This is a genomic window from Streptomyces sp. CB02009, assembly GCF_001905825.1.
Classification (GTDB): Bacteria; Actinomycetota; Actinomycetes; order Streptomycetales; family Streptomycetaceae; genus Streptomyces.
Genome location: NZ_LIVV01000001.1, coordinates 912,737 through 1,027,718, shown reverse-complemented (window position 1 = coordinate 1,027,718; position 114,982 = coordinate 912,737). Strand labels below are relative to the sequence as shown.

Annotated in this window: 97 protein-coding genes and 2 pseudogenes (1 of these 99 only partly in view); 47 read left to right on the top strand and 52 right to left on the bottom strand. The window is 72.2% G+C overall.

Translation table 11 applies throughout. The features are described from left to right. Both AMK27_RS04555 and AMK27_RS04550 read left to right on the top strand, forming a co-directional pair. Positions 1-736: the 3' portion of an oxygenase MpaB family protein gene (locus AMK27_RS04555; protein WP_073902690.1), read on the top strand. Its footprint begins 326 nt before the window's first position; the window shows 736 of its 1,062 coding nt (coding positions 327-1,062); the start codon falls outside the window, past its left edge; the stop codon is at positions 734-736. A 48-nt stretch (positions 737-784) separates the two neighbouring features. Next, a complete protein-coding gene (locus tag AMK27_RS04550; protein ID WP_073902689.1) occupies positions 785-1,531 on the top strand; it encodes a hypothetical protein in 747 nt (248 codons plus the stop codon). A 326-nt stretch (positions 1,532-1,857) separates the two neighbouring features. Here the strand turns inward: AMK27_RS04550 and AMK27_RS04540 are convergent, their stop codons facing one another. The 3 genes from AMK27_RS04540 to AMK27_RS04530 form a co-directional block, all read right to left on the bottom strand. Continuing rightward, a complete protein-coding gene (locus AMK27_RS04540; RefSeq protein ID WP_073903943.1) occupies positions 1,858-2,511 on the bottom strand; it encodes a class I SAM-dependent DNA methyltransferase in 654 nt (217 codons plus the stop codon). A 208-nt stretch (positions 2,512-2,719) separates the two neighbouring features. Continuing rightward, positions 2,720-3,274, bottom strand: a complete 555-nt coding sequence (locus AMK27_RS41080; RefSeq protein WP_198955792.1) for a hypothetical protein — start codon at positions 3,272-3,274, stop codon at positions 2,720-2,722. Positions 3,275-3,545: 271 nt separating this feature from the next. Beyond that, a complete protein-coding gene (locus AMK27_RS04530; protein WP_073902687.1) occupies positions 3,546-4,598 on the bottom strand; it encodes a metallophosphoesterase family protein in 1,053 nt (350 codons plus the stop codon). Positions 4,599-5,032: 434 nt separating this feature from the next. On the opposite strand from AMK27_RS04530, the gene AMK27_RS04525 reads away from it, so the two are divergent. The 10 genes from AMK27_RS04525 to AMK27_RS04485 all read left to right on the top strand — a co-directional run bounded on the left by AMK27_RS04525 (position 5,033) and on the right by AMK27_RS04485 (position 17,406). Then, complete coding sequence (locus tag AMK27_RS04525; protein ID WP_073902686.1) at positions 5,033-7,867, top strand: S9 family peptidase; 2,835 nt, start codon at positions 5,033-5,035, stop codon at positions 7,865-7,867. Positions 7,868-8,081: 214 nt separating this feature from the next. After that, positions 8,082-10,106: a PE-PGRS family protein gene (locus AMK27_RS04520; protein ID WP_073902685.1), complete on the top strand. Its 2,025-nt coding sequence runs from the start codon at positions 8,082-8,084 to the stop codon at positions 10,104-10,106. 197 nt (positions 10,107-10,303) lie between these two features. Further along, entirely contained in the window at positions 10,304-10,582 is a 279-nt protein-coding gene (locus AMK27_RS04515; RefSeq protein ID WP_073902684.1) for a polyprenyl synthetase, read from the top strand. Continuing rightward, positions 10,575-11,627, top strand: a complete 1,053-nt coding sequence (locus tag AMK27_RS04510; RefSeq protein WP_073902683.1) for a polyprenyl synthetase family protein — start codon at positions 10,575-10,577, stop codon at positions 11,625-11,627. Before AMK27_RS04515 ends, AMK27_RS04510 begins: the two co-directional genes overlap by 8 nt. An 89-nt stretch (positions 11,628-11,716) precedes the next feature. Next, positions 11,717-12,883 carry an oxygenase MpaB family protein gene (locus AMK27_RS04505; protein ID WP_073902682.1) on the top strand — a complete coding sequence of 389 codons (1,167 nt, stop codon included), beginning with the start codon at positions 11,717-11,719 and terminating at the stop codon, positions 12,881-12,883. After that, entirely contained in the window at positions 12,880-13,038 is a 159-nt protein-coding gene (locus tag AMK27_RS42625) for a hypothetical protein (protein WP_158076895.1), read from the top strand. Before AMK27_RS04505 ends, AMK27_RS42625 begins: the two co-directional genes overlap by 4 nt. Positions 13,039-13,617: 579 nt before the next feature. After that, positions 13,618-14,979 (top strand): cation:dicarboxylate symporter family transporter, encoded by a 1,362-nt coding sequence (locus AMK27_RS04500; RefSeq protein WP_073903941.1) that lies wholly within the window; start codon positions 13,618-13,620, stop codon positions 14,977-14,979. Positions 14,980-15,094: 115 nt separating this feature from the next. After that, positions 15,095-15,955: a GNAT family N-acetyltransferase gene (locus AMK27_RS04495; protein ID WP_338014282.1), complete on the top strand. Its 861-nt coding sequence runs from the start codon at positions 15,095-15,097 to the stop codon at positions 15,953-15,955. A gap of 175 nt (positions 15,956-16,130) precedes the next feature. Then, complete coding sequence (locus tag AMK27_RS04490; RefSeq protein ID WP_073902681.1) at positions 16,131-16,652, top strand: hypothetical protein; 522 nt, start codon at positions 16,131-16,133, stop codon at positions 16,650-16,652. Positions 16,653-16,950: 298 nt separating this feature from the next. Continuing rightward, complete coding sequence (locus tag AMK27_RS04485; RefSeq protein WP_241847297.1) at positions 16,951-17,406, top strand: hypothetical protein; 456 nt, start codon at positions 16,951-16,953, stop codon at positions 17,404-17,406. Between the two features lie 1,029 nt (positions 17,407-18,435). On the opposite strand, the pseudogene AMK27_RS04470 reads toward AMK27_RS04485, so the two are convergent. Beyond that, positions 18,436-18,842 (bottom strand): annotated as a pseudogene (locus AMK27_RS04470) (IS5/IS1182 family transposase); the annotation flags it as partial. On the opposite strand from AMK27_RS04470, the gene AMK27_RS04465 reads away from it, so the two are divergent. Continuing rightward, the gene (locus AMK27_RS04465) at positions 18,780-19,277 is read left to right on the top strand and encodes a hypothetical protein (protein WP_241847296.1); all 498 of its coding nucleotides are present in this window, start codon (positions 18,780-18,782) and stop codon (positions 19,275-19,277) included. The pseudogene AMK27_RS04470 and the gene AMK27_RS04465 sit on opposite strands and share 63 nt — an antisense overlap. Before the next feature lie 14 nt (positions 19,278-19,291). On the opposite strand, the gene AMK27_RS04460 is transcribed toward AMK27_RS04465, so the two are convergent. Beyond that, entirely contained in the window at positions 19,292-19,882 is a 591-nt protein-coding gene (locus tag AMK27_RS04460) for a transposase (protein WP_073902680.1), read from the bottom strand. 448 nt (positions 19,883-20,330) lie between these two features. On the opposite strand from AMK27_RS04460, the gene AMK27_RS04455 reads away from it, so the two are divergent. Both AMK27_RS04455 and AMK27_RS04450 read left to right on the top strand, forming a co-directional pair. Then, positions 20,331-20,783 (top strand): hypothetical protein, encoded by a 453-nt coding sequence (locus tag AMK27_RS04455; protein WP_143204808.1) that lies wholly within the window; start codon positions 20,331-20,333, stop codon positions 20,781-20,783. A 73-nt stretch (positions 20,784-20,856) separates the two neighbouring features. Continuing rightward, on the top strand, positions 20,857-21,474 hold the full coding sequence (locus AMK27_RS04450; RefSeq protein ID WP_073902678.1) for a hypothetical protein: 618 nt from the start codon (positions 20,857-20,859) through the stop codon (positions 21,472-21,474). A 2-nt stretch (positions 21,475-21,476) separates the two neighbouring features. On the opposite strand, the pseudogene AMK27_RS43415 reads toward AMK27_RS04450, so the two are convergent. The 3 genes and pseudogenes from AMK27_RS43415 to AMK27_RS04435 form a co-directional block, all read right to left on the bottom strand. After that, positions 21,477-22,049 (bottom strand): annotated as a pseudogene (locus tag AMK27_RS43415) (IS5 family transposase); the annotation flags it as partial. Between the two features lie 119 nt (positions 22,050-22,168). Further along, a complete protein-coding gene (locus AMK27_RS43410; RefSeq protein WP_241847295.1) occupies positions 22,169-22,801 on the bottom strand; it encodes a hypothetical protein in 633 nt (210 codons plus the stop codon). 203 nt (positions 22,802-23,004) lie between these two features. After that, on the bottom strand, positions 23,005-23,433 hold the full coding sequence (locus tag AMK27_RS04435) for an SSI family serine proteinase inhibitor (protein ID WP_073902677.1): 429 nt from the start codon (positions 23,431-23,433) through the stop codon (positions 23,005-23,007). A 481-nt stretch (positions 23,434-23,914) separates the two neighbouring features. On the opposite strand from AMK27_RS04435, the gene AMK27_RS04430 reads away from it, so the two are divergent. After that, the gene (locus AMK27_RS04430; protein ID WP_073902676.1) at positions 23,915-37,114 is read left to right on the top strand and encodes a hybrid non-ribosomal peptide synthetase/type I polyketide synthase; all 13,200 of its coding nucleotides are present in this window, start codon (positions 23,915-23,917) and stop codon (positions 37,112-37,114) included. A 67-nt stretch (positions 37,115-37,181) separates the two neighbouring features. Beyond that, positions 37,182-37,847, top strand: a complete 666-nt coding sequence (locus tag AMK27_RS04425) for a hypothetical protein (protein WP_073902675.1) — start codon at positions 37,182-37,184, stop codon at positions 37,845-37,847. Positions 37,848-38,007: 160 nt separating this feature from the next. Here the strand turns inward: AMK27_RS04425 and AMK27_RS04420 are convergent, their stop codons facing one another. The 4 genes from AMK27_RS04420 to AMK27_RS04405 form a co-directional block, all read right to left on the bottom strand. Next, entirely contained in the window at positions 38,008-38,970 is a 963-nt protein-coding gene (locus tag AMK27_RS04420; protein ID WP_073902674.1) for an SCO0930 family lipoprotein, read from the bottom strand. A 158-nt stretch (positions 38,971-39,128) separates the two neighbouring features. Next, positions 39,129-39,857, bottom strand: coding sequence for a zf-HC2 domain-containing protein (locus tag AMK27_RS04415; RefSeq protein ID WP_073902673.1), 729 nt, complete (start codon positions 39,855-39,857; stop codon positions 39,129-39,131). After that, complete coding sequence (locus tag AMK27_RS04410; RefSeq protein ID WP_073902672.1) at positions 39,854-40,432, bottom strand: sigma-70 family RNA polymerase sigma factor; 579 nt, start codon at positions 40,430-40,432, stop codon at positions 39,854-39,856. The genes AMK27_RS04415 and AMK27_RS04410 overlap by 4 nt, the downstream gene beginning before the upstream one ends. A 109-nt stretch (positions 40,433-40,541) precedes the next feature. Further along, the gene (locus tag AMK27_RS04405; RefSeq protein WP_073902671.1) at positions 40,542-41,555 is read right to left on the bottom strand and encodes a DUF1996 domain-containing protein; all 1,014 of its coding nucleotides are present in this window, start codon (positions 41,553-41,555) and stop codon (positions 40,542-40,544) included. A 273-nt stretch (positions 41,556-41,828) separates the two neighbouring features. On the opposite strand from AMK27_RS04405, the gene AMK27_RS04400 reads away from it, so the two are divergent. Further along, positions 41,829-43,028: a S8 family peptidase gene (locus tag AMK27_RS04400; RefSeq protein WP_073902670.1), complete on the top strand. Its 1,200-nt coding sequence runs from the start codon at positions 41,829-41,831 to the stop codon at positions 43,026-43,028. 115 nt (positions 43,029-43,143) lie between these two features. Then, positions 43,144-43,938: a YqjF family protein gene (locus tag AMK27_RS04395; protein ID WP_073902669.1), complete on the top strand. Its 795-nt coding sequence runs from the start codon at positions 43,144-43,146 to the stop codon at positions 43,936-43,938. A gap of 22 nt (positions 43,939-43,960) precedes the next feature. Here the strand turns inward: AMK27_RS04395 and AMK27_RS04390 are convergent, their stop codons facing one another. From AMK27_RS04390 to AMK27_RS04320, 15 genes are all read right to left on the bottom strand, one after another. Beyond that, the gene (locus AMK27_RS04390; RefSeq protein WP_073902668.1) at positions 43,961-44,419 is read right to left on the bottom strand and encodes an SRPBCC family protein; all 459 of its coding nucleotides are present in this window, start codon (positions 44,417-44,419) and stop codon (positions 43,961-43,963) included. A 110-nt stretch (positions 44,420-44,529) separates the two neighbouring features. Next, a complete protein-coding gene (locus AMK27_RS04385; protein ID WP_073902667.1) occupies positions 44,530-45,441 on the bottom strand; it encodes an amidohydrolase family protein in 912 nt (303 codons plus the stop codon). Further along, on the bottom strand, positions 45,429-45,740 hold the full coding sequence (locus AMK27_RS04380; RefSeq protein ID WP_073902666.1) for an L-rhamnose mutarotase: 312 nt from the start codon (positions 45,738-45,740) through the stop codon (positions 45,429-45,431). Before AMK27_RS04380 ends, AMK27_RS04385 begins: the two co-directional genes overlap by 13 nt. Further along, positions 45,737-46,882, bottom strand: a complete 1,146-nt coding sequence (locus AMK27_RS04375; RefSeq protein WP_079188186.1) for an aldo/keto reductase — start codon at positions 46,880-46,882, stop codon at positions 45,737-45,739. The genes AMK27_RS04380 and AMK27_RS04375 overlap by 4 nt, the downstream gene beginning before the upstream one ends. Next, entirely contained in the window at positions 46,879-47,640 is a 762-nt protein-coding gene (locus tag AMK27_RS04370; RefSeq protein WP_073902665.1) for an SDR family NAD(P)-dependent oxidoreductase, read from the bottom strand. Before AMK27_RS04370 ends, AMK27_RS04375 begins: the two co-directional genes overlap by 4 nt. After that, positions 47,637-48,965, bottom strand: a complete 1,329-nt coding sequence (locus AMK27_RS04365) for an enolase C-terminal domain-like protein (protein WP_073903931.1) — start codon at positions 48,963-48,965, stop codon at positions 47,637-47,639. Before AMK27_RS04365 ends, AMK27_RS04370 begins: the two co-directional genes overlap by 4 nt. A gap of 360 nt (positions 48,966-49,325) precedes the next feature. Continuing rightward, positions 49,326-49,997 carry a FadR/GntR family transcriptional regulator gene (locus AMK27_RS04360; protein WP_073902664.1) on the bottom strand — a complete coding sequence of 224 codons (672 nt, stop codon included), beginning with the start codon at positions 49,995-49,997 and terminating at the stop codon, positions 49,326-49,328. A gap of 106 nt (positions 49,998-50,103) precedes the next feature. Next, a complete protein-coding gene (locus AMK27_RS04355; protein WP_073902663.1) occupies positions 50,104-51,564 on the bottom strand; it encodes a polysaccharide lyase 6 family protein in 1,461 nt (486 codons plus the stop codon). A gap of 62 nt (positions 51,565-51,626) precedes the next feature. Beyond that, on the bottom strand, positions 51,627-52,958 hold the full coding sequence (locus AMK27_RS04350; RefSeq protein WP_073902662.1) for an alpha-L-fucosidase: 1,332 nt from the start codon (positions 52,956-52,958) through the stop codon (positions 51,627-51,629). 93 nt (positions 52,959-53,051) lie between these two features. Continuing rightward, positions 53,052-54,320, bottom strand: coding sequence for an enolase C-terminal domain-like protein (locus AMK27_RS04345; protein ID WP_073902661.1), 1,269 nt, complete (start codon positions 54,318-54,320; stop codon positions 53,052-53,054). Continuing rightward, positions 54,317-55,348: a 5-dehydro-4-deoxyglucarate dehydratase gene (locus AMK27_RS04340; protein ID WP_206745433.1), complete on the bottom strand. Its 1,032-nt coding sequence runs from the start codon at positions 55,346-55,348 to the stop codon at positions 54,317-54,319. Before AMK27_RS04340 ends, AMK27_RS04345 begins: the two co-directional genes overlap by 4 nt. 32 nt (positions 55,349-55,380) lie before the next feature. After that, entirely contained in the window at positions 55,381-56,247 is an 867-nt protein-coding gene (locus AMK27_RS04335; protein WP_073902660.1) for a carbohydrate ABC transporter permease, read from the bottom strand. Then, positions 56,244-57,239 carry a carbohydrate ABC transporter permease gene (locus AMK27_RS04330; protein ID WP_073902659.1) on the bottom strand — a complete coding sequence of 332 codons (996 nt, stop codon included), beginning with the start codon at positions 57,237-57,239 and terminating at the stop codon, positions 56,244-56,246. Before AMK27_RS04330 ends, AMK27_RS04335 begins: the two co-directional genes overlap by 4 nt. Continuing rightward, the gene (locus AMK27_RS04325) at positions 57,236-58,561 is read right to left on the bottom strand and encodes a sugar ABC transporter substrate-binding protein (protein WP_073902658.1); all 1,326 of its coding nucleotides are present in this window, start codon (positions 58,559-58,561) and stop codon (positions 57,236-57,238) included. The genes AMK27_RS04330 and AMK27_RS04325 overlap by 4 nt, the downstream gene beginning before the upstream one ends. Positions 58,562-58,899: 338 nt before the next feature. Further along, positions 58,900-59,910 (bottom strand): hydroxyacid dehydrogenase, encoded by a 1,011-nt coding sequence (locus AMK27_RS04320; protein WP_073902657.1) that lies wholly within the window; start codon positions 59,908-59,910, stop codon positions 58,900-58,902. Between the two features lie 152 nt (positions 59,911-60,062). Here AMK27_RS04320 and AMK27_RS04315 point away from each other — a divergent pair, with 152 nt between their 5' ends. From AMK27_RS04315 to AMK27_RS04280, 8 genes are all read left to right on the top strand, one after another. Beyond that, positions 60,063-60,923 (top strand): fumarylacetoacetate hydrolase family protein, encoded by an 861-nt coding sequence (locus AMK27_RS04315; protein ID WP_073902656.1) that lies wholly within the window; start codon positions 60,063-60,065, stop codon positions 60,921-60,923. Positions 60,924-60,935: 12 nt separating this feature from the next. Further along, positions 60,936-61,547 carry an SGNH/GDSL hydrolase family protein gene (locus tag AMK27_RS04310; RefSeq protein WP_073902655.1) on the top strand — a complete coding sequence of 204 codons (612 nt, stop codon included), beginning with the start codon at positions 60,936-60,938 and terminating at the stop codon, positions 61,545-61,547. A 290-nt stretch (positions 61,548-61,837) separates the two neighbouring features. Beyond that, positions 61,838-62,539 (top strand): RNA 2',3'-cyclic phosphodiesterase, encoded by a 702-nt coding sequence (gene thpR, locus AMK27_RS04305; RefSeq protein WP_079188185.1) that lies wholly within the window; start codon positions 61,838-61,840, stop codon positions 62,537-62,539. A 37-nt stretch (positions 62,540-62,576) separates the two neighbouring features. After that, positions 62,577-63,269, top strand: coding sequence for a VOC family protein (locus tag AMK27_RS04300; RefSeq protein ID WP_073902654.1), 693 nt, complete (start codon positions 62,577-62,579; stop codon positions 63,267-63,269). Between the two features lie 177 nt (positions 63,270-63,446). Further along, positions 63,447-64,364 carry a class A beta-lactamase gene (gene bla, locus AMK27_RS04295; protein WP_107425468.1) on the top strand — a complete coding sequence of 306 codons (918 nt, stop codon included), beginning with the start codon at positions 63,447-63,449 and terminating at the stop codon, positions 64,362-64,364. Positions 64,365-64,822: 458 nt separating this feature from the next. Next, on the top strand, positions 64,823-67,024 hold the full coding sequence (locus tag AMK27_RS04290) for an NAD-binding protein (protein ID WP_445194831.1): 2,202 nt from the start codon (positions 64,823-64,825) through the stop codon (positions 67,022-67,024). A 204-nt stretch (positions 67,025-67,228) separates the two neighbouring features. Next, positions 67,229-68,539, top strand: coding sequence for a hypothetical protein (locus tag AMK27_RS04285; RefSeq protein ID WP_241847294.1), 1,311 nt, complete (start codon positions 67,229-67,231; stop codon positions 68,537-68,539). 213 nt (positions 68,540-68,752) lie between these two features. Next, positions 68,753-70,087 carry a phytase gene (locus tag AMK27_RS04280; RefSeq protein WP_073902651.1) on the top strand — a complete coding sequence of 445 codons (1,335 nt, stop codon included), beginning with the start codon at positions 68,753-68,755 and terminating at the stop codon, positions 70,085-70,087. A 72-nt stretch (positions 70,088-70,159) separates the two neighbouring features. On the opposite strand, the gene AMK27_RS04275 is transcribed toward AMK27_RS04280, so the two are convergent. From AMK27_RS04275 to AMK27_RS04255, 5 genes are read right to left on the bottom strand one after another with little or no spacing between them, the layout of a single operon-like run. Continuing rightward, positions 70,160-73,192, bottom strand: coding sequence for a DUF5682 family protein (locus AMK27_RS04275; protein ID WP_073902650.1), 3,033 nt, complete (start codon positions 73,190-73,192; stop codon positions 70,160-70,162). Further along, on the bottom strand, positions 73,189-74,310 hold the full coding sequence (locus AMK27_RS04270; RefSeq protein WP_073902649.1) for an ATP-binding protein: 1,122 nt from the start codon (positions 74,308-74,310) through the stop codon (positions 73,189-73,191). Before AMK27_RS04270 ends, AMK27_RS04275 begins: the two co-directional genes overlap by 4 nt. Positions 74,311-74,332: 22 nt before the next feature. Further along, positions 74,333-75,721, bottom strand: a complete 1,389-nt coding sequence (locus tag AMK27_RS04265; RefSeq protein WP_073902648.1) for a VWA domain-containing protein — start codon at positions 75,719-75,721, stop codon at positions 74,333-74,335. Next, positions 75,718-77,112, bottom strand: coding sequence for a hypothetical protein (locus tag AMK27_RS04260; RefSeq protein WP_073903923.1), 1,395 nt, complete (start codon positions 77,110-77,112; stop codon positions 75,718-75,720). Before AMK27_RS04260 ends, AMK27_RS04265 begins: the two co-directional genes overlap by 4 nt. Continuing rightward, on the bottom strand, positions 77,112-77,624 hold the full coding sequence (locus AMK27_RS04255) for a hypothetical protein (protein WP_073902647.1): 513 nt from the start codon (positions 77,622-77,624) through the stop codon (positions 77,112-77,114). Before AMK27_RS04255 ends, AMK27_RS04260 begins: the two co-directional genes overlap by 1 nt. Positions 77,625-77,846: 222 nt before the next feature. Between AMK27_RS04255 and AMK27_RS04250 the strand changes: the two genes are divergently transcribed. Both AMK27_RS04250 and AMK27_RS42620 read left to right on the top strand, forming a co-directional pair. Next, positions 77,847-78,425, top strand: coding sequence for a GNAT family N-acetyltransferase (locus tag AMK27_RS04250; RefSeq protein ID WP_073902646.1), 579 nt, complete (start codon positions 77,847-77,849; stop codon positions 78,423-78,425). Positions 78,426-78,562: 137 nt separating this feature from the next. Continuing rightward, complete coding sequence (locus tag AMK27_RS42620) at positions 78,563-78,727, top strand: hypothetical protein (protein ID WP_158076894.1); 165 nt, start codon at positions 78,563-78,565, stop codon at positions 78,725-78,727. A 69-nt stretch (positions 78,728-78,796) separates the two neighbouring features. Here AMK27_RS42620 and AMK27_RS04245 read toward each other — a convergent pair whose 3' ends face one another. From AMK27_RS04245 to AMK27_RS04235, 3 genes are read right to left on the bottom strand one after another with little or no spacing between them, the layout of a single operon-like run. Next, positions 78,797-79,705: a M56 family metallopeptidase gene (locus AMK27_RS04245; RefSeq protein WP_073902645.1), complete on the bottom strand. Its 909-nt coding sequence runs from the start codon at positions 79,703-79,705 to the stop codon at positions 78,797-78,799. Next, positions 79,702-80,070, bottom strand: a complete 369-nt coding sequence (locus AMK27_RS04240; protein WP_073902644.1) for a BlaI/MecI/CopY family transcriptional regulator — start codon at positions 80,068-80,070, stop codon at positions 79,702-79,704. Before AMK27_RS04240 ends, AMK27_RS04245 begins: the two co-directional genes overlap by 4 nt. 49 nt (positions 80,071-80,119) lie before the next feature. Further along, on the bottom strand, positions 80,120-81,160 hold the full coding sequence (locus AMK27_RS04235; RefSeq protein WP_073902643.1) for a C40 family peptidase: 1,041 nt from the start codon (positions 81,158-81,160) through the stop codon (positions 80,120-80,122). Positions 81,161-81,442: 282 nt separating this feature from the next. Here AMK27_RS04235 and AMK27_RS04230 point away from each other — a divergent pair, with 282 nt between their 5' ends. The 6 genes from AMK27_RS04230 to glsA all read left to right on the top strand — a co-directional run bounded on the left by AMK27_RS04230 (position 81,443) and on the right by glsA (position 87,160). Next, positions 81,443-82,078 (top strand): hypothetical protein, encoded by a 636-nt coding sequence (locus AMK27_RS04230; protein ID WP_079188184.1) that lies wholly within the window; start codon positions 81,443-81,445, stop codon positions 82,076-82,078. 71 nt (positions 82,079-82,149) lie between these two features. Beyond that, positions 82,150-82,746 (top strand): copper resistance CopC family protein, encoded by a 597-nt coding sequence (locus AMK27_RS04225; protein ID WP_073902641.1) that lies wholly within the window; start codon positions 82,150-82,152, stop codon positions 82,744-82,746. A 216-nt stretch (positions 82,747-82,962) separates the two neighbouring features. After that, positions 82,963-84,855, top strand: coding sequence for a cytochrome c oxidase assembly protein (locus AMK27_RS04220; protein WP_073902640.1), 1,893 nt, complete (start codon positions 82,963-82,965; stop codon positions 84,853-84,855). Beyond that, the gene (locus AMK27_RS04215; protein WP_073902639.1) at positions 84,852-85,514 is read left to right on the top strand and encodes a DsbA family protein; all 663 of its coding nucleotides are present in this window, start codon (positions 84,852-84,854) and stop codon (positions 85,512-85,514) included. The genes AMK27_RS04220 and AMK27_RS04215 overlap by 4 nt, the downstream gene beginning before the upstream one ends. 77 nt (positions 85,515-85,591) lie before the next feature. Then, on the top strand, positions 85,592-85,774 hold the full coding sequence (locus AMK27_RS04210; protein WP_073902638.1) for a hypothetical protein: 183 nt from the start codon (positions 85,592-85,594) through the stop codon (positions 85,772-85,774). Between the two features lie 54 nt (positions 85,775-85,828). After that, entirely contained in the window at positions 85,829-87,160 is a 1,332-nt protein-coding gene (gene glsA, locus AMK27_RS04205) for a glutaminase A (protein ID WP_073902637.1), read from the top strand. A 110-nt stretch (positions 87,161-87,270) separates the two neighbouring features. Here glsA and AMK27_RS04200 read toward each other — a convergent pair whose 3' ends face one another. The 4 genes from AMK27_RS04200 to AMK27_RS04185 all read right to left on the bottom strand — a co-directional run bounded on the left by AMK27_RS04200 (position 87,271) and on the right by AMK27_RS04185 (position 95,325). After that, complete coding sequence (locus AMK27_RS04200) at positions 87,271-87,705, bottom strand: DUF7144 family membrane protein (RefSeq protein ID WP_073902636.1); 435 nt, start codon at positions 87,703-87,705, stop codon at positions 87,271-87,273. A gap of 178 nt (positions 87,706-87,883) precedes the next feature. Continuing rightward, complete coding sequence (locus tag AMK27_RS04195) at positions 87,884-90,385, bottom strand: RICIN domain-containing protein (protein ID WP_073902635.1); 2,502 nt, start codon at positions 90,383-90,385, stop codon at positions 87,884-87,886. Between the two features lie 319 nt (positions 90,386-90,704). After that, positions 90,705-94,094 carry a S8 family peptidase gene (locus AMK27_RS04190; protein WP_073902634.1) on the bottom strand — a complete coding sequence of 1,130 codons (3,390 nt, stop codon included), beginning with the start codon at positions 94,092-94,094 and terminating at the stop codon, positions 90,705-90,707. A 202-nt stretch (positions 94,095-94,296) separates the two neighbouring features. Beyond that, on the bottom strand, positions 94,297-95,325 hold the full coding sequence (locus AMK27_RS04185) for a helix-turn-helix transcriptional regulator (protein WP_073902633.1): 1,029 nt from the start codon (positions 95,323-95,325) through the stop codon (positions 94,297-94,299). Between the two features lie 300 nt (positions 95,326-95,625). Between AMK27_RS04185 and sigK the strand changes: the two genes are divergently transcribed. From sigK to AMK27_RS04170, 3 genes are all read left to right on the top strand, one after another. Continuing rightward, a complete protein-coding gene (sigK, locus tag AMK27_RS04180; protein WP_274535732.1) occupies positions 95,626-96,291 on the top strand; it encodes an ECF RNA polymerase sigma factor SigK in 666 nt (221 codons plus the stop codon). After that, positions 96,288-97,037 carry an anti-sigma factor gene (locus tag AMK27_RS04175; protein ID WP_073902632.1) on the top strand — a complete coding sequence of 250 codons (750 nt, stop codon included), beginning with the start codon at positions 96,288-96,290 and terminating at the stop codon, positions 97,035-97,037. Before sigK ends, AMK27_RS04175 begins: the two co-directional genes overlap by 4 nt. A 125-nt stretch (positions 97,038-97,162) precedes the next feature. Continuing rightward, the gene (locus AMK27_RS04170; RefSeq protein ID WP_073902631.1) at positions 97,163-98,437 is read left to right on the top strand and encodes an SAM-dependent methyltransferase; all 1,275 of its coding nucleotides are present in this window, start codon (positions 97,163-97,165) and stop codon (positions 98,435-98,437) included. Positions 98,438-98,527: 90 nt separating this feature from the next. Here the strand turns inward: AMK27_RS04170 and AMK27_RS04165 are convergent, their stop codons facing one another. The 4 genes from AMK27_RS04165 to AMK27_RS04150 form a co-directional block, all read right to left on the bottom strand. Then, positions 98,528-99,079 (bottom strand): hypothetical protein, encoded by a 552-nt coding sequence (locus AMK27_RS04165; RefSeq protein ID WP_073902630.1) that lies wholly within the window; start codon positions 99,077-99,079, stop codon positions 98,528-98,530. Next, positions 99,076-100,137, bottom strand: coding sequence for a DUF6286 domain-containing Asp23/Gls24 family envelope stress response protein (locus tag AMK27_RS04160; RefSeq protein ID WP_073902629.1), 1,062 nt, complete (start codon positions 100,135-100,137; stop codon positions 99,076-99,078). Before AMK27_RS04160 ends, AMK27_RS04165 begins: the two co-directional genes overlap by 4 nt. Next, the gene (locus AMK27_RS04155) at positions 100,134-100,319 is read right to left on the bottom strand and encodes a hypothetical protein (RefSeq protein ID WP_073902628.1); all 186 of its coding nucleotides are present in this window, start codon (positions 100,317-100,319) and stop codon (positions 100,134-100,136) included. The genes AMK27_RS04160 and AMK27_RS04155 overlap by 4 nt, the downstream gene beginning before the upstream one ends. 75 nt (positions 100,320-100,394) lie before the next feature. Continuing rightward, a complete protein-coding gene (locus tag AMK27_RS04150) occupies positions 100,395-100,856 on the bottom strand; it encodes an Asp23/Gls24 family envelope stress response protein (RefSeq protein ID WP_231077231.1) in 462 nt (153 codons plus the stop codon). Between the two features lie 305 nt (positions 100,857-101,161). Between AMK27_RS04150 and AMK27_RS04145 the strand changes: the two genes are divergently transcribed. The 5 genes from AMK27_RS04145 to AMK27_RS04125 all read left to right on the top strand — a co-directional run bounded on the left by AMK27_RS04145 (position 101,162) and on the right by AMK27_RS04125 (position 104,368). Then, entirely contained in the window at positions 101,162-101,749 is a 588-nt protein-coding gene (locus AMK27_RS04145) for an RNA polymerase sigma factor (protein ID WP_073902626.1), read from the top strand. Continuing rightward, complete coding sequence (locus tag AMK27_RS04140) at positions 101,740-102,408, top strand: hypothetical protein (RefSeq protein ID WP_073902625.1); 669 nt, start codon at positions 101,740-101,742, stop codon at positions 102,406-102,408. The genes AMK27_RS04145 and AMK27_RS04140 overlap by 10 nt, the downstream gene beginning before the upstream one ends. Beyond that, positions 102,405-102,764, top strand: coding sequence for a hypothetical protein (locus tag AMK27_RS41630; protein ID WP_073902624.1), 360 nt, complete (start codon positions 102,405-102,407; stop codon positions 102,762-102,764). The genes AMK27_RS04140 and AMK27_RS41630 overlap by 4 nt, the downstream gene beginning before the upstream one ends. A gap of 178 nt (positions 102,765-102,942) precedes the next feature. Further along, positions 102,943-103,434, top strand: a complete 492-nt coding sequence (locus AMK27_RS41625; RefSeq protein ID WP_107425498.1) for a helix-turn-helix domain-containing protein — start codon at positions 102,943-102,945, stop codon at positions 103,432-103,434. 175 nt (positions 103,435-103,609) lie between these two features. Next, positions 103,610-104,368 carry an anti-sigma factor gene (locus tag AMK27_RS04125; protein WP_073902622.1) on the top strand — a complete coding sequence of 253 codons (759 nt, stop codon included), beginning with the start codon at positions 103,610-103,612 and terminating at the stop codon, positions 104,366-104,368. Positions 104,369-104,411: 43 nt separating this feature from the next. On the opposite strand, the gene AMK27_RS04120 is transcribed toward AMK27_RS04125, so the two are convergent. Continuing rightward, entirely contained in the window at positions 104,412-104,930 is a 519-nt protein-coding gene (locus AMK27_RS04120) for an alpha/beta fold hydrolase (protein ID WP_073902621.1), read from the bottom strand. A 176-nt stretch (positions 104,931-105,106) separates the two neighbouring features. Between AMK27_RS04120 and AMK27_RS04115 the strand changes: the two genes are divergently transcribed. Together AMK27_RS04115 and AMK27_RS04110 are read left to right on the top strand one after the other, a co-directional pair. Continuing rightward, complete coding sequence (locus tag AMK27_RS04115; protein WP_073902620.1) at positions 105,107-105,469, top strand: ArsR/SmtB family transcription factor; 363 nt, start codon at positions 105,107-105,109, stop codon at positions 105,467-105,469. A 296-nt stretch (positions 105,470-105,765) separates the two neighbouring features. Beyond that, complete coding sequence (locus tag AMK27_RS04110) at positions 105,766-106,278, top strand: GNAT family N-acetyltransferase (RefSeq protein WP_073902619.1); 513 nt, start codon at positions 105,766-105,768, stop codon at positions 106,276-106,278. A 90-nt stretch (positions 106,279-106,368) separates the two neighbouring features. On the opposite strand, the gene AMK27_RS04105 is transcribed toward AMK27_RS04110, so the two are convergent. Together AMK27_RS04105 and AMK27_RS04100 are read right to left on the bottom strand one after the other, a co-directional pair. After that, positions 106,369-106,764, bottom strand: a complete 396-nt coding sequence (locus tag AMK27_RS04105) for an ArsR/SmtB family transcription factor (protein WP_073902618.1) — start codon at positions 106,762-106,764, stop codon at positions 106,369-106,371. A gap of 11 nt (positions 106,765-106,775) precedes the next feature. Beyond that, positions 106,776-107,105, bottom strand: coding sequence for an ArsR/SmtB family transcription factor (locus AMK27_RS04100; protein WP_229902042.1), 330 nt, complete (start codon positions 107,103-107,105; stop codon positions 106,776-106,778). Between the two features lie 399 nt (positions 107,106-107,504). Between AMK27_RS04100 and AMK27_RS04095 the strand changes: the two genes are divergently transcribed. Next, entirely contained in the window at positions 107,505-108,626 is a 1,122-nt protein-coding gene (locus AMK27_RS04095; protein ID WP_073902617.1) for a permease, read from the top strand. A gap of 117 nt (positions 108,627-108,743) precedes the next feature. Next, the gene (locus AMK27_RS04090; protein ID WP_073902616.1) at positions 108,744-109,256 is read left to right on the top strand and encodes a GNAT family N-acetyltransferase; all 513 of its coding nucleotides are present in this window, start codon (positions 108,744-108,746) and stop codon (positions 109,254-109,256) included. 75 nt (positions 109,257-109,331) lie between these two features. Here AMK27_RS04090 and AMK27_RS04085 read toward each other — a convergent pair whose 3' ends face one another. The 6 genes from AMK27_RS04085 to AMK27_RS04060 form a co-directional block, all read right to left on the bottom strand. Continuing rightward, positions 109,332-110,153, bottom strand: coding sequence for an S-methyl-5'-thioadenosine phosphorylase (locus AMK27_RS04085; protein ID WP_073902615.1), 822 nt, complete (start codon positions 110,151-110,153; stop codon positions 109,332-109,334). After that, positions 110,146-110,928, bottom strand: coding sequence for an acireductone synthase (mtnC, locus tag AMK27_RS04080; protein ID WP_073902614.1), 783 nt, complete (start codon positions 110,926-110,928; stop codon positions 110,146-110,148). The genes AMK27_RS04085 and mtnC overlap by 8 nt, the downstream gene beginning before the upstream one ends. Then, the gene (locus AMK27_RS04075) at positions 110,928-111,503 is read right to left on the bottom strand and encodes a 1,2-dihydroxy-3-keto-5-methylthiopentene dioxygenase (RefSeq protein WP_073902613.1); all 576 of its coding nucleotides are present in this window, start codon (positions 111,501-111,503) and stop codon (positions 110,928-110,930) included. The genes mtnC and AMK27_RS04075 overlap by 1 nt, the downstream gene beginning before the upstream one ends. Continuing rightward, a complete protein-coding gene (mtnB, locus tag AMK27_RS43405) occupies positions 111,500-112,192 on the bottom strand; it encodes a methylthioribulose 1-phosphate dehydratase (RefSeq protein ID WP_073902612.1) in 693 nt (230 codons plus the stop codon). The genes AMK27_RS04075 and mtnB overlap by 4 nt, the downstream gene beginning before the upstream one ends. Beyond that, positions 112,189-113,214 (bottom strand): S-methyl-5-thioribose-1-phosphate isomerase, encoded by a 1,026-nt coding sequence (gene mtnA / locus AMK27_RS43400; RefSeq protein WP_073902611.1) that lies wholly within the window; start codon positions 113,212-113,214, stop codon positions 112,189-112,191. Before mtnA ends, mtnB begins: the two co-directional genes overlap by 4 nt. 65 nt (positions 113,215-113,279) lie before the next feature. After that, positions 113,280-114,542, bottom strand: a complete 1,263-nt coding sequence (locus AMK27_RS04060; RefSeq protein ID WP_073903919.1) for an ATP-grasp domain-containing protein — start codon at positions 114,540-114,542, stop codon at positions 113,280-113,282. Positions 114,543-114,982 lie beyond the last annotated feature (440 nt).

The window sequence follows — 114,982 nt, the reverse complement described above, 5'->3', positions numbered from 1 at the left end:
GGGGACCTACGACGCCAACGACCCCGCCTCCCAACTGTGGATCCAGCTCACCGGCTGGCACTCGATCCTGTACGCGTACGAGAAGTACGGTCCCGGCAAGCTCACCGCCGAGGAGGAGCGGGAGTACTGGCAGGCGTGCGCGACCGCCGCGGAGTTCCAGACCTGCTCCCCCGACGACGTCCCGCGCGACCGCGAGGGCGTGCGGGCCTACTTCGAGCGGATGCGTCCTCGGCTGTCCGCCAGCCCCATCGCCCGGCAGGCCATGACCCACCTGCTGCGCGCCGACCTCGTGCTGCCGCCCGCGCCCCTCTGGGCGCGGCCGGCCAGCCTGGTCGTGGCCCGGGCGCTACGGATCGCCACCGTCGCCACCATGCCGCGCTGGATGCGCGAGCTGGCCGGAATCAGGCAGTCGCGCGCCCTCGACCTGCTCATCGTTCCCGTCATGAAGGCCTCGTTCGCGCTCGCGCACCTCAGCCCCAGAATCGAGCTGCTCCTGCTGGCACGGCAGTCCCCGTCCACGGTCGCGGTGGTCGCCCCCATGAAGCTCGGGATCGCGCCCCGCCGCGAGGAGGTCCTGACGCCTGCCGAGGCCCGCGCCCGCCACGGCTTCACCAAGCCCGCCGAAGCACATCTCGACCTGCGGGCCCGGCAGATGACCCGGGTGCTCGACGACGGCCTGGCTCCGAGCGAGCAGGGTCTCATGGAGTCGCAGGACACCCTGGGGCCGCTGGCCTAGGCCGTTTCGTTCGGATCTTGCGAGGCTTGTCATACTTCCCGAGTGGAGATGCAGGCCGAGGAGGCTGCCCGGCGTTGGCTGGCTGATCAGGGCGTCAGCCAGGTGCGCGACGGGTGGGTGAGTGACGAGGAACCGGACGTGTTGCTCACCGCCAACCAGGTGGCGCACTCCTGGGCCGGTGATGTGTTCGCCGAAGACGTGGATGCAGCTGACCAGGTGCGGTTGGCTTTCGGGCTGCTGGACCTCCTCGGCGAGTACTGGGTCACGTGCGAGATTCGGTTCGCGAACGAGGGTGCGGAGGGGCCCTTGCCGGCCGACGTGCTGTGGGACGGTTACCGTCAGCGGCTGGAGGCGGACCGGGACGCCGAGGCCGTCACCTATTCGCTGTGGGTGGACTGGTTCGAGGACCATGTCACTTCCGCGTCGGCCTTCGCCGAGGTTCTCGGTACCGACATCGGCCGGGTGGTGGCAGAGAGATCGGAAGCCCTGCTCCGCCGAGCCCGTCGGGTTCTGGAGTGCTCGGGCCCGGTGCGCTGGACGGTGAAGGAGCCGACGTACCGCACCGCCGTGCGGCTTCCCGCCCTGCATCCGGCTCTCTTCCGCGGTCTTCTGACGGGCTTCCACGACGTCTACGGCGACCTGGAACCGGCCGATGCCCTGGCCCTCCTCGACCGGTTGGACCTCCCCACGGACACCCGGCACCTTGCCGAACTGCGCCATGTGCTCGCCGCGGGGCACAGGAACCACTACCGCAGTCCCGGCGCCTGGGACGATGCGGTTCGCTCCTGCTCCTGAGTCGTTGGCCTGGCAGACCAAAGAAAGATGCCGGCGACGTAGAGTCCGGCCAGGTAGATGGTTGCGGTCTTTTCGTAGCGGATAGCGACGCCCCGCCACTGCTTCAGGCGACTGATGCAGAGATCGACGGTATTGCGCTGCTTGTACGTCTCGGGGTCGAAGGCGGGGGTCTGCCACCTCTACTGCCGCGCCGCAGCCGGTGACCGCGACGGCACGCCCAGACCAACGATCAGCTGATCCAAACGAGACGACCTAGGTCCACGCCGCTGCCTCCGTACCCCAGTCGGCCCAACGGCGGCCTGGAGGCGGCCTGCGCGTTCCTCGCCTCACGCCTTGCGGGCGAGGAGTTCGACCTCCTGGAACTGTCGTCGGTCCGTGGGCAGCGGCTCGATCGTCATGCGGCCCACCTCCGCCAGTCCGTGCTCGCGCAGGAGTGCGGCAAGGCGGTCGGGGTTCCAGCGGTAGGCCGTTGCCACTACGTGGTCGTAGCTCTGGGTCTCGAGGTGCGGCCCGTCCGTGGCGGGGAAGTCGATCAGGAGGTGCCCGCCGGGTGCCAGGACCCGGGCGATCTCGGCCACGATGGCGGGGACCTCCTGCGGCGGGGTGTGGATGACGGACCACCGCGAGAGCACACCGCGCAGCGAGCCGTCCTCGATGTCCAGGTCGGCCATCGACCCGACCTCGAACCGCAGCCCGGGGTGGGAGGCCTGCGCGAGCGCGACCATCACCGGGGAGGCGTCGACCCCGAACGCCTTCAGGCCCAGTCCGTGCAGGTGGGCGGTGACGTAGCCCGGCCCGCAGCCGAGGTCCGCGACCTCGCCCTCACTGTCATCGGTCGACCGCACCAGTTCCGCGAACGCGCCCAGCATGGCGCGCTCCAGGGGGCGCTCCCGCAGGGAGTCCTGGAACTGCTGCTGGTACACGGTCGCGATGGTGTCGTAGGCGTCACGGGTCGCGGCCAAGGTGTCGAGTTCGGTCATCAGGAGACCGTAGCCGGAAACGCGGCGCGCGCCGAGGGCCGGTCCCCCATCGGCTGCCGGCCGCCCCATCAGCCGCCGGCTCCGCCCATCGATCTGCCGACCGCCCGTCAGTGCCGGGGAATCGTCGATTGCCGACTGCCCGTCGGCTGCCGATCGCGGTGGGGGCCGATTCCGCGTCGCCCGTGCGCTGCTTCGTCGGGCTGCCTGCTCAGGCCTCTCGGATTTCCGCCGTGTTTCGCGGGTCGTCAGCGAGAATGCGCTCCGCACATCGCCGTACCTGCTCCTCCACCGGCTCACCGCCGGTGACGGGCAGCTCGTAGCCGTACGAAGTTCCCCGCCCGCCCGACTCGTGGGCGTGGACGTGGGCGTGGGCGTCGTGGAACATGACATCGACGCCCTCCGGGCTCGTCAGTTCCTCGGGAACGTCGGGTTCTCCTCGGCGGGGCCAGACGCCGATGAGGACGCAGCCCCACCGCTCGAACCAGCGACTCTCGACGAGGATCTCCTCAAGGAGCCGAGCAGCCGTGTCCAGGGGTTCTTCCCAGCTGCGGTCGGCTGCGGCCCGAGCGAGTTCCGCTTCGTACTGTGCCGCTTCGAAGCGCATGACCGCGGGGAGGGAGCCGGTGTTGCCCGTGTTCTCCCAGGCGTCCCAGATCACCACATCGCCCTCGCGGCGCACCGTGACGTACAGGGCCCCGCAGCACCCGGCGGTGCAGTCCGGTTCCGTGATCATGATCCTGCGGGGCTCGTCGGAGACCGCCAAGGGCAAGCTCCCGGCCGGGCCCCTCCAGTTACCGATACGCCGCTGTCGTGCTCGCAGCCGCCATCGCACGCTCCGTCGCCGCTCAGGACCTTGACGTTGCAGCACAGAATCCCGACCACCTGGGCGGCGGACCCCTGGGCAGAGGTACGGCCGCTCATCGACGGCGCGGACGTCCTGGGGGAGGCGCACCCGGCCGGACTGGCACCCAGCTGCCGCACATCTGCTCATGATCCGTGGGTGCCGCTCAGCGACCAAGACGTTTTCCCCCTCGTCAGATCCGGGTGGAGAGCGGCACCGTGATCTGCTTCAGCCAGGCGCCCGCCGCGAAGTCGCGGGCCTTCACCACCACGCGGTCGTGGAACACCTCGACCTGGAGGCCCTGGTTGAACGTGCCGGGGACCGTGACCTCTCCGCCCTTGCCGTCGTCCGTATAGCCCGTCTGCACCGCGCCCGTGTTGATCACGGAGAAGCCGTCCAGGTTGGCCGTACCGGGGACGACCCTGCGGACGTACCAGTCCGACAGCGCGAGGTCCCAGTGCGTGTGTCCGCAGAAGAGGAAGACGTCCTTGTGGCGGCCGAGAGTGCCGAGGAGGCGGTCCGCCTGGAGGTAGTCGCGCGAGTAGAGGCGGTTGTGGCTTCCCGAGACCGTGTTGGGAAGCGGGTGGTGGGTGATGACCATGACCGGCTTCCGGCGGCGCGCCCAGTGCGCGAGGCGCTCCTCCAGCCAGGTCAGCTGCGCCTCGCTCAGCCAGACCTCGTCCCACAGCTTCGGGTCGTGGTAGTGCATGTACCGCTCGGTGCCGAGGCTCAGCACCGGAATGCCGCCGAACGAGTGCTCCGCGTACACCGTGTTGCGGCCGGCGAAGGCGTAGAAGCTACGGAAGAGCGAGTCCTCGGTCGTCCCGTTGGGCCAGGTGTCCTGCGCGAGGGTCGACGGGTCGCGCCACTTGGGGACGTAGAACTCGTGGTTGCCGATGGCCCAGGCGACCGTGCGGGGGTGGGTGTGGCGCGCGACCTCGGAGGCGACCGCCGCGTACTCGGCGTCGTACCCGCGCGGTGTGATGTCACCGGCCACGGCGAGGCCCGCACTCGTGCGGTTGGTCCGGTTCATGTCCTCCAGGGCGACCCCGAGGTCCCGCAGGTCACCCTGGATGTCGCTGATGACGTTGAAGGTGGCGACCGGGCGCCACGGGCCCGCGTGCGCCGGACCGTGCTGCGCCGCCGGACCGGACTGCGCCGGGCGTGCCGCGCCCGCCGGTATCTGGGCGGCGGCGACCGCGCCCACCGCCCCTGTCGCGACGGTGAGCAGAGACCTTCGATCCACGGGGAGTTCCTCTCGGACGGGCGGTGCCCACCGGCGGGCTCACCTTCCGGGGTGCGCCCGTCCGCCCGCACGTCGCGTACACGCGCCCCGGGCACCGCTCTTCGAACCAGACCCGTTATGCATACGCAACCTGATCGGCTTGTTGCGCGGCTCCGAGATGTCCGGTGCGTGAACGTATGCCTACGGGAGGGGAGTTCGGTGCCCGGGCGAGAACGCGCCTCCTGGGGGCCTGTTCACGCCACGAGGCAACCCACGGAGCGTCGTTGCCCTCCTCCGAAGGCGAGAGAGGGGGCTGGGGAGGTCGGCGCGCGCGCTCAGCACATCCCATCCGGACATCCCATCCGGACATCCCATCCGGCGACTTCCGAACTCCCCGAGGCGCCTCACCCGCACCTCCTGCGTTCCCCGCACAACCGATCGTGAGGAAGTCCGTCTTGATACGTGCTACACGCGGCGTGGCCACCGCCGCGGCGTTACTCGCGTTGGCCTCGGTGTCACCCGGGGCGGCCTTCGCGCAGTCACCCGTCCCTTCCGATGGGCCGTCGGCCGCCGCCGCCAGCAGCCGACTCGGCAATCTCGACCTGCCCGAGGGCTGGCAGGTCTCCGGCACCGGGGCCCGTCGCCAGCTGGTGTGGACGGCGCCCGAACCCGTCCCCATGGGCGACGCCCGCGTCACGTTCCACGCCGGCGACCGGCTCCTCGGTCATCCGGTGGCCGCGCGGGACGGCCGCTCCTTCCGGCTGCCCCTCCAGGACCTGCGGCTCACCGAGGGGACTCAGTTGCGGGTCACGGCCGGAGGACGGCGGCTCGACGCCTCCGGTCCCGCCCGCTCCGCGCGTCTCACCCCTTCTGATCCCTCCGGTACCTCAGGTCCCTCCGCCCCGGCCGCCCTTCCGGGCGCCCCGCTCCCCGCGAACGGCGTGGACCCCGGAGTACCGGGGCGCTACCGCCCCGTCAGCGGCGAGTACGACCTCAAGTCCGTGCGGCTGCCCGGGTTCCCCGAGCCCGTCGAGATGCGTGCCACGGTCGTCGGACCGGCCGGAGCGCCCGGGAAGCGGCCCGTGGTCCTGTTCCTGCACGGCCGCCACGGCACCTGCTACACCCCCGGGTCCGAGGACGTGACCGGTGACTGGCCCTGCGCGGTCGGTTCGAAGCCGATCCCGAGCCACCAGGGGTACCTGAAGGCGCAGCGGCTCTTGGCCTCCCAGGGGTACGTGACACTGTCCATATCCGCCAACGGCATCAACGGCCAGGACTTCCGCGCCGAGGACGGCGGTGCCCAGGCCCGCTCCTCCCTCATACGGCAGCACCTGGCGCGCTGGGCCGACTGGTCCGCCGACCGGGCAGCCGCCCCGGCCGCCGTACGCCGCTCCTCCGCCGCGGACCTGTCTCGGGTCCTGCTCGTGGGCCACTCCCGTGGCGGCGAGGGCGTCAACCGGGCCGCGCTCGACAGTCTCACCCCGCCGCCCGCCGACCAGGACGGCTACCGGGGCCCCGTACGGTGGAAGATCCTCGGCACCGTGCCGATCGGACCCACGATCTTCGGCAACAACCCCGCGCCCGACGTGCCCTCCATGACCGTCCTGCCGGGCTGCGACGGCGACGTGTCCGACCTCCAGGGCCAGAACTTCGTCGACGGCACGCGCGGCGTCAGCCGTGGAGCCGCTCTGCACAGCGCGGTCTACATGGTCGGCGCCAACCACAACTTCTTCAACAGCGAGTGGACCCCGGGCCAGGCGCAGGCGCCTGCCTTCGACGACTTCTGGTCCGACGAGCAGACCGACCCGGTCTGCTCCCCCGGCACGAGGACCCGTCTCACCGCCGCGCAGCAGCAGGCCGCCGGCGCCACCTACATCGCGGCGGCCGCCCGGCTGTTCGTCGCCGGTGACGACCGGGTCCGTCCGCTCCTCGACGGCACCGGCCGCCGCGCGCCCTCGGCCGGCCCGGTCCGCGCCCTCAGCCACGCCGTCGGCGCGCACCGCACACCGGCCTTCGTGCCCGGCCTCTCCGCGCTCACCGTGTCCGGCGGCGGCAGGCTCTGCGCCCAGGTCGACCCCGATCCCGGCCGTGCGTGCCTGTCCCCCGACGCGGGTGGTGCCTCACCGCACTTCGCGTACTGGGAGGCCGCGCCCGAACCGGGCCGCGACGCCGTCGCCCTGGAATGGTCACGGCCCGGAACCCCGGTCGCGGTGCGTTCGGCTCGGCCGGTCTCCCTGGCCGGATCCGGCTCTCTCGCCCTCCGGGTGATCGTCCCGCCGAACAGCACGGGCACCGAGCTGGACATCGCCGTGACCGACGCCTCGGGGCGCCGCGCACACCTGGGCCGTACCCGTGTCGACGGGCTCCCGGGCAGCGAGCGGACCACCTCCTACTGGGCGCGCGAGGTACGCGTACCCCTGTCCGCAGCCGTCCGGTCCGACCTGGACCTGAAGCGGATCGCGGCACTCGAGCTGACTCCCCGGACGGCTGCCGGCCGTGCGTGGCTGATGGACGCCTGGGGCTGGCGCCCCGGCACGCCTGCCGTACGTCCGGCCGCGCTGGCGCGTGTCGACGTCGGACGCCTGACGGTCCAGGAAGGCGACTCCGGTGTCCGGACCTACCGGGTGCCGGTGCGGGTGTCGGGCCAGGGCAGCGGCCAGGTGCGGCTGTTCGTGCCCGATCCGGCCACGGGCGAAACCACCTCCCGCACGGTGACGGTACGCCCGGGACGTCATGACATCGACGTCCCCGTCGAGGTACGGGGCAACGACCGCTTCGGATACGACGTCACGCACGACGCCTTCGTCAAGGCGGTGCGCGGCACGGCCGTCGGCGCGCACCGCGGCGGAGTGACCGTGCAGAACGACGACCCCATGCCCAAGGTGACCGTGGCGCCGGTCGCCGACTCCGTGACGGAGGGCGCCGCGCTGACCTGGCGGGTGACGCTGTCCGAGCCGGCCGACGCCGAGATCAGCGGCCACGTCTCGTTCCTGCCGCCCGTCGGCGGTACGGAGCTGACCACGGCGGACCTCGACCAGGCCTGGCTGAAGGAGCAGCTCGGGGAGGTACCGGCCACGCCCACGCCGCTCTCCCAGATCGAGTTCGGCGGGCTGAACCTGCCCGTCTCCGTCCCGGTCGGCGCGACGACCGCTGAGGTGAGCGTGCCGACGGCAGAGGACGCGGTGAGTGAGCCGGCGGAGTCTCTGCGGGCCCAGCTGATCACGTACGACTCCACCTGGGAGCCCGTGCCGGGACCCGAGTTCGTGGGGACGGTGCGGGACGCGTCGTAGGGTGCGCGTGCTCGTGACGTAGCGCGAGGCGGCACGACGTACGGGCGACGCGGCACGACGCGGCACGGCGTACGGGCGACGTGCCACGGCGTACGGGCAATGACGTGCCGTGCCGTGACGTGCCGTGACATCGCATGGAACGGCCGAGGCGGACACCGCTCCCTTCACGGGGCGGTGTCCGCCTTCCGTTGCGCCTCGGGCAGGATGAGTGACCATGACAGATGGGCGGGACAAGCTCGTGGAGCTGTTGCGGCGGGCCGGGCTGGACGTCGTGGGGGGACATCGGGTCGAGGGGGCCGTGAGGCCTTGGGCGGCTTGGCGACCGGTCGTCTCGGCCAACACCGCGCCGACCGTGGCCGTACGGATGGACGCGCCGGAGCTGGTCGCCGAGCTCAACCGGGAGTGGTACCGGCTGGCGGTGGAGCTGGGGGTCATCGGCGCGGACGGCACCTTCCTCATCCACACGGCCGGCAGCGGGCCGGGCGGCCCGTCGAAACGCTGGACGCGGGTGCGGCTCACCGAGCGGTGGGACCTCGCCGGAGTCCTCGGTGAGCGGCCCGGCCGGCCCGAGTTCGTCACGCTCTCCGTGGACGGCGACGCTCTGCTCGGGGCGACGAGTGAGGAGTACGACGTCTGGCTCATCGCGCAGGACCGCTTCGCGGAGTGGCGGGAAGCGGAGGCCCTCGCCGCGGGCAGCGAGACCGCCGACGAACGCGCCGCGGCATGGGAGCAGTTGTTCTGGATGCCGAAGTCCGTGCGGTGGTTGCGTGACGAGTGGGCGCACGGGCTCGCGCTCAACCCTGCCGTCTCCGAGGACCTTCGTGCGGGTCTCCTGGGCCTGTCCCACCACCTCCTGTGGCGTCCCCTCCCGGCCTCCGTCGTCGAGTCCGCGACGGTCCACCCGGACTGGCCGGTACGCGCGCTGCTCGCCGAGGTCCAGCCGAACATCACGGCGGAGCAGTGGGAACGCCTGATCCTGGGCGAGGAGGACCCCCGGAGGCGGTGGATCCTCGCGGTGTACGCGGCAGACCGGCGCGTCGAGCTCACCGCCACCACGTACGAGCGGCTCGCCGAGGACCCCTCCGCGAGGACACGGCAGGAAGCGGCCCGGCTGACCGGTCTGCCCGCCCACCTGCTCGTAGTGCTGGCCCGCGACGTCGATCCCTCCGTACGCGCTTCGGCGTGCCGCGGGGCGGCCTGGTCGCAGCTGGACGACACCGTCCGGTCGGCGCTTCTCGACGACCCCGACCGCACGGTGCGCGTCGCGGCGCGCCTGCGGCACCACCAGGAGCACCCGCTGCCCCGGTCCGCCTACGACGCCGAGGGACTCGACACCAGCGACGCGGCGAGGACGTGCCGACTCGCACGTGATCTCGCCGAGCGTCTGGCCGACCACGGCGACCCCGGTCGGCGCCGCGACCTCGCGGGCAACCCGTGGCTGGACGGCGACCTGGTCGCCCTTCTCGCCCGGGACCCCGACGAAGGCGTCCGCTTCGCGGTCTCCACACGTCCCGATCTCAGCGAGGAGCAACGGGCCGGCATCGCCTACGACTTCGATCCTGGCGCGTACACCAACGCGCTCGACTGGGTCAGCGCGCTGCACGACGATCCCGAGGCCATGCGCCGCCTGGCAGCCTCCTCGCACCCCCTCGTGCGGAGAAGCGTCGCCCGCGCCGAGCGGCTCCCGACGGACGTCGTCGAGTCGCTCGCGCACGACGAGGACCGTGTCGTGCAGCTCTTCCTCGCCGAGTCGTGCGACGACGCGCCCGCCGAGATGCTGCTGCGGGTGTGGCAGTGGTGGACCGGCAGCCTCAGCGCGCCGGGCCGCCCCCGCAGCCATCCGAACTTCCCCCGCCTCGGTCTGCTCCGCCACGCCGACGACCCGAACCCGCGCATGCGGCAACTCGCATTGGACGACCCGGAGTCGACGGTCGATCTCGTGGAGCGGTTCAGCCGTGACAGCGACGAGGAGGTCCGCTTGCGGGCCGCGGCGGACACCCGGCTGGCACCCGCTTCGGCGGTGCGGCTGCTGGACGACCCGTGCGAGCGGGTGCAGCGGGCCGCGGCACGGCACCCGCGGCTGCCGGCGAGGACCCTGGTCCGGCTGCTCCGCAGCAGGGACACCGCGTACGCGGCCGCCCGGAATCCGGGGCTGCCCGAGCCGGTCATCGCACGGATGATCCAGCTGCTGCAGGAAGTTCGGGCCGAGACGCAGAACGGGGCCGGAGGCGACGCTTAGACCTGGCTCCCCCCTCGTCGCTCCCCCTCATCGCTCCCCACTCGCCGCTCTCCACTCGCCCATGATCCGTACGCTCCATCGGAGTGATCACTCGTTCGTGAGTTTCCGCTCGTTCGTGCCCACCACCCCGAGACGCTGGACATCGGCGGCGCGTGACCGGCGTCGCCGTACCGGTGCGCTGTGGAGGGGGAGACGTCATGACGCGGGAAACGAGGCACCGCGGAGGACCCGGTGAGCAGGTGGTGCTCCTGGTCGCCGGGCTGGCCGATGTGGCCGTGGGCACGCTGGGGTCCGCACTCGGAGTCGTACGGGGGCTGACCCGCCGCTCGGACGCGGCGGAGCTGGTCTCGGAGGCCGAGCGCGATCTGACCGCGCGGGGGCGCCTCGTCCTGGACCGCTACGCCGCCGCGCCGCCGGCCCATCTGGAGATTCTCGCCCGGCACGCCCTGGCCCGGCGGGCGGGCGAGAGTGACTGAACAGTGGGAGCCGACCGCGTTCAAGGCGCGGGTCGACGAGGTCCTGCACCGCTTCGTCGCCGACGAGGCCGACCTGCTGGCGGCGGTCGATCCGGCGCTCGGTCCGGTGGCCGAGCAGCTCGAGGCCTCGGTCTCGGTCGGGAAGAGGTTACGGGCCGCGTTCTGCTACTGGGGCTGGCGGGCGGCTCGGCAGCCCGACAGCGACGCGTTGGTGCGGGCGGCGGCCTCCATGGAACTGGTGCACGCGGCCGCCGTCGTCCACGACGACCTCATCGACGACAGCCCCCTGCGGCACGGACGGCCGACCGCCCACATGGCCCTCGCGAGCGCCGTACGGCACCATCCACGGGCCGCGGATGCCGCCCGGTCCCTCGCGATGCTCGTCGGGGACCTGCTCATGTCGCTCGCCGGGCAGCTGTTCGCCACCAGCGGCCTCCCCGCCGCCTACCTCGGCAGGGCCCGCCCGCTGTGGGCGGCGCTGGCCCGCGATCTCGTCGCCGGCGAATGCCTGGAGATCCTGCACACCGGGGTCACGCCGGACACGACGGCCTCGCTGAAGGTGATCCGCTACAAGACCGCCAAGTACACCGTGGAGCAGCCTCTGCTGATCGGCGGTGCGCTCGCCGGGGCCGGCGACCGGCTGCGTGCGGGGTACAGCGCCTACGGGCTGCCGCTGGGAGAGGCCTTCCAGCTCAGGGACGACCTGCTCGGCCTGTTCGGCGACACGCGGCACACCGGCAAGGCCAACGCCGACGACGTACGCGGCCATCGGCCCACCGCGCTCCTCGCGGAGACGTGGCGCATCGCCGGCACCGAGGAGCGGGAGGGGCTGCGCGCGGTCCTCGGCCGGCCCGATCTCGACGAGGACGGTCTGGATGCCGTACGCGGGGTGATGCGGCGGCTCAAGGCACCCGAACGGGTCGAGCACATGATCGCGGCGAGGGTCGAGGAGGCGCTCGGCGCGCTCCATGACCTGGACGTACCCGCGCCCGCGGCCCACGCCCTGACCAGCTTGGCGCATGCGGCCGCGGTACGCCTGTCCTGACCGGGTGGGGCGGCAGCGGCCGAGAACCGGTCCGTCCGCAGCTTCTCCAGAGTGCTCATCCCCCACACAGAAACGAAGGATTCTCCCCCGTGCTCCACACCGAGACATCGATGGACGCCCTCCGACAGAGCGGCGACGAACTCGCCGACGCCACTGTCGCCGCTCTGTTCGAGCGCGGCGAGATGGGCACCTTCAACACCTTGATGCGCTTCTTCTCCACGGCCGGCGCGCCCCTTCCGGACGGATTGCCCGACGTCGCCAAGGAGTACCTGGAGGCCACGAGCGCCCCGCCGTCCTGGGTGGACTGGGACGAGATGGAGCGGGCGCGGCTGTTCTTCATCGACAACAACGTGCACATCGCCACCGCCCTCTCGTTCGCCTCCATGCCCGCCTGCTATCTCGTCCCCCATGTGGCGAAACTGCTGTCGACGACCCACGGGCTGAACTACCCCTCGACGCGCATGGCGGCGACCGGCCAGTTCACCGTGTACCTGATGCGGCCCGACGCCTTCGAGGCGGGCAGCCGTTTCCTCCCGGCCGCGCAGAAGGTGCGACTCCTCCACGCCTCCATCCGCCACCACCTCACGCGCGAGGAGCGCTGGGACGTCGGGACCCTGGGGGTCCCGATCTGCCAGGAGGACATGATCGGCGGGCAGATGTTCTTCTCGCTGCTCGTCCTCGACAGCCTGCATCGCCTCGGCATCCACATGTCGCAGGAGGGAGCGGAGGCGTACTACTACGCCTGGCGTGTGGTCGGCGCCATGCTCGGCGTCGACCAGGACGCCGTCCCCACGTCGCTCGATGAGGCGCGCCGGTTCCTCGACCAGTACATGGTCCGGTACATGGGACCGTCCCCGGAGGGCGTCCACCTGACCCGGCAGCTCATCCAGCTCTACGAGGAGGTCGTACCCGGGACGCTGCTCGACCCGGTCGTGGGGGCCCTGGTCCGGTACCTCGTCGGCGACACGAGCGCCGACTGGCTGGAGGTGCCGAGCACGCCCTGGGACACGGTCGTCAAGGCCGTGCCCCATCTGCTCGGCGTCCTGGAGACCATCGAGGACCGCTCACCGCTCGGCGCCTGGGCCCTCGACCGGCTCGGTCACCTCACGACGGTCCTCGAACTGTCCTCGCTCACCCGGGGACGCGTGATGCAGTACGCCGTCCCCGAACACCTCAGGAAGGAGTACGGCGTCCCGGACGCCCGGTCCCGCACGCGCCGCTGGACACCGCCGGCGGCCACCACGCCCGCACGGTGATGGCGGACCGACCGCCCGCCCGCCTCGCGATCGGCAAGGGAGTGCTCCGCCTCCTGTCCCTGCAAGCCGCGGATCGCTCCTGGGAACTTGCCGTCTCCGAGGCGGACATCGCTCTGGTCCGCGCCGCGCTGCGCGGGCACGGGACCAAGGGCTAGAAGGTTTCCCTACGGTGAGGCGCATGAGGGCGGCTCGCTCGTACCGGATGGTCAACCGCGCTAGTGCCACAGCTCAGGAGCCCCGGCAATCCCCCCCCCCCCCCGCAGGTCGCCGGGACAGACAACGCTGCCGTACAGCAGAACCCGCTCAGGCCGACCGCTCGGAAGGATGGCCACCTCGTAACTCTCCGTACGAAGTGCATGCGTGATCCCCCGAATGATGTGGATCACGCAGCCTAAGGATTGAGCGAGGCGAGGGTATGCCCCGGCCGTACAGCCACGGGGCTCCGGGGGGGGGGGAGGTTGCTGAGTGGTTCCCGATCCGCCCGGCTCGCCACGACCCACCCGACTCAGACCTCCCCCGCCCCCTCCTCCCCCAGACCGTCGGGTTTGGAGCATGATCCAAGATTTACGTGGATGTTGCATGAGGTCTTCTGCGGAATACGCAGCTCCGCAATAGTGGCGCGCACAGCGGAAGTTGGTTTCCGCATGACAGAAGTCCGCTACGGAGGAGTGCCCGTGCCGCACGCCGCCCCACCAGCTCCACCCGCGCCGTCCCGCGCGCGCCGCGCAGCCCGTCTGCTGCGCACCTCGCTCTTCGCGCAGGTCGCCTGCGCGCTCCTGCTCGGAGTCCTCGTCGGGCGGCTGTGGCCCGAGGCCGCAGCGGCCGCCCAGCCGCTCGGCGACGGATTCGTCCGCCTCATCAAGGCGATGATCGCCCCGCTCGTCTTCTGCGTGGTCGTCGCCGGCATCACCAAGGCGGGTGACCTCAAGGCCTTCGGCCGCATCGGCATCAAGGCGCTGATCTGGTTCGAGGTGGCCACCACGGTCGCCCTCGTCCTCGGCCTCCTGGCCGGCAACCTGGCTGGTCCCGGAGTCGGGATGAACGTCGACCCGTCGAAGCTGGACGCCTCGGCCGTCGAGGAGAAGACCGGCGGCGGGGAACTCCCGTCGACGTCCGAGTTCATCCTGCACTCACTGCCCGACAGCGCGGTCGGCGCCTTCGCCGAGAACTCGCTGCTCCAGGTCCTCGTCCTGTCCTGCCTCGTCGGCGCGGCCCTGCTGCACCTCGGCCACACCAAGGTGCCGGCCGTCCTGCCCGTCATCGAGCAGGCGCAGGAAGTCGTGTTCGCCATCGTCGGTTTCATCATGAAGCTCGCCCCGCTCGCGGTCTTCGGTGCGACGGCGCATCTGGTCGGCGAGTACGGGCTCGGGGCGCTCTCCACGTACGGGAAGCTCATCGCCGTCTGTTACGGGGTGGCCCTGCTCTTCCTGCTCGCCCTGGCACTCGCACTCAAGGCGCTCACCGGGCTGAGTCTCTGGAAGTTCGTCCGCTACACCCGCGAGGAGATGCTCCTCGCCCTCGGTACGGCCTCCAGCGAGACCGTCATGCCGCGCATGATGCAGAAACTGCGCGCCGCCGGCTGCAGGGACGACGCGGTCGGGCTCGTCCTGCCCACGGGCTACTCGTTCAATCTGGACGGGGCCTCCATCTATCTGTCAGTCGGAACGCTCTTCATCGCCCAGGCGGTGGGCGTCGACCTGACGCTGGGCCAGCAGATCACGGTCGTCCTGGTCCTGATGCTGACCAGCAAGGGCATGGCCGGCGTCCCCGGCTCTGCCTTCCTCGCCCTCTCCGCGACGGCGTCCGCCCTCGGCGTCATCCCGGCGGGGGCCGTGGCCCTGCTGCTCGGCGTCGACCGGATCATGGACGCGATGCGCGTCGCGACGAACCTGCTCGGGAACTGCGTGGCGGTCCTCGTGGTCTCGCGCTGGGAGGGCGCGCTCGACCGGGTGACGGCCAAGAAGGTACTGAACGGCGAGATCGAGTTCGTACCGGAGAGCACGTCCGAGGCCGGCGCCGGGTCGGAGGGCGAGGCCGTGGGACCGCCGGTGGTTGCGGAGACCGCGCCGCCGGAGGCGAAGACCCTGCGGGGGTAGCCAACTAGCGGGACGGAGGGGAGGTTGTGGGGCACGGCCGACAGTTGCGAGCCGGGCCTCGGACCGAAACCCCTCTCACCGGGACTGGGTCTCCTGCTGGTGAAAGGATCGCGGCATGGCTGCTGACACGTCCGATGCCGACACCGATACCGACACCGATACCGATGCCGATGCCGATGCCATGGCTCACAGTGCATTGCTGATCCGCGCCCGTGAGCTGTGGGAGACACTGGCCGACGCTCCGGTGTCGTTTACGTCGCCCAGTGAACCCACTGGTCCCGCTGGTGCCACCGAGGCTTCCGGTCCCACCGGTCCCACTGTGGTCGTTTCACCGACCTCCGCGCTGTGCCCGGCCTCCTGGGCCGGCATCGTGGTCCTGGGCAGCGCGGCGATCGCCACCGCACCCACGGAGAGCGCCGCCCTGGTCCTGCGCCGCGCACTCGCTTCGGTGCCGGTCACATCGCTCACCCGGCCGGAGATCGTTCGAGCCGTGCTTCCGGTGGCGGACGTGCTTGGTCCGGCAACCCTGGCGTACCTCTCCAGCGCCGAGTTCCGCCCCGCATCGCACCCGCAGGGCGCTGCCGAGCCACTGGCATCCACTCATCCCGACGTTCAGGGGCTGTTGCGGTCGGCCGAACCGGGCGACTTGGCGGAGAGCGGCATGGAGGAGATCACCTCTCCCGCCTTCGTCGTACGCGAAGGAACGGACGTGGTGGCCGCGGCGGGGTATCGCGCCTGGCCCGCCGAGACCGCGCACGTCTGCGTCCTGACGCATCCACGGTGGCGGGGCCGTCGACTCGCCCGCCACACCAGCTCCGCCGCAGTGGCACACGCACTGGCCGCAGGTCTCCTCCCCCAGTGGCGAGCCCGCCCGCCGGCCTCTCGAAGGGTCGCCCAGTCACTCGGGTTCCGGGAGTTGGGCAGTCAGCTGAGCATCCGTTTGGAGAGGGACGCGCCAGGCGGCACACACGGGTGAGCTACTGGGCGACACACGAGACCTGCCGGCCGAGTGGGTCAGCCGGTCTTCATACAGTCGCGGCCGGGCACACCAGCGACCGCAGGCAGGGACGGTGCGTGACGTCCCCACCGCACACGCGCCGTGTCCCCGACCGCTTCAGAGCGTGCATCGGACGTGCCTTAGGTTGACTGACGTGAGTGTGCGGGAGCGCCGATATCGATACGTCGGACCGGTCGAGCTGAAAGCGGCGGTCCGGCCTGGTGACGGCGGGCGCCGGATCAGGTCGACGGCTTGCTTCGACGAATGGATCGCTGAGCGATCGGCGGTGGAGTTGGCAGAACCGTTCACTTTCGTGGTCGACACGGAGGGTGTACTTCGACTGGCGCCTCGACGTAGTGAGCATGTGGCCTGCGCCGGCGGAGACATGGTTCTGAGTGCCGGTGAGATCAGCTTCGCGCGCGAGGCGGGCCGGTGGATCGTGGGTGAGGTCAGCAACCAGTCCACGGGGTACTGCCCGGACGTCACCTCGTGGCCGGCAGTCGCTCGTGCCGTGGACGACGTGGGGCTCGGGCGGCCCTCCGGCTTCACCCACGAGGTGGTGTTCCGGCGGTGCCCTGACTGCCAGGAGCACAACATCGTGCGCGAGGGCGACTTCGTCTGCGTCTTCTGCGGCAGCGATCTGCCCACGGCGTGGAACGTGGGTCCCCACGCGTGAAGGCCGGTTGTCACACCGCTCTGTGACCCGAGCTCACGAGGGGAAACGGGTCAGGACGAGCAGGACACCGTGACCACAGCGTCACCGGCGGCCCCAACGCACGGCTGGTGCCAGTGGCAGCTCCTAGGGTGCGCTGGTATTCAACGAGGAGGTTCCATGGGCTTTTCCGGTCACCTGGTCTTTGCACGCAACGATCACCCGCTGCTGGAAGCGCCCGTGTTCGGCAGTAGTGATCCAGTGCTGAGGGACGACGTGCACGAGTGGTGGACTCGACCGGGCGGCTGACAGACCCCTGCAGTTGAGCCAAGGCATCTGGGAGGACGAGTACCTGCTCGCCCTTGTCGAGCGGACCGGTGCACCAGCTTGCGTCGCAGACGCCTCCGACAGCGGCATCGCCCTCGTGACCGGCCTGGACACCAACGGCCGACGCTGGCAGGCATGGCTCAACCTGGACAACGCTGCGGCTCTCCTCGTCGAGGAACCCGAGGACGTGGACGACGTGAGTCTGTGGTCGGCCACCCCGGAGTTCGTAGCCGCCGTCGGAGCCAAGCACGCCGAGCTCGACGCGGAACTACCGACCGACGCCGCAGGAGCTCTGGCGTGGGCCTCGGTGGCTGGGGTCCAGAAAGCGGCGCAGCAGTCTCGGATCAAGGAACTTCTGCGTGCACGCGAGACCTTCGTGGAGGAGCTGTTCGACGCGCTGCTGGATGAACTGGGCTTCCCAGAAGCCACCCAGGCTTCATCTCAACCGTAAGAGACGACGTATGGGGTAACGGAGGTTGGGGCCCGCGTTGAGAGTCATTGCGTTGCGTCCAAAACGGGTCCAGCCGGCCCCGGAGTGCGGAACAGCCGTGTTGTCAGTGGCCCGGGATACGGTGCGACGTGATGGGCCGGACGGAGATCGTCAGGGACTCGCGGCCATGGGGGGTGGGTCGGACAGACCCCGGCAACCAGCTCGGGACTGGAGGTACCTTGCCATGTCCCCACCCCCCACCTCCCAGCTCCCTGCCCTGAGAGCGGAAGAGGATCGCATGGTGGCGAGACGGCCAGGAAAGCCCCCGGCACCCCCATACCACCAGTCCGCCGTCGACGCCGAAAGCCGACTGTGGTCCCGGATGCCTGACGTCGCCTTTCGCCGCACGGACAAGCGGCCCCCACTGCAGCCACGGTCTGAGACATCGCTTCTTGGACGTGATCGTCGTCGATCCATACTTGACAGATCGGGTCAAGCGGTTTGATGCCGGACGAGTTGTGGGTGCTGATCCGTCGAGTGATGCCGCCGCCGGTGGCGATACGTCCGCAGGGTGGGGGCCGGCGCCGGACAAGTGGCCGTGAGGCCCGCACGACAGCCAGTGCCTTCTGCCTGTCTCTCTTGGACCCGTCCGTGAGATCGTCGTGCTCGTGATCGAGTCTTGGGTGATCAATGACGACAGCCCTGCCCCTGTGTCGTCGGCGGGGGTTGTGGAGGCTCTTCGGCCGAGGATCGACAGTGAGCGGCTAGAGACGTGGCTGACCAGTTCGTCTGGACGGTTGCTGGCCTTCGTGACGAATGCCGAGCGAGCGATGGTGGTGCTGTTCGAAGGCGAGGGTGATCCCGGTGAGCACACCGTGGCCCCCGGAACTGCGGGTCGAGCGACGGGTTCGTCCTCTCCAATGGGCAGGGCGACGAGTATCCGGATGAGGACACCGTCCCCATCCGTGAGGCGTTCAGGCTCGTGGAGCACATCGTTGGCAGGGGCTCTTGGCCTGCGGACGCACGCTGGGTGGTCGATCGCTGAGCGGGCTATCGCGATGCCCGGATAAGGATCGCGGCGCGATGGAGCGCGGCCTGGAAGGCGATGGAGGGCTTGTCGGTCCGCATGGCCAGGCCGCGCCACGGCTTGAGGCGGTTGATGGATCGCTCGATCGCGTTGCGCTGCTTGTACGACTCCGCGTTGAGAGCCGGCGGGCGACTGCCCGCACTGCCTCGCGGTAGCCGGTGGCCGATCCGATCGGAGGGCTGACGGTTTCGAAGGCCGGGGCGTCGCCCGCCTGGCCTGCGGTGGCGCGGATTGGCCAGGGGCCGTGCACGGGCGTGACTGGCGAGATGGATCTTCGTGCTCAGGCCGCCGCGGGAGCTCCGAGGGCGTGGTCGTCGATTTCGCCCCGGCCTGGAGCCCCCTTTCCCCGGCGTCGGCGGAGTTCCTGGTGAGGGTGTTCTGTAAGTCAGTCGAGGATGATGGCGGGGTGTTGGTCAAAGTTGATGCAGTTCAGCCCGCCCCGTCGGGGCCCCTGGCTGTCCGAGTGCACTCGGCGGTGGGCACCGTGGTGGTGCTTTGGCAGGGAACCTCTGAGGCAGTCGGGCGAGAGCACTACGTCGAGTGGACTGTGGATGAGGACATCGCCTGGATGGTGAACGCGTGGCCAAGTGCCTCTGGTGTCTCTGAGCTGCAGGAAGACTGCGACCGCATCGTCCTTCGTGGCCAGTTGAGCCTCTTCGAGGACGGAGGGGTTGTCCTGGACGTCGGTGGCACTCAGATCCTGTTCGATCTTGGCGACCCGCCGCTGCCGGAAGGTGCTGACGGATCGTGGGTTGAGGTTCGTGTGGCACGGGAACACGTCACCGTCTGGCCCGTCGAGGTGTGACTGGCCGCGGGCGGTCAGGTGTCGCGCCAGTCCGGAGTGGATTCACGGGTGAGCCGGCGGCTCATGAGGTCGACCATCGCGATACGGATCATGCCTTCAGAACGGTGCGTGTGGGTTTCGTAGTCGCGGGCCAAGGCCAGGAGGAGGCCGAGGGTGTCGACGCCGATGTGGCGCTTGCGGCCCGCAATCTTCTTGCCTGCGTCGCTACCCTGGCCTGCGGCCGGGACGCTGGCGGACGTCTTGATGCTCGGGGCGTCCAGCACGCAGGCCGTAGGCTCGGCCTCCCGCCCCTCGGCTTCGCGCACCAGTCTGCGGAGGAGGCCGTTGATGAGCTGGTCGAATACGCCGTCCTTCTGCCATGCCGCGAAATACCCGTAGACGGTTTCCCACGGTGCGAAGTCGTGGGACAGGTAGCGCCAGGTGATGCCGGTGCGGTTGTCGTAGAGGACCGCGTCCATGATCCGGCGAAGGTCATGTTCGGGTGGACGTCCGATGTCCAGGCCCTTCCTTCTCCGCCCGGCGCGCCAGGCCGACAGAATCGGTTCCGGCAGGCCCCACCGGGCCTCGGGCAGGTCACTCGGATACGGCCGTTGTCGTTGGCGCATGTTTCGGTACCACCGGCTGTCGGTACCTCCACAGGCAGGGCGCAAACGGGGCTGAGCGGGGGCGCCCTGGGATCGGACGGGAGCGAAGGACTCTAAAGGGACCGGCATCCGCAGTCAGCAACCACATCTGACACGCAAACACCATGCACTGCAGTCACCTCACGGCAGCCACCCACCCGGGCTCGGGATCAAACACCTTCGCCAGGACCAAACGCTCTGTCAGACGTCGTTTCGCTTGGTCAGTCGTCGTAGATGAGGGAGTGTTCCGGCTTGCGTTCGTGGCGGTAGTAGAGCTGGTGGCAGCCAGCAGTGCCGTACCTCGACGGTGAACGTCGACATCGGTCATTCAGCGAAGTCGCCGCTCGCGCTGCCACCGTCGACGAGGGCAATCTATGGCCGGGTTGGAACTCCCTGGCCGCAGCCCTGCGTCGCCGTTTACGCTCCGCCCATGCGCAGTGTCTACGTATTCCCCGCTGGAGAGTCGACCGCGACAGCCGCGCGGCTTGACCGGCTAATGCCCGGCAAGAATGGATACTGGACGGACGGGGAGCTCTACATCGACATCGAGGACGAGCAGGACGGTCCCCTGTTCGGCGGCTGGGATCCCGAGGACGTACGCCTGCTGGACTCCGTGCTCGACCACCGCCCGACCTGGGACCTGTTGGTCAGCGTCTCCAGCCACCTCGACGGTACTGCCGAAATCCGCAGTCTCCTGTCACACATCCTCGAAGCCGGCGGCGTCGCCATCGACGACTACTCCGACCACTGCTGGACGCTCGAAGAGATAGACACCGAGTGCAAGATCGACGGTCTGGGCTTCTTCGACTTCCGTACCCACGCTGCACGGCACGGCCACCCACCTTGGACTATCGCTCGAGCAACTTCAGGGAGGCAGGACTAGGGGGTGTCTTCTGGATCAAGGCCGGGGAGAGTAGTGCCTGGTCTGAGGGAGGCTGGCCCGGCATCATCGCGGCATGGGTAAGGACATCTGGGGCTTCATCGAGTGCCAGCGTGACTATCGAGACCATGAGGCGGACTCGTTCTGGCACGCCACCATCGACCTGGACCACCTGAAGGTGCCGAGAAATTACGACGCCTTTGGCGCTCTGTTCGGCGTCTGCGACAACGAGCAGTTCGTGCCGGTGGCTCCCGTCCGTGGACTGCCTGCCGACGTATCGAACCGTGTCCGCGACGGCCATGAGACGACGGCCGGGCGAAGCGCGAGCTGGGTCAGCTGGACGGAGATCAAGCGGGTCGACTGGGATGAGGAGTCCGCCGAGCCGGATGCCTACATCCACGAGTACTACCTTGATCCGCAAGGCGACTGGCAGTTCCTCCAGCGGCACTACTCCGCCCCTCAGCGATTCGTCCAGCTCTGCGGACAGTCGGCCCGCATCGCGTGTCATCCCGGCATGCACTTCCCGGAGGGCTCCCAGTGGATCGATGGAGACCAGATGTTCCGTGTCGAGCGCCTCAGGCGCCGCGACGCAGTGCCGGACCATGAGTGGGGCCCCGTCTGGACCGTCATGAGAACCCTCGCCGAACTGCACGGCGACGACGACGTGAGGCTGGTCGTCTGGTTCGACGACTGACGTCACCTCGGGGCCCAGATGAAGATCCCGGCGATGTGGAGCGCAGCGAGGTAGATCGTTGCGGTGTTGTCGTATCGGGTGGCGAGTCCGCGCCATTGCTTGAGGTGGTTGATGCATCGCTCTACGGTGTTGCGCTGTTTGTAGGCGTCGCGATCAAACGCGGGAGGCCGACCTCCAGTCTTGCCGCGGCGTATGCGATTCGCGACCCTGTCCGCAGGCTGAGGAATCACCGTTCTGATGCCATGTCGTCTTAGGTAGCCACGAATTACGCGAGACGAGTACGCCTTCTCCGCCAAGACCACGCGCGGGGTTGTACGGGGCCGACCGAGACACGAGGCACTCGCAAGCGGGCCATCACCTGCTCAGAAGCTGATGCGTCACCGGCCTGGCAAGGCGTGACGGTGAAAGCGAGCGGACGACAGCAGCTGTCCGCGACGAGGTGGATCTTGGCGGTCAAGCCGCCGCAGGAACGTCCGAGGGCATGATTATCTGGCTCACCGGCCGGGGCCCCTTCGACAGGCCCCGGCGGCGTGCCGATGAGCCCGGACGATGGTGGGGTCTACCGAGACGATCCACTACTCCGTGCCCAAGTCGTTGGGGACATCCCGGTCGACTCCACCATCGTCCGTGCGCATCAGCGTTCGGTCGCGGCGCCCGGACCGATCCGGCTCCGAGAAAGATCGGCCAGGCGGTGCTAGCCGTTGACCCTGTGTTGGAGGGCCGTCTCGCCGGCCGCCTCCCCGAGTTGTCGTGCCATCTCTTCGACGATCAGGTCGGCGGCTTCCAAGGAAGCAGCACCCTCGACGTGTACCGCCCAAGTGCCCGCGAGCTCCCATGAGACCGAGATCAGAGCTGTTCCTGTACGGAAGGAGTGATCCCCCTCCGCTTCGACCGACTCGCAGACCAGTGAGCGAGGCCGGAGGAGCGTCGCGTAGTCGGTCCCGGGCAGCGCGGGCCAATCGTTCCCGCTGGCGGTGCTGATCGTGTAATCCGCCTCGACGGGGCCATGCGGACGCTCCTGGGCAGTGAGCTCGGCGGCGTCCCGCGCGGAGCCGTAGGGCATCGGCTCGTTCGCGTCCACTGTCCACGGTGCCGGGTACCTGGCGTGGCACTCCGTGCACCGAGCAACGAACGTCCCGATCTCCGGGTTCGTCATGATGCTGTAGTGCGACGAAGGCAGCGCGCGCATGATGTAGCCGTTTGCCACTGTCTCAAGCGCCGGCCATTCGGGGGAGCACTCACACGGTCTGGTTTTCGCGAACGTCTCGTCGCCGGGTGCCTCGTGGGTGTGCCTGAGCGTCTTGAAGAGCCTTCTCAGCGGCCGCACGAGGCCTCCTTTCGTGACAACCCGACGCGTTGATCACGCAGGCCCCATGAGCGGGACAGGCTACCCCCGAGGCACGCCGAGCCGCTCATGTTAAGGAGTGCCCGCAGCGTCGTACGCAGGTGGAGGACGCTCCGTCTGGTCGGATCGCGGGCGCCGAGGGCGGGCGCGCTCCCCCAACGCCCCCTGATCGCCCTGGAGCGGCGTCAGGCCGCCGTCATCGTGGGCAGTACCGGCGTGAAGCTGTCCCAGCGGGCGATCTCGCAGCCGTCCGTGCGGTTGAACGTGGCGTCCACCGGGCGGCCCGCCCATGTGCCCGTGACGTGGGCCGTGGCCGGGCCTCCGTACTGCATCGTGCAGAGGGAGTCCGGCTGCGGCGGTGCGAAGGGGTCGGTGCCCCACGTCGTCACTTCGTCGAGTCGGTCGCAGGCCGCCTGCGGTGCGCGGTGCGTGCCGCCCGCCGGGTGGCAGGTGAGCTCGAACGTGCCGTCGGCGGCCGGATCGCCGCTGTGGGTCACCGTCAGGGTGAGGTGGTCCACGGGGGCCGGTGCGACGCCGGAGGCGACCGCGGCGGTGGAACAGGTGGAGAGGGCTGCCAGGGACAGGGCCACGGCAAGGCGGGTGAAGCGCGGCATGGACGACTCCGGGTCATGAGGGCCGGCGCGGCCCGGGGCGGCGGGCCGGAGCAGCGCCGACCGGGGGTGGCGGTCGTGGTCGGTGACGGGGTGCTGTGCGGAAGTGGTTCCTCCGCCATCACCCAACCCCGGTCTACGCGAAGAGGTCACGCCGGAGGGGCCTCCGGCACCACTCCTCGGGCCTGATCACCCCGATGGCTCACCGGTCCTTCGGCCGCATCTCCCTACCGCATCACGCTCCTGGTCGTGGGCCTCGGGGCGCTCTCCGGTGCTGTGCGGGATCTGTGATCAGTCATGATGACCGGGGACCGAAACAGACCAGTTCCGTGCAGTCCCGTTCAGTCTGGTCCAGGCCGATTCGGTTGAGTTCAGGTCAGTTCCATCCATTTCAGTTTTCAGATCAGAACAGAGCAGACCCGGAGCGGTCCTTCTCGCGCGGCCGCGGGAGGGCTCACCTCGGGCAGATGCACGGGGGGCGTTGATGCGGGGATACGGCGAGACAGTGCTGTGGGACGTGCTGGCCGGTGCGGCCGAGGCCGCGCCCGACGAAGGCATCGTCCACGTCGACGGCGACGGCACGGAGAGGACCGTCAGCCATCGCGCCCTGATCGCCGATGCCCTGCGCGTCGCCGGAGGGTTCCTCGACGCCAGGCTCGCGCCGGGAAGCCATGTGGTGCTGCCCGCCGAGCGGAGCGAGGAGTTCCTGCCGCTCTTCTGGGGCGCCGTCGCCGCCGGGCTCGTCCCAGTACCGCTCGCCCCCGACGTACGGCGCGTGCGGCCCGTGTGGGAGTTCCTCGACGAGCCGCCGGTCGCCGTCGGCGCCTCGGCCCTGCCGGTGCTCGATGCCCTGCCCGGCTCCGTACGCTCCCTGACACTCGAAGAGCTCCGCGAGCACCCCGCTCCGCTGGCGCTGCCCGAGCGGGTGCCCGGCGACGTGGCGTTTCTGCAGTTCTCCTCCGGCAGCACAGGAGCGCCGAAGGGGGTCGAACTGACGCACGCGGCCGTTCTCGCCAATCTGGCGCAGATCCGCGCCGCAGCAGGCATCCGTTCCGCGGATGTGCTCGCCACCTGGATGCCGTACTTCCACGACATGGGGCTCATCGGCACCCACCTCGTGCCGATGTCGGCACGCATCAGGCAAGTGCGGATCGAACCGCTGACGTTCGCCAAGCGGCCCCTGCGGTGGCTGGAGGCCGCCTCCCGGCATCGGGCGACGCTGCTCTCGGCCGCCAACTTCGCCCTGGCCCTCGTCGAGCGACGCGTCCCGGCGGACGCACTCGCGCGTCTCGACCTGACGTGTGTACGGATGATGCTGGTCGGCGCCGAGCCGATCTCGCCGGCCGTCTGGCGGGCCTTCGTCGGGCGGATGCGACCGACCGGACTCCCCGCGTACGCGCCCACTCCCGTGTACGGCCTCGCGGAGTCCACCCTTGCCGTCACGTTCCCGCCGCCCGGGGAGGTCGCCCGGCCGCTCGCCCTCGACAGGGCCGCGCTCGGTCGCGGGCGCGCCGTGGACACCGCGCCCGGACCGGACGCGGTGGAACTGATGGACGTGGGCAGCCCCGTGCACGGGTGCGCCGTACGGATCACCGACGACGCGGGGCACCCCGTCGAGGAGCGCCGGGTCGGCCACATCGAGGTCAGCGGTCCGCAGGTGGCCCGCGGCTACCACGGCGCCGTGGAGGCCACGGCGGAGGCGTTTCGCGGTGCGTGGCTGCGTACGGGGGACCTGGGGTTCCTGCGCGAGGGGCGGCTCTGTGTGACCGGCCGGTCCAAGGACGTCGTCTTCGTCGACGGGCACACGCTGCACGCGTCGGACCTGGAGGAGGTCGCGGCGAACACGCCGGGCCTCGCTCTGTGCCCGATCGCGGTCGTGGGCTCGACCGACCTCCCGGACGCTGAAGGCAGCGAGGGCAGCGAGGGCAGCGACGGGAACAGCAGCGGTGGCGAGCGGGTGGTCGTCTTCCTCGCGCCCGCTCCTCCCCTGTCCTCCGTGACCGCCGAGCTCCTGCACGCGGTCCGCGACCGGGTCCGCGCGGCCCTGGGGCACGACGACGTACGGGTCGTGGCGCTGCCCGTACGCGGGTTCCCGCGTACGACGAGCGGGAAGGTGCGTCGCGGGGTGCTCCGTGAGCGCTTCGAGAGGGGCGAGTACCCGGAGATCGCGGGGCGGGCGTCCGTGGGGGTCTCGGGGATCGGAGCCCTGACGACGGACGTGACGGCCGGCGTGGCGGCGGACATGGCGGGCGATGTGACGGCCGACGCGACAGCGGACGTGACGGCCGAAGCGGTGGCGGACATGGCAGCCGACATGGCGGCCAACGCGACAGCCGACATGGCGGCGGACGTGACGGAGCTGGCCGAGGTCCGGCAGCCGTCGTCCGACACTCTGCCTCGGCAGCGGAGTGGGGGCCGGTCGGAGGAGTTGGTTCATGAGCGGTCGGCCGTACGGGGTGGCAATCGCACGGTGGACGGGGTGGGGGCGCGTCGGGAGCTTGGAGTGGATGCTTCCCGTATCGCCGAAGGTCCGTCCGCAGCGCTCCCGCCGGCCGCCGCGCCGCTGTCCCGGCCCGACATCGAGGCCGTCGTGCTCGGTCTCTGGGCGCGGGCGCTCGGGCTGCCGGGCAGTGCCATCGGGCTGGACGACGACTTCCGGGCGCTCGGAGGCTCGTCGCTCAAGGCCATGGAGGTGCTGGCCGGGCTCGAGGACGCGTTCGGTGTCGTGCTGCGCCCGTCCGACGTACGTGACCACACGACGGTGGCCGCCCTCGCCGGGCTCATTCTCGCCGGTGGCAGCGACGACGCAGGACCCGGAGCTGGTGCGGGTGCGAGTACGGGTGCGTCCCAGCCGCACAGGTCGGTTGCCGGGGGCCGCCCGTCTTCGTACGCCACTCCGGAGGGGTCGGCTCGGACTGCTCCTGACGAGGCGGCAGAGGCCGCTCCGCACGACTCGGCTTCGGCCGACAAGCCGTTGATCGCCGTCTCGGGGCTCGCCTGTCGCCTCCCCGGGGCCGATACCCCCGAGGCGTTCTGGGACCGGCTCCTCGACGGCTACGACGCCGTCACCCCCGTACCCCAGGGGCGATGGGTCGATCCGGCCGACGGCCACGCCCGGTGGGGTGCGTTCCTCGACGAACCCGACGGTTTCGACGCCGGTTTCTTCGGGATCGGGGACGAGGAGGCGCGGGCGACCGACCCTCAGGCGCGGATCCTGCTGGAACTCTCCCACGAGGCCCTGGAGCGGGCCGGCTACGCCGGGCCTCGCAGGCGCGGGCGGCGGGTGGGGGTGTTCGTCGCCTCAGGTGACAGCGGCTACCGGCGCGTTCTTGAACAGAGCCATGAAGAAGGCGAGTTGCCCGCCGCCGCCCTCACCGGGAACCTTCCCAACATGCTCGCCGCGCGCGTCGCGCACTGCCTCGACCTGACCGGGCCCGCACTCGCCGTCGACACCGCCTGTTCCTCGGCCCTCGTCGCGCTCCATCTGGCGCGCCGCAGCCTTCAGGCCGGTGAGTGCGACATCGCCGTCGTCGGCGGCGTGCATCTCAACCTCACGCCGGCCGGGTACGCGCTCCTGGAGAAGGCGGGGGCGCTCTCCCCGACCGGACGTTGCCACGCGTTCGGTGCGGCGGCCGACGGGTTCGTCCCCGGGGAGGGCGGCGCCGCGCTCGTTCTGACCCGGCTCGACGAGGCGCAGGAGGCCGGTGATCCCGTCCTCGCGGTGCTTCGCGGCACCGCCGTGAACAACGACGGGCGCTCGCTCAGCCTGATGGCGCCCAACCCCCTGACCCAGCGCGAGGTCATCACGCAGGCCTACCGCGACGCGGGCATTGGCCCCGACAGCGTGTCGTACGTGGAGGCGCACGGCACCGGCACGCCCCTCGGCGACCCCGTCGAGCTCCGCTCGCTCGCCCACGCCTTTCCCGCGCTTCCCGACGGACGACTCCGGCTGCTCGGCTCGGTCAAGACGAACGTCGGTCATCTGCTCAACGCCGCCGGGATGCCGAGCCTGGTGAAGGTGGTCCTCGCGCTCGGCCAGCGGCGCCTGCCGCCGTCTCCGCTCCGGAGCACAGCAGCGACAGCAGCGACAGCAGCGACAGCGACCGAACATTCCCCCTCGCCCGACCTGGCCGGTTCCGGATTCGCCCTCGTGGACGCCGCACGCGACTGGGAGGCGCCCGGTCCGCTCGTCGCGGGGATCAACGCCTTCGGCTTCGGTGGCACCAACGCCCATGCCGTACTGGAGGAACCGCCTGCCCCGCGTCGGCCGGAGAGCGTGCCTTCGCACGGGCCCCGGCTGCTCACCCTGTCGGCCCACGGGCAGGACGGGCTGCGTGCCGCCGCCGCCGGACTCGCCGCCTGTCTTCGTGACCGTCGCCGTCTCGACGAGGGGGACGTCTGCGCCGCCGTCGCCGCCGCCCGTGACGAGGGACCCGATCGCCTCTCCCTCGTCGCCGACGGCGATCTCGCCACGCAGCTGGAGGCCGTGCTCGACGGCGTGACGCCGACCAGTCCCCCCGTACGGTCACGGGCTCGCCTCGTCCTCCTGCTTCCCGGTCAGGGCGTACGGCCGCAGGGTCAGGCCCGAGCCCTGTACGCCGACGCGCCGGCCTTCCGCGCCACACTGGACGAGGCCTCCGGCCACGTCGGGCCGATCGGAGGACGCAGTCTCGCCGCCTGGTGCCTCGATGAGGACACCGCGTCGCCCGACGCGCTCGCCCGTACCGAGATCGCCCAGCCGCTCCTCGTCGCGTACGGCGTCGCGCTCGCCCGTCAGGTGCGGGCCTGGGGCATCACGCCGGACGCCGTCGCAGGGCACAGCGTCGGCGAGATCGCCGCCGCGTGTGTCGCCGGGACGCTCTCGCTCGCCGACGCCGTACGCTTCGCCGCCGAACGGGGCCGCCTGATGGCCGAACTGTGCGCCCCCGGCGCCATGGCGGCCGTGCGCTGCGGTGAGGACGCGGTCGCCGACCTGCTGGCCCGGGCGCAGGGCGAGCTGAGCGTCGCCGCCGTCAACGGTCCCGACCAGGTCGTCCTCGCGGGGACCGAGACCGCCGTCGAGCGCGCGATCGCCGCCCTGTCCGCCCGGGGCGTCGTCGCCCGTCGGCTCGGTGTCTCCCGCGCCTTCCACTCGCCCCTGATGGATCCGGCCCTCGACGCGCTCACCGAAGCCGCGCGGACTCTCGTACTCCGGACGTTGACGGAGCGGACCATGTCGCTCAGGTCGACACCGCTCATCAGCACCGTCACCGCCGGCTGGCAGCCCGTCCTGGAGCCGGACTACCTTCGTGCCCATGCCCGGCAGCCGGTGCGTTTCGGTGCTGCGGTGGAGCGGCTGCTCGGTGACGGGTACGACACGTTCGTCGAGCTCGGCGCCGGCGCACTCGGCGGCTCCGTGCGCGCCGTCGCGGGCGCGCACCCGCGCGGAGGCCGGGCGGTCGCCCTCTCCGCCGGGCACCAGGGCGGTGCACGTGGGCTCCTCGCGACCGTCGGCCGGCTCTGGGAGCGGGGTGTGCCGCTGGACCGCAGCGGCCTGGATGCCGGCCGGGCCCGGATCTCCGACGTACCCACGTATCCCTTCCAGCGGCGCCGCTACTGGCCGGCCGCCGCTCCCCTGCCCCGGCCGCCCGTCTCGCTGCCTCAGGCTCCGCACCAGAGCTCCGACCCATCCGCGGCTCCTGCTCCGGCGCAGCCCCAGGCCCGCTCGACGCCGCTGGTGCACCGCGTCGGGTGGGAGGACGCTCCGTCGGCCGTCGGACCCGGGCCTCGTTCCGTACTTCTGGCAGGGCCGGATTCGCCGCTCTCCTGTGCGTTCGCGGACCGGCTCGTGAGCCGGGGTGTCACGGTCCGGCGGGCAGCCAGCGACACGTTCGTCGGCGACGGCGCGGTTCCCGAGGGGGCGCCGACCCCCGAGGTGGTCGTCCTGCTCGCAGGTCCCGCCGTGGAGCCGGAATCCGCCGACGCACTCGACGCGGCTCAGCTCGCCATGGCGACCGGGCTTCAGAACCTCCTTCCGGAACTCGCGCTCCACCGCCCGCGCGTACTCGTCGTGACCGAGGACGTCCATGTCACCGGTGTCGGACCCGAGCGTCCACGCCCGGCGCAGGCGGTCCTGACCGGGCTGACGCTGGCGCTGCCTGCGGAGTTCCCCGGTGTGGTCGCCCACAGCGTCGACCTGTCGTCCCTCGACGGGACGGACGCGCAGCTCGACGCACTCGACCACGAGCTCGCCGCTCGGCCCCTGGCGCAGGCGCAGGCGGACGGCGGTGCGGGGCTTCGGCCGGCGCACGCCGTCGCCTGGCGGGCGGGGCGACGCCTCGGCCGGACGACCGAGGCGGTCACCACGGAGCCCGGCATGCGACGTGGCCCCGACGGGGCGGCCCTGCCGCCCCACGGCACGTATCTGATCACCGGTGGGGCGGGCGGGGTCGGCGCCGCGCTGGCCCGCGATCTCGCGGGGCGGGGCCGACCGACCCTGCTGCTGACCGGTCGCTCGGCCGAGCCTCCCACCGGGCTGCTCGCCGAACTCCGCTCGCTCGGCGCCACCGTGGACTACCGCGCCGCCGATGTCTCCCGCGCGGCCGACATCGACACGCTGCTCGCCGGTCTGCCGCGCCTCGACGTGCTGATCCATGCGGCCGGGGTCGTACGGCCCGGGACTCTGCGAGCCAAGACCCCCGACGAGCTGGCCGACGTCCTGGCCGCCAAGACGCGGGGCACCGAACTGCTCGCCCGTGGGGTCGCCAGGCACGACCTGCGCCCCGCCCTGTGCGTGGCGTTCTCCTCGGTCGCCTCGGTCCTGCCAGGCCTGGCGGGTGCGATCGGCGACTACGCCGCGGCCAACGCCTATCTCGACGCCTTCGCCGCCGCCGAACGCGCGGCCGGTCGGGCGTGGTTGGCGGTCAACTTCGCAGCGTTCGCCGATACGGGACTCGTCTCCGGTACGAGTTCCGCGCGCGGGCCCGTTCCGCTGGCGACCGGAGAGGCACTGGACGCCCTGCGTACGGCCTGCGGCCTCGACGCCGCCCAGATCGTCGTCGCCGACCTCGGCCGGAGGGCGGCCCCCGCGCCTCGTACCTCCGCCGGCTTTGGCGTACCTCCGCTCCTCTCCGCCGCCCCGACGACCGCCTCGCGCACGGACCAGGCTGCGACCACCCCATCCGGCAGTGTGTCGGACGTCCTGCGGCGGCTGCTGTCGGAGGCGCTCCATGTCTCCCCCGACGCCCTCGGCGACGACGACCCGCTCCTCGGGCTCGGGCTCGACTCGCTCATGGCCGTCGACCTCGTCAAGCGGCTGGAGCAGGAGCTGGACCGCTCCCTGCCCATCACGCTGTTCTTCGAGCACCACACGCTGGGCGAGCTGGCCCGCGAACTCGGTCGTGAGCCCGGTGAGCCGGGTGCGCCCAGTACGCCCGGTGAGCCCGAAGCAGAACTCGATAGCGGAACCGACCAGGCTCCCGCAGGAGGACCCTTCTCCCTGACGCCGGTCCAGCTCGCCTTCCACACCCAGGGCGGGCTGTACCCCGACGTACCCGCCTACGGGTACGTCAGCCAGGACATCCGCGGACCCCTGGACCCCGACCTCCTCGGTGAGGCGCTCGGTCTGCTCGCCGACCGTCACTCGATGCTTCGCATCCGTCTCCTTCCCGGGGATTCGGCGCCCGCGCAGGCCGTGGCACCGTCCGCGTCGCACGGCACCCCGAGGATGCACGCCCCCGACTGGTACGAGGTCCGCGCACTGCCCGGTGTCCGTCCTCCGGAGGAGGAGTTCGCGGCGCTCGAAGAGGCCCTGTGCAACCGCCCGTTCGACCTCACGGCGGAGGCTCCCGTCCGCGCCGTGCTCGCCACCGCCGGCGCGAGCAGCGCAGGCGATGCGAACGGTGCCGGCGGGCATGCCGCCGAGCGGTTCGCCCGGCTCGTGCTCGTCGTCCACCACGCAGCCGCCGACGGCTTCAGCCTGAACATCCTCGGCGAGGAGCTCTGGACCCTCTACACCGCCCTGTCGCTGGGGCGCACCCCGGAACTCCCGCCGTTGGCCCTCGACTTCGCCGCCTACGTCGCCCACGAGCAGTCCGAGCGTTCGGACTCGGCCCTCGCCGAGGACCGGTCGTACTGGCGTGAGGTACTCGGCGGGCGGGGCGAGCCGCTCGCGCTCCCGTACGACGGTGATCCGCTGGGTCTGCCCGAACCCCCGCTCCTCGCCCACCAGATGGCCCCCGGCCCCCACCTGACGGCCGCGCTCCGTGAGACGGCCGCCACCCATGGCGTCTCCCTGTTCCACCTGCTCCTCGCGGTGTACGCGCGCTGCCTCTCGCGGTGGAGCGGCGGACGGGAGGACGTGACCGTGAACGTCGCCAGGGCTCGCCGTGAGGCGCGCCTGGCCGGCATCGACCGGCTGGTGGGACCCCTGGCCGACACCCTCCCGGTTCCCGCCCGCGTCGGACCTGACGACTCCGTGCACGCGCTCGCGGTACGGCTCCGCGACGCGTGGCCCGAGAGTGAAAGGCACAGCCGGCTCACGAGCCTGGACCTCGCCCGACTCCTTCCGGCGGACGGTGCAGGGCCTCGTACCACCGCGCCCGCGTCCTTCAGCTTCGCGCGGTTCCCGGTCGCCCTCGACCCCGACTGCCCGGTGGAGGTACGTCCGGCCTCGGCCGGAACGGCCTCCGCCGCCACCCGGCTCAGCCTGCTGTGCTGGGAGTCCGACGGCGAGCTGGCCTTCTCGTGGAACTTCCCGGCGCGGCTCTTCGACCGGTCCACGGTCGCGCGCCTCGCGGCCGAGCACGTGGCCGAACTCCACGAGGCGGCCGGGCTCGCCGCACCGCCGGCCGGGACGGGCGAGAAGGGCAGGACGGACAGGTCGGACGGGGCGGATGTGACGGACGCGCGTGACGCGACCGGCGAATTCGCTGCGAACGCGACCGAGTTCGCCGGCTCCGTACCTGACACCGCATCCCCGGCCGGGCGCGACATCGTCGCGCGCCTGCGCGCCCAGTTCCGGGCGACACCCGACGCCGTCGCCGTCGACACGGACGGCTCCCTCCTCACCTACGCCGAGCTGGACCGGGCTTCGGGCGCCCTCGCCGCCCGGCTGCGCGACAGCGGAGTGGTCCCGGGCGACCTGGTGGGTCTTCTGACCGAACCGGGTGCCGACGCCGTCATCGGAGTGGTCGGCATCCTGCGGGCCGGTGCGGGCTGGGTCCCTCTGGACGCCGCCCATCCGCCCGTACGCCTGGCCGATCAGCTGCACCGGTCCCGCACCGGGGTGCTCGTCTGCCATGCCGCGACCAAGGACTCGGCTGCCGCGCTCGCCTCATCGGCGAGCATCACCCTGGTCGCGGCCGATGCGCCCTGCCTCGGGCCGCACGCCTCACCTCTCCGGCCGCACGCCTCCTCCGTCGGTTCTCACACCCCCTCCCCGGCGGACGAGTCCCCCGCGCCCGGTCCCGACTCCCTCGCCTACGTCATCTTCACCTCCGGTTCCACCGGGCGCCCCAAGGCCGTCCCCATCACCCGCCGTTCGATGACGAACTACCTCGACTGGGCGCTCGCCGCCTTCGGTTACGGCGCAGGCGACCGGCTCGCCCAGACGGCGTCGCTGTGCTTCGACGCGTCCGTGCGCCAGCTCCTCGCGCCCCTGCTCGTGGGGGCCACGGTCGTCACCCTCCCCCGGCAGCTCCTCCGGGACCCCGAGGCTCTGCTCGACCGGGTCGAGCAGAGCCGGATATCGGTGTGGAGTTCGGTGCCCAGCCTGTGGTCCCGGCTGCTCGAAGCGGCCGAGACGCGCGTCCGGGCGGGCGGGCTCTCGCCCGATCTCTCGGCCCTGCGCTGGATCCACGTCGGCGGCGAGGCGCTTCCGCCCGCTCATGTGCGCCGCTGGTACGACCTGTTCGGACCCGGGCACCGGATCGCCAACCTCTACGGGCCCACCGAGTCCACCATCAACGCCACCTTCCACATCATCGACACCCGCCCCGCCGACGACGTGCGGACCCTCCCCATCGGGACCCCCCTCACCGGCACGGAGGTCGACGTCGTCTCGGACGACGGCGGACGGCGCTGCGCACCGGGTGAGCCCGGTGAGCTGCTCATCGCGGGCGTGGGACTCACCCCCGGCTATCTCCACGCCCCGGAGCTGACCGCCGCCGCGTTCGTCGAACGCGACGGGCGCCGCTGGTACCGCAGCGGCGACCGTGTCCGGCGCGGCGAGGACGGAGTCCTCGAGTTCCTCGGGCGCCTCGACGACCAGGTGAAGATCCGTGGTCACCGTGTCGAACTCGGCGAGATCGAGTCGGCGCTCCTCACCCACCCCGCAGTCGCCCGCGCAGCGGTCGTCCACCGTGAGGAACGGCTCAGCGCCTTCGTGCAGTGCCTGCCGGGCGTTGAGGCTCCGGATTCCACGGCCGTGCGCGCCCACCTGGCGCGGACGCTTCCGGAGTACATGCTCCCGGCCCGCATCCACCTCGTCGAGGAACTCCCCTTGACGGGGACCGGCAAGATCGACCGTGCCGTTCTGAAGCCCCCGGGAACCGAACCGGAGCTGCCCGGGCGGGGGGCATCGGGATCGCTTCCCTCGACCTCGACCGAGGTCCTGCTGTCCCGTGTCTGGTCCGAGTTCCTCGACGCGGACGCGGACGCGATCCGCCGTGAGGACGACTTCTTCGCCCTCGGCGGCGACTCCCTGCTCATCCTCCAGGTGTTCGCCCGGCTGCGGGAGACGATCCCGGCCCTGCCCCGTCCCACGGTGGTGTACAGCCACCGGACGCTGGCCGCGCTGGCCGCCGCCATCGACCGTGGCCCGACGGACGAACCGTCGCCGGCCGCGTCACAGCCGCCGTCACCGTCACAGCCGACAGCCTCGGCACAGCCGGCGTCTCCGTCACCGTCCCAGCCGGCGGCCTCGGCACCGGCCCTGTCCCCCTCCCCCTTCCCGCTCTCCCCCTCGCAGCGCGGGTTCCTGCTCGCGGAGGCGATGGCGCCCGGCTCACCGACGGCATGGCTCGCCTGTCTGCGGGTCGACGGGCCCCTGCGACCCGACGCGTTCCAGCAGGCCGTCGACGCCTGCGTCGTACGTCATCCGATGCTGCGGACCGTGTTCCCCGCGGGCGTACGGCCGCCCGTCCAGCAGGAACTCCCGCCCACCCTCCGGCTTCCGGTCGACTTCGAGACCCTCGACGCACCGGACCTCCTCGCCGCGCGGATCGCCGAGGAGTGGCAACGGCGCTTCGAGTCCTGGGCCTGGCCGCTGCTGCGGCTGCGGCTGCTCACCCTGGGGCCCGACGAACACGCGCTCGTCGTCCATGCCCACCATCTGATCGGCGACGGCTACAGCGTGGCGCTGCTCGGCCGGGAGCTGCTTGCCGTCTACGACCGTGTCGTACGAGGTGAGGGCGCGGAACTCCCGCCGCTGCGGGGCGCGTTCCGCGACCACGTCGAACTGCGGGACCACCGGTCCGCGTCCGTCGGCGGCGGCTCGTGTCGAGTCTCCGCCCGCGACGACGAGCCCTACCGTCGTCCGGTCCTCGGACGCCCTGCCGGGGACCGGATCTCCGTCAGGGAACCGGAGGCGCCTGCGTACCGTTCGACCGGATTCACCCTGGCCGCCGACCAGGTCGCGGCGCTGCGCCGGATCGCCGCCGACGCGGGGACGACGCTCTTCGCCCCGGTCCTCACCGCCTACTACCGGACGCTGGCGGCCACGACCGGGCAGGAGGATCTGATCCTCGGTCTCGCCGTGTCCGGTCGTGACGACGCCCATCCGGACGCCCACCTGGTGTTCGGTCCTTACGCCGCGGCAGTTCCGCTCCGGCCCGGCCGCCGGTCAGGCCTCCGATCCGACCGCCGCACCTTCGCCGACGACCTCCGGGCGGTCGTGAAGGAGGTCGAGGCGGCCCGCTCCGAGGACGTCCAGCCCCCTCGGGGCGACGGCGGGCTTCCGCCGACGGCGCAGTTCTTCTTCACCTACCTGGACTTCTCGGCCCTCGGGCCGATGAGCGGCGAGACACTGAGCGTGCGCTGGGACGACGCCGACGCCGAACTCGCGCCTCCGCCGGTCGGGACGGACACGTTCCTGGCGGTGCGGCCGGTCGGCGAGGGGGAGCTGCGGGTGACGCTGCGCGCGGCCACCGCGGCGTTCCCCCAGGAGGCGGCCTTCGCCGCGTTCACCGAGACCCTGCGGAACGCACTGATCGAGAGCGCGCTCGGAACGGGCGGAAGGGAGCCACGCCGCTCCGTCGGGGCTTCCCAGGTCGGGGCTTCCTCGGTCGGGGCTTCCTCCGTCGGGGCTTCCTCCCCCGGTGTCCTGGACTCCGCGCTCATCGGGTACCTCCCGCCGCCGGAGCTGCTTGCCGCGCCGACGGCGGTCGGCGGGCACAGCCGTCCGGGCCGCACCGGCACACAGGCGACCGCCGACGCGGCAGCGTCGCGCGAACAGCTCCGGGAGCTGCTCTTCCCGGGCGGGCGCCCACGGCTCCTGGAGGAGATCGACACACCACTGGGACGCTCGGGATTCGTGTGCCTGCCGCTGTTCGCGGACGAGCTCGCGTCGACGCCCGACCTCGCCGCCCGGACCGCCCGGGCCGTCGAGCTGGCGGCGGCGTCGGGCGCCCGCTCCGTCTCGCTCGCGGGGATGATCCCGTCCCTGACCGCGTACGGCTTCGGCGTCCTGCGGGAGACGGAGGCTCCGACGGCGCTGACGACCGGGCATGCGGCGACCGCGGTTTCCGTGGTCAAGACCGTCCATGCCGCGCTGGTCCGGACGGGCCTCGGACCCGTCGGTCGCCGGGGCCTCGGCGAGCCCGGCCGGTTCAGTGAGCTCGGTGACCTCCCCGGACTCGCCGACCTCTCCGTTGCCGTGGTAGGCCTGGGTTCCATCGGCAGTTCGTCGCTCGAACTGCTCCTGACCCTCGCGTCCGAGCCGCCCGCACGGCTGCTCCTGTGCGATGTCCCCGGCAGTGCGGAACGGCTGCGCACACTGGCGGACGGCCTGATCGCCCGCGGTCTGGCCCGGAACGTGGAGGTCCACGAGTCCGGCCGGTCCGCCCTCCCTGCGGCGGTCTACGAGGCTGATCTCCTCGTCACGGCCGTGAGCGGCGGCGGCACGCTCCTCGACGTGTCGCGCCTCCGGCCGGGCACGATCGTCGTCGACGACTCCTTCCCGCACTGCTTCGACACGACGAAGGCACTGGCCCGGATGCGGGATCGGCGCGACGTCCTGATCGTCGGCGGTGGTCTGCTCACGGTCGGCGCGGCAGGATCCGGTGGATCCGCGGGCGTCGGTGGATCCGCGGGCGCCGATGGGTTCGTCGATGTCGGTGGATCCGTCGGTGTCGGTGGGTCCGCAGGCATCAGTGGATCCGTGGAGCGCCGTACGGCTCCGGGGCTGCCGCCCGCCGTGGCAGCGGGGTACGCCGCGCGCTCCTGGCTCCCCGACACCATCGCCTCCTGTCGCCTTGAGTCGCTGCTGCACGCCGTCGACCCCGAGCTCCCCCTGGTGCACGGCCTGGTGGACGCGCGGCTCGCGCTGGCCTACTGGCGAGGGGTGGAAGCGGCGGGAGTCACGGCGGGCCCGCTGCATCTCCTGGGGCACGCGGTCGCCGCGCAGGACGACGACCTCGCCGGCTTCCCCGGGGTGTCACCTGCCGGATCCACGCACCCGACCTCAGAGGTGGCTCAAGTCCCTTGATCGGCAGAGGCCTTGCCGTGCAGGATCGATCACACCATCTGACCAGTGGTTTCCGGGGGAGAAGAACATGAGGATCAAAGAGACTGCTCTGTCCGCGTGCCTCGTCGGCGCGGTGCTGGCGGGCACGGCTGCCTGCACGTCGGACGGCGACGCGCCGCCCGTGAAGGCCGCGGCCGTACCCACGGCTGCGGCCGGCACGTCCTGCAAGGGCGGCACCTACGCGTGGTTCAACGTGGACAAGCGGGACGTGCTGACCGGTGTCGCCGAGAGGGAGAAGGTCAGCAAGAAGGGAGCCAGGCTCACCCACAGGCTGGCGTTGCTTCACACACCGCGTACCGCCGTCACCTTCGAGAAGGGATCGCCGGCAGGCGACGCGAGGGCCGCCCTCCGCTCGCTGGCCGTCCTCGTCGGAGACGCGACGGCCGATGAGCACGGTATGGACCCCGAGTTCAGCAATGTCCGCAGGTCCGCGCCGGACATCAACAACGGCAGCACCAGCATCGACGGAGTCGGAACCGTCGTGCACTACGCCTGGGTGGAACAGGTCACCGCCGACTTCCGGTACACCTGCGGGAGCGGCAAGCCGGTGGCGGGCCGGGCGACCGGCTGGGTCATCGACGGCTCGGGCATCCTGGAGTGCTCCGTACCGTTGAAGGACGCGAAGGAGGAGGAACCGGCCGTGGCTGCCGCCCGCCTTTCCTGCGCTCCTGACGCACCGGCGACAAAGGTCTGAGCGACGAAGACACTGGCCACGAAGGCCCTGGCCACGACCACGGCGGGTATGCCGGGAGCGCGGGTACGTCCCACGGCCCCCGGGCGAGGGGGCGTAGGGCGTGCCCGCCCCCGGGACGCCGGAAGCGGGTCGGGTGAGTGGGACGTCGGTAACGGGAGGGCTACTTGGCCAGCTTGCCGTTCGCCGTGACGGCGAACCACGTGCCCCCGACGCCCTGGCCGTTGGTGTCGCCGGGCGTCTTGTCGCCCGTGAACCAGTAGAGGGGCCAGCAGTCGATCGTGAGCTGCTTCGTGCCGTCCGAGCGGGTGTAGGGGATGAGCTTCTTCGGGTCGATGCCCTCGACGTCGTCGAGGTCGACCAGCTTGGCGGGCCGCCACTTCTCGAGGCAGGCGCCCTCGCAGCGGGACTTCATGGGCCAGGCGGTGTCCTTGGTGAAGCGGTAGAGGGTGCGGCCCTTGCCGTCGCGGATGATCTTGCCGAGCTTCGCGTCGTCGGTGAGCGAGAGGGCCGGGAGCGGACCGGCCTCCTCCTTGGCGCCCTCCTTCACGCCCGCCTTCCCGCCGTCCGGAGTGACGGCAAACCAGGTGCCGCCCACGCCCTGGCCGTTCGTCTGGCCCGGCGCGGTGTCCTTGGCGAAGCGGTACACCGGCCAGCCGGCGATCGTCAGCTGCTCGGTGCCGTCGGCGCGCTTGACCGAGCCGGTCCTGGCGGCGTCGACGCCACCGGGCTCGGTGGCGGAGGCGGGGACCGGGGGCCAGGTCTTCGCGCAGTCGCCGGCGCAGGCGGACGAGGAGGGGTCGGCGGTGTCCTTGTCGAAGCGGTAGAGGGTGAAGCCCGCGGCGTCGGCCACGAGCGGGCCCAGCTCGGCGTCGTCGCGGACGGCCAGCGGGCCGGACGCGGTCCCGGCGGCTGCGGAGCCCTTGCCAGCGCCGTTGCCGTTGCCGTACGCGTCGGTGGCGCCGTTGCCGCCGTTGCCGCCGCTGCCGTCGGCGGCGGGGGCGGCCGTCTGCGCCGCGGGCTGCTGCGGGGAGCCGTTCGTGGTGCCCTGCGGCCCGCAGGCCGTCACCCCGAGCACGAGCGCGGTTCCGGCTGCGGCGAGGGTGAGCTTGCGCAGGTTCCTCATGAGAACTCCTCATATCCGGTGGTTCGTTGGTCTCTGTCTGCACCGGAGACACGAGGGCCGTACGGGGCCGGTTCAACGGATCAGGAGATTTTCCTTCCGGGGTCTCTCGCACGAGAGCGCCGGCCGGGGGTTGCCCCCGACCGGCGCTCTCGCTCCGGTTACACCGGCACGGTCACGAAGGTCCTTCCCTCCTCGTTCTCGACCACGACCGCCCGCACGTCGGCCGGGTCGACGGCCGCCGAGCCGTCGAGCGAGGCTCCCTTGCCCTCGGCGCCGCCCGGGGCCTTGCCCACGACCCAGCTCCCCGCCGTGGTCCTGCTGCCGTCGCGGCCGACCACGACGAGCTTGCAGCGCTCCCCCGGGGGCAGTCCGGTCACCGCCGCGTGGACGCGGACCCAGGCAGCCGCCGGGGTCACCCGTACGGTCATCCGGGCGCCGCTGGTGGCGTCCGTGGCCGAGGCCACCCGGGTGCCCGGCGGCGGGGTGGCGGGGGCCGTCGTGGAGGTCGGCGGCGGGGTCGGCGGCAGGGCGATCGGGTCACCGGCGCCCGAAGTGGCCGTACCGGCCCAGAAGACGCCGGCGAGCGCTGCCGCCGCCGCGAGGCCGATCAGCCCGCCGCGGCGGTTCCGCGCGCGCGTGCTCTCGCCGCGCATCTGCCGCAGGGTGCGCTGGAGGAGCAGGTCACCGCCCTGGGGCGGGCCGTCGAGGAAGGCCTCCGACGGCACTTCGCCGAGCGCCGCTTCCATCTCACGCAATGCGGACACCTCCTCCCGGCATGCCGCGCAGTCGTTCACGTGCGCTTCCAGGCGCCGGGTGTCGGCTGCGTCGAGTACGCCGAGCACGTACGGACCGAGGAGTTCCTCCTCCTCGTGCTGCTGCCGGTTCATGCGACCACCTCCCTGAGTCCGGCGGGCTGCTGCGGCGCGCTCGGCCGGTTTCCTTCTCTGAACGTCTCGCGCAGCGCCTTCAGCGCGTAGTGCGAGCGGGATTTCACGGTGCCGGCCGGGATGCCGAGGGTGTCGGCGACCTCCGCGACGCTGCGTTCGCGGTAGTACAGCTCGGTGAGCACCGCGCGGTGCTCGGGTGACAGCCGGTCGAGGGCGCCCAGGACGGTCATCGTGTCGACGACCGCGTCGGCGTGGTCCTCCTCGACGGCGGGTGCGGCAGGGGATTCGGCGACCTCGGCGGGGCGGGCGGCCTTGGCCCGGTAGCGGTCCGTGATGATGTTCCGGGCGACCGTGAGGAGCCACCCGCGGACCGAGCCCTTTCCGTTGACGAGGGCCTCGGAGTGGCGCCAGGCGCGGATGAGGGTCTCCTGTACGACGTCCTCCGCGGTGGCCCGGTCGCCGGTCAGTCGGGTGGCGTACGCGAGGAGCGCGTTGCCGTGTTCCTCGTACACCGCCCTGATCAGTGCTTCGTCGGTCGCTCCCCGCCTGCTGCGGGGCCATCGTGGTCCGGCCATCCCATCCACTCCGTCTGCGGTGCCAGCATCGTCGGCGCCGTCCGCGCCGTGCCCCACACGTGGCCACGGGCGGCCTGGTTCATGTGATGTGGGTCACCTTGATGTGCTGTCAGCAGTGGCGGCCGGTGTTGAGGCAGGTGACGAGCTTCGCCATCCGGTCGTCCGTCATGACGTTGACGAACATCGCGTGGTCGGTCTTCGGGCTGTGGCGCTGCTCGGGGAAGGAGTCCAGGGCGAGCGGCGCGTCGGCGGGGGGTGCGTCGTAGGCCAGGGTGATGCGCAGTTCGGGGACGGCGAAGGTGTCCCGGGGGCAGACGCCGTTGGCGGCGGGGAAGAGCAGGTGGGTGCGTGCGGGGTCGGCGGTGTCGAGGCCGTTCCAGCAGCTGGGGAAGACCAGGGTGCGGGTGAGGCGGTCACCCGCGGGGCAGCGCGGGTAGCGGGTGGTCGAGCGGTCGGGGAGGCTCGCGCAGCCCCATCGCGCCTTCACGCCCTCGTCGTTGCGGGCGGTGAACGCGACGGCGTCGCCGGTGAGGGCGCGCAGGAAGCGCGGCATGGGGACGACCCGGCCCGTCGGGTTGCCGTGGAACGTCAGGCGTACGTCGGCGGGCGTGAGGATCCGTCCCGCGTTGCCGTGGCCGGCCGCCTTCTCGTACGGCCGGGTCGCGGGGAGGTCGGGGCGGCGGAGGACGGGCCAGTAGTAGGTGGAGCGGTCGCCGCCGCGGCAGGTGGTGGGGGCGGCGGCGAGGCTCTCGTCGGTGGAGAGCGCGTCGGTGGAGAGGTTGCCGACGTAGGCGTGGGTGTGGTGGGCGCCGTGGCGGAGTCCGGGCGAGATCACCAGGTTGTCCTGGTTGTAGTGGCCCTCCTCGTTGCGGCCGCAGTCGACGGTGAACGAGCCCGTCGAGGCGTCGGGGCCGCGGCGCGGCGCCTGTTGCCGGGTCGGCGGCACGTCGCGGATGTCGAGGAAGTCGCCGGGCGCGGGCGTTCCGTACGCGGCTCCGGGCGTCGCGCCGGTCCCCGCCCCGCGCGCCCCTCCGCCTTCGGACGCTCCCAGGACGGCAGCGGTCAGGGCTCCCCCCAGGAGCACGCAGAGCAGCGGTACGAGCGGTCGGTGTTCTCTCCCCATGGCGGTCACCGTCGCCGCTGCACACGGTCGACGTCAACCGGCGTCCGGGCGCCGGGCGCGCCCCCGCGGGCATGATGGCCGAACGTGACCGTTCGGCGAAGGAGTTGGCCAGGGCATGTGTGCGAGATGGAGGCGGTGCGGAGAGCTGTTTAAGAAACCTTGTTGAATAAGCCTTTACCCCTGGTTCGCTCTTGATTTGCTCCTGCCAACCCGAACAGGCTTCTCTCGAACGTTTGACGCCCCACACGTCAACACGAGGAGAGATCCACTTTCATGGCAACTCACAAGCGATCCCACGGACTTCGCAACGCGGCCATAGCCACGGGTACCGCGGCCGCCGCAGCGGCAGCGCTGTTCGCGGGCAACTTCGCCGGGGCCTCCACCCCCGCCGTGGGCACCGTCCACGGACTCGGCGCCCCGGGCGCCGTCGACGGCAGCTTCATCGTCATCCTCGACGCCTCCGCCGACAAGGGGGACCTCGCCAAGAAGTACGGCGGCAAGCTCGTCCGCTCCTACGGCTCCGAGGTCAACGGCTTCTCGGCGTCCGGCCTGTCCGTCGACGAGGCCAAGCGCCTCGCCGCCGACCCGTCGGTCGGGACCGTCGTGCAGAACAAGCGGTTCAGCATCAAGGAGACCCAGGAACAGCCCCCGTCCTGGGGCCTGGACCGGATCGACCAGGCCGACACGGCCGGCGACCAGAAGTACAGCTACCCCGACAACGGCGGGGAGGGCGTGACCGCGTACGTCATCGACACCGGCGTCCGGATCTCGCACCAGGACTTCGGCGGCCGGGCGACCCACGGCTTCGACGCCGTGGACAACGACGAGACCGCCGACGACGGCAACGGCCACGGCACCCACGTGGCGGGCACCATCGCCGGCACCGCCCACGGAGTCGCCAAGAAGGCCAAGGTCGTGGCCGTCCGCGTGCTCGACGACAACGGCTCCGGCACCACCGAGCAGGTCGTCGCCGGCATCGACTGGGTGACCAAGCACCACTCCGGTCCCTCGGTCGCGAACATGAGCCTCGGCGGCGGCGCCGACGAGGCCCTCGACGCGGCGGTCCAGCGGGCCATCGCCTCCGGTGTGACCTTCGCGGTGGCCGCCGGCAACGAGTCCTCCGACGCCGGCCAGGGCTCGCCCTCCCGGGTGCCGGAGGCGCTCACCGTCGCGTCCAGCACCAAGGACGACCAGCAGTCGGACTTCTCGAACTTCGGCTCGGTGGTCGACCTGTACGCGCCCGGCTCGGACATCACCTCGGCCTGGAACGACAGCGACACCGGCGTCAAGACGATCTCCGGCACCTCGATGGCCAGCCCGCACGTGGCGGGTGCCGCGGCCCTCTACCTGGCGGCCAACCCCTCGGCGACGCCGGCCGACACGGCCGCCGCGCTGACCGGGGCGGCCACCGCGGACGCCATCAAGAACCCGTCCTCCGGCACCGCGAACAAGCTCCTCAAGGTGACGCCGTAACAGCACGCGCACGACGCATCGGGGCCGGGCCCGTCCCCGATGAGCGGTGAAGAGGTGGCCCTCCACACACCCGTGGAGGGCCACCTCCGTCCGTTCCGTGCCCGATACTGCAGGCATGCCGCAGCCGCCGCCCGCCGCGCTCCCCGAGCCGATATCGGCCGACCCGCCGCACCGCCCGGACCTCACCCTGCTCACCCAGTCCTGGCTCGACCTGGCGTTCCTGCACTGGGCCGCGGACCCCGCCGACGTGGCCCCGCTCCTCCCCGCGGGCACCGTGCCCGACACCCACGACGGCGTCACCTACGTGGGCCTGGTCGCCTTCCGGATGCACCGGGTCGGCTGGCTCCGGCTCCCCGGGATCCCCTATCTCGGAACCTTCCCCGAGACCAACGTCCGGCTCTACTCCGTGGACGCCCAGGGGCGCCGCGGCGTCGTCTTCCGCTCGCTGGACGCCTCGCGCCTGATCCCGGTGACCGTCGGCCGGTGGGCGTTCCGGATCCCGTACGTCTGGTCCAGGATGAGCGTCCGGAACGACGGTTCCACCGTCACGTACACCAGCAGCCGCCGCTGGCCCGGCCCGCGGGGCGCGCGCAGCGCGATCAGTGTGGAGATCGGCGAGCGGGTGGCGGAGCCCACCGCGCTGGAGCACTTCCTGACCGCCCGCTGGGGCATGCACAGCTCGTACCGCGGCCGGCCGCTCTACCTCCCGAACACCCACCCGCGGTGGCCGCTGCACCGCGCCCGGCTGCTCGACTGCGACGAGACGCTGCTCACCGCGGCCGGCCTGGAGCAGCCGTCCGGTCCGCCCGTGAGCGTGCTCTACTCGCCGGGCGTGCCGGTCCGCTTCAGCGCCCCGCCGCGGGGGCCGCGGAGCGTGACGGTCCCGCGCCCCAGGGACGGGGACGGCTGACCCGGGCAGGACGCTCGCGGTCTCAGCGCGGGGCGATCCCCGCCTCCGCCGCGGCCTTGATCCGGGCACCGAACCCGGGGGCGTCCTTGCGGGCGGCCGAGAGGGCCAGGCCGGCGAGGAGCTTGCCCACGCCGTGGCCTTCGAGGACGTTGTAGATCCGGACCTGGGTCCGGCCGTCGGTGAGCGGCTCCAGGTCGTAGCCGCCCTCACTCGCCGTGATGAGGTTCTTCGACACCTCGGCCCAGCGGATCTTCACGGGCGCTTCGAGGGCGGTGATGCGGAACTCCCGCGCGGTCTTCATCCCGGCGTCCTTGACGGTGCTCCGGAAGACGGTGCCCACGGCGGTCGGGGCGTCCGGGACCCGCTCGATCCTCTGCACCCGGGGGCTGAACTCCGGATCGTTGCGTCCGTCGGCGAGAAAGGCGAAGACGTCCTCCACCGGCCGGTCGACCTCGAACGTCGCTTCGAACTGTCCTGTCATGGGCACCCCAGATCGGTCGAGCGGCGCCGCCCCGGTGCGCGCCTGCGCCTGCGGCGACGAGGCGTTCACCCTCGCCGTAGCACCGCGACGGTCGTAGCGGCATCACGACCCTACGTGACCGCCACCGGAGCCGCCCGGCGAGCGAGGCGCTCCCCCAGGCGGTAGGTCTCCACGGCCGTGCCGCCGAGGACCGCCGCCCGCTCGCCGGGGCTCAGTGCCTCCGTGAGCTCCCCCGCGGTCTCCAGAGTCCGTCCGTACGACGCCGCGAGCGTGCACACCGGCCAGTCCGATCCGTACATCAGACGGCTCGGGCCGAACGCGTCGAGCAGGACGTCGGCGTACGGCCGCAGGTCCCGCGTGGTCCAGCCGTGCCAGTCGGCCTCGGTGTGCAGTCCGGAGAGCTTGCCGGCGGTGTGGGGCAGCGCGGCGAAGGCCCGCAGGTGGGCGGCCCAGGGTTCGAGCCCTCCGCTCGCGACGGGCGGTTTCGCCCCGTGGTCGAGGACGAAGGTCAGCTGCGGCAGGTCTCTCGCGGCCCTCGTCGCGGCCGGCAGCTGGTGCGGGAGGATCACCAGGTCGTACGCGAGCCCGGCATCGGCCACCGCGGTGAGGCCGCGGCGGACGTCGGGACGGAGCAGCCAGCCGGGGTCAGGTTCCGACTGGACCTGGTGGCGGATGCCCACGAGGTGCTCGCCGCCCGGCTGGGCGCGCAGCGCGGCCAGGGTGTCGGCGATGCCGGGCGATGTGAGGTCCGTCCAGCCGACGACGCCGGCGATCAGGTCGCTGTCGCGGGCGGTGGCGAGCATCTCGGGTGTCTCGTCGGCGACGGTGACCGTCTGGACGAGGACGGTGGCCGCCACCCCCGCGGGAACGGTCTCGGCCCGCAGGTCCCGCTCCGTGAAGGTACGGCGCAGGGGCGCGAGGGCGGAGCCGGTGATCCAGTCCTGGTCGCGTACGGACAGGTCCCAGAGGTGGTGGTGGGCGTCGACGACGAGCGGGCCGCGGGGAGTGCTCACAGGTGCCACACCACGGGCAGCGCCGCGTCCGCTCCGTCGCCGGAGTAGTCGTGGGCGACCTCGAGGAGTTCGGCCATCCTGGCCTGCCACGCGACGTTGACCGGAAGGGTCTCGAGTTCGGCCAGGAGGCGGGCGTAGTCCTCGCAGTCGATCAGATGGAAGAGGTCGGTGCCGCTGCGCCAGATCGTCCAGGACGTGCAGCCGGCTGCCCTGATCGCGCGGGTCAGCTCGACGGGGACCTCGCGGTGCGCCTCCTCGTACGCGGCGACGCGGTCCGCGCGGACCCGGGTGTGCAGAGCCAGTCTCATGGGTTCGCTCCAGGGGTGTCGTGCTCTCGGCGCAGCTCTGCCCAGAGGGCCTCGGGTATCTCGAGGGCGAGCATGTCGGCGGCGTCCTCGGCCTCCGCGGCGCTGCGCAGGCCGAGGAGGACGCCCGCCACGGCGGGATGCCCGAGCGGGAAGCGGGCCGCCGCGGCCCTCAGGGGGACTCCGTGGCGCGCGCAGATCTCCCGCAGCCCGAGCGCCCTGGCCAGGGTCCGCGGCGGGGCCGCCGCGTAGTCGTACGTGGCGCCGGGACGCGGATCGGCGAGGAGGCCGGAGTTGAACACTCCTCCGGCGACGACCGACGCGCCACGGCGCCGCGCGGCCGGCAGCAGTTCGGCGAGGCCGCTCCGGTCGAGCAGGGTGTAGCGGCCGGCGAGCAGGACGACGTCGATGTCGGTCTCGGTGACGAAGCGGGTGGGGATGGAGGTCTGGTTCATGCCGACGCCGACGGCCCGGACGACGCCCTCGGCCCGCAGTCGTTCCAGCGCGGGGTACGCCTCGCGCAGCGCCTGGTCGGCGTGGTCGTCGGGGTCGTGCAGGTACACGATGTCGACGCGGTCGAGCCCGAGGCGCTCCAGGCTCTCCTCCAGGCCGCGCCGGATGCCGTCCGCACCGAAGTCCCAGACCCTGCGGTGCGCGGCGGGGACCGCGAAGCCGTGGGCGAGGTCGTCGCCGGTCGCGCCGGGATCGGGGACGAGGAGGCGGCCGACCTTGGTCGAGACGGTGTACGTGTCCCGGGGCCGGTCCCGGAGGAAGGCGCCGAGGCGGCGCTCGGACAGGCCGAGGCCGTAGTGGGGCGCGGTGTCGAAGGAGCGGATGCCGCGGTCCCAGGCGGTCGCGAGGGTCTTGTCGGCGTCCTCGTCGGTGACGGTGCTGTAGAGGTTGCCGATGCCGGCCGCGCCGAAGGCGAGGCGGGTCGTCCAGGCGGTGCTCCGGCCGAGGGGGACGCGGGTGAGGGGGGCGGGGCCGGCGCCGCGCCCGTCCGGGGCGGGGCCGCCTTCGGCACGTCCCTCCCGGACCCGTCCGTCCGGGGCGCGTTCGCTCGGCGTACGTTCGCCCCGTGTGCGTGCGTCAGTGGCCCCGTCCGAGGGCGCCCGTTCGCCCCTGGCCTTCCTGTCCGTGCTCATGTGCCCGCCGGCCGGAGTCGGAGTCCCGCCATGCCGCCGTCGACGGCGAGGGCGGTGCCCGTCACCGACGCCGCCGCCGGGGACGCGAGGTAGACGACGGCCGCCGCGACCTCGTCGGCGCTCACGAGCCGGCCCGTGGGCTGGCGGGCGCCGAGTGCCGCGCGCTCGGCCTCCGGGTCCGCCGCCGCGTCGAGCAGCCGGGCGACCCACGGGGTGTCCACGGTCCCGGGGTTGACGCAGTTGACCCGGATGCCCTCCCGGACGTGGTCGGCGGCCATGGCGAGGGTCAGGGAGAGGACCGCCCCCTTGCTCGCGGAGTACAGGGCCCGCTGGGGCAGGCCCGCGGTGGCGGCGATGGAGCAGATGTTGACGACGGCGGGGTGTTCCGAGCGGCGCAGATGCGGCAGCGCGGCACGGGTGGTGCGGACGACGCCGAGGAGGTTGACGTCGAGGACGGTGTGCCACTGGTCGTCGGGGTTGTCCTCGACGGTGCCCGCGGCGCCGATGCCGGCGTTGTTGACGAGGATGTCGATTCCGCCCAGCGCGGCGGCGGCCGCCGCGACGGCCTCGCGTACCGAGGTGTCGTCGGCGACGTCCGCGCGGAGGGCGGTGATTGTGTCGGGGGTGCCCGCCGGGTCGAGGTCGAGGACGGCGACGGCGGCGCCCTGCGCGTCGAGGAGGCGGGCGACGGCGTGTCCGATGCCGGAGGCGCCGCCGGTGACGACGGCGCGGAGGCCGGCGAGCGGGTAGGCGTTCACGCGGTCACCTCCACGGCCGCTTCGCCGGCGAGCGCTTCCGCCAGGTCGGCGGCCCAGAAGGTGCCGTGGGGGTAGACGAAGGTGGCGAGGGAGGCCTCGTGCATGTCGGCCGAGAACCCGGGGGCCAGGGGGGCCGTGTAGGCGCCGTCGCGTATGACGGCCGGGTGGGCGAAGTGCTCGTGCAGATGGTCGACGAACTCGATGACCCGGTCCTGGGTGGTTCCGCTGAGCGCCACGAAGTCGAACATCGCGAGGTGCTGGACCAGTTCGCACAGTCCGACCCCGCCGGCGTGCGGGCAGACGGGTACCCCGAACTTGGCGGCGAGGAGCAGGATGGCGAGGTTCTCGTTCACGCCGCCGACCCGGGCCGCGTCGAGTTGGACGATGTCGACGGCGTTCGCCTGGAGGAGCTGCTTGAACACGATGCGGTTCTGCACGTGCTCGCCCGTGGCCACCTTGACGGGGGCGACGGCGGCCCGCACGCGCGCGTGTCCGAGGATGTCGTCCGGGCTGGTCGGCTCCTCGATCCAGTAGGGGTCGAACTCGGCGAGCGCCCGGGTCCACTCGATGGCCTCGGTGACGTTCCACCGCTGGTTGGCGTCGACGGCCAGCCGGACGTCCGCGCCGACGGCGGCGCGGGCGGCGCGGCAGCGGCGGACGTCGTCCGCGAGGTCGGCGCCGACCTTCAGCTTGATCTGGGTGAAGCCCGCCGCGACCGCTTCCTCGGCGAGTCGGGTCAGTTTCTCGTCGGAGTAGCCGAGCCAGCCGGGCGAGGTGGTGTAGGCGGGGTAGCCCTGGGCACGCAGGACGTTCTCGCGCTCGGCGCGCCCGTCCTTTCCGCGCCTGAGGAGGTCCAGGGCCTCCTCGGGGGTGAGGGCGTCGGTGATGTAGCGGAAGTCGACCTGCGAGACGAGCCATTCGGGGTCGGCGTCGGCGAGCAGCTTCCACAGCGGCTTCCGCTGCCTCTTGGCGGCCAGGTCCCACACGGCGTTGACCACGGCCCCGACGGCCATGTGCATGACGCCCTTCTCGGGCCCGAGCCAGCGGAGCTGGCTGTCGCCGATGAGTGCCCGGCTGACGAGGCCGGGGTCGGCGCAGAGGTCCTCCACGGACCGGCCGATGACGTGGGGGCGCAGTGCTTCGATCGCGGCGACCTGGACATCGTTGCCCCGTCCGATGGTGAAGGTGAAGCCGTGTCCCGTGGGACCGTCGGGCTCGTTCGTCCGCAGGACGAGGTAGGCCGCGGAGTAATCGGGGTCCGGGTTCATCGCGTCGGATCCGTCGAGTTGGCGGGAGGTCGGGAAACGGATGTCGTAGGTGTCCATCGCGATGACCCGCGTGATGTCAGTGGACAACGGGGTTCCTTTCACACCTGGGCTGCCTGCTCGGTGTTCGGCTTCGTCTGCCCGAACGACGCGGAGCGGCCCCAACCATCAGCACAGATCGGGTGATTGGCCTGTTGAGCGAGAACGATACGGCGCGCGCGAGAGGTCAGGCAAGTAGACATCGGATGTTTCTCGGGACTTGAGCAGGCGGCATGAGGGGCATGGCGAGCGGCCCCGCGCACCCCGCGATCGGCACCCCGCGAACGGAATGCCGACAGGGGCGGGCGCCCCTCGGGGGGAGCGCCCGCCCTCGTCTGCGTCAGTGCCGGCCGAGGCGGAGGGAGCGGCCGGAACGGCGGGTCACAGCACGCTGTCGAGCCAGCGGACGACGTTGGAGATGTGGATCGTCGCCCAGGCCTCCGCCGTCCGCGCGTCCCGGGCGGCGAGCGCGTCCAGGATCGCCCGGTGCTCCGCCAGGGTCCGGGCCACGGCCGTCTCCTCGGTGATGCCCCGCCACAGCCGCGCCCGTACAGTGGCTCCCGAGATGCTGTCGAGGAGCGAGCACAGCAGTGGAATCCCGGAGGCCGCGGCGATCCTTCGGTGGAACTCCAGGTCGCTGGCGACGAGTTCGTCCAGGCTCGGGGCCTCGCCGAGCCGGTCGAGGAGCTCTCCGAGTTCCCTGATCTCGTCCTCGGGGATGCGCTCCGCCGCCATCGCGGTCGCCGCCGGCTCCAGGATGCCCCGTACCTTCAGGGCCTGGAGCGCCTGGTCGTCCTGGTGGAAGTCCAGGACGAACGACACCGCTTCGAGCAGCAGCGGCGGTTCGAGGCTGGAGACGTACGTCCCGTCGCCCTGCCGCACGTCGAGGATGTTCAGGAGGGACAGGGCCTTCACCGCCTCGCGCAGGGAGTTGCGCGACAGGCCCAGCGCGGCGGCGAGGTCGGCCTCCTTGGGCAGCCGGTCGCCCGGGCGGAGCGCGCCGGAGACGATCATCTCCTTGATCTTGCCGATCGCCTCGTCCGTGACTGCCAAGGCGTCCTCCTGTGCAAGGCCAAATACATCGGATGTGTCTGCTGGGCGTCACCTTACTGCAGGGTCCGCGCCCCTCCCCCGCTCCCCTTCTCCGCTCCCCTCTCCGTCAGGGGGCGTTGGGACCCACGTCCGCCGGGGTCAGCGGCCGGCGGACCGGCGTCGCCGTCGCGTACTCGTCGGCACCCACGTCGCGCACACCGCCCCGCGCGTCCCCGTCGATGTCATGGGTGACGGGCGCGGGGGACAGCGTGGCCGCGCCGATCGCCCGGCTCGTGCTCGACAGGCGGTACACCCCGTCGGAGCCCCGTACCAGGCGGGGATCGGCCCGCAGGAAGCCGCCGGCGGGGATGTTCCCGTCGGCCGCCGCGCCGAACAGGATGTTGCTCTGCCAGGTGAAGCGGACCGTCGTCGCCATCTCGACCAGGCTGCCGGTCTGGCCGACGAGCAGGTTGTCGGCGACGGTGACGTCGCGGGGCTCGTGCGGGCGGTGGCTCTCGCCCGACAGCGCGCCGCCCGCGTTGTCGAGGAGGGTGTTGTGGGCGATGAGGACGCGGTCGGGTGCGTCGTTGCCCCGGCGCGCCTCGGCCGATTCGCCGGGGACGTGGTCGCGTTCCGTTCCGCTGCCGATGACCATCGCCCGCCCGCTCAGGCCGGCCAGGTAGTTGTTGACGACGACGTGGTCGTTGCCGTAGATCCGCACGCCCTCCTCGCCGCCGATGAGGTAGTTGCTGTCGACGCGGGTGCGGTTGCCGTGGCGCAGGACGATGCCGCCGAGGCTGTCGCGGATCGTGTTGTAGCGGATGACGTTGTCGGAGCTCTTGACGGAGATGGCCTCGGGGTCGCCGTCGGCCCGCTCGAACAGGTTGTACTCGACGAGGGCGTGCGCGCTGGACAGGGCGCGGGGGCTGACGCCGAGGCGGATCGGCTCGCCACCGTTGGCGCCGGAGAAGGTGTGGTCGGAGAAGTGGTTGCGGTGGATGTGCACGCCCTGGGCCATGGCCTCGCTGCCCGCGCCCTCGACGCCGAGGAAGATGCCGAGCGTGGTCTTGCCGTGGAAGTGGTTGCGGTCGATCACCGCCTCGTCGCCGCGCACCATGACCCAGTGCAGGCCCTCGATGTCCGCGAGCTGGAAGTCGTTGCGGGTGAGCCGGATGTACGTGCAGGTCGGCGGGATCTCCAGGGTGGTGCTCTGGCGGAAGGAGAAGCCGCTCACGGTCACGTTGCTGGACGCGTCGAAGACGAAGCTCCGCTCGCCGCGCAGGACCACGCCTCCCCGTGACGCGGCGACGACGGTGATCGGCGCGGTACGGGAGCCGTTCTTGCCGGTGACGGTGAGGGGCTTGGCGGCGGGGACGGTGTAGGTGCCGTTCGCGACGACGATGCGGGTGCCGGGTCCCGCGGCGTCGATCGCGTCCTGGAGGTCGTCCAGGGAGCCGACGTCGACCGTCGGGCCCAGGGGGCGCGCGGGCTTGCACCGCGCGGCGTTCGCGTGCGCGGGGACGGCGAGGGGCAGGACGGCCGCTGCCGCGCCCACCGCGGTGCCGGTGAGGAACGTGCGTCGTTGCATGGTGCCTCCGTGATCGGTCGGACGAGTCGGACGAGTCGGATCAGTGGTACGCGTACGGCCCGTCACGTCGAGGCGCCGGACCCGGACGGGTCCGTCAGGTGCAGCTCGATGACGGGCAGGGGTGTGTCGGGCCGCCGCACCGGCAGCCGGAGCGTGAGGGTGCCGGCCGGCTGGGCGCCCATCTGGGTGTTCATCGCCGGGCGGTCGGGGTCGAGGGGCTCCTGGACGATCTCCGAGGCGTCGTTCAGGAGCTGGGCGTACCGCACCCGGCCCGCGAGACCGGGCAGGTGCAGATGGCGCAGCGGCCAGGAGAAGAGGTGGACGTACAGCCGGTCGCCGCGCTGGGTGTACCGGCAGTCGGCGGGCGGGGTGTACGGGGAGGGTCCGCAGCCGCGGAGGGACCGTTCGTGCAGGTCGGTCCAGCGGCCGATCTCGGCCAGGACGGCGGTGTCACGCGGGTCGAGGTCGCCCCGGCCGGTGGGGCCGACGTTCAGCAGCAGGTTGCCGCCCTTGGAGACGCCGTCCACGAGCATCCGGATCAGGAGCTCGGGGCTCTTGTGGTCGAGGTTGTCGCGGTCGTAGCCCCAGCTTCCGTTGAGGGTCTGGCACGCCTCCCACAGGACGGGGCGGCCGTCGAGGGTCATCGGGGCGGACGGCTGGTACTGCTCGGGCGTGACGAAGTCCCCGGGGAGGCCGGACCGGTCGTTGACCAGGATGTGCGGCTGGAGCTCGCGGACCATCGCCATGAGCCGCGGGGAGTCCCAGTCGTCGGGGCCTTTGCCTCCCCACCATTCGCGGCCCGCGTAGGAGAAGTCGAAGAAGAGGTAGTCGACGCGTCCGTACTCGGTGAGCAGTTCGCGGACCTGGCCGTGCAGGTACTCCTGGTACTCCCGGATGTCGCGGTCGGCCGCCGCGGCCTTGAACTCCTCGTCGTCGCGCCGCGGGTGCGTGCCGTCGACGGGGAACGACGGGTGGTGCCAGTCGATCAGGGAGTGGTAGAAGCCGACCTTGAGTCCTTCGGCGCGGCAGGCCTCGACGAAGGGTCCGACCAGGTCGCGGCCGTGGGGTGTCTTCGTCACCTTGTAGTCGGTGAGCCGGCTGTCCCAGAGGCAGAAGCCGTCGTGGTGCTTGGTGGTCAGGACGACGTAGCGCATGCCGGCGGCCTTCGCCGTCCGCGCCCAAAGGGCCGGATCGTAGCGGTCGGGGTCGAAGTGGTCGAAGTACACCTGGTACTGCTCGTCCGTCATCCTCTCCCGGGTCTTCACCCATTCGTGGCGGGCGGCGAGGGAGTAGAGGCCCCAGTGGACGAACATGCCGAAGCGGTCGTGGGTGAACCAGGTCGTGTCGGGCGAGGGGGCCGCCGGGAGGTCGGCGTCGGCACCGGTGGAGGTCATGGGGCATCGTTCCTGTGCGGTGGGGAGGGGCGGGGTGGGGCGGCGGCTCAGTGTCAGGCCGGTTCCGGCGCCGTCAGGCCGGTTCCGGCGCCGTCAGGCCGGTTCGTGGACGTCCTCGCGGAGTCGTACGCCGGGGGCGACGCGGTTCAGGTAGCCGGTGTCGTCGCGGCGGGTCAGGCCGCACGCCAGGTACTGCTCGTGCAGCCGGTCCAGTGCGTCGCGGTCGAGCTCGACGCCGAGTCCGGGTGTGCGCGGGACGGTGATCGCGCCGTCGGCGAAGCTCCACGGTGCGGTGACGACGTCGTCGTCGGGCCGCTTCCAGGGCCAGTGGGTGTCGAGGTCGTGGGTGAGGGCGGGGGTGGCGGCGGCGAGGTGGACCATCGCGGCGAGGCTGATCCCGAGGTGGGAGTTGGAGTGCATGGACATCCCGATGCCGAAGTGGTGGCAGGCGGTCGCCAGCTGCTGGGTGGCCTTGAGGCCGCCCCAGAAGTGGTGGTCGCCGAGCAGGACGCCGACGGCCCGGGCGGGGACCGCCTCGGTCAGGTGCTCCCAGGTGACCACGCACATGTTGGTGGCGAGGGGCATCGGGGCGGTCCTGGCGAGGTCCGCCATGGCGGGGATGCCGGCGACCGGGTCCTCCAGGTACTCCAGTACTCCCGCGAGTTCGCCGGCCACCCGGGCGGCGGTCTCCGGGTCCCAGCTCGCGTTGGGGTCGAGGCGGAGCGGATGGTCCGGGAACGCCTCGCGCAGGGCGCGGATCGCGGCGACCTCGTCGTCCGGAGGGAGGACGCCGCCCTTGAGCTTGAACGAGCGGAAGCCGAAGCGGTCCGCCAGGAGCCGGGCCTGCGCCACGAGTCCGGCCGGGTCGAGGGCCGGTCCCCAGGCGTCCGGCTCGTGGCCGGGGTGCGCGGCCCACTTCGCGAACAGGTAGCCGCAGAAGTCGACACGGTCGCGGGTGGCACCGCCGAGGAGGTCGGACACGGGCCTGCCGAGGTGCTTGCCCTGGAGGTCGTGGCAGGCCACCTCGAACGGCGAGGTGACGCTCGCGACCGTCTTGGCCGCGCCGCCGTCACCGATGAGGCCGTGGGCGTCGCGCGCCACCCGGCCGCCGACGATCGCGCCGACCCTGCGGGAGAGCTCGTTGAGGTCGAAGGGGTCGAGGCCGGGCAGGTCGTCGGCGACGGCGCCGAGCAGTTCGAGGTGGGCGGCGTCCCCGTAACTCTCGCCCAGGCCGTACGCGCCGGTGTCGGTCCTGACCTCCACCACCGCGCGCAGGGCGTACGGCTCGTGGACGCCGACGGCGTTGAGCAGCGGCGGGTCGGCGAAGGCGACGGGGGTGACGACGACGGAGGTGACCTTCACGGGGCGACCGCCACGGCCGGGGCGACCACGGCGGGGGCCGCGGGAGCACCCTGGCCGGGGGTGCGTACGGCGCCGGCTCCTTCCGCCGCGGCGGACGCGGCGCCGCCGCCCGTCGTCTCGGCCAGGGCACGCCTGCCCTGGGCCAGGAGGTCCTTCAGCTGCTCGACGTGATCGGGTGCCGCGTCCACCAGCGGGGCCCGGACGTGTCCGACGTCGAGTCCGCGCAGGCGGGCTCCGGCCTTGACGAGGGAGACGGCGTAGCCGGGGACCTGGTCGCGGAGCGCGGTCAGCGGCAGGTAGAAGTCGGCGAGGAGCCGGTCGGTGGTGGCGGTGTCGCCGGCCGTCAGGGCCGTGTGGAAGGCGCGGGCGATGTCGGGGGCGAAGCAGAGGACGGCGGACGAGTAGTCACGGATGCCGATGGCACGGCAGGCGGTCGCGCTGACCTCTGCGGTGGGCAGCCCGTTGAGGAAGGCGAAGGTCCCGGCGCGGGCGTGGCCGCTGGTGCGTACGGCGGTGACCGTGCGGGCCATCGAGTCCAGGTCGCCGTCGCCCTCCTTGATCCCGGCGACCTGGGGCACGTCGAGGAGCCGGAGGGCGGTGGTCACGCCGATTCTGGCGAGGCCGCGCCGGTAGACGAGGACGGGGAGGCGTCCGGCGCCGGCGACGGACTCGACGTACGCGAGATAGCCGTCCTCGGTGCCGCCGACGAGGTACGGGGGCAGCAGCAGGATCCCGTCGGCGCCCGCGTCCGAGGCGGCGGCGACGGCCGCCCTGGCGTTGCCGAGGCCTCCCCCGGCGCCGGCGAAGACGGGCACGCGGCCGGCGACGACGCGTACGGCGTGCCGGACGAGCTCGGCGTACTCGGGGGCGCTGAGCGAGGAGTACTCCCCCGTGCCGCAGGCGACGAACAGCGCGGCGGGGCCGTGGGCGAGCTGGTCCTCGACGTGGTCGGTGAACACGTGGGTGTCCACCTCGTCGGCGGGGGTGAACGGCGTGAGCGGGAAGGACATCAGGCCGGACGGGATCACGGGTGGGGGTCCTTTCTGAGGGGTCGGCCGGGTCAGCCCTTGAGGGCGCCGCTGGACAGGCCGTGGACGAACGAGCGCTGGAAGAAGAGGAAGACGATGACGGACGGCAGCAGGGCGAGCAGCGACGCGGCCATCACCACGCCGGGGGTGACGAGGGGGTCGACCCGGAGCGTGCGCAGGGCGAGCGGCAGGGTGTACGAGGAGGAGTCGGTGGCCACGAGCAGGGGCAGCAGGTACTGGTCCCAGATCATGGTGAAGCCGAAGACTCCGATGACGCCGAGGGCGGGCCTGCACATGGGGAGGATGATCTGCGCGAAGATCCGCAGGTCTCCGGCGCCGTCGATGCGCGCCGCCTCCTCCAGCTCCTTCGGTACCTCCTTCATGAACTCGGTCATGACGAGGATGGAGAACGCCCAGGCGCCGACGGGCACGATCATGCCGGCGAGGGAGCCGATCAGATTGATGTGGACGACCGGCAGGTCGGCGAGGATCACGGAGAGCGGGATGGCCAGGATCTCCTCGGGCAGCATCAGCGTGGCCAGGATCGCGACGAACGCGAGGGTCATGCCGCGGAACCGCTTCCTGGCGAGGGCGTAGCCCGCGAGCACGGAGACGGCGACCTGGAGCAGCAGTCCGAAGCCGACGACGAAGAAGGAGTTGAGGAGGTACGTCAGGACGCCCTGGTCGAAGGCGACGGTGAAGTTGTCGACGGTGGGGTCGGAGGGGACGACGCTGAGCTGGGTGGGGTCCTTGACGTGGTTGAAGGCGCTGACGAGCAGGGCGAGCAGCGGTCCCGCGAAGACCACGAGGACGAGGAGGTACGTGAGGACCTTCAGGGCCCGGCCGGCGGCGCTGCGGCTCTCGGTCAGCCCGAGGGCGGTCTCGGTCGGCGCGCTCATGTGGTGTCCCTCCGTCGGAACAGGTGGACGCCGACCGTGAGGAGCAGCGTCGCCAGGAACAGCAGGACGGCTCCGGCGGCGCCGACGCCGAGCCGGTTCTGTTCGAGGCCCAGTTTGTAGATCACGGTCATGACGACTTCGGTCGAGCCGTCGGGACCGCCATTGGTGAGCAGGAAGACCTCGGTGAAGACGCGCAGGCCTCTGATGGCGGCGAGGATGAAGAGGATGGTGAGGACGGCGCGCAGGCCGGGGAGCGTCACGTGGCGGATGCGCTGGAGCCGGGACGCGCCATCGACCTTGGCGGCCTCGTACAGTCCGCGGTCCACCCCGGCGAGTCCCGCGAGGAAGATCATCATGTCGTAGGGGGCTCCCCGCCAGATGCCGGTGAGGATGAGGGAGGCCATCGAGGTGTCGGGGTCGTTGATGAACCCCGACGGACCGAACCCCACGAGTCCGAGGAGGGAGTTGAGCATGCCGTCCTCGGTGGGGTGGTACATGATCCGCCAGAGTTCGGCGACGACGGCGATCGGCACGACGACGGGGAGGAAGGCGGCCGAGCGGACGAAGCCGAGCTTGCGGCCCTGGCCTTCCATGAGGAGGGCGAGGGTGAGGCCGAGGAGCATCGAGCCGGCGGTCTGGCCGACGGCGAGGACGACGGTGTGCCAGGCGGCCTCGCGGAAGCCGTCCGAGGAGAGCACGGTGGCGTAGTTCTCGCCGCCGACCCACCGGTTGCCCAGGTAGGGCCGGACTTCCTGGAAGGACATGGTCAGCGCGCTGGCCATGGGGATGAACTTGAAGTAGAGGAAGAGGATCAGGGCCGGGGCGAGGAAGAGCCAGGGAGTCCACCATCGGCCGCCGCGGCGGTTCCTCACCCGGCGGGAGACGGACGGCTCGCCTCCTCCTCGCGCGGTCGGCGCGGGCCCGCTCCGCGCGGGCGGGGTGGAGCCGGCCGCCGGTGCGGCGGCCGTCTTCACCTGGTCGAGGCTCGTCATCCGGCGATTCCCTGCTCCTGGAGGATCCCGGCGAGCTTGGTGTCGAGTTCCCGCAGCTTCTCGCCGAGGTCGAGGGAGCAGTCGGCCATCAGCGCGTTGACGGTCTCGGCGGTGGTCTGCCGTACCGGGGTCCAGTTGGGGATGGAGGGGGCGTAGCGCCCGGAAGAGCGGTAGACGTCGGCGTACGTCTTCCAGCGGGGGTCGGGGCGTACCTCGGTGACGTCGACCGTCTTGTTCACGGGGAGCTGGACGGTGGAGCCGTCGGCGCCCTCCATGCCGAGTTTCTGGCCCTCGGCGGAGATGGCGTATCCGGCGAACGCGTCCTGTCCGGCGCGGTTCTCCGAACCGGCCATGAGGTAGACGGAGCCGCCCTCGGCGAGCACGGTGGCGTCCTTGGGGCCCTTGGGCATGGGGACGACCTCGTACCTGTCCTTGCCGAGGGACTTGTCGAAGCGGGGCATGAGGTAGGGGCCGACGACGAACATGCCGGCCCTGCCCGCCTCGAACGTCTCGTTCGTCGGCGGGGTGTCCATGGTGACGGCACCGGGCTGGACGACCTTCCGCTCGCAGCCGAGGGCGCGGAACCAGCGCATGGCCTCCGTCGACTCCTTGCTCGTCATCGACGGCTTGTACGTGCCCCGGCCCGTCTCGGTGATGAAGTCCCCGCCGGCGGCCCAGAGGAAGTTGGAGAAGTACCAGGAGGCGTAGCCGCGTTTGGTGGACAGCGGGGCGGCGAGGCCGTAGGTGTCCTGCTTGCCGTTGCCGTCGGGGTCGCGGGTGGTGAAGGCGGTGGCGAGCGCGGCGAGGTCGTCCCAGGTCTTCGGGGCCTCCAGTTTCAGCTTCTCCCGCCAGTCCTTGCGGATGAGGAGGGCGCCGGCCTGGGCGGAGTAGGGGATGCCGTACTGCTTGCCGTCGACGCCCTTGCCGGAGTTCAGGCCCTGCTCGACGAGGTCCCCGCTGCTGTCGATCCTGTTCAGGTCGATCTCCCTGAGGAGCCCCTGGCTCTGCATCGCGCCGAGCTGGGTGACGTCGTTCATGACGATGTCGGGCAACTGCCGCTGGGCGGCGCGCTGCTGCAGCTTCGTCTCGAAGTCGTCGAAGATCGCCGTGACCTTGACCTTGTGCCCGGTGGCCTTCTCGAAGCCTTCGACCAGCCTCAGGGTGGCCTTCTCTCCGGGGCCGCCGGGTGTGGTCCTGGTCCACAGCTCCAGTTCCGCCGTGGCGTCCTGCTTGGCGTCCGCTCCGGCGGGACCGGACGTACAGCTCGTCAGGGCCAACGCCGAGGCGAGAAGACCCGCACCGATCCATCGCGTTCTCTGCATGACAACTCCTGTTCGCCGCCGTCGGCAGCTGGCCTGTAAGCGCTTGCCGGGGACGCTAACGCTCGGCCGAACGAGGGTCAATAGTCCGATGAATGAAAAGAGTTGGAACGATGAAGGCGATGGAGGAGGGGTCCCCGCCGGGACTCTCAACCCCCTGTTGAGCAGTCAGGTAGCGGGAGAGGAAGACGAATCGCTTCTCCTCGAGAGGGGGAGCGCCCCGAGCCGGATTGTTCTGGCATCAGTCAAAGCTCCGATGTCTGAACGACCGCGGGACCCGGGCACGGCGCAGTGATCAGGCCGGGCCGCGCCCCGGTCGACGCCTGCGCCCGAGTCGACACCTACGCCCGGGTCGACGCCTGCGCCGGTGCGACGGCGTGCCGAAGGGGCTCGCCGTGCACCAGCCGCCGCAGTTCGTCGCGTACGAGCTCCCCCAGGCGGGCGCGCTCCCGGCCCATGGCGCCGGCGAGGTGCGGGGTGAGCAGGACGTTCGGCAGCGTGAACAGCGGCGAGTCGGGCTCGGGCGGTTCGGGCCATGTCACGTCGAGCACGGCGGTGAGGTCGGGCCGGTCGCGGAGGGCTTCGATCACCTCCGGCTCGTCCAGCACGGCACCGCGGGCCGTGTTGACCAGGGTCGCGCCCTCGGGAAGGAGCCTCATCAGCCTCCCGCCCACGAGCCCTTCGGTCGCGGGCAGGAGGGGGGCGTGGACGCTCACGACGTCGCAGGTGGCGAACAGCTCGTCGATTCCCACCAGTCGAGCACCCAGTTCCGCGGCGGCGGAGGGGTCGATCACCGGGTCGCAGGCGAGCACCTCGACACCGAAGGGCTTGAGGTGCCGGGCGACGAGCCGGCCGATCTCGCCCAGCCCGAGCAGGCCCACGCGGGAGCCGTACCCGCCGGACACCCGCGGGTCGTGCGGGAAGCGACGGGTGACCGCCACCTCGCGACCGAGTCGGTGGACCTGCTTCAGACCGAGCAGGATCTGGCCGAGGCTGAACTCGGCGACCGGGACGGCGTTGGCCGCGGCGGCGGAGACGATGGGGATGCCGCGCGCCCAGAACTCGGGCGGCGTGAGGTGCCGGACCGAACCGGCCGCCACCAGCACCGCGTTCAGCCTCGGTGCACGGGAGAGCAGCGCCGCGTCGAGCACCGGGGCTCCCCAGCCGGTGAGCAGCACGTCGACCCCTTCCAGCACCCCGGGGTCCCGGAGCAGGGCGTCGCGGGTGAGGGCCGGGGCACGCCAGCGCCCCAGGCGTCCGATGTCCTCCAGGACGTGCGCCGGATAGACATCGGCCCTGCGCTCCTCCTCCATGACCAGTAGGACATCGGGCGTGGTTGTCGCAGCTGCCATCGGCTCGGCCTCCTGGGGCGTGGCGGTTTCGGCGGGCCACACGATACATCGGAGGACAATCCTGATCCGGTCGAAAGACTGGACAAAAGTGCGGGCGATTGCTTGCATTCCACAGTCGATACATCCGATGTCTATCGTGAGGGATGGCTGGCATGCGTGTGCTGAGGGTCGGGGAAGCGGGGACGGAGCGCCTCGCGGTCCTGGACGGAGCCGGTGGGCTGCTCGATGCCTCCGGCATCGCCGACGACATCGACCACCGCTCGCTCGCCGACGGAGTGCTCGACCGGATCGCCGAGGCAGTGGCGGCGGGGGCCCTGCCGGCCATGGACCGTCCGGCCGACCGCGTACGCGTCGGAGCGCCGGTCGCACGGCCCGGGAAGGTCGTCTGCATCGGCCTCAACTACCGTGACCACGCGGAGGAGACGGGAGCCGAGCTCCCCGCCGAACCCGTGGTCTTCATGAAGGACCCGTGGACGGTGTCGGGGCCGTACGACGAGGTGCTGATCCCGCGGGGCAGCGTGAAGACCGACTACGAGGTCGAGTTGGCCGTGGTGATCGGCAGGACCGCCCGGTACCTGGAGAGCGACGAGGACGCCCTCGCGTGCGTCGCCGGGTACGCCGTATCGCACGACGTCTCCGAGCGCGCGTTCCAACTGGAGCGCGGCGGCCAGTGGGACAAGGGGAAGAGCTGCGAGACGTTCAACCCGCTGGGCCCGTGGCTCGTCACTCCGGACGAGGTCCCCGACCCGCAGAAGCTCTCGCTCCGGCTGACGGTGAACGGCGTCGAGCGTCAGCAGGGCTCGACCGCGGACATGGTGTTCCCCGTCGCCGAGATCATCCGCTACCTCAGCCGGTTCATGGTCCTGCACCCCGGGGACGTCATCAACACCGGCACCCCGGCCGGCGTGGCCCTCGGCCGGCCCGAGCCCCGGCCGTACCTGCGGCACGGAGATGTGGTCGAGTGCGGGATCGACGGCCTCGGCACCATGCGCCAGACCTTCCGCCAGGCCTGAGAGGAGACGCGCATGCGGTTCACCCGGGACCACCGGCTGCTCTTCATCGGTGACTCCGTCACCGACGCCGGCCGCGACCACGAGGACCCCGCGTCCCTCGGCGACGGCTACGTACGCATGATCGCCGAGGCCCTGCCCTCCCCCGCCACCGTCGTCAACATGGGCGTCAACGGCCATCGGGTCCACGACCTGGAGGCACGCTGGGCCTCCGACGTCCTCGCCCTCGCCCCCTCCGTCGTCACCGTCCTGATCGGCATCAACGACACCTGGCGCCGCTACGACCGCGGACTCCTCAGCCCTGTAACGGAGTTCGAGGCGTCCCTCGACCGCGTCCTCACCCTCGCCGAGGAGAAGTGCGCCGCCCGGCTGTTCGTCATGACGCCGTTCCTGCTCCCGGCCCGCCCCGAGCAGGAGACATGGTTCGAGGACCTCGCACCCCGCACCGACGCCGTCCTGCGCACGGCGACCGCGCACGGCGCGACGGTGGTCCGCACGGACCTGGAACTGGCGCGCGCCGCGGAGGTGTACGGCGCGGCGGCGGTCGCCCCGGACGGGGTCCATCCGAGCCCGCTCGGCCACCGCGTCATCGCGCGCGCGTGGCTGGCGGCGGCCACGACGGGGTGAGAAGGCGCCGACGGGCGCGGTCAGCGTCGACGCGCGGTCCACGCCACGGGCGCCTTGGGCCTGCCCGGGAACGGTGCCCCGGCCGTCGCCCGGCGTCTCGTCGGCACCCTGTTCGTTGCGCTGACGGCCGGGTCCCCGCAGCGGGGGGCGCGGGGACACGGCGTACCCTCACATCGGGCACGGACACGGGCACGGGCACCGGCCACGGACACGGGCACCGGCCACGCCGGGCGCAGGACAAGCAGGACAAGCAGGGCGAGCACGTCGGTAGGCCGAGCAGGGAACGGATCATGACTCAGGCACGGGGGCAGGGCACGGAGCCCGCTGGGGACGAGCGGGACCGGGATCAGGACCCTGGCCAGGACCGGAGTTCCGACCAGGACCGGAGTCCCGACCAGGACTCGAGTCCGGACCGGGACCGGGACCGGGCGGCGACGGTTCGCGTCTTCATCGCCCTCGCCCCGCCCGACGAGGCGAAGGACGAGCTGGAGGCGGCGCTCCGCCCCGCGTACGACGCGTACCCCCGGATGCGCTGGAACCGCATCGAGGACTGGCACATCACGCTGGCGTTCCTCGGCGAGCTGCCGGTCGGGGCCGTGCCGCCGCTCCGGCCGCCGCTCGCGGACCTCGCGGCCTCGCGCGGGCCCGTGGAACTGGCGCTGCGCGGCGGCGGGCACTTCGACGAGCGGGTGCTGTGGAGCGGGATCGACGGGGACGTCGACGGACTGCAGCGGCTCGCCACCGACGTGCGGAGGATGGTCAAGGAGTGCGGCATCCCCTTCGAGGACCGGCCGCTGCGCCCCCATCTGACGCTGGCCCGCGCCCGCCGCGACGACCGGTCGAGCGTGGTGGACGTGGCCGCCGGACTCGCCGGCTTCACCGGTCGCCCCTGGCGGACCGAACGGCTCCACCTGGTGGCCAGCGACTTCGGCCGGGGCCCGGGGCCCATCCGGTACCGCGACATCGAGGCCTGGACGTTCGACGGGCGGTGATCCCGCCCCGGTCCCCCCGGCTGGGAGGATGCCCGGCATGGAGACGACACTGAACGGCCCGCGCGCCTCGGCCGCGGTCGGGGACTCGGGTTGGCGCTATCTGCTGGGCGGCCTCCGCACGGCCGTCCCCGTCGGCTCGATGGCGCAGGCGGCCGACGTCGCCGCGCTCGCGGTCGGCGCGTGCGGTGACGACGCCGACGGGCATCTGGCCCTCGACATCCGGCCCGGGCGCGTGCTGCTGATCCTCCAGTCCGCCGAGCACGCGGCCGTCACCACCCTGGACGTCGACCTCGCGCGCCGGGTGTCCGCTGCCGTGGGCGGGCTGGGGCTGCGCACCGAGCCCGAGATCGCGACGGGGGCGCCGCGGTCGGTGCAGCTCCTGGAGATCGCGATCGACGCGCTCGACATCGCCGCGATCCGGCCGTTCTGGAAGACGCTCCTCGGGTACGTGGACGAGCCGGGCCACGAGGAACCCACCGCGGCCCTCGTGGATCCCCACCGGCAGGGCCCGGCGGTGTGGTTCCAGCAGATGGACGTTCCGCGCCCGCAGCGCAACCGCGTCCACTTCGACCTCTGCGTCCCGCACGACGAGGCGCTGCGGAGGATCGACGCCGCGCTGGCGGCGGGCGGCCGCCTCGTCTCCGCGGACCGGGCCCCGGCCTTCTGGGTCCTGGCCGACCGCGAGGGCAACGAGGTCTGCGTCACGACGTGGCAGGGACGGGACGGCTGACAGCGCCGCGGGCGCCCGCGGGCAGCCGCGGCGGCCCGTCTCCCGCCGCCTCTCGGCGCCCGAGGTCCGTGACCGTCCGTGCCCGCTCCCCGAAGCCCCGTCCGCGCACGTCGAAACCGGTCGGGGGTGCGCCTGCGTGTTTCCCTGTGCAGTGATCGCTCCGGAAAGGGAAACACCGTGTCCATCACAGGTTTCAGCCCGTCCCGTCGCAGTGTGCTCGGCCTCGGTGCGGGTGCCGCGCTCGCCGTCGCGTTACCGCTCGGCGGGATGGCGTACGCCTCCGCACCCGGCGGCGAGGACCTCCTCGCCCGGCTCCGGGAGCTGGAGGAACGGCACTCCGCGCGGCTCGGGGTGTTCGCGCACGACGTACGGTCCGGGCGCTCCGTGGCGTACCGCGCGGACGAGCACTTCCCGATGTGCTCGGTCTTCAAGACCTTCGCCGTCGCAGCCGTGCTGCGCGACCTCGACCGCGACGGCTCCTTCCTCGCGCGTCGGATCCGCTACACGGCGGCGGACGTCGAGCGGTCCGGCTGGTCCCCGAAGACGGAGCTGCCCGAGAACCTCGCCCACGGGATGACCGTCGCCGAGCTGTGCGACGCCACGCTGCGCTTCAGCGACAACACCGCCGCCAACCTGCTCCTGCGCGAGCTGGGCGGTCCGACCGCCGTCACCCGGTTCGCCCGGTCGATCGGCGACCGTACGACCCGGCTGGACCGCTGGGAGCCCGAGCTGAACTCGGCGGAGCCGTGGCGCCGGACCGACACCACGACGCCGCGCGCCGCCGGACGCAGCTACGGACGTCTCCTCCTCGGCGACGCGCTCCCGGTCGAGGACCGGGAGCGGCTCACGGCGTGGATGCTCGGGAACACCACCAGCGGTGAGCGGTTCCGCAAGGGGCTGCCCGCCGACTGGATCCTCGCCGACAAGACCGGCGGCGGCCGCTACGGCGGCAACAACGACGCGGGCGTCACCTGGCCGCCGGACGGAGGCCCGATCGTGCTCACCGTCCTGACCACGCGTTTCGTGGAGGACGCGGCGCCCGTCGATCCGCTGGTGGCCGACGCCGCCGCGCTGGTGGCGGCGGAGCTCCGCTGATCGGGAAAAGGCGCGCGATAAATCGCTTGAGCGTCGCCGCGGGCTTTCCTAGGCTGTGGTCACACGCTGAAAGGAGGTGATCCGAGAACATGGTTTCTTTTCGGATTCGTGAGGTGACTGCGGGCTAACGGCCTGCCGTCGCACTCTGTGCACCTCGGCAGGTCGTCTGCCGAAAACCACGCAGTCACCCGACCCGTGGGCCGCCGGTAATCCGGCCGGCTCCCGTCCGAACTCGAGCGGACGGGACCAAGGCCCACGGGTCGTCTGCGTGTCCCGGGCCGCGCCACGCCGTCTCCACGGATACGTCAAGGCGCCTGATTGACACGGAAGTTGGGTGTCAGCACCCATGCCGGGGTGAGTGTCCGGCTGAAAGGCTGGGAGCGGCTCCGCCGAGGCGGACCGGAACCACCAGCTGGACTCGGACCGGGACCGGGTCGGCATCCGGACGAGAGGCGACCATGACCGCCGTACCGCGTCAGGTCACCCGTCGGGAGACCGGTGCGAGCACACGGCCCGCGGGGCCGCGCACGCCCCAGGACGGGCACATGGTCGTGTGCGGGGACGACGCCCTCGCGCACCGCATCGCCGCTGAGCTGGCCGGGGTCTACCGGCAGGACGTCGTCCTCGTCGCACCCGCCGGAAGCGGACCCGACACCGCCGGGCCCCGTGTGCGCGTCCAGCACGCCGACCGGACGCCACCGGACGAGGCGACCCTCGTGGCGGCGGGCGTACGCCGGGCCCAGGCACTGGCGCTGCTGTACGAGGACGACGAGGTCAACATGCGGGCCGCGTTCCTGGCCCGTCGGCTCCATCCGCGCATCCGCCTGGTCCTCCGGATGTACAACCGCAACCTCGGCAGACGGATGGCCGAGCTCCTCGACCAGGCCAGCGACCAGACCGAGGACCCGACGGCGGCCGGCTCCGGACCCGGGACCGGGCAGGGGCACAGGGACGGGCACGGGGAAGGACCCGGGCACGGGCACGGGCCCCGCGACGGGCACGGCGAAGGACCGGGGAACGGGCACCGCGACGGGCGCAGGCATGGGCAAGGACCCGGTCACGGGCACGACGCCACCACGATCGTCCTGTCCGACGCGGACACCGCCGCGCCGGCGCTCGCCGCCACCGCCGTCACCGGAACCCGCAAGATCGTCCAGGCCGACGGGCTGCTGCTCCGCGCCGTCGAGCGGGCCCCCGCCGAGCAGAGCGCCGACGCGGCACGCCTCCCCGCCGAGAACGACGACGCGGCCCGCCCCGGCCTCGTCACCCTCGCCCTGCTGTCGTCGACGACGCGCGACCCGGCGGGCGCGGACGGTTCCGACCGCAGCGGGCGGCTCGCGCCCCGGCTGCTGCCCGACGACGCCGAGGTCCGCGCGGCGGCCGGGCACGGCACCGTCGTCCTGGAGGCCGTCACCCACGAACCGGCCCTCCCCAGGCGTCGGGAGAGCCGGGGCGCCTCGCCCCGCGAGCTGCTGTCACCCCGGGTGCGCTGGGCGCTCGCCGGCGTCTGCGCGGCGGTCGTGGCGCTCGCCGTCACGTCCTCGGTCACCACCGGGGACCACCTGCTGCACGCCGCGTACCTCACCCTGCTCGACCTGTTCGCGATCGGCGACCCCGCCGTCGGCGAACCCACCGCCCGCCAGATCCTCCAGATCCTGGCCGGTCTCCTCGGCCTCGTCCTGCTGCCGCTGCTGATCGCGGGGTCCCTGGAGGCCCTCGGCGCCTACCGCAGCGCCGCCGCCCTCCGCCGCCCGCCTCGCGGCCTCGCCGGCCATGTCGTCCTCCTGGGCCTGGGCCGCGTCGGCACCCGCGTCCTGGTCCGACTGCACGAGCTCGGCGTACCCGTGGTGTGCGTGGAGGACGACCCCGAGGCCCGGGGCATCGCCCACGCCCGCACCCTGCGCGTACCGGTCGTCCTCGGCGACGTCACGCAGGAAGGGGTCCTGGAGGCGGCGAAGATCCACCGGGCCCGCGCCCTGCTCGCCCTGACCAGCGCCGACACGACGAATCTGGAGGCCGCGCTGTACGCGCGGACACTCAACCCGGACGTCCTCGTGGCCCTGCGCCTGTACGACGACGACTTCGCGTCCACCGTCTACCGCACGCTGCGCGCGGCGCATCCCGACGCGCTCACCCGCAGCCGGAGCGTGTCGACGCTCGCCGCACCCGCCTTCGCCACGGCGATGATGGGCCGCCAGATCCTCGGGGCGATCGCCGTCGAACGCCGGGTGCTCGTGTTCGCGGCCCTCGACATCGCGGGCCGGCCGCAGCTGGCGGGCAGAACCGTCGCGGAGGCGTTCCGCCCGGGTGCGTGGCGCGTCCTCGCCCTTGACACCAGCGGTCCGGACCCGGCGGATCCGACGGAGTCATCGGCCGTTCGGGGCGCCCAGGGCGGTCCGGAGCGGAGCACCCGTTCGTCCGCCGCCGACGAGCCGTCCGGGCTGGTCTGGGACCTCCACCCCGGCTACGTGCTCCACCCCGGCGACCGCGTCGTCGTGGCGGCCACCCGCGCGGGCCTGGCCGAACTGCTCGGCCGGGCGGAAGCGACGGCGGAGGCGACGGCTACGGCTACGGCTACGGCTACGGCTACGGCTACGGCTACGGCTACGGCTACGGGGCGGACGCCCGCCGGGGCGCCGCCGTCACCCCCGGGCCCCTGAACAACGCGCACCACCCGGCGCCTCGCACACTCGGCCCGCCCGGCCGAGGTCGGCTCGCCGGGTCGCATGCCGCCCCGCCCACCTACTCGCCGTGAGCGAACTCGGCGCGCAACCCTGTCTGGAACCTTGCCCTTTGCAAGCTCTACATGATCATATTCAGGCCTTTGTTGTGATCATTACCAGGGGGCAGAAATGACCAGAGGCATGGACCGTCGTTCCGTCATACGCGGCGTGGCGACAGCGGGAGTCGGAGCCGCCGCAGGCGCTCTGACCATGGGAGGCGGCACCGCGCACGCGGCCGGCTCCGGGGGCGACCCGTACAGCGTCGATGTCATCAGCAAGGGTGCGGACCCGACCGGTGCCACCCCGAGCGACGCCGCCTTCCGGGCGGCCGCGGCCGAGGTGCTCGCCTCGTTCCAGCCCGGCCCGATCTCCGGGGCCATCCCGAAGAAGGTCCTGGTCGTCCCGCCCGGCACGTACCTCCTCACCCAGCCCGACTCGCTCCTGCCGAACGTCAACGGCGAGGGCAACGGCGGGATCGTCGACGGGGTCTCGATCACCGGTTACGGGAAGCGGCTCTCGCGGATCGTGTACTCGCCGGCGGCCGACGACACCACGCTCTGGACCAACTACCAGCGCTACAAGAACATCCGCGTCTCGGGCCTGACGTTCACCAGCACCAACGCCACGTCGAGCTTCAACTACGCCTATTCGTCGGCCGAGTACGGCGTCCAGGACACCTGGTACACCGACGTGGAGTGGCGCGGCAGCTGGAAGCGCGGCATCGGCCTGGACGGCCCGGCCACCACGTCCAACCTGAACAGCGAGATGGGCTGGGACCACTGCCAGGTCGGCGGCTCCTACTCCGACGCGTTCCTCGTGATGGGGATGACGACGGCGGCGACCCAGCAGGACCAGTTCCTCAACTACTGGTTCCGCGACTGCAAGGTGGAGTACCAGTCCGGTGTGTTCGTGAAGAACAACCGCGGCGGTTCGATGAACTTCATCGGCGGCTCGTACATCCTCACCGACGCCGCCTCCACCGGCACGTTCTTCAAGCTCACCCCCGACGCCACCACGCGGGCCGACTCCGTCACGCGGCTGTTCGCGCAGGGCATCCGGTTCGAGCTGCGCGGTGTCGGCCACAAGGTCATCGACTCCCAGTGGTACAAGGGCAACATCACCTTCGAGTCCTGCGACGACACCGCCCTCAGCTTCAAGTCCTGGGCGCCGAACGCCGTCACGCACGTCTACGACTTCAACGCCAACGGCGCCCGGGGCCCGATGGTGCGGTACGTGGACTGCGGCCTCATGGGCTCGCACCAGGTGTCGACCGGGTCCACCCCGACCACGTACGGCAAGGTCCTGTACGACGGCTGCCGGTTCATCGACATGTCGACGGCGACCGGGACGACCGGTTTCCTCCGCTGGACCGGGACCGTCGCGCCCCGTTACGAGATGCGCGACTGCCTCATCGGGGCGAGCTACCTGGCGGACGTGAAGAACCCCGCCTGATCGGGCCACTGGATCGGACCGCCCGATCGAACCGTCCGGTCTCCGGACACAGCACACGGGCGCGGGCCGCGGCACACCGTCGCGGCCCGCGCCGCGGTTCACCGCCCGTACACCTGGACTTCGGACCACCGGTCGGGCGGAGGCCGCCGAGCCGACACGGAAGGGCACCACGCTCACGCAGGACGTACAAGCCCCCCTCCTGAGGAGACTTGCGTGACTCGCCCCCGTACCGCCCGGCCGCTCGTGCTCGCCGTCACCACGGCGCTCGCCGCGGCTGCCCTCGCCGTGCCCGCCCGGGCCGACGCCGACGCCCAGGCGCACGCCCGTCACCGCGGTCACGCCCGCCCGCTGCCGGCCGTGACGCCCCGCGCGGAGACGCCGGTGCTGCACGACGACGACGCGGGCGGCAACGCCGACGCGGACGACCCCGCCATCTGGCGCAACACCGCCGCCCCCGGCCGCAGCCTCGTCATCGCGACCGCCAAGGAGGGTGGGCTGCGCGTCTACGACCTGGACGCACGCCCGGTGCAGTCGATCGCCGCGCCTCCGGCGGACGCACCGGACGACGCCCCCGGCCGGTTCAACAACGTGGACCTCGTCCACGGCCTGCGGCTCTCCTCGGGGCGGGCCGACCTCGCCGTCACCAGCGACCGCGGACACGACCGGCTGCGGTTCTACCGCATCGACCGCGACCGCGCCGGCGGCCCGCTCACCGATGTCACCGACCCCGCCGCCCCGGCCGTCTTCTCGCGGGACCAGGCCGAGATCAACGACCAGCGGACCGCGTACGGCCTGGCTACCTGGACGGACCCGGCGACCGGGAAGTCCTTCGCGCTCGTCAGCCGCCGCGAGCGGACCAGCATCGCCCTGCTCGAACTGCTCCCGGCCGCCGGCGGCAGGGTCACGTACCGCACGGTCCGCACCCTGGACCTGCCGGCCACGTTCCGGCTGCCGAACGGCACCTCCTGGGCCCCGTGCGGCGAGCCCGGCGAGCTGCCGCAGGTCGAGGGCATGGTCGTCGACCCCGCCGACGGCACCCTGTACGCCGGGCAGGAGGACGTCGGCATCTGGCGGCTGCGCGCCGACCTCACCGGCACGCCGAAGCTGCTCGACAAGGTCCGCGAGTACGGCGTCCCCGGCGTCTACGACGAGGAGACCGAGGAGTGCGTGCCGGGCGCCGACCCCGGCTACGGCGGGACCAGGATCTCTTCGGACGTCGAGGGTCTGACGCTGGTCACCGAGGCCGACGGCGACGGCTACCTGCTCGCCTCGAGCCAGGGCGACAACACCTTCGCCGCCTACGACCGGGAGGTCGCCGACCGCAACGCGTACGAGGGCGGCTTCCGGGTCGTGCCCGCGAGCGGCACCCTCGACGGCTCCGAGGAGTGCGACGGCGCCGCCGCCCTGAACGCTCCCCTGGGTGCGAAGTACCCGAACGGCCTCCTCGTCGTCCAGGACGGCCACGACGCCCCCGGCGACGGTGACCGCCCCGCGACGGACTTCAAGTTCGTCGACCTCGGCACCGTCCTGGACGCCGTCGAGGACTGATCCGTCCGAGGACCGTGCGCCCTCGCCCGCGCCGGCCGCCGGGTCCGACGACCCGGCGGCCGGCGCTCGCCGTCACGGGGTCGCGAGGAGCGCCGCCACCGCGCGGGCCGTGGCGGGGTGCCTCGTCGTCAGGGACGGCGCGGCGGGCGCGGCGTCCACGGACGTCCAGGGATCGCCGCAGCCCAGGAGGTCCGCGAGGGCGTCGCAGGTGGCGCGGTGGGTGAACAGGAGCGCCGCACCCGTCGGGGCCGTCGCGCCCGCCGTCGGCCCGTCCGTGGGCGCCCATCCGTCCGTGCAGCCCAGGAGGCCCGCGACCGCGTCGCAGGTCTCCGGGTGGAGGGGCAGCAGCGCCGCCCCACGCGGCGTGGGCGCGGCCAACGACGCCCGGGCCGCCGGCTGGGCGTGCCACGGCGGGACCCAGGCGTCCAGGGCCGCCAGCCGGGCCGGGAAGATCCGGCCCGCCTCGCGGACGATCAGCGGGGCCAGGTCGGCGGCGTTGGACCGCAGGGTGGCGATGAGGGTGGGCAGCCACGGCAGCAGGACGGGGTCGGGGAGCCGTCCGAAGGCGTTCGACACGGCCTCGACGACGACGTCCGCGAGTCCCGGGACCGGCTCCAGGGCGTGCACGAAGCCGCTGAGGTAGCGCGGGTACGAGGGCACCACCAGGGGGTTGCCGAGGAGTTCGTCGCAGCGGCCCCGCAGTTCGGCCCGGGAAAGGGTGCCGAGCTGGACCTGGGCGGCCCACAGCAGGGCCGTCTTGGCCGGGTCGTTCGGGTGCGACTGCGCGACCGCCAGCTCCAGCTGGGTCCGGTCGCAGCCGAGCGAGAGCGCCAGGCCCTCCATGCTGAACAGGAAGCCCAGCATGGCCGCCACCTGCCCCACGGTCGCGTCCTCGTCCCGGAAGGCCGTCGGCAGCAGGGTGCAGTAGTGCGCGTACCCGGCTCTGACGAAGGACTCGATCCACGGCGGGAGGACCGGCTCGCTGGTGCGGTAGTAGGCCAGGAGGCCGCGCACCCGGCGCAGTACCGCAGGGGCGCCGTCGACCGTGCGCTCGGCGGCGAGGACCTCCAGGGCCCGGGTGCCGAGCTCGTCCGCGAGGCGTCGGCCGCCGAGGTGGAGCGTCGCGTCCTCCACGGCCGCGAGGACCTCGGCCGTGGTGGCCTGCGGTCCGTACGCCGAGCGGCGCAGCCGCTGCTCCAGCACCTGCTCCAGGCTCACGCCCTCGTACCCGAGCTCGATGAGCGCACGCTGGTGGGTGCCGAGCGAGAGGTCCCAGGACTCCTGGATCGACCGCTCGCCGAGCCGCCGCTCGCCCATCACCGTGCGGGCCGCGCCGGGCGGCAGCAGACGGCGCAGCATCCACAGGACGTCCGAGCAGGCGCTCAGCTCCGGGCGGGACGCCATGTCGAGCAGGGCCCGGCGCACACCGCGCTGCTGGAGGTTGAGCCCCAGGGGCGCCAGCCGGTCGTGCACGTCACGGGCGAGGGGCGGCAGTGCGTCGTAGCCGACCTGGCCGATCCGGTCGCCGCCCATCATGATCTCGACGAGCCGTCGCACGTCCCGCCGGCCGGGGACGGTGTCCTTCTCGATGCAGGTGACCGCCGCGTCCTGGAAGTCGTACGGCGTCGGCTTGGCCCGGTCCCGCATCGCGGCGAGCAGGATCGACGTCTCGAAGACGGCGATGGCGTCGGCGGTGGAGGCCAGGTAGCCGCTGCGGCGGGCGGCGCGCACGATGTCCACGGACCAGCCGAGCAGTTCGGCCTCGTCGAGGGTGTGGAGGACGGGCGGCTGCCGGAGGAAGCCGGTGAGCCGGTCCTCGGCCGGACCCGGGGCCGGATCCGAGGCCGGACCCGACGCGCGATCCGACGCGCGGTCGGACGACGGTACGGACGCGGGTACGGGCGTGGGCGCGGCCGCCGGGGGCTTCGCCGTCGTCTTCTTCGCGCTCGGCTTCTTCGTGCCGGACTGGCCCTCCAGGCGGTACTGCTCGACCCGGGTGCGCTTGAGGTTCTTCGCCCATTCCGTCGCGGCGATCGACACCGAGCCGGACGCGAGGCCGAACTGTGCCTCGATCGCCGCGTGGCTTGAGGGGATCAGGCCGTACTGCCAGGTCGTGGCGGTCCGTGGGGAGATGGTGAAGTCGCCCGTGCCGTGGACGCCGAACTCGTCCACGCGGCTGGCCGCGTGGAAGGCGCCGCAGACGTACAGGCAGTCCGCCGGGTCGGTGCCGGTCGCGGCGAGGTGCTCGCGCATCCGGGTCCACATGTAGCGCTCGCGGTCCTCGTCGACCCGCACGCGCTCGCCCCGGCCCGGGGCGAGCCGCCGGAACAGGCTGCCGATGAGGAACATGACCTGGCGGTAGGTGTCGTGGTCGCTGTCCCCGAGGGGGACCTCGACGTACTGGTGCCACCACTCCGACCAGTGCCGCACCTTGCCGTGCCGCAGCAGGTGCTCCTCCAGTTCGGCGAAGCGCGGACGCAGGTCGCCGATCTCGACGCCGACGGCCTCGCCGTGGAGGGCCGCCTCGGGCTCCGTCCCGGCCCCGGCCCCGGGCTCTGCCCCGGCCTCGGCCTCGGCCTCGGCCGTGTGGGTCTCGCCATCGGCCGGCTGCCGGGTGTCCCACTGGAAGACGTGGTCGGAGGAGCGGTCGACGAGGACGAGCTCCACGCCGGGGGTGTCGAGGGCGTACGCGATGGCCTGGTACTCGGCGGATGCCTCCGTGATCGGGGCGACGACAGAGAGCGGCGCCCAGTCGGGCGGGAAGCCGTCGATCTCGCTCGCGAAGGCCTGCACGGCGACGGGCAGCCGGCAGTTGCGGAGTTCGGTGAGGAGCGGGGCCATGTCCTCGCACAGCTCCAGGTACACGACCTTGGGCTGCTTCTCCCGCAGCCGGCGGGCCATGGCGAGGGCGGAGGCCGGTGAGTGGTGGCAGACGGGGAAGATCTCCAACGGCTCGGCGACGGCCCGGTCGACGTCGTCGACCATGCCGAGCAGGATGCCTTCCAGAACGTCCTGGCCACCGGCGAACTCGGCCGCCGCTTCGTGCAGTTGCCCGCGCAGGGCGGCGAAGGAGGCGCTCGTCGGCCTCTCCGGGGTGGTGGTCATGCCAGCTTCGCGATCGCCTCGCGGCCGCCCTCGAGGAACTCGGGCCAGGAGCCGCCCTGCTCCTTGCCGCGCGGCTCGACGACGCCGTGCAGGTACTTGTTGAGGATGGCCAGGTCCTCGGGCTCGCGCCGGGCGAGCGTACCGACCAGGGAGGAGGCGAGGGCGCGGGCCGTGAGGGTGCGCTCGCCGAAGAAGTCGCTGTGCAGGACCGCGTCCTCCAGGACGCCGATCTGCTCGGCGGTGGACAGGGCGGACTCCAGCTTCTCGTCGTCGCTCCCGGCAGCGGCGGCGGAGGCGCGGAGGTCGGCGAAGCTCTGGAGGAGGACGTCGAGGAGGGTCGGCGGCACGTCCAGCTCGATCGAGTGCCGGCGCAGGAGTTCCTCGGTGCGGAAGCGGACGATCTCGGCCTCGCTCTTCTTGTTCGTCACGACCGGGATGCGGACGAAGTTGAACCGGCGCTTGAGCGCGGACGACAGGTCATTGACGCCGCGGTCGCGGCTGTTGGCGGTGGCGATGACCGAGAACCCCGGCTGGGCGAAGACGATGTTGTCGCCGCCGGCGCTGTCGAGTTCGGGGACCGAGATGTACTTCTCGGAGAGGATCGAGATGAGCGCGTCCTGGACGTCGCTGGTGGAGCGGGTGAGCTCCTCGAAGCGGCCGATGGTGCCGGTCTCCATCGCGGTCATGATCGGCGACGGGATCATCGACTCGCGGGACTGGCCCTTGGCGATGACCATCGACACGTTCCACGAGTACTTGATCTGGTCCTCGGTGGTGCCCGCGGTGCCCTGGACGACCTGGGTGGAGTTGCGGCTGATCGCGGCGGAGAGGAGCTCGGCGAGCCAGCTCTTGCCGGTGCCGGGGTCGCCGATCAGGAGCAGACCGCGGTCGGAGGCGAGGGTGACGATGGAGCGCTCGACGAAGCTGCGGTCGCCGAACCACTTCTGTGCCACGTCCCGGTCGAGGCCGTCGGCCCGCTCGGAGCCGAGGATGAAGAGGCGGACCATCTTCGGGGAGAGACGCCACGAGAACGGCTTGGGGTGGTCGTCGATCGACTCGAGCCAGTCGAGTTCCTCGGCGTACTTGATCTCGGCGGGGGCGCGGAGCAGGTCGGACATGCGAGGGCCTTTCTGGGCGGGCTCAGGTGAGGAAGGTCTTGAGTTCGTGCACGAGCTTGTTGATGTGGCCGGAGACCACCGGGGTGCCGAGCGCCTTGAACCGCTCCCGGAACCAGGGGTTGACCTCCTGGCGTCCCGAGCTGGTCACCGAGCCGACGGGGATGAACCGCACGCCGGACCGGTGCACCGCCTCGATGCCCTCGAACAGGGGCTGCGAGCGGTCGAACTCGTAGAAGTCGGAGATCCACACCATGACGGTGTTCTTCGGCTCGGCGATCTTCGGCCGGGCCATGGCCATCGCCACGGGCCCGTCGTTGCCGCCGCCGAGGTTGGTGCGCAGGAGCACGTCGAAGGGGTCGTGCACCCAGGGGGTGAGGTCGATCGCGCGGGTGTCGTACGCGATGAGGTGGACGTCGACCTTCGGCAGTCCGGCGAAGATCGAGGCGAGGATGGTGCAGTTGACCATCGAGTCGACCATGGAGCCGGACTGGTCCACGACGACGACGAGCCGCTGCGGCGTGGTCCGGCGCACGGTGTGCCGGTAGTAGAGGCGGTCGACGTAGAGCCGCTCCTCCTCCGGGCTCCAGTTGGTGAGGTTCTTCCAGAGGGTGCGGTCGAGGTCGAGGTTGCGGAAGACCCGCTTGGGCGGGACCGAGCGGTCCAGCTCACCGACGGTGGCCTTCTCCACCTGGGTGCGGAGCACCTGGGCGACCTCGTCGACGTAGCGGCGGATGAGGGACTTGGCGTTGGCGAGCGCGATGCCGGACAGGTTGCCCTTGTCGCGCAGGAGCTGCTCGATCAGGGACATGCTGGGGGTGAGCCGGGCCGCGAGTGCGGGATCGGCCAGCACCTCGCGCAGGTGCATCCGGCGGACGAGGTCGGCCTCGACGGAGCCGAGTTCGAGCCCGGGACCACCGCCGTCGACGACGGCTCCGGCGCCCCGGCCGCCGCGCAGCCCGCCGGGCGGGCAGCCGAGCGAGCGCTCCAGCCAGCCGGCGTCCGACTGCCAGCGGGCCAGCTGCCCGGCGGAGACCGTGCCCGATCCGGTGGAGAAGACGTTGAGCAGCAGCTTGGACGCGAGTGCGGCGCGGCGCACCTCGGCCGCCCGGTCGCGGGCGCCGTCAGGATCGGGCTCCGGAGTCATCAGCCCGTCGAACTCGTCGGCCAGTTCCGGGTGGCGCTGGACGACGGAGTCGACGGACGCGCCCGGGTCGAGCAGCGCGGACGGCAGTCCGATGTCCTCGACGACGGCGAGGCTCGCCGCCTCCAGGGCGGCCTGCTCCTCGGGGTCGAAGAGCTGGGCGAGGAGCCGCCAGTAGAGGACCTGCCGACGGTTGTCGTCGGGGTCGGGGGCGGCCTGCGGGAGGCCGTCCGGCGGGAGCGGGGCGGAGGGGGTGTCGGCGTCGGTCATGCGCGGAGCAGCTTCCCGGCTCGTTCGCGCAGGACGGCGACGGAGTCCGTGGCCGCCTTCTCCGCCCGGACACCCGCCTTGTCGGTGGTGCCTCCGGCCCACGCGCCCGCGTGGACGGCGGTGGTCTTCTTCCGGACGGTCGTCTCGACGGCCAGCGGCTGGAGGACGAACTCCCCCGCGTCCCAACGGAGCAGCCCCAGGCACGCGCCGGACGCGGCGACCGCCTCCGGGGTGAGCGGACCGGCGGCCGGGACGCGGTCGGTGTCGACGGCAAGACGGTGCCCGGCGAGCACGAACAGCAGCATGCCGTCGTCCTCTTCCTCCGCCGTGTAGCCCTCCAGGAGGACGGGGACGGCGATCCGCGCCGGGTGGCGGTCCAGCGGCGCGGTCACCGGGTCGGCCGCAGTGGCGAGGACGACCCGGGCCGTGCCGAACGGGTCGGCGGGCTCTCCCGTACGGGCCCGCTCGTCGTCCCAGACGAGGTCGCCCTCGTCCGTCACCGGCATGCCGTCGAGCTCCATGGCACGGCCCTCCCCCACGGCGGCGAGCAGCGACATCCGGGGCCGGAGCAGCTGCCACAGACCCGCGCCCACGACCGTGTCCGGCTTGGGCGCGGAGACGGCGGCCCGGAGCAGGCGCGGCTCCGTTCCGTCGGCGGGTTCGAACACCGCGTGGACCTGGGCCTGTACGGCTGTCGCGTGCTCCTGCACGTCCACGCCGAGCGGCAGCAGACGGCCGGTGGCGGTGGACACAGCCGGGGTACGGGTGGCGCCCGGCAGGGTCAGGAGCAGGGCGCGGGTCCACAGGTCGGCCCAGCGGCGGACGGGGACGCGGTCCAGGGTGGCCCCGGGGCAGGAGGCCGCGAGTTCGGCGGCGAAGCCGTCGAGGAGGGTGGCCTGTCGGCGCAGCCGCAGGTCCGGCAGCATCGCGGAGACGACGGGCGCGGCTCCGGCGACCAGTTCGTGGTCGATGCCCTGCCAGCCGGCGCGGGCGAGGTCGCACAGCCAGGCGCGGGCGGCGGCCAGCACGTTGGCACCCGGCTCGTCCGCCGCGGCGCCGGGCGTGTTCCGTTCGGCGCGCGGCCGGCCGGTGATGTCAGCGACGCGCCCGGTCAGGGCGTCGTGGACGGAGCCCATGAGGGCGGTGCGGGCGGCGGCGAGCACCACGAGGTGGTCCTCGCCCGCGGCACCGGCGGCGGCCTTGTCGGCCGCCTCGGCGACCCGCGCGGCCAGCGGCGTGCCCGCGACGGCGCCGGCGAGTGCCTCGAGCCCCGCGGCCTGGTCGGGCTGCGGGCGGAGCAGCCCGGAGACCAGTGCCCGGTCGAAGGCGTCCACGGCGGACAGTGCCTCGTCGAGCCCGTCGAGGGTGTCGGTGAACAGGTCCGTACGCATCAGGCGACCGTCCTCGTCGGCGGGAACCACTGCATCTCGGGCAGCGGCGCGGTGGTCGGCTCCAGTTCCAGATAGGCGAGGTGCCGCAGGAAGCGGCTGAACACCGGCGCCGCCGCCGAGGTGTCGCCCTGCGCGGGCCGCGTGGCCGTCATCAGCGCGACGAGCCTGTGCGCGTCGGTCTCGGTCCCCGGCGTCTCGCCCGTGTCGGCCTTCAGGTAGCGGGCGACGCGCTCGGCGCCGTACTGCAGGACGGCCTCGCCGACCAGCGCCCGGATGTGGTTGCAGAAGCTGCCCCGAGCGCCGCCGCAGGGGCGGTTGTTGTTCGTGCTGCAGGCGAAGGCGTACGTCCCGGTCGCGATCGAGGACACGTACACGCGCCCCGCGTCGGACCCGCTGGACACGACTCCCTGCAACCGTCCGTCGGCCAGTTCGACGAACGGCACCTTGGCGAGTTTCCGCGGTCGCGCGGGCGGTACCACCCGCGCCGCGCTCGACAGCTCCCAGACCGGCAACGTACCTCTCCCATGCACGTCGAAGGGGATGTTCTCGCCGTCGCGGCGGAACGGAATTGAACTTATCCCCGGCCACTGACAACGCCCTTGGAGGGTGTCCGCGGGCGGGATCCGGGCGGATCGCGGGCGGTGGGGTGCGGACGGCGGGAGCGCGCGGGACCCGGCGGCACGCGCGTGGGAAATCCCGTCGACACCCCGAGGTCGATCGGGTTGGCTGCCGGCATGCCAGAGCTGCGTACCGAACGACTCGTGCTCCGCCCGTGGAGGGATTCCGACCGCGCACCGTGGGCCGCCATGAACGCCGATCCCGAGGTCCGGGAGCACCTGGGGGAACCGCTCACCCGGGAGCAGAGCGACGCCGTCCTGTCCGCCATGCGGGCCGACTTCCGCGCGCGGGGCTTCGGGTGGTGGGCGCTCGAAGCACGCGGGACCGGCGAGTTCGTCGGGCGCGCCGGACTGGACGTGGTGGGCCCGGACATGCCGTTCGCGGGGGTGGACGTCGGGTGGCGGCTGACCCGCTCGGCGTGGGGCAACGGCTACGCCACCGAGGCCGCCCTGGCCTGCCTCGCCTTCGGCTTCGAGACGCTCGGCCTGTCGGAGGTGATCGCGACGACGACGGTGCGGAACCTCCGCTCCCAGGCCGTCATGCGCCGGATCGGGATGACCCGGAACCCGGCGGACGACTTCGACGACCCGAGCGTGCCCGAGGGACCGCTGCGCCCGTGCGTGCTGTACCGGATCTCCCGCACGGACGCGCGCGCCCCGCGGACCGCGTCAGCGGGGCCCTCCGGCCCTCGGTGACGCGGCGACGGGACAGGTCCCGTCTCAGTCGTCGCCCGGTTCTCCGTGCAGGAGGCGGCGTGGGGGCTGCTCTACGTACTGCCCGCCCTGTGGTGGTGGCCGGCCGGCCTGATCGCGCTGGTCACCTGGACCGGCGCGTGGCGTCAGGGCCGGTGGCGGTCCACGAGTTCGCCGAGCTGGTGGAGTCCGCCGTCGACCTCCACGGGCGGGACCTCGCCGCCGCCCTGGGCATCCCCTGCGAGGAGCAGCTGACCGCCACCACCGGGCTGGCGATCACCCGCACCCTGCGCAAGGGGACGTGACCCCACCCCCGCCGCGGGGCCCGCCGAGAACGCGGTAGCCGTCCCTCGCCCCGTGCCGCGCGGTACGGCTCACATGGCCAGCGGACAGGCCAGGAGCAGCGGGAAGGTGGGCACGGTGACGATCGTCGACGCGATGCAGCCCCGGACGGCCGGGTGCGTGCTCCGCTCGGGGCCGAGGATGCGCCGCAGCCGGATGAGGGCCGGCGTGCCGCCGACGCCGAACGTGCCCTTCGGCGTGCGTCCGGCCGCGATCTCGTACATCGCCGTGGCGAGCACCTCGTTCGAGTGCCGTCGGAGCGCCCGGTCGTCCGCGATCATCTCCAGGAGCAGGGCCGCCTGTTCGCGCGCGTGGCGCGCCAACGGCAGCCAGGAGAAGGTGGCGTGGAAGGCGTCCGTGGCGGCGATGACCAGATGGTGGCGGCCTGCGACGTGCGCCCTCTCGTGCTCCAGCACCGCGCCGAGCTGCTCGGCGGTGAGGAGCCGCACCGCGCCGTCGCTCACGACGACGCGCGAGCGGAGCCCGGGGAGGCAGTACGCGTTGGGCGTGGCGTGCGGCACGACGGTCGCGCGCAGCCGCTCGCTCCGCACCCCGACCTTGTCGAGCCGGTCTCGGTGCCGGGCGCGGACGAGGTACGCCCGCGCGAGGTGGAAGAGGAACGCGCCGGCCAGGGCGACGGCGAGCCCGACCGGAATCGCCACGGCCAGGCGGTCGGCCGTCGTGGGGTGGGGAGCCACCGCGCCCGATCCGAACCCGCAGGCGTGCAGGAGGCCGATGACTCCGGCGTGCAGATGCTCCGTCGGCGCCCCCAGCTGTGACGACGCCAGAACGATCGTGAGGGGGAAGGAGGCCGACAGGGTGAGCCAGACCGACATCGCGAGGGCGGGCGCGCGGTGCGTCCAGGACGCCTGGAGCAGCACGCGGGGCGCGACGACGCCCACGGCGACGGCGTAGGTGAGCAGGGCGAGGAGGGGATTCACCGCTCGGGCCTCTGCCGTACGGTGCGCAGCGCCTCGCGGAGGGCCGCCACCTCGTCGTCGGACATGTTCTCCACGAACTTGACGAGGGCGGCGGGCCGGTCGTCGCTCGCTTCGAGACCGTCCTCCATCAGGGCGGCGGCGTACGCCTCGCGGCTGGCGGCGGGCGAGTAGACCCAGACCCTGCCCTCCCGGGTGCGCACGACGTAGCCCTTGTGGAAGAGGATGCTGATGACGGTGGTCACCGTCGTGTAGGCGACGGGCCGTCGCAGGTTGATGTCGTCGACGACCTCGCGCACCGTCGTCGGGCGGTTCCACTGCCAGAGACGGTGCATGATCTCCGTCTCCAGGTCGCCCAACCGTCGCATCGATCCGTTGCCTCTCGCCGTTCCACCAGTCGTTTCATCCTAGGCGGGGTCAGCTGAGGCGAACGCCCCACATGAACGGCATGCCGCTGCGGGCTATGGACTCGTACCGGACCTGCGCACCGGGCTTGGGCGAGTGGAGGATCTGTCCGTTGCCCGCGTAGAAGCCGACATGGCTGAGGTCCGTGCGCATGATGATGAGGTCGCCGGGCCTGAGGTCGCCGAGCGAGTCGAGGCGCGCACCGACGCCCGCCTGTGCCTGCGACGTACGGGGCAGGGAGATGCCGGCCTGGCGGAACGCCCACGACGTGAGTCCGGAGCAGTCGAAGGAGTCGGGTCCCGCGGCGCCCCACACGTACGGCTTGCCGACCCGGCCCTGGGCGGCGCGGAAGGCGGCCGCGGCACGCTGGGAGGCACTCGCCTGGTCGCCGAGTTCGGCGCGGGCGCCCGCCCGGTTGGCCCGGTCCTGTTCGGCCGCGATCCGGGACCGCTCCTTCGCGGACAGCGTGTTGAGGAGCTGTTGGGCCTCCCGGAGCTTGCCCTGGATCTCCGTCTTCCTGCCGCGCAGGTCCCGCTGGGTGGAGTCGAGGTCCTTGAGCTTCCGGCCGGCCTCCTGCCGGTGCTGCTGGAGGGCGCGCTGCTGCGACAGGAAGTCCTTGAGGAGTGCGGACTGCCGTTCGCCGATCCGGTCGAGGGCGGAGGCCTTCTCCAGGTAGCCGTCCGGGTCCTGGGACAGGAGCAGCTGGAGTGACGGGTCCAGTCCGCCGGACCGGTACTGGCCGGTCGCGACGGTGCCGAGGCGGTCGCGGAGTTCGTTGAGCTCGCCCTGCTTGCGTGCGGCCTCGTCCTGGAACACCCCCACCTGTCGCTGGAGCGCGTCGGCCTTCTCCTTCGCCCCGTTGTACGTCTCCGTCGCCTGCGTCGCCTGCTCGTACAGGCGGTCGATCTGGGCCTGGACGCCCTTCTTGTTCGGATCGGGCAGCGGATCCGCCGAAGCCGGTTGCGTGGAGACGGCGACGGCTGCCGCGGCGGTGACGGTGAGGATGCCGGTGTAGCGGTGGGTCGGTTGCTTCGGGCGGCGATGGGAAGCCACTGCGGGGAGCTCCTTCTTCGGCGCCCCCGCCGCCGCCCCGGCGGGCGGCTGATGGTGCGAAGGCTCGCGAATACTAATCTCCTTAGAAAGTTAGAATCAATGATCACCGTGTCGCGGGTCCGCGGGCGGCGAGGCCGGGGAAGACCGCTCGGAGCGGCGGGATACCCTGCTCGGACCGACCAGGCGCCCCCGGCGCGCCTGGCACCTCCGACCGAATCCGGAAGCACGGACGACATGGCACGAGCGCGCGGAACCGGCTGCGCATCGCCCCTTTCTCAGGCGATGCGCGGACTGTGGGCGGCGATCGCCGCCGCCGTCTGCGTGCTCCTCCCGCTGGCGGGTCACCTGCTGGTCCGGGGCCATCTCCCCCGGTGGATGGTCCTCTCCGTACTGCTGTGCGGTGCGGGCCTCGCTGCGGTCGTCCTGTCGCGCCGCCGGCTCTCCGACGCCCAGCTCCTGACGGCGCTCGTCGCCGCGCAGGTGGTCCATCAGGCCGCTTACGCCGTGCCGGGTGTCTGCGCCGTCGTAGGTGTTCCCGACGGGTTCGCGACTTCCCTCGGCCACGGCTCCGCCGCCGGGGTGCCCCCGGAGGCCTTCGCCGCCGGGCACGCGATCACGCTCGTTCTGGCGGCCCGGCTCCTCCGCGTCTTCGAACGGTTCCGGTGGCCGACGCCGCCGGTGCTCACCGCCCTGGTCGCGCTGCTTCGTCTCGTCCCGCAGTCCTGCGAGGTCCCCGGCTCGGGCCCCCGGCCCGCCCGCCGCACCGCCCAGGACGACGCGCTGCCGCTCTCGCGCTTCGTCGCCCGCTCGCAGGCCGGGCGCGCGCCGCCCCGTGCCCGGCGCGACCTGACCGTCCGCGCCCCTCTCCCCGACCGGGCCGTGTCCCTCCGGCTGCCTCCGTACGCCCTCGCGGCGTAGCCCGGGGCCGCCGCGGGCTCGGCGTTCCCGACCCGCCCTCCCGGGCGGGCCCGCAGAGAGCTCCGCATCCCATGCATCCCCCAACGCTGGGGAGGCGTGCCGTCCGTACGACGGCACGCACCCTGATCCTGCCGCTCGCACTCACCGTCACCTGGGCCGCGGCTCCCCCCGCTGCCGCACACACCGACCTCGTCTCCACCAGCCCGGCCCGGGGCGCGTCCCTCGACCGTCCGCCGACGGCGATCCGGCTGACGTTCAGCGACGAGATGACCGAGCGCTACGCCAGAGTCGCGCTCACCGCGTCGGACGGTTCGGCCGCCGACGTCGCCGGCCTCGACGTCTCGGGCCGGACCGCCACCCTGCCCGTGGAGCCGGGGCTCGCCGCCGGCACCTATACGGTCGGGTACCGCGTGGTGTCCGCGGACGGCCACCCCGTCGCCGGCTCCTTCGCGTTCACGGTCGAGGGGTCGGGCCCGACACCGACGTCGTCGCCCCGGGCCCCGTCGCCGGCCCCAGCCCCTCCATCGACCCGGCCCCCTTCCTCGCCCCGGGAGTCCTCGCCTTCGGAGTTCCCCGCGGTGGCCGCCCTGTCGGTCCTGGGCGCGGCCGTCGTCGCCACCGCCGGTGCCGTGGTCGTACGGCGGCGGAGGTCGCGCCATGACCGGTGACCGCGGCACGACGGGTGAACGCGCCATGACCGGTCGCCGCCGCAGGGCAGTTCGCCCGGCCGCCCTCCTGCTCGGCGCCGTCGTCCTCGCCGTCCTGGTGACGGCGGTGGGCCTGGGCGCAGGTGGCGGGGGCGGGGGCGGGGGCGGGGGCGGGCAGTCGGTACCGGGCATCGAGGACGCGGGCACGCTGACGGCCTGGGACTCCCGATCGCCCGCGTGGTCGGCGACATGGCCGCCGCGGCGACCGTCGGCGCCCTGCTCCTCGCCTCCGTTCTGCTGCCCGGCGGCCGCCGGCTCGGTGCGGCGCAGCTGCGCTACGTCGCCGTGGCCGTGGTCGCCGCGGCCGTCTGGGCCCTCGCGGCGGCCGCTCTGCTGGTGCTCACGCTCTCGGACCTGTTCGCCCAGCCGGTCGGCGCGGTCCTGGACCCGGCCGTCGTGGCGGACTTCGTCGTCACCGACGCGCGAGGTCGCGCCTACGCGGCCGTGACCGGTGCCGGACTCGTCGTCGCGACCCTCGGCCTCGGCATCACCACCGTCCGCTGGGCCAGGGCGGCACTCGCCCTCGCGCTCGCCGGCGTCCTGCCGCCGGCCTTCACCGGCCATTCCGCCGCCTCGGCGAACCACGACGCCGCGGTCACGAGCCTCGCCCTGCACGTGACCGGCGTGGCCGTGTGGGTCGGCGGACTGACCTTCCTCGTGATCGCCGCCCTCCGACGGGAGAACGGGCTGGGCGTCGCGGCCCGGCGGTTCAGCGTCCTGGCCGGAGCAGCGTTCCTCGCCGTCGCGGCGAGCGGCCTGGTGAGCGCCGTCGTCCGTCTCCCGTCAGCGGGCCTGCTGTTCGGCAGCGCCTACGGACGCATGCTCGTCCTGAAGGTCCTGGCGCTCGCCGCGCTCGGGGGTCTCGGCCTCCGGCACCGTCGCCGTACCCTCCGGAGTCTCGACCTCGGGACGCGACGCCCGTTTCTCCGGATCGCGACCGGCGAGGTGCTGATCATGGCGGCCGCGACGGGACTGGCCGTCGCCCTGTCCCGTACGCCCGCTCCGGGAGGCGGTGGGGCCGAACCGACACGAGCGGAGGAGCTGCTGGGCTTCCCCATGCCGCCGCCGCTCGGGGACTTCCCCTGGACGCCCCTCTTCACGCAGTGGCACTTCGACCCGCTCTTCGCCTTCGGCAGCGCCGCGGCCGCGCTCCTCTACCTCGCCGGAGTGCGCAGGCTGCGTGCCCGGGGGGACGCGTGGCCCGTGGGCCGGACGATCTCCTGGCTGGCCGGGCTCGCGGTGACGGTCCTGGCCACGATGAGCGGCCTCGCCGTCTACGGCAAGGCCATGATGAGCGTGCACATGGGCCAGCACATGGTCCTCGCCATGACCGTGCCCATCCTGCTCGTCCTGGGCGCTCCGGCGACCCTCGCGCTCCGCGCCTTGCCGTCCGCGGCCAAGGACGGTCCGGGCGGCCCCCGCGAGATCCTCCTCCGGCTGCTGCACAGCCCCTGGGTACGGCTCGTCTCGCATCCGGTCGTGGCGAGCGCGCTGTTCATCGGCAGCGCGTTCGCCGTCTACTACACCTCGCTGTTCGAGACGCTGATGCGCAGCCACCTCGGGCACATGGTGATGCTGGTCCACTTCCTGGCCGTGGGCCTCCTCTTCTTCTGGGTCGTCATCGGCATCGACCCGGGACCGCGCCGACCGCCCCACCTCGGCCGGCTGTTCGTCCTCATCCTGACGATGCCGTTCCACTCCTGGTTCAGCATCTCCGTGATGAGTTCCGTCGACGTCATCGGCGAAGGATGGTGGACCGACCTGGCGCGCGGCTGGGGACCGTCGCTCCTGGACGACCAGTACAACGGCGGAGCCATCGCGTGGGCGACCGGCGACATCCCCGTCCTGGTCACCACCGTCATCCTGGCCGTCCAGTGGGTCCGCTCCGACGCCAGGGAAGCCCGCCGAGTCGACCGGCAGATCGACCGCGGCGACGCGAACGACCCCCTGGCCGCCTACAACGCCTACCTCGCGAGCCTCCACGCACGCGACCGCGCCCCGCGGCCCGCCGGGATCCCCGGGCAGCCAGGCGGTGCGGCATCCGACCATCCCACCCGTGAGGAATCATGACCACGCTCAAGAAGAACCTCCTGGCCGCCGCGGTCGTCGTGGCAGCGCTCTGCGTCGCCTTCGGCTCGTTCCTGCTCTTCGCACCGCGGGACTCCTCGTCCGTGCCCACGGAGCCGGCAGCCGACGCCCGTCCCGTACGGGACGACAGCCACCGGCTGACCACGCCACAGCGCAGCGAGCTGACCGTGGTCGAGTTCCTCGACTTCGAATGCGAGGGCTGCGGTGCGGTCCACCCCACCGTCGAGAGGCTGCGCGCCGAGTACGGGGACCGCGTGACGTTCGTCGCCCGCTACTTCCCCATGCCCGGCCACCGCAACAGCACGACCGCCGCCCTCGCGGTCGAGGCGGCGGCCCGGCAGGGCGGGTTCGAGGCCATGTACGGCAAGCTGTTCGCCACGCAGAAGGAGTGGGGCGAGGCCAAGGAGTCCAAGGCCGCCCTCTTCCGTACGTACGCCGCGGACCTGGGTCTCGACCTGGCGCGGTACGACGCGGCGGTGAAGGCACCGGCGACGCTGGAACGCGTCGAGGCCGACCAGCGGGACGGACTCGCCCTCGGCGTCCAGGGCACGCCGACCTTCTTCGTCGACGGGGTGAGGATCCAGACTCCCGGCAGTTACGAGGGCTTCAAGGCCCTCATCGACTCCCGGCTCGCCCGGTGACCTCCGACGACGAACTCCCCGTGGCGGACTGCTCGTTCCGCGCGGCCCACCGAACAGGACCACATAAGGAGCCCCTCATGCCCTCCCGCCCCTCCTCGACCGCTGCCGCAGCCGCCCGCCGTGCGATCCGGGAGGAGGAGCAGCGCGCGCGGAAGGCGCGCGAACGGCGGAACAAGGCCATCACGCTGTCCGTCTGCGCCTTCGTCTTCTTCGCGCTCGCCGGGACCACCACCTATCTGCTCTTCACCGTCAAGGGGTGAGGCGCGAGCCGTCCTCCGGTGGGGCGTCGGCGAGTTCTGGACGAGGATGGCCGCATGGTGAAGGGTGTCGTGGCCGACGCGGTGAACGCCGTGCTGGCGAATCTGTGCCGTGAGTTCCGGGAACTGGACGGCGGGCAGCTCGCCACGTACATTCCGCCGCTGACGCGGGCGGATCCCTCCGCCTTCGGCATCGCGCTGGCCAGCGCGTCCGGGCACCGGTACCGGGCGGGCGAGGCGGACAGGCTCTTCACGATCCAGTCGGTGTCGAAGCCGTTCGTCCTCGCCCTCGCGCTGAGCGAACTCGGCGCCGCCGAGGTGTTCCGCCGGGTCGGGGCCGAGCCGAGCGGTGAGCCGTTCAACGCGATCAGCCTCGATCCGGAGACGGGCAGGCCGGCCAACCCGATGATCAACGCGGGGGCCATCGCGACCACCGCCCTGGTTCCGGCCGCGACCGCGGAGCAGCGGTTCGCGCGCATCCTGGAGACGCTGAGCGGCTTCGCCGGCCGGGCCCTGGACGTCGACGAGGAGGTCCACCGCGCCGAGGCCGTCACGGGCGACCGGAACATCGCCCTCGCGCACCTGATGCGCGCGGCGGGGTCCCTCACGGGTGACCCGTCGGAAGCGCTCGACGTCTACTTCCGGCAGTGCGCGATCCGGGTCCACGCCGTCGACCTGGCGGTGATGGCGGCGACGCTCGCGAACGGCGGGGTCAACCCCGTCACCGGCGCGAGGGTCGTTCCGGAGCCGGTGACCGTGCAGGTCCTGGCCGTCATGGCGACGTGCGGGATGTACGACGGCTCGGGCGACTGGCTGCTCCGGGTGGGACTGCCGGCGAAGAGCGGCGTCTCCGGGGGCCTGGTGGCCGTCAGTCCGGGGCGGTCCGGCATGGGCTGCTACAGCCCCCTCCTCGACGCCGCCGGGAACCCCGTCCGCGCGGTCGCGGCGCTGAGCGTGCTCTCCCGGGAGCTCGGGCTCCACCTCATGCACAACCCTCCCCCGGGCACCCCGACGGTCGTCGAATCCGGTCCGGGCGACGGAGCCGGCGAGACCGCGTGGTCCCGGGCGGGGAACGAGACGGCACCTGGTGACCAGCCCGCCTGGGTCGCGGCACAGGGGGAGCTGGACTTCACCGCCGCCGAACGGTTGGCCTACGCCCTGGCGGAGCGCCTGCCCGAGGTGGGCCGCCGACGCGCGGTCGTCGACCTCGTGCACGTCACCGCCGTCGACGCGGCCGCGGAGACCCTGATCCGCGGGGTCCTGGAACGCGTCACGGCCCGGGGCCATCTCGTGGGCCTCGTGGGCGGGGCCGCACTCCCCTTCCGTGGCCAGGGCCTCGTGCTCGCCTCACGGTCCGCCGCCGTCGACTGGGCAGAGCTGCCCTTGTGAACGGCCTGACCGACCCGGTCGGTCAGGCCGGGTCGGTCAGGTCGGGCCGGTCGGGACGGGTCGGTCGGTCCGGGCGAGTCGGTCGGTTCGGAACGGTCAGGCCCGGTCGGTCAGGCCGCGCCGTGCTTCCGGAAGGAGGTGGAGTCCGTGGCAAGCGCCCAGATCACGATGATCGAGATGGCCATCGAGAAGAGGGCCCACCAGGGGTGGTAGGGCAGGAAGAGGAACTGGGCGACGGTGTTCAGGACGGCCAGCGTGATGCCGCCCATCCGTCCCCATTCGGAGCCCATGAGGATTCCGGCTCCCGCGAGGCCGACGAGGACGCCGAGCACGATGTGGGTCCAGCCCCAGCTGGTCAGGTTGAACTCGTAGACGTAGTTGCCGACCCGGGCGTAGACGTCGTCTTCGGCGACGGCGGCGATGCCCTGGAGGATGTCCAGGATTCCGATGACCACCATGAGGACACCGGCGAACAGGGTGCCGCCCGCGGCGCCTCTGGTGCTCGCGTCGGCGCTGGGCGGGCGGGGTGCGGTGTTCTGGCTCATGGGGTCATCGTCCGGCGGACGCGATGGGAGCGATCGTTCAACTGCTCCGAACGAGTGAAAGGGTGAACAGCCTGAACAGACTGAACAGGGTGAATGGGCTGAACAGGCGGACGCGATGGGGCGCGCCGCCGGCCGACCGGCAGTCCGGTCGGCCGGCGGCGCGCCGGTGGCGGCGCCGTCAGCCGACGGTCCACCTCTGGAGCGACGTGCCGGTGTCGGGCTGCTGGGTGACGAGCGCTCCGTCGGCGGCGGAGGCGGTGGTCAGGAGCAGCCCGCTCGCCGCGGAGGCGACGGTGTAGGTGCCGGCGGTCTGGCGGACGAGGTTCCAGCGCTGGTTCGCGCCCTTGGTGCAGGTCCACTGGATCACGCGGGCGCCGGCGGCGGTCGAGCCGCCCTCGACGTCGGCGCAGAGCCCGGACTCGCTGTTCCTGAGTTCGTAGCTCCCGTCGGTCTGCTGGGTGAGGCTCCACTTCTGGTTGAGGCCGCCGGTCGGTGCCCAGGTGATGAGCCGGGTGCCGGCGGTGGTGCTGTGGTCGGGGTTGTCGAGCGCCTTGCCCGCGGCGGTGAGGGTGTGGACGCCGTCGAGGGAGGCCGTCACGGCCCAGGTGAACGTGGTGGTGCCGGTGGCGCTGCCGGAGGACGCCGTGACGGTGACCGTGGACGTGCCCGCGGCGGTGGGGGTGCCGGTGATCAGTCCGGCGGCGCTGATGCCCAGGCCGGCGGGAAGGCCGGTGGCGCTGAAGGTCAGCGGCTTGCCCGCGGAGTCGGCGGCTTCCATCTGGAGGGAGACGGCCTTGTTCAGGGTGGTCGCCTTGTTGCCCGGGTGGGTGACCGTCACCGTCTCGGGGACCTGGGCGGTCGGGGTCAGGGTGAGGGCCTGCTCCCCTGCCGTGCGGGTGCCGCCGACGGCGTTGCCGGTGGTGTTGCTCCAGCTGCGGGTGGGCGTGGTCTCGGCGAGGCGGCCGGTGTCGGCGGAGAGGCCGATGACGAGGCCGCTGTAGCGGTTGACGATCTTGTACGTGCCGGTGGCGGTGCCGTCGGTGGGCGAGGTGCCCCGGATGACGAACCACTGCTGTCCGACGGTCGGGCCGTCGGCCGGGGCGGCCGTGACGGTGGGCTTGGTGCCCCAGGCCCGCGTGGCGGTGGAGGTGGTGCTCACGCCGAGGAGCCCGCCGGAGCCGGAGTTGGCGATGCGGTACGAGCCGTCCCCGTTCGGGGTGAAGGTCCAGGATTCGAGGGCGGAACCGGTGGCGGCGGCGAGCGAGGTGGTGGCCGGACCGCTGGAGACCTGGGCGAGGACACGGCCGCCGGAGCTGGAGACGCGGTACGCCTTGGTCGTGTCGACGGGCGCCGCGGGCTCCGTGGTGCCGATCGTCAGGTTGACGTACTCGCTGCCGGTGCCGTTGGAGCAGCCGAAGGAGCAGTACGAGCGGAAGTTCCTGCCGACGATCCCGGAGCCGGTCTTGTTGCCGCTGTCGAGGAACCAGCGGTACCAGGAGGCGTTCTTGTAGCTGCCGGTGTCACCGAGGCGGAACCACTTCTGTGTGGCCAGGTTGTCGGTGGCGTAGATCTCCTGGGAGGCGTTGCCGCTCTGGTCGACCGCCTGGGGCTGGCCGATGTACAGGCCGAGATGGGCGTTGTACGTGATGTCCATGACGAACAGCGGGGACGTCGGTGGCGTCAGACCGGCGGCCACCTGCTGGCTCACGGTGCCGCTGCTGGCCGGGTCGTACTCCTTCGACGGCGGGGTGTAGCCCGTGGTGCTGCCTGGGCCGACCGGGACCATGGTGCTCTCGCGGCCTCCGACGCCGGGCTCGGACCAGGCTCCGCCGTACCACTTCTGCCAGGAGCCGGGCGCCATCTTCGACGCGATCGGAGCCCGGGCGACGTGCCCGTAGAACGCGGCCCAGCCGCCGCCCTTGTTCACGATCCGGGAGCCGTAGAAGGCGTAGAAGTAGCCGGACGCGGTGTCGACGAACAGGCGCTGGTCACCGGTGCCGTAGTGGTAGGTCTGTTGCGGGAAGGCGGCGGTGTCGCCGCGCTTGGTGCTGTAGTGCGAGGTGATGACGTGGTCCTTGATGGTCCACGTACGTCCCTGGTCCTTGGAGACGGCGTAGTCGATGCCGTCGTAGTGGATGCCGTCGCCGAAGGGCTGCGGGGTGAACTCGTTGTGCACGAGTCCGTACCAGTCGCCGGTGTCCGGGTCGACCCAGACTCCGGCGAGGTCGCAGTAGTTGCGGTGCGCGTACGAACCGGTGGACGGCGCCTGGGTGGACTCCACGCCCGTCGGGCTGTTGTTGCAGCGCCAGGTGGTGTCGTTGTTGCGGTCGTTGGAGTTGGCCGGGTTCACCGCGTCGCTGAGGGCGGCGGACCGGGTGGCGGTGTCGAAGTTCGTTCCGGTGTAGAAGGTCCACTTGCGGGGGTCGTTCGCGCCGTACAGCGCGTGCGCCTGCTGGAAGTAGAACGTGCCGTCCTTGTCGATGTAGGTGCCGGCGGGGGTGTCGTCGGGGTGGGTCCACGAACCCTTGGCGCCGACGGTGACGGTGTAGGTGGCGGCGCTGGGAGCCGCTTCCGCCGCGGCCGCCGCCGACGCCGTGGGTGTCGCCAGCGAGCTGCCGCCGGTGACGACCAGCGCGGCGGCGGCGAACGCCGCGGCCAGTCTGCTGCGAGGAGTGCGCATGGTTCTCCCTGATCGGAGGAGCCGCGAGGGGGAGGGCTCCTTGACGGGGGTGCACGGCGTGCCGCCGAGCGGCACTCAGACTGCTCGCACCCGCCCCACGGCAGACAGGGACGATTCGCCGTGGCGCTTGGACTTTCCGTCGGGACGCCGGGCTGTCACCTCACGCACCGCCGAGCATCGCCCGCGCGCGCACCACCGCGCCGCCGCCCGGCGCCGAGCGCGACGGGCCGACGGCCGGGCGGGCCTCCCGTGGTGGGAGGCCCGCCCGGCCGGACCCCGAGGTCCACCGGACCCCGAGGTCTGCGGACCGCGCAGAGGCCTACCGGACGTCGTAGGCCCGGGTGATGGTCTGGGTGACCGCGTTGCCGTTCGCGTCGGTGAAGGAGGCCTTCGTCATGACCTGACTCCCGCCGGCGCCGGTGTGGTCGAGGACGGCCGTCCACCGGCCGCCCAGCCGCGTGGTCGGCGCCTCGGTCCAGGTCGCGCCGCCGTCGTAGGAGTAGGATAGCGAAGCCGCGGTGATCGCGCCCGGGGCGTACCCGGCGTGGCCCTCGACCGACAGGCCGACCTCGATGCCGCTCCGCGCGGGCAGGGTGTTCAGGCCGTCCACCGGCAGGTCGTACGCCGGGGAGAGGATGGGCAGTCCGCGCGAGTGGACGTCCGGCTCCCGGTGGGAGCGGAAGCTCCAGGTGGTGGTGGCAGAGGTCGAGCGGAGCCAGTTCCGGTCCCCGGTGAGGATCTTGTCCAGCTTCTGCGTCAGCTCGTACGCGGCGTCCTCGTCCGGCACCTCGAACACGCCGTACGGGTAGGCACGGCTGCCGATCCGCTCGCCGTCGCGCTTCAGCACCAGGTTGCCGAGGTCGCCGAACGATCCGCCGTAGGTCCAGTGGTCGCCGGAGCCGTCGATCCAGAGCGCGTTCTGGAAGCCGATCAGATCGCCCTGGCGCTCGGCGGCCAGCATCGGCCTGCCGTTCGCGTCGCGCGGCGCACCCGGTCGCAGGGGGCCGCCGTACCACTCCTCGGCGGCGCGCTGCCCGTCCCGGTAGGTGCGCTCCTGGTCGCCCATGAAGGCGGCGAACGGGAAGCTGGTCATCGCGCCGTGGTACCAGGCGTCGCCGCCGGTCGTGTAGTAGGCGGTGCGGACACCGGGCGCCTCGACGTCCCGGAACGCCGCGACGGTGATGAGGCCGCTGTCGCCGCCGGAGGGACGCACGAACAGCGCGTCGAGGTAGTCGGCCTCCTTGCCCAGCGCCTTCCAGGTCTCCCTCACCTGGGCCAGCCTGGCGTCCTGGGGCCGGTAGACCTGGTCGGAGCGCAGCGGTCCCCGGGTCGGGTACGACAGGTTGTAGACGTACGGGGAGCCGCCCTCGGAACCGATCGCGCGCCAGGTGGAGCGGAACTCGAAGGTGCCGGTCCTGGCACGTCCGTCGATGTCCGCGTAGAGGTGGCGGACGCTGTTCGGGATGACGACCGATCCGGCGGTCTGCCAGGTGTCGTCCCACGTGCGGGAGTAGCTGAACGTGGTGCTGTCCGAGGTCGAGGGCCGGTCGGTCCGCAGGCTCAGCCGGTGGGCCTCGCGGGCGTCGAGGACCAGGGTGGTGTCACGGGTGACGCGGAACTGGGGCCGTGCCAGGTAGCTGAGCGATTCGGTCGTGCCGCTCGCGCCGTACGACGCGACGAAGCTGCTCAGGGCGTAGTCACCCGGCCGCAGGCTGAACGTCTGCTCGGCCGCACCCGCGTTGAAGCGCCGCTCGCCCTTGTCGGTGTCGAGACTGACGAGTTCCACGGAGGAGGAGCCGGTCGCGGGCTTGCCTTCGCGGTCGACGACCTTGATCCGGAGGGTGACGGTCTCGGGCTGGACGTACAGGGTGAAGGGCACGGAGACATGCGTCCCGCTGCCGGTGGCGAGGATCCGGCCGGTGACCGCGCCGTACTGGGAGTCCTTCAGGCGGGCGGTGGGGTCGATCCGCAGCGGCACCTGCACGGTGGCCCCCGCGGGGACCCTCACCCTGCTGTCGGCCGGCTCGGCGATGCGGGAGCGGATCTCGCTGCCGTCGTTGCCGTGCACGTCGCTGACCCTCAGGTTCAGGGTGAGGGTGCTCGGGCCGGTGTTGGTGAAGGGCACCTGCACGGTGGTGCGGTCCGAGGCGTCCTGCGGCCAGTTGTAGGCCCCGGCCTGGACGGCGGGCGCCGAGAGCACCTTCTGCTCCACCGCGCCGAGCACGTCGAGCACTCCGGCGCCGGTCTGGTCGGGGCCCGCGACCTTCCCACCGGTGCGGGCGGAGGAGACCAGGGCGGCCTTGAGCTGCGGCGCGGTCCAGTCCGGGTGGGCCTGGCGGAGGATGGCCGCGGCGCCCGCGACGTGCGGGGTGGCCATGGAGGTGCCGGACATCGCGCGGTAGGCGTAGACGCCCCGGCCGCCCGCGCTCGCCGCCGAGATGCCGACTCCGGGCGCGGCCAGTTCGGGCTTGAGCGTGCGGGTGACGGCCACCGGTCCGCGGCTGGAGAACCATGCCGTGGTGTCGTCGCGGTCCACGGCGCCTACGGTCAGCGCCTCGGGCACGCAGCCGGGCGAGGAGACGGTCTCGGTGCCCGAACCGGCGTTGCCCGCGGCGACGACGAACAGCGCGTCGCCGCTGCGCGCGAGCTGCTGCGCGGCCTGGGCCACCGGGTCCGTGCAGTCACCGATCGCGGCGCTGCCCAGACTCATCGAGACGACGTCGGCCTGCTGGTCGACGGCCCACTGCATGCCGGCGATGACCCAGGAGTCCTGACCGTACCCCTGGTCGTCGAGGACCTTGCCGACGAGCAGGGAGGCACCGGGAGCGACGCCCTTCATGCGTCCTCCGCTCGCCGCTCCCGACCCGCCGACCGTGGAGGCGGTGTGCGTGCCGTGGCCGACCAGGTCTCCGGTGGTCGCGGAGCCGGTGAAGTTCTTCGACGCGGCGACCCGGCCCGCCAGGTCCGGGTGCTCGGCGTCCACGCCCGTGTCGAGGACGGCGACCTTGGTGCCCTCGCCGTCGTACCCGGCGGCCCACGCCTCGGGCGCGTGCACCTGGGCGGTGGACCGGTCGAGGGTCGCCTCGACCTTGCCGTCCAGCCACAGCTTCTTCAGCGTGGCGGCGGAACGCGAGCGGGGGTCGGTGACGTCCTGCCAGAAGGCGGCGGCGGTGTCCTTGTCGGCCTTGAGCGCGACGCCGTCCACCGCCGGAAGGCGGAGACCGCGTTCGGCTCCGCGTGGGGCCGCCGGAGCGCTGTCGGCGACGTCCGCACCGGGCAGGTAGGTGGCGATGAGCGGCAGCGCGTCGGTGTGCGCGTCGTCGTACCCCTGGCGGACGAGCCCCGTCACGTTGAACAGTCGCTCGTCCACCGTGCCTTCGGCTATCGCCTGTGTGGCGCCCTCCGGGTAGACGTAGAGGTCCTTGCCCGACTGGTAGGTCTGGACGGTCGGCAGCGTGCCGTCCTCGCGGGGGAGGACGGCCGCGGAACTGCGACCCGACGGGTCGGTGGTCACCACGACCCTGTCACCGGTGACGAGTGTCACCGTCGCCTGCTTTCCCTTCCCCGGGGCGGTGCCGCTGCCGACGACGGGCCGCTTGCCCGAGGTGCCGTCGGGCGGTGCGGCCGCCGAACCGGACGGTGCGACCGCGGTGACGGTCAGGACGGCGGCGATCGCCGCGCCCAGGGCTGTACGCGTGATGGAGCGCATGAATCTCCCACTGGAAACCGTGAACGTGTCGGGATGCAGCTGCAGCCTGGCAGAGACACGGATCGCCGAGGGGCGCCGGACGTGGCGGGTTCCCCGCATGGCGGTCACCCGACACGCGCTTGCATCCGACAACGCTTCGCCGCGCGGGAATCGGGGGCGCGCACCGGCCGGTCACGCCCGTGACCCGTCGGCCGACGACGGGTCAGAGCCAGCCCGAACGCGCGGCGTGCCAGCCGAGTTGCAGACGGGAATCCGCTCCGGCGCGGTCCATCAGGCTGCGGGTGCGCCGCTCCACGGTGCGGATCGAGACGTCGAGCTGTGAGGCCACCCTCCGGTCGGAGACCCCCGCGAGCATCAGGGCGAGCACCTCCAACTCCCCCTCGGTCGGCCGGTCGTCGGCCGCCGCCTCCGCACACACACCGCGGGAGGTGTCGAACAGCGGCCGGGCCTGGGCCCATTCCCGCTCGAAGAGCTGGACCAGCGCCGTCAGCAGACCGCTGCGGTGCACCACGATGGCGCTCGGCTCGCCGCCGGAGTCGGCCATGTCCAGCGGCACCATGGCACGCTCCCGGTCCGACACCATCATCTTCAACGGCAGGGACTCGGCCAGGCGGATCTCCAGACCCGCGGAGATGCCCTCCCGCACGTCCCTCCCCACTCCGGGACCGTCGAGATAGTCCTTGGTGGCCACGAGCCGGAAGTCGACTCCCCGGTCCAGAGCGGAGCTCTCCGAGACGTCGGCGTCCTCGCGGGCCACCGCGCTGGGCTCGCCGACGAGGAACATGAGCAGCTCCCGCTGGGCTCCGCGCTGCAGTTGGTGGAACCGATGCGCGACCTGCTCCCTGCCGACCACCACCTCCACGACGCTGCCCGCCGGATGCGCGGCGGTGCTGCGGTACTGCTCGGTCAGCATCGTGAACGCGGCCTCGGCCCGATGCAGCGCGTTGCGCTGCTCGACGAGCAGCGGGGCCAGGGCCACCGAGGGCGGGGTGAGCCGGTAGCGGGCGGACGGCCGGGGGGACCCGCCGTCGGAGGGGTCGGGCAGCCGGTCGTCGCCTTCGGCGGCCACCACCACGAGCCCGCGTTCCGACAGGTCGAGGAGGACGCGGTCGACCTCGGACTCCCCGAGCCCGGTCTGGCGTACGAGCTCCTGCGAGGAGGCGGTCGGGCGGGAGAGCAGCGCGGTGTAGACGGCCTCTTCGTTCCCTCCCAGTCCCAGTGCCTGCAGCATCCGGCTCCTCTTCGACGCACGCCGCCCGTTGCCCGCCGCACTCGCCTGACGCGGCTGCGGTGGACCGGCCGGATCTCTTTTCGGCGGGACCTTATCCCACGGCCGGAAGGCCGCCGGCCGGAAGGCCACCGGCCGGCGCAGCCGGGCCGGCGCCCGCCGCGGGGTGGTGCCGAATGAGCCTCCCATCCGCGGGCCCGTCCGCTCCGAAGAACAGGCGACAGACGAACAGGTTCCCCATGCCGGACCGTCTCCAGGGACGGTCCGGACCCGTACGAACGACGACACAAGGAGCGGCATGCGATGGACGCCCCGCCCCCCGACGGCCGTCCCAGGCCGCCCCTTCGCCTTCTCCCCACGACCGGAGCGGCGCAGGTGAACCACCCGATCCCCTTCGGCGTCGGCCGTCCCGCCGACACCGACCGCACCGACATCGCCGACGTCATGCAGCAGGTCGCCCACGGCGACAAGGAGGCGTTCTCCGCCCTGTACGACGCCCTCAGCCCCCTGGTCTTCGGCATCGTGCTCAAAGTCGTTCGCGACCGCGCGCAGTCCGAGGAGGTCGCGCAGGAGGTCATGATCGAACTGTGGCGTCAGGCCGCCCGTTACCGTCCCGAAGCGGGCTCCGTCACCGCGTGGGCCGCGACCATCGCGCACCGTCGGGCCGTGGACCGGGTCCGCTCCGCCCAGGCCGCCAGCGACCGCGAGCACGCGCAGGCCGCCCGTGAGCACACCACCGCCTTCGACGAGGTGGCCGAACAGGTCGAGACCCGTCTGGAGTCCGAACAGGTACGCCGCTGCCTCCGCGGCCTGACCGAACTCCAGCGCCAGGCCGTGACCCTGGCGTACTACCAGGGACTGACCTACCGAGAAGTCGCCGCGTCCCTGCGCACACCGCTTCCCACGATCAAGACACGCATGCGCGACGGGCTCATCCGGCTCCGCGACTGCATGGGGGTGACCACATGAAACACCACACCACCGACGCCCACACCCTCGCCGCCGCCTACGCCCTCGGCGCACTCGACGACGTCGAGCGCCGGGACTTCGACGCCCATCTCCGGTCGTGCGAGGCCTGTCGGCAGGAGGCGGCCGAGTTCCAGGCCACCACGGCGCGACTCGCCGTGGCCGTCTCCCAGCCGCCTCCGGCGACGGCCAAGGCGCAGGTCATGGCCGCCATCGACGGAGTGCGCCAGCTGCCTCCGCGCATCCCCGCGCCCAGCCAGGCGCCCGCCCTCGGGGGTCTCCTGCGCCGACGGGCGGTTCCCCTGGCGCTGGCCGCGAGCGTGGCCGCGGCCGCACTGGGCGGAGTCGCGGTGTGGCAGACGCAGAACCGGCAGGACCTCCACCAGCAGGCCCGCACCGCCCAGCAGCGGCTCGACGCGATCAGCGCCGTGCTGGCCGCCCCGGACGCGCGCACCGTCCACGGCAAGGCCGCCAACGGAGCGCTGACCACCGTCGTCTCCTCCGACCAGCAGGACATGGCCGTCTTCACCGCCGCCAACCTGCCCGCACCCGGCGCCGGGAAGACCTACCAGCTGTGGCTCGACCACAACGGCACCATGCGCCCAGCCGGACTCATCGACCACAACGGCACCGTGATCCTCACCGGCAATCCCGCGGACGCGGGCGCCGTCGGCCTCACCCTCGAACCCACCGGAGGATCCCCCCGACCCACCACCGACCCGCTGCTCCTGATGGCCCTGCCCGCCTGACCGGGCACCGCACCAGGGCCCCTGGGTACGCGGCACGACGGTGCGCGCACTCCGGCGGCCCGAAAGCCGGATCCGCTCCCGCCACGCGGACGTCCGCCGGCTCCTCCTCACCGAAGGGACCCCCGATGAAGCCCGCCGCCGACCGACTCGCTCAGCTCCTCGGCCACTTTCTGCCCGGCCCGCTCCCCGTGCGCATCCGCGCCTGGGACGGCAGCCAGACGGGCCCCGACGACGCGCCCCTGGTGATCCTCCGGGCGCCCGAGGCGCTGCGCCGCCTGCTCTGGCAGCCGGGCGAGCTCGGACTCGCCGAGGCGTACGTCACCGGAGACCTCGACGTGGAAGGCGACTTGGCCGGCGCCCTCTCCCGAGCGGGCCGGAGCGTCCGCGACCGGCCCTCGGCACGCCCCGGACCGGCGGGCATGGCGGCGGCCACCGCCCTCGCCGTACGCCTGGGTGCCGTCGGCCCGCCCCCGAGGCGCCCCGACGGGCGGGCCCGCCTGACCGGCGGCCTGCACAGCGTCTCCCGGGACCGTGCGGGGATCAGCCACCACTACGACCTCTCCAACGACTTCTACGCCCTCCTCCTGGACGAGTCGATGGCGTACTCCTGCGCCTACTGGACCCGGCCCGACGACCCCGCGTACACCCTGGCCGACGCCCAGCGCGACAAGCTCGAGCTGATCTGCCGCAAACTCGCCCTCGGACCGGGAGACCGGCTCCTCGACGTCGGCTGCGGCTGGGGCTCGCTCACCCTCCACGCGGCACGCGAGCACAAGGTCCGCGTCACCGCCGTCACCCTCTCCCGCGCGCAGCACGACCACGTCACCGAGCGTGCCGCGCGCGAGGGACTGACCGACCTCGTGGACGTCCAGCTGCGGCACTGGCGGGACATCGACACGGGCGGCCACGACGCGGCCTCCGCCGTCGAGATGGGCGAACACGTCGGCGACGCCGAGTACCCCGCCTTCGCCGCCAAGCTGCACCAGGCACTCCGCCCCGAAGGCCGCCTCCTGATCCAGCAGATGTCGCGCGGCGCCCACGCGCCCGGCGGAGGCGCCTTCATCGAGACGTACATCGCCCCCGACATGCACATGCGCCCGGTCGGCCGCACCGTGGACGTCCTGGAGGCCGCGGGGCTCGAGGCCCGCTCCGTCGAATCGCTCCGCGAGCACTACACGGCCACGATCGACGCCTGGCGCAGCAACCTCGAACAACGCTGGAGCACGGTCGAGGACCGGGTCGGGCGCACCACCGCCCGGGTGTGGCGCCTGTACCTGGCAGGTGCCTCGCTCGCCTTCTCCGAGCGCCGCATGGGCGTCGACCAGATCCTCGCCGTACGCCCCACCCGTGAGGGCGCGTCGGCGATGCCCCCCACCCCCGCCGGCTGGTACGCCACCTGAGCCCGGCGTGAACGACACCGCCCGGAATCTCCTTCGGCCGGCCCGGACACGGGGTCCGGGCCGGCCGAAGGGGGGCGTGTCGCGCTCAGGTCATCGCGCGCGACGGGCCCGACGGGAGGCCGTGGTCAGCCGGAGGTCCGCGCTGAGGCGGACGCCTGTCGCCGTACGGGCGCGGCGCAGAGGGCCCTCGGTGACCAGGCGGATGACGTCGGCCGGCTCGGCGTGCGCCGCCAACCTGATTCCGACCGTGGCCCGGAGGTCCGCCGTGGTGCCCCGGAGGACGACCCGGGCACGGTCGACACCCGGCACCGTGGCGACGTCGGCGGCGACGGCGCGGGCCAGGCTCCGGCGGCCGACGCGCGTTCCCGCGCCCGGCAGGCCGAGGACGGACGGTCCGGTGGTACGGAGTTGGGCCAGGAACCACCACAGTGCCGCCGCCGTCACCACCGCCGGCAGGCCCAGGGTGACGGCCGTCGACGGTTCGTACCGTCCCAGCCATTCCCCGGGGTGACCGGGCGGCGCCCACGACACGGTGCCTCGCCGGGCCAGACCGGTCAGGGCGGTCCATCCCCCTGCCAGCACGGCCGTACCGCCCACCAGGGCCAAGGTGCAGCGGTTCGTCTTCGATCGCGCGGCTGTCATGGCGCGGCCTCCTCGCCCTTCGGTGGTCTCCACTGCTTGTCGGGAGCGGATGTGACGGAGAGTCGGCCCGGGCGGCCCAGTCCGATTCCGCTCAGCGCAGCGGACGCGCTCCACTCGGCGGCCTGCCTGGCGCCGTCCGTCGATCCGTGGGCGACGAGGACGCGCACCCGGCGCCGTCTGCGCCCGGACCGCACCTCGACCCTGCTCACACCGTCGACGCCGAGTGCGGCGTCCCGCAGCAGCAGGCCCACGGACGAGCGGTCGATGGCGGCCCGGGTGTCGCCGTCCGGCCGGACCAGCGGCAGCCACCGGCGCATTCCGGGGGTGAGGGCGAGGACGACCAGCACCACCCCGAGCACCGCGACCGCCGCTCCCGCCCCGATCCATCGCGCGTCGGTCAGGGGGACGCTCCGCAGCGCGGAGGACGGGGTGAGCCCGCCGTGCGCGCCACGGACCAGGAGCGCGCCGGCAGCCGTCGCCAGGACGAGGGCCGTCGCGGCGGCGGGCAGGCGACGTCCGGACCACGGCCTGCGAGCACGGGGTGGCGTGGTTCCGTGAGCGGGCACCCCCTCGTCCGTCGCCCCCGCGTCCATCGCCCTCTCGTCCGTCACCGCCACGTCCGTCACCGTCCCACCCGTCACCGCCCCGTCCGTCGCCGCTTCCTCGGAGCCGGCGGTCGGCCCCTCCCGATCGGGGGCGGCGTCGCGCGGGCCGAGGGCGTCCCGGGCTGTGCCGGGGGCCGCCGCCGAGAGGCTCGCGATCGCGATGTCGGCCCGGGAGACGGCCAGGCCCGACAGCGCCGTCGCCCGGTCCATCACATGGCGCCGGACCCGTTCGCCCTGACCCGCCAGGTCGGTGGGGTAGGCGAGCTCGACGGCGACGCGGACCCGGGCCTCGCGCGCTCCCCGTCGGGCGACGGACACCTCTCGCGCGGTCCCCGCACCGCCCAGGGCCTCGGTGGCTGCCTGGCGGACGATGCGGCGGACCGCCCGGTCGGCGACGGTGAGGGTGCCCCGCTCGGCGCGGGGCGTCGCGGAGGCCCGCCTCGGGACGGTCATCGCCGCTCCCTGGTCCAGCGCGCGAGGAGGTCCCTCGGGTCCGTTCCCGCGTCCCACAGGTGGCCCACGACGCCGCCGAGCGCGCCCAGCGCCGCGACGAGGAGGAAGGCGGCGAACCCGCCGAACCACGCGGCGAACCCCAACGCCATGCCCACGGCCACTCCTGCCAGGGATCTGCTCATCACACGCCTCACTCGGGGGCAACCCGCTCGGATACTCGGCCGTGTCCCCGCTCGGGGGACGCTTCTCGTCGGGCGCTACTCGACGCGGGACTCGCCCGCCGGGTGTTCCGGCGCCTCGTCGGGCAGGTGCACGTCGTTCACCACGACGTTGACCTCGACGACTTCCAGCCCGGTGGTGCGCTCCACCGCCGCGATGACGTTCTCCCTCACGTCACGGGCGACATCGGTGATGGGAACCCCGTACTCGACGACCAGATCGACGTCGATGGCCGTCTGGCGCTCACCCACCTCCACCTTCACTCCCCGGCCGACGTTCGGGCGTCCGCCGGGAACACGGTCGCGGACAGCACCGATCGTCCGCGACAGCCCGCCGCCCATGTCGTACACACCGGGGATCTCCCGCGCCGCCATGCCGGCGACCTTCACCACCACCAGGTCCGCGATGGACGTCCTGCCCCGGCTGCCGGCGGGCTCGGTGATGCCGCTGCCACCGGCGGCGAGCGTCGTGGAGTTCTCGCGGTTCTTCCTCGTCTCCATCGATGCCTTGCTGCTGCTCGTCTCGTCGACCACGGCCGTCTGCGTCATGGAAATTTCCTCCTCGTACTCGACACAAGTGCGGGCTCACTTCGTTGGACACGGGCAGCGGGGATTCGTCACGGCCTTCTCCCGAAGTCGTCGTCGAGCCACCCGGAAGCGTGGCGGGGACCGTCTCGACCGGGCGATCGCGTGACGTTCGGACGGCCACGGTGTCCAACGCTCGGTGGGTGGACTCCCGCACCCGTCGCGAGGGCGGCGGGCACGCGGCGCGGGGGTCACGGAACCCCGCAGGGAAGGAGCAGCGAGTGCCAGGGCTTGACAGCCGAGCCCCCGGGCTCGGCGGGAGCAGGGCGGAGCCGGACGACGCCCTGCTGTCGGCACGGGCCCGTGAGGGTGACGAGGAGGCCTTCGCGGCGCTGGTACGGCGGCACGGGCCGACCCTGCTGGGGCTCGCGGGCCGGATGCTGGGTGATCCGGCGGAGGCGGAGGACGCGGTGCAGGACGCCTTCGTGAGTGCCTGGCGCCGGCTGCCGGAGTTCCGCGGCGACGCGGCGTTCCTCACCTGGATGTACAGGATCGTCACCAACCGCTGCCTGAACCGGCTCCGCTCCCGTCGTCCCACGACGGACCTCGACGCCCTCCCCGAGCCCGCGGCTCCCCCGCAGGAGGGGTCGCCCGCCCGCGCCGCCGAGTCCAGTGCGGCGCTCGCGGACCTGACCGCGGCCCTGGCCGAGCTCTCGCCCGAGCAGCGCGCATGCTGGGTGCTGCGGGAGTTGCACCTGCTGTCGTACGAGGAGATCGCGGAGGCCGTGGGAATCGGCCCCGCGGCGGTGCGCGGCAGGATCTTCCGGGCCCGGCGCTTTTTGACGGAGGCGATGAGCGAATGGCGTTGAACGCTGACCGGCAGCCCGTCGACGGCCCGGACGACGGCCTGCTGCCCTGCGGCCGATCCCTGGAAGCCGTGTGGGACGGTGCCGTCGAGCCCGGGACGAGCCCGGCCGCCGCGGCCGCGCACCGTGCGACCTGCCCGCACTGCTCCGCGGCGCTCGCGGACCTGCGCACGCTCGACGCGCTGGTGACGGCGGCCCGCGAACTCGATCCGCCCGGCTCCACCGATGCCCTGACCGCGCGGGTCATGGACGTCGTACGGCTGGAGCTGCGACCGGGGCGCACCCTGCCGCTGGGCACGAGGCCCGACGACACGGGCTGGATCTTCGAATCGGCGGCCGCGCGCGAACTGCGGGCCGCCGCCGACGGCCTGCCGGGCATCCGCGCGGGGAGTTGCCGGGTCCGGCCGCTGGACGTCGGCGCGGGTGAGGCGGACCGGGAACGTGCTCCGCTGCGGGTGCACGTGGAGGTGGCGGCCTCGTTGGAGGCGCTGCCCACGGCTGCCGAAGCGGTGCGCGCCGCGCTGTTCGCCGTCGCCGACGAGGTGCTGGGCATGGACGTCAGGGAGATCGATGTGCGCGTCGTCGACGTGTTGCAGGAGGACGTGGGCGAGGACGGCACCCGGAGGAGCACCGGCAACGGTCCGGAAGGGAGCGCGGGATGACGGAGAGGAACGTCAGGGCCGCGTGCGAGCGGGCGGCCGCCGCGGCCGCCCGTGCCACCGACGGAGTCGCCTTCCTCCGGCCCGGCCTGACGGGTCTGCTGCGTGCGGCGGCCACGTCGGCCGCGGGTTCGCGGTACGCACCTCCTCCGGAGGGCGTGCGGGCCCTCCGGAACCCGGCGGACGGCTCGTGGGACGTGGAACTCAGGCTCACGGTCCGGCGAGGCCACCGGGCCGTGGAGGTCACGCGCGCGGTGCGCCTCGCGGTCGAGGAGGCGACGCGGCCGGTCGTCCGGGGAGCCGACGGGACCGACGGCGGCAGGGTGACGGTGACGGTGGTGGTGACCGGCATCGTCTGAACTGGGCCGGAACAGGCATCGTCCCGACCGGGACCGGGACCGGGACCGGAACCGGCATCGCCCGAACGGAACCGGAACCGGCATCGGCTGACCGGGGCCGGAACCGGCCGGAGCGGCCGTACGGGTGAGATTCGGATCCGTCACATGACGATCCCACGAGGTGATGGTCATACAGGGCATGAACCTCTCTGTCGCCTCTGTCGCCACTCCGCACCCGACCGTCCTCCGGGCCCGCCGCGTCCCCGACCTGCCCGCACCGGCGACCCGTCTCGGGCTCCGCGAGGCCTGGGGGCTGTCCCGCGCACAGGTCGCGGCGGCCTTCGGGGTCACCAGCGCCACCGTGGGCGCCTGGGAGTCGGGCCGCACGTCGCCGCGCGGTGCCCGTCGCCGGGCGTACGCGGCCTTCCTGGCCGGCCTCGCCGCCTCCTCCCCCGTCGTTCCCCGCCCGGCCCGGCCCACCGCCGAACCGGCCACCCGGACCCCGGCACACCTGGCCGCTCCGCTGCCACCGCGCGTGATCCGAGCCCTGCCCGCCGGTCTGCCGGTGGGGCCGCACCGCCCCGACCCGGTATCGCGGCTCCGCCGCCGCAGGTGGCGCAACGCGGCCGCGGCCTGGGGCTGCTGGTCCCTGATCCTCCACGTCCTGCTCACCGTCCCCGTCGCGGGCTGAGCGCGCCGCCGGGCGCCCGTCGCCCGGTCGTTCGGCGGAGATCCATGCCCCTCGCCCACGACGAGGGGCTGGCCTACCGTGGAGGGGCCGAGCACCTCGCGGAGCCGCCGGGGAGGGCCACGTCCCGGATGCGGAAAGGTCTGACACGGCTGTGCGACCGCCTGGGGGTGACAGCGTGAACACGGATGATCCACACATGCTTTCCGGCGCCTACGCCCTGCACGCGCTGAGCGACGAGGAGCGTCGGGAGTACGAGCGGCACCTGGCCGTGTGCGCGTCCTGTGCCGAGGAGGTGGCGGCGCTCTCGGAGACAGCGGCGGGGCTCGGCCTCGTGGCGTCGGCTCCGGTGCCGCCGTCGCTCAAGGAGGACGTGCTGCGCCGGATCACCCAGGTACGGCAGGAACCGGCGGCGGTCCCCGCCGCGCCCGCCCGGGACACACCGTCCAGGGGCCGGGCCCGTCGGGGTCTGCTGTGGGCCTTGGCCGCGAACATCGCCTCCGCGGTCCTGCTCGGCGGGACGGCCGTCGTGCAGCACCGGCTGGCGCAGGACGCGGAGCGGGAGACCCGACGGGTCCAGCAGGCGGCCGGCGAGGTGGCGGCGGTCCTGGCCGCGCCTGACGCCCGACTCACGGCGACCGCGCTTCCGCAAGGCGCGACAGGCGCCGTCGTCGTCTCCAGGAGCCTCGACCAGGCGGTCTTCACGGCCTCGGACCTGGCCGTACCGCCCCGCGGCACGGTCTACCAACTGTGGTTCGACGACCGGGGGACGATGCGCCCGGCGGGCCTCCTCGACCCGGACCGCACCACCACCGCGACGCTGATGGACGGGCCGGTGGGCGGGGCGACCGGCATGGGGATCACGATCGAGCCAGCCGGTGGCTCGGCCCGGCCCACCAGCGCGCCGATCGCCCTGGCCGCGTTCCCTGCGGCCTGACGCCCCGTCCGCTCGGCCGGGGCTCCCTCCTGGCCCGGTCCGCTCAGCCGGTCATCCCTCCTGCCCCCGGTGCGACGGCCCGGGGCGCCGGGAGGGAGGGCGCGGAGAGCTGCTCGACCCGCGTGCAGTAGGGCAGTCCGTGCAGCGGCTCGTCGGCCAGGAAGCGGGTCACCAGGTCGATGATCTCCGTCGGCCGTTCCAGGAAGAGCATGTGGTCGCTCTCGGCGACTTCCGCGAACCACCCCCTTCCGCACGCCGCGGCCATCCGGCGACACTGCGCCGGGGTGGTGAAGGCGTCGTGCTCCCCCGTCACGGTCAGGGTCGGGGCCGGCACGCGCACGCTCGTGTCGAGCTCCGCGTGACGCAGCAGACGCCGCGTGTTGGAACTCACCTGGACGGCCTCGGCCTCGGTGAGGGCGGTGAGGCGGCGCAGCAGGAACCGGCGGACGCGCGAGCCGTTGGTGATCCCGTCGAGGCACGCCGTATTCATCAGGATGTCGACCGCGGCGTCGGCGTACTCGTCCATCCTGCCCGCGTCGAGGAAGGCCAGCGCACGTTCCATGGCCTCCCGGGAATGCTCCGGGATGGCCGCCATCGTGCGGATCTTCCCCTTTGATTCGACGTTCGTCGATGTCTTGCGCTTTCAGCATGGCACCTGATTCGACAAGCGTCAACATAGACGTCTATCTAACCCGCACCGTACGGGTTGACTGGTTCGACATGTGTCAACATAGATACATGTCGAACGCGAAGGTGCTGCCTGTACTGGAGCCCGAGACGGAGCTCTGCTGCCCGCCTCTCAACGAGCGGCCGCTGACCGCCGAGGAGGCTGAGCGGACCGCCGTCATGTTCAAAGCGCTGGGCGATCCGGTACGGCTGCGGCTCTTCTCCTCCGTCGCCTCGCACGAGGGCGGCGAGGCGTGCGTCTGCGACATCTCCGACGTCGGCGTCTCCCAGCCCACCGTCTCCCACCACTTGAAAAAGCTGAAGGAAGCCGGGCTGCTCTCCTCGGAACGGCGCGGCACATGGGTGTACTACCGCGTCGAGCCCACCGTGCTCGCGGCCATGGGAGCCCTTCTCACCAAGGCTGCCTCGGCCTGACCGGCCTCACGGCCACGGGGGCGCTCTCGGAACTCCGCGCCGCCCAGTCCGGTCATTCCGCCCAGAACGCCGACGGCCACCCCGGCCCGAACACGACGGGGGCCGGGCGGATCGATCGAAGCGGAACGAAGTCCCGCTCAGCGCACACGCGATGCATCCTGACCGCTGAGCGCCGTGCGCACTACGACGCTGGGCACCCTTCGGGAAAAGACACCGAGTGTCCGTTCAGCGCCCGTCCACTCCCCCACGCCCGCCTCGGCCCCGGCCTCACACCACCGTCTGGGAGACTCCGTCCCATGACCGGATCAGCCACCCGCACCATCACCGTCGTACCGCTCACAGCCGATCACGCCGACGAGGTCGTCGCGATCTACCAGGCCGGCATCGACGAGGGCAACGCCACCTTCGAGACCGTCGCTCCGACCTGGGCACAGTTCGACGCGGCCAAGATGCCCGAGCATCGATTCGCCGCGGTCGACGAGGCCGGCGGGGTGCTCGGATGGGTGGCGGCCACGAAGGTCTCCGACCGGTGCGCGTACGCCGGAGTCGTCGAGCACTCCGTCTACGTACACCCCGATGCACGGGGGCGCGGCGTCGCCTCGGTGCTGCTGACGGCACTCATCGACTCCACCGAGGCGGCCGGGATCTGGACGATTCAGTCCGGGATCTTCCCTGAGAACTGCGCCAGCCTCGCCGTCCACGCCCGTGCGGGCTTCCGGATCATCGGCACGCGCGAACGTGTCGGCCGCCACCACGGTGTCTGGCGCGACACCGTCCTCGTGGAGCGTCGCAGCCCGCGCATCGGCTGACAGCAAGGAAGCACGCATGCCCGCATGCATGCCTGCACACCAAGACAGAACGGCGCCGCCTCCCCTGTTCAGGGGCGGCGGCGCCGAACGTCAGGATGCCTGGGCCGCCAGAGCGATCTCTTCCTGGCCGGCCTTCTCGGTGTCGGCGAGAAACTCGCCCAGCGAGGCCAGGACGCCGGGCGCCGGGCGGTAGTACACCCAGGTGCCGCGCCGCTCGGAAGTGAGCAGGCCCGCTTCCCGGAGCTTCTTCAGATGGTGGCTGACCGTGGGCTGGGAGACACCCACGTCGGCTATGTCGCAGACGCATGCCTCACCGCTGGGGTGCGAGGCCACTCTGGACAGGAGGCGGAGTCGGACGGGGTCGGCCAGCGCCTTGAACATCGCCGCCATGATCTCGGCGTCCCCTTCGGACAGCGCGGCGGTCACGATGGGTGGGCAGCAGGCGGTAGGGGCCGCACCGGGTATGTGCGGGGTCGACTTGGTCAAGGGGACGGTCCTTACGCCGAGGCCGCGGGGCGGCCCATGACGGCGTCGGCCGCACTGGGGAAGCAGGCCACGCAGGCGACGTTGATGGAGTAGAGCATCGAGGTCCCCTGGCGCTCGCGCAGGACGAATCGCACGTCGGCGAGCAGCTTCAGGTGGTGGGACACCGTCGACTGTCCGACGCCCATCCGGTCCACGATCTCTCCGACACTCATCGGCCCTGTTGCCAGCGCGAGGAGATTGAGGATCTGCACGCGAGTGGGGTCGGAGAGGGCCTTGAACCAGGTTGCGTAGGACTCGGCCGTGCTTCGGTCGATCAGCTGGGCATTCATCGTACCGCTCATGATCCATCGATGTTATTCGATGACCACCCGCGACGGCAAGGTTCGCTCCACGCAGACGGGACCTGCGGAGGCCCCATCGAGGCCCGCCAGCGCCACAGGCACGCACGAGACTGCGGCCGCGAGCGACTGTGTAGACACCACATGAAAGGTAGCCACCCCGGTGCGACCTGGGAACAAGGCTCACTCCCTGGCAACCGCCACCGGAAGCGCAGGGCGGGCTTCCCAGGCGCGACGAGGGACCCGAGATCCCCATTGCCGGGCATCTCTTTAATCGTCTATCATCGATATTCGATAAAGGGGATGCCGATCGAGCCTCCCCACGCGGCTCGCCACGTTCCCCGTACGTTCCTGCACGGCGCCGCTCCCCCTCATGTGTCACCGTCTCAGAGAGGTTCACCTGTGGACGAATTGCTGGCCCTTGGCCGGTTCATCCTGTTCGAGGTGCTGCACTATCTCCCGTGGTTCCTGGTCGCCATCGTCCTGGGGATCGCCGTACAGCGTCTGTCGATCGACGTGGTCGCGCGCCGCAGCTTCGCCCACGGGCGCAGGGGCGTCCTCGGCATCGCCATCGTCACGGCCATCGGAGCGTTCAGCCCCTTCTGCTCCTTCACCGTGATCCCGCTGATCCGCCGCTTCCTGATAGCCGGCGTGCCGCTCTCGGCGGTCATGTCGTTCTGGATCGCCTCTCCCTCCATGGACCCGGAGATCTACGCGCTCTCCGCCGCCCAGCTCGGGCTCCCCATCGCCACGGCTCGCCTGATCGGCGCCTTGGTGCTGAGCTTCGGCGCGGGTCTCATCGTCCTGGCGCTCGAACGGCGTGGGCGGTTCGCCGATCCGCTGCTCGACTCCACCGAGGAGAAGAAGCCCGCGAAGACCTGCTCCCAGGAGACGGTGACCGTTCCCGAGACGGCGTGCTCCACGGCGAAGGCGACCGTGCCCGAGCCCGTGACCGTCGGTGGCGGCGGTGCCGGCGGCGGCACGTCCGAGGGTGGCTGCGGAGGCGCCGCACAGGAGCCCGAGCCTGCTGCAGGAGGCTGCTCCACCGCCGCACGGAACGACGAGGATGACGACGGGACTCCGTGGCGTGTGCTCGTCCGGCGTGACATCAAGAACCTGCGCGCCGGCGAGATCCTCAAGGAGATCGTCAGCGACTCCCTGATCCTGGGCAAGTGGCTGCTGCTCGCCATCGTCCTCGAAGCCCTGATCGTCCGCTACGTTCCCACCGACGTCGTGTCGGGCATCCTGGGCACGGACGGCGTTCTGTCCGTCCTGGTCGCCGGGCTCATCAGCGTCCCTCTCTACCTCAACGGCGTCGGCGCGATCCCGGTCGTCGAGGGCCTCCTGGACCAGGGCATGGTCGCTGCCGCGGGTGTCACCTTCCTCCTCGGCGGTGCCATCACCACGATCCCGGCGATGGTGGCCGTCAAGAGCGTCGTGAAGGCGAAGGTCTTCGTGTTCTACCTCGGCGTGGGCCTGCTCGGCAGCGTGGGCATCGGTCTGGTCTCCCTGGCGATTCTCTGACCTGGAACTCCACCTCACCCCCCACCCACGCTCCTGTGGCGGTCGACGCCGCCACAGGAGCGTCGCCGTACCCGCTCATGCGCACCTTCCAGGAGCGCACTCGGAAAGGAGCCGAGCATGGCCACACGCCCACGCACCGCAATCGCTCTCGCCCCCATGACCGACGACCATGCGCCCGCCGTGATGGCGATCTACCAGCAGGGCATCGACGAGGGAAACGCCACGTTCGAGACGGTCGCACCGCCGTGGAGCGCCTTCGACACCTCCAAGCTGCCGGCCCACCGGCTCGTGGCACTCGACCCGCGACGGCGGGTGGTCGGCTGGACGGCGGTGTCCCGCGTCTCGGCTCGTCCCGCATACGCAGGGGTCGTCGAGCACTCTGTGTACGTCAGCCCCGCGGTCCGAGGAGTCGGTGTGGGGCGCACGCTGCTGGAGGCGTTGATCGGCTCCACGGAGAAGGCGGGCATCTGGACGATCCAGGCCGGCATCTTCCCCGAGAACGCGGCGAGCCTGGCCCTGCACGAGTCCGCGGGGTTCCGCGTGCTGGGCCGGCGGGAGCGCGTGGCCCGCCACCACGGCGTCTGGCGCGACGTTCTGCTGGTGGAGCGCCGTAGCCCGGTGGTCGAATGACTGATGCCGGTCACCGCGGTGACCGGCATCAGCCTGCATGTCTCGGTAGGGACCTGGCCCGTACCGACCACTGTGTCAGGGGAGCTCGAACGGCAGGTCCATCCCGTCCAGCGCCGTCGCGCACGCGCATTCCCTCTCGCGCTCCAGGGCGTCGACGGTCTTCAGGACCAGGCCCTTCAGTCGTTCCACGTTCGCCGCGAACACGCGGAACACCTCGTCCTGCGAGACGCCTTCGCCGTGCTCCACACCCGCGTCGTAGTCGGTGACCAGGGCTATGGAGGTGTAGCAGAGGGCGAGTTCACGGGCGAGCACGGCTTCGGGGTGCCCGGTCATGTTGATCAGGGACCAGCCGGCCGAGGCGTACCACTGGGACTCTGCCCGGGTGGAGAACCGGGGGCCTTCGACGACCACCATCACTCCCCCGTCGTGGACGTCGGCGCCCGCCTCCCCCGCGGCCTTGAGCACGGCCGCGCGGCCCGACGCGCAGTACGGGTCGGCGAACGACACGTGGGTGGCGCCGTGCTCGTAGTACGTCTGTACGCGCCCGGCGGTCCGGTCGACGAGCTGGTCGGGGAGGACGACGCTTCCGGGGCCGAGGGAAGCGCGCAGCGAGCCGACGGCGCAGGGCGCGAGGACCTGCCGTACCCCCAGCGAGCGCAGGGCCCACATGTTGGCACGGTAGTTGATGCGGTGCGGGGGCAGTTCGTGGTGGCTGCCGTGCCGGGGCAGGAAGGCCACTCTGCGGTCGCCCACGGTGCCGACGGACACCGCGTCGGAGGGTGCGCCGTACGGGGTGGTGACCTCGACGCGCTGTACCGATTCCAGAAGTTCGTAGAAGCCGCTGCCGCCGATGACCGCGATGTCGGCCTTCGGCGCCGAGTCGGACGGATCACTCATCGCTCGGGTCCTCCTGCGTGTGCGTGTCGACCGGGGCAGTGGAGCTGCCCGGGCCGGGTCGGGAAATGAGGGGGGTGAGTGAGGCGACAGCCTTGTGGCCGGGCACGGCCTCGCGATCGTCCTCAGGGCGGCGCACGGCCACCGTCTGCCAGCCGGCCTCGGCCGCGGCGTCGAGCTCGGCACCGACGTCGCTGACGAACAGAAGCTCGGCGGGTGCGTGCCCAAGCTCCGCCGCGATCGCGCGGTAGGAGTCGGCGTCCGCCTTGGGGCCGGTCGTCGTCAGGTCGAAGTAGCCGTCGAGCAGGGGGCGCAGGTCACCGTGGGCGGTGTGGCCGAACCAGTCCCGCTGGGCGGCCACGGATCCCGAGGAGTAGATGAAGCGGCCCGTGCCCTGTGTCTGCCAGCACTCGAGTGCCGGCGGCACGTCCGGGTACACGTGACCGTGCAACTCGCCCGCCGCGTACCCGCCGGACCAGATCAGTCCCTGCAGCGTCTTCAGCGGCGCCGCCTTCACATCGGCATCGGCCCACTGCTCCAGGAGCGCCAGAGCGCTCGCCTCGTCCTGGGCCTCCCCGGTGTGGGCGGTGACCGCGTCGAGTATCTGCTGCCAGGGGGCGGTGCCGCGGTGAGCGGCGAGCCAGGTGGCGAGCCGCTCACGCGCGTAGGGGAAGAGGACGTCACGTACGTGACTGAGGGAGCCGGTGGTTCCCTCGATGTCGAGGACGACAGCCCGCGGTCCGTTTTCGGGAGCTCGGGCCTGTCCGCTGCCCGGCATCAGTCTTCCCGCAGGAGCGCGTCGAGGCGGGGGAAGCCTTCGGCGATGGGCTCCTGGGTGAAGTCGCCCACCCAGCCGTCCTCCTTCTCGAAGAACCGGATGGCGCAGAAGTCGGGTACCGGACCCATGTCGAACCAGTGCCGGGTGCCGGCCGGGACCGACAGCAGGTCACCTGCCTCGCACACGACGGCGTACACGCGGTCGTCGAGGTGCAGGTAGAAGCAGCCGGTGCCGTGGGCGAAGAACCGGACCTCGTCCTCGGCGTGCCGGTGCTCGTCGAGGAACGTCGAGCGTGCCTTGGCGGCACGCTCCTGCCACTCCGTTCCCTCCTCGGGGTGGAGGCGGGCGACGTCGACGAGGCGCAGCCCCTGGTCGGCGCACAGCTCGTCGACCTCTGCCCGATAGGCGTCGAGCAGTTCCTCGGAGGACGTCTGCGGCGTCACCTCTGCGCGCTGCGGCCAGCGTCTGAAGGAGACCGACCGTTCGCGCAGGGCCTGCGCGATGGCGCCCTCGTCGCGGGTGCGAAGCAGGACGGTGTCCGGTGCGTCGTCCGGCATGATCTGCAGCAGTGTCATGGCTCGGTCCTGTGGTCGGGTGCCTGCACGGCACGGGAGACATGCAGCTCGGCGTGGGAGAGCACGAGCAGTTGGCAGAGCGATTCGAGGCACTCGAGTCGGTTCTTGGCCTGGCTCAGCGAGTCGCCCCACGCCGTGATGCCGTGGTCCGCCAGGAGGAGCCCGGGCATGCCGTCAGGGTTCGCCGTGAGACGGGCAGCCACGTCGTCGGCGATCCGTTCGACCTGGGGCCAGTTGGGGAAGACCGGCAGGTCCGCGAAGGCCGGATCCTTCAGCCCCAGGCCCTTGAGCAGCTCGAAGCGCTCCATCCGCACCGAGGAGACAGCGTCCCGGGCAGCGGCACGGTGGGCGACGACGGTGGCGTACGGGGAGTGAACGTGGATGACGGCGCGGGCTCCGGTGGCGCGGTAGACCGCCGCGTGGATGGAGGTCTCCGCCGAGGGGCGGTCCTGGCCGGAGTGGGACGCCTGGCCTGTGCGGGCGGCGACCTCGACGACGTCCCGGGCGGTCAGCTCGCCCTTGTCCCGACCGCTCGCCGTGATCAGCGCGCGGGCGGGTTCGTCGGGCAGCCGCATGGAGATGTTGCCGGACGTGCCCGGCATCCATCCGCGCTCGTACAGGGTGCGGGAGATGTCGGCCAGCTGCTGGGCGGTCTGCTTGCCGGCGGCGGTGGACGGCGCGTAGCTCATGCGCTCACCTGGGATGCGTGGTGGACACCGTGCTCGGAGACGACGGCGGTGATCAGAGAGGCGGGGGTGACGTCGAAGGCGGGGTTGTACGCGCGGGTGCCGAGCGGAGTGGTGCGGATCCCGCCGTACGCGGTCACCTCGTCATCGGCGCGTTCCTCGATGACGATGTCCTGGCCGTCGGTGAGCGACCTGTCCCAGGACGATTCGGGGGCGACGACGATGAACGGGATGCCGTGGTGGGCGGCGGCGATCGCCAGCGCGTAGGTGCCGATCTTGTTGGCCACGTCCCCGCGCGCGGTGATGCGGTCGGCCCCGACGATCACGCAGTCGACGAGCCCCTGACTCATGGCCGCCGCGGCCGCGCTGTCGACGCACACGCGGTGCGGCACACCGGCTTCGGCCAGTTCCCAGGCCGTCAGCCTGGCCCCTTGCAGGAGCGGCCGGGTCTCGTTCACGAGGACCTCGGTGACTCTTCCGGAGTCGGCGAGCGCGAGGATCGTGCCGAGGGCGGTACCCACGGCGGCGGTCGCTAGCCGGCCGGTGTTGCAGTGGGTCAGGAGGCGTAGGGACCGCTGCGGGCAGCGGTCCCGTACGGCCTGGACGGCGTGCGCGACCATCTGCCGGTTGACCGCCAGGTCCTCGTCGATCATGGCGGTGGCTTCGGCCAGGACCGCGTCCGGACCATCACCGAGCTTTGCGAGAGCCCGGTCGACGGCCCAGGCAAGGTTGACGGCTGTCGGGCGGGCTGCGGAGATCCGCTGCGCGTCGGCGCGCACGGCCTCCTGGCCGTCGCCGGTGGCGCCCAGCGAGCAGTGGGCGTAGGCCGAGAGCGCGACGCCCAGGGCGCCCGCGAGACCGATGGACGGGGCACCCCGTACTGCGAGGGTCGTGATGGCGGTGATGACGTCGTCCACGGTGTTCAGGCGCAGGAGCCGCCGCTCGTGGGGCAGCGCGCGCTGGTCGAGGGTGACGATCGCGTTGTCGTCCCAGCGCAGTGACGGCTGATCAGAGGGCTTGCTCACGGGCGGCGGCTCCTTGGGGCCTGAAAGGTGGCACCGGTCGGTCTGACGGTCAGCCGGTCAGCCGGTCAGCCGGTCAGGGGACGAGCCCGCAGTTCGACCAGAGTGGGCGCCGCCTCCACGTCGGCGGTCACCTGGTCGCGCTCGTCGCCGACGGCGATGACATAGCCGTACCGGTTCATGTACGCCCGGGGCGGGAGGGCGAGCCGGGTGCCGGGGCCGGCCGTCGCGACCGCACTGTGAACCGTGGGCCCGAAGAGGTCGGTGCGGACGGTCACTTCGACTGCCTCGCAGTCGCGCTCCGGGTAGAGGAACCTGATGGCTGCGGTCTTCTGCGCCTTCGGCGCGGTGTCGGGGACCAGTCCGGCCGCCACGCGGGCGGCTGCGACGGCGGGGTCGGTCCCGGTGGCGAGCATTCCGATGAGGGGGATGAAGTCGCCGCCGAGGCGCGCGTTGATCTCGACGAGGCGGGGCCCCTTGGAGGTGAGCTTGAACTCGGTGTGCGTGGAGCCGTGTTCGAAGCCGAGCGCCTTGTGGATGCGGTGCAGCTGGTCGAGGAGTTCAGCGTCCTGGAGGAGGGGGTCAGCGGCTTCGACCGTGTGTCCGGTCTCCTCGAAGTACGGGTCCATGCCGACCTGCTTGCGCGCCACGATCATCGGGGTGCACACGCCGTCGACGACAACCGCGTCGATGCTGATCTCGGGGCCGGTGAGGTACTCCTCGACCAGGACGTCGGCCTCGTAGCGGGGTACTCCGGGCCAGTTGGCGGAGCTGGCCGCCTCGAAGGCCGCTTCGACGGCGTCGCCGTGGTCGGCCCGGACGACACCGAGGCTGCCGGCGAGTCCACGGGCCTTGACCACCACGGGATAGCCGGTCGCGTCGGCCGCACGACGTGCCTCGGCCGCCGTGGAGACCGCGGTGCAGGCCGGCTGCGGCACGTCGGCTGCCGTCAGCCGCGCCCGGGTGGTCGCCTTGTCGCGGCAGGCGAGCACCGCGTCGGGCGCACTTCCGGGCAGGCCCAGGGCTTCGGCGAGTCGCGCGGCGGCGTGCACGAGGGACTCGTCGTAGGTGAAGACCCCCGCAACGGGGAGCTGTTCCATGACCTTCTTCGCCTCGACGAGGAGTTCGTCGAGGTTCTTGGTGTCGAGGAGCGTGGTCCCCTCCACGTACGGAAGTTGCCAGCTCGGCTCGTGGGCGTCGAGGAGCCACAGGCGGAAGTGGCGGGAGACGGCCGCCACGATGTACTCCCGGTAGCGGCGGTCACCGCTGCCCATGAGGAGCAGGACCGGTGCCTCGGTGGTGGACGAGTGCGGGCGGGGCGTGGCGGCCATGGCGAGAACCTTCGTGTCGACGTGTGGTCGGGGCCGAGGCCGGCCGACGTAGTGGTGCAGAGCCCAGGTCGGAACGACGCTGTCGGCCGACGGCCGGAACCATTCCAGCATTGAGCGATGTATGTCAATAGATCGATGAACGGCCGAAGGTCGCCCCTTCGCCGGACGTCACCGCCACACGACACCCCTGCACCGATTCGTCCAGCTCTGGGGGCGCTTGCGCAAGCTGCTCAAGTTACCCAGCGTGGACATTCACGCAGATGAGCACGGTAGGCGCCCAGTGCGCCCACACGCCTCGCGCCGCCGAAGGATCCCGTCGCGAGGCTCCACAGTGACACCTGGGCCGCGACGAGAACGGCCAGAATTGATCGGCATCTATCGATTCTGCCGACGTGGCGGATGACTCTGACCCCAAGCCGCAGCGGGGTCGTCAGAGCGGC

Bases quoted from the DNA above. Each gene is read 5' to 3' on its own strand.
- AMK27_RS04550 (WP_073902689.1), top strand. From the start codon at position 785: ATGCAGGCCGAGGAGGCTGCCCGGCGTTGGCTGGCTGATCAGGGCGTC.
- AMK27_RS04540 (WP_073903943.1), bottom strand. From the start codon at position 2,511: ATGACCGAACTCGACACCTTGGCCGCGACCCGTGACGCCTACGACACC.
- AMK27_RS04520 (WP_073902685.1), top strand. From the start codon at position 8,082: ATGACAGATGGGCGGGACAAGCTCGTGGAGCTGTTGCGGCGGGCCGGG.
- AMK27_RS04515 (WP_073902684.1), top strand. From the start codon at position 10,304: ATGACGCGGGAAACGAGGCACCGCGGAGGACCCGGTGAGCAGGTGGTG.
- AMK27_RS04495 (WP_338014282.1), top strand. From the start codon at position 15,095: ATGGCTGCTGACACGTCCGATGCCGACACCGATACCGACACCGATACC.
- AMK27_RS04460 (WP_073902680.1), bottom strand. From the start codon at position 19,882: ATGCGCCAACGACAACGGCCGTATCCGAGTGACCTGCCCGAGGCCCGG.
- AMK27_RS04455 (WP_143204808.1), top strand. From the start codon at position 20,331: ATGCGCAGTGTCTACGTATTCCCCGCTGGAGAGTCGACCGCGACAGCC.
- AMK27_RS04450 (WP_073902678.1), top strand. From the start codon at position 20,857: ATGGGTAAGGACATCTGGGGCTTCATCGAGTGCCAGCGTGACTATCGA.
- AMK27_RS04435 (WP_073902677.1), bottom strand. From the start codon at position 23,433: ATGCCGCGCTTCACCCGCCTTGCCGTGGCCCTGTCCCTGGCAGCCCTC.
- AMK27_RS04430 (WP_073902676.1), top strand. From the start codon at position 23,915: ATGCGGGGATACGGCGAGACAGTGCTGTGGGACGTGCTGGCCGGTGCG.
- AMK27_RS04425 (WP_073902675.1), top strand. From the start codon at position 37,182: ATGAGGATCAAAGAGACTGCTCTGTCCGCGTGCCTCGTCGGCGCGGTG.
- AMK27_RS04420 (WP_073902674.1), bottom strand. From the start codon at position 38,970: ATGAGGAACCTGCGCAAGCTCACCCTCGCCGCAGCCGGAACCGCGCTC.
- AMK27_RS04415 (WP_073902673.1), bottom strand. From the start codon at position 39,857: ATGAACCGGCAGCAGCACGAGGAGGAGGAACTCCTCGGTCCGTACGTG.
- AMK27_RS04410 (WP_073902672.1), bottom strand. From the start codon at position 40,432: ATGGCCGGACCACGATGGCCCCGCAGCAGGCGGGGAGCGACCGACGAA.
- AMK27_RS04405 (WP_073902671.1), bottom strand. From the start codon at position 41,555: ATGGGGAGAGAACACCGACCGCTCGTACCGCTGCTCTGCGTGCTCCTG.
- AMK27_RS04400 (WP_073902670.1), top strand. From the start codon at position 41,829: ATGGCAACTCACAAGCGATCCCACGGACTTCGCAACGCGGCCATAGCC.
- AMK27_RS04395 (WP_073902669.1), top strand. From the start codon at position 43,144: ATGCCGCAGCCGCCGCCCGCCGCGCTCCCCGAGCCGATATCGGCCGAC.
- AMK27_RS04390 (WP_073902668.1), bottom strand. From the start codon at position 44,419: ATGACAGGACAGTTCGAAGCGACGTTCGAGGTCGACCGGCCGGTGGAG.
- AMK27_RS04380 (WP_073902666.1), bottom strand. From the start codon at position 45,740: ATGAGACTGGCTCTGCACACCCGGGTCCGCGCGGACCGCGTCGCCGCG.
- AMK27_RS04375 (WP_079188186.1), bottom strand. From the start codon at position 46,882: ATGAGCACGGACAGGAAGGCCAGGGGCGAACGGGCGCCCTCGGACGGG.
- AMK27_RS04365 (WP_073903931.1), bottom strand. From the start codon at position 48,965: ATGGACACCTACGACATCCGTTTCCCGACCTCCCGCCAACTCGACGGA.
- AMK27_RS04355 (WP_073902663.1), bottom strand. From the start codon at position 51,564: ATGCAACGACGCACGTTCCTCACCGGCACCGCGGTGGGCGCGGCAGCG.
- AMK27_RS04350 (WP_073902662.1), bottom strand. From the start codon at position 52,958: ATGACCTCCACCGGTGCCGACGCCGACCTCCCGGCGGCCCCCTCGCCC.
- AMK27_RS04335 (WP_073902660.1), bottom strand. From the start codon at position 56,247: ATGAGCGCGCCGACCGAGACCGCCCTCGGGCTGACCGAGAGCCGCAGC.
- AMK27_RS04330 (WP_073902659.1), bottom strand. From the start codon at position 57,239: ATGACGAGCCTCGACCAGGTGAAGACGGCCGCCGCACCGGCGGCCGGC.
- AMK27_RS04325 (WP_073902658.1), bottom strand. From the start codon at position 58,561: ATGCAGAGAACGCGATGGATCGGTGCGGGTCTTCTCGCCTCGGCGTTG.
- AMK27_RS04320 (WP_073902657.1), bottom strand. From the start codon at position 59,910: ATGGCAGCTGCGACAACCACGCCCGATGTCCTACTGGTCATGGAGGAG.
- AMK27_RS04315 (WP_073902656.1), top strand. From the start codon at position 60,063: ATGCGTGTGCTGAGGGTCGGGGAAGCGGGGACGGAGCGCCTCGCGGTC.
- AMK27_RS04310 (WP_073902655.1), top strand. From the start codon at position 60,936: ATGCGGTTCACCCGGGACCACCGGCTGCTCTTCATCGGTGACTCCGTC.
- thpR (WP_079188185.1), top strand. From the start codon at position 61,838: ATGACTCAGGCACGGGGGCAGGGCACGGAGCCCGCTGGGGACGAGCGG.
- AMK27_RS04300 (WP_073902654.1), top strand. From the start codon at position 62,577: ATGGAGACGACACTGAACGGCCCGCGCGCCTCGGCCGCGGTCGGGGAC.
- AMK27_RS04290 (WP_445194831.1), top strand. From the start codon at position 64,823: ATGACCGCCGTACCGCGTCAGGTCACCCGTCGGGAGACCGGTGCGAGC.
- AMK27_RS04285 (WP_241847294.1), top strand. From the start codon at position 67,229: ATGGACCGTCGTTCCGTCATACGCGGCGTGGCGACAGCGGGAGTCGGA.
- AMK27_RS04275 (WP_073902650.1), bottom strand. From the start codon at position 73,192: ATGACCACCACCCCGGAGAGGCCGACGAGCGCCTCCTTCGCCGCCCTG.
- AMK27_RS04270 (WP_073902649.1), bottom strand. From the start codon at position 74,310: ATGTCCGACCTGCTCCGCGCCCCCGCCGAGATCAAGTACGCCGAGGAA.
- AMK27_RS04265 (WP_073902648.1), bottom strand. From the start codon at position 75,721: ATGACCGACGCCGACACCCCCTCCGCCCCGCTCCCGCCGGACGGCCTC.
- AMK27_RS04260 (WP_073903923.1), bottom strand. From the start codon at position 77,112: ATGCGTACGGACCTGTTCACCGACACCCTCGACGGGCTCGACGAGGCA.
- AMK27_RS04250 (WP_073902646.1), top strand. From the start codon at position 77,847: ATGCCAGAGCTGCGTACCGAACGACTCGTGCTCCGCCCGTGGAGGGAT.
- AMK27_RS04240 (WP_073902644.1), bottom strand. From the start codon at position 80,070: ATGCGACGGTTGGGCGACCTGGAGACGGAGATCATGCACCGTCTCTGG.
- AMK27_RS04230 (WP_079188184.1), top strand. From the start codon at position 81,443: ATGCGCGGACTGTGGGCGGCGATCGCCGCCGCCGTCTGCGTGCTCCTC.
- AMK27_RS04225 (WP_073902641.1), top strand. From the start codon at position 82,150: ATGCATCCCCCAACGCTGGGGAGGCGTGCCGTCCGTACGACGGCACGC.
- AMK27_RS04215 (WP_073902639.1), top strand. From the start codon at position 84,852: ATGACCACGCTCAAGAAGAACCTCCTGGCCGCCGCGGTCGTCGTGGCA.
- AMK27_RS04210 (WP_073902638.1), top strand. From the start codon at position 85,592: ATGCCCTCCCGCCCCTCCTCGACCGCTGCCGCAGCCGCCCGCCGTGCG.
- glsA (WP_073902637.1), top strand. From the start codon at position 85,829: ATGGTGAAGGGTGTCGTGGCCGACGCGGTGAACGCCGTGCTGGCGAAT.
- AMK27_RS04200 (WP_073902636.1), bottom strand. From the start codon at position 87,705: ATGAGCCAGAACACCGCACCCCGCCCGCCCAGCGCCGACGCGAGCACC.
- AMK27_RS04195 (WP_073902635.1), bottom strand. From the start codon at position 90,385: ATGCGCACTCCTCGCAGCAGACTGGCCGCGGCGTTCGCCGCCGCCGCG.
- AMK27_RS04190 (WP_073902634.1), bottom strand. From the start codon at position 94,094: ATGCGCTCCATCACGCGTACAGCCCTGGGCGCGGCGATCGCCGCCGTC.
- AMK27_RS04185 (WP_073902633.1), bottom strand. From the start codon at position 95,325: ATGCTGCAGGCACTGGGACTGGGAGGGAACGAAGAGGCCGTCTACACC.
- sigK (WP_274535732.1), top strand. From the start codon at position 95,626: ATGGACGCCCCGCCCCCCGACGGCCGTCCCAGGCCGCCCCTTCGCCTT.
- AMK27_RS04175 (WP_073902632.1), top strand. From the start codon at position 96,288: ATGAAACACCACACCACCGACGCCCACACCCTCGCCGCCGCCTACGCC.
- AMK27_RS04170 (WP_073902631.1), top strand. From the start codon at position 97,163: ATGAAGCCCGCCGCCGACCGACTCGCTCAGCTCCTCGGCCACTTTCTG.
- AMK27_RS04165 (WP_073902630.1), bottom strand. From the start codon at position 99,079: ATGACAGCCGCGCGATCGAAGACGAACCGCTGCACCTTGGCCCTGGTG.
- AMK27_RS04160 (WP_073902629.1), bottom strand. From the start codon at position 100,137: ATGACCGTCCCGAGGCGGGCCTCCGCGACGCCCCGCGCCGAGCGGGGC.
- AMK27_RS04155 (WP_073902628.1), bottom strand. From the start codon at position 100,319: ATGAGCAGATCCCTGGCAGGAGTGGCCGTGGGCATGGCGTTGGGGTTC.
- AMK27_RS04150 (WP_231077231.1), bottom strand. From the start codon at position 100,856: ATGGAGACGAGGAAGAACCGCGAGAACTCCACGACGCTCGCCGCCGGT.
- AMK27_RS04140 (WP_073902625.1), top strand. From the start codon at position 101,740: ATGGCGTTGAACGCTGACCGGCAGCCCGTCGACGGCCCGGACGACGGC.
- AMK27_RS41630 (WP_073902624.1), top strand. From the start codon at position 102,405: ATGACGGAGAGGAACGTCAGGGCCGCGTGCGAGCGGGCGGCCGCCGCG.
- AMK27_RS41625 (WP_107425498.1), top strand. From the start codon at position 102,943: ATGAACCTCTCTGTCGCCTCTGTCGCCACTCCGCACCCGACCGTCCTC.
- AMK27_RS04120 (WP_073902621.1), bottom strand. From the start codon at position 104,930: ATGGAACGTGCGCTGGCCTTCCTCGACGCGGGCAGGATGGACGAGTAC.
- AMK27_RS04115 (WP_073902620.1), top strand. From the start codon at position 105,107: ATGTCGAACGCGAAGGTGCTGCCTGTACTGGAGCCCGAGACGGAGCTC.
- AMK27_RS04110 (WP_073902619.1), top strand. From the start codon at position 105,766: ATGACCGGATCAGCCACCCGCACCATCACCGTCGTACCGCTCACAGCC.
- AMK27_RS04100 (WP_229902042.1), bottom strand. From the start codon at position 107,105: ATGAGCGGTACGATGAATGCCCAGCTGATCGACCGAAGCACGGCCGAG.
- AMK27_RS04090 (WP_073902616.1), top strand. From the start codon at position 108,744: ATGGCCACACGCCCACGCACCGCAATCGCTCTCGCCCCCATGACCGAC.
- AMK27_RS04085 (WP_073902615.1), bottom strand. From the start codon at position 110,153: ATGAGTGATCCGTCCGACTCGGCGCCGAAGGCCGACATCGCGGTCATC.
- mtnC (WP_073902614.1), bottom strand. From the start codon at position 110,928: ATGCCGGGCAGCGGACAGGCCCGAGCTCCCGAAAACGGACCGCGGGCT.
- AMK27_RS04075 (WP_073902613.1), bottom strand. From the start codon at position 111,503: ATGACACTGCTGCAGATCATGCCGGACGACGCACCGGACACCGTCCTG.
- mtnB (WP_073902612.1), bottom strand. From the start codon at position 112,192: ATGAGCTACGCGCCGTCCACCGCCGCCGGCAAGCAGACCGCCCAGCAG.
- AMK27_RS04060 (WP_073903919.1), bottom strand. From the start codon at position 114,542: ATGGCCGCCACGCCCCGCCCGCACTCGTCCACCACCGAGGCACCGGTC.